Origin of the sequence: Paenibacillus chitinolyticus NBRC 15660 (assembly GCF_000739915.1) — a bacterium.
In the GTDB taxonomy this organism is placed as follows: Bacteria; Bacillota; Bacilli; order Paenibacillales; family NBRC-103111; genus Paenibacillus_F; species Paenibacillus_F chitinolyticus.
Genome location: NZ_BBJT01000012.1, coordinates 1 through 115,343 on the forward strand (window position 1 = coordinate 1; position 115,343 = coordinate 115,343).

Genomic DNA, 115,343 nt, shown 5'->3' on the forward strand with positions numbered 1-115,343 from the left:
TTTTAAATCTATGCTGGTTGTAAATTAGTTCTGTTCAGTTTTCAAGGAGCTTACTTAATGTTTGCGTCACTTGCGGTGACAAGAACTAATATTATCAGGCTTTTTAACTATTTGCAACCCCTATTTTAAAAGAATTTTCTTCCAGGTGTTTAATGAGGTTGAAAAATGGGTACAAGCAAGAATTTTAGGCCTCCCAGCCCTTTGAAATGCCGTGTATGGCTTCCGATTTCTCATAATGCACCGAGCAAGAGCGCACCGATACCAGTCTGCCGATGGAGTTCCTCTCACGAACTTCTCCTATATACAAAAGTAGAGACAAGACCCGTACGAACGGGCCTTGTCTCTTGTATCCAAACGGCGACCAACTATTCTCCAAGCAGAGCAAGAAGCTCCTGTTCGTCATCTATAATGCGAATGCCAAGAGACTGGGCCTTGGCAAGCTTGCTGCCGGCACTCTCCCCGGCGATCACGATGTCCGTCTTCTTCGAGACGCTGCCGGTTACTTTGGCGCCGAGGGCTTCGAGCTTATCCGCCGCTTCGTCCCGGCTCATCGCGCTGAGCGTACCTGTCAGCACGATGGTTTTGCCGAAGAGGGGATGGCTCTCGTCCGCCGCGGCGGCCGGCTTTTCTTCCGCGCGAGGTGCGACGCCCGCCGCAAGCATGCGGGAGATGCTGTCCTGCATGAGCGGGTCGCGGAAGAAGCTGTAGATGCTGTCGGCTACGATTCCGCCGACATCCGGCAGCGCGATCAGTTCTTCGATCGACGCCTCCTTGACCTTGTCGAGGCTGCCGAGATGCTCAGCCAGTACTTTGGTCGTGGTTTTGCCCGTATTCGGGATACCTAAAGCAAACAGGAAGGACGAAAGGTCGCACTCCTTGCTCTTCTCGAACGCGGCAAGCAGCTTGTTGGCTTTTTTCTCGCCGAAACGCTCCAGTTTGATCAGATCGTCATAAGTGAGCCCGTACAGGTCGGCAGGATCGCGTACACCTACCTCCTGATAGAGCTGTTCCGCCGTCATCACACTGAACGTATCGATATCCATCGCGTCACGGGAAGCGAAATGAGTAATTCTGCCGATCATCTGAGGCCTACAGCCCAGGCGGTTCGGACAGAATAAATGAGCCCCGCGCTGTTCAAGCGGAGTTCCGCAGGCCGGGCAATTTTCCGGGAAAACGATCTCTTCACCGTCGGTCTCTTCCGTGGCTTTGCCGAGTATTTCCGGGATCACGTCGTTCGAGCGGCGGATATAAACAAGACTCCCCAGAGCATGCTTCAAGTTTTTGCGTTCGATGTCACCGATATTGTTCAGCGTACAGTTCTGTACGGTCACACCTGCCAGATCGACCGGTTCTACACGCGCTACCGGCGTTATTTTGCCCGTTCGTCCCACTTCCCAGGATACGGATTCCAGAACAGTCGTAACCTCTTCAGCCTCGAACTTGAATGCGATAGCCCAGCGCGGGAATTTCTCGGTATAGCCCAGTACTTCCCGCGTACGCATATCCGCCACTTTGACTACCGCACCGTCAATGAGGAAGTCATAACTCAGGCGGTTGCTTCCGATTCGCTCCAGTTCCTCCATAACATCGTCGATGGAGTCGAAAAATTTGATGTCCGGATTAACTTTAAACCGATTCTCTTTAAGAAACTCCACCATTTCCCGATGGTCGGTGAATCGGAGGTTGTCGGAATAACCTACATTATAGAAGAAGGCGCTCAGTTTGCGTTTCGCCGTTACTTGCGGATTCAGGTTGCGAAGAGCCCCCGCGGCCGCATTGCGCGCATTTTTGAACGGTTCGGCCGCCGTCTGATTGTACTGATCCAAAACGGACAGGAACATCAGGCCTTCGCCCTGTACTTCAACGGTCCCGTCTTTGTACGGAATCTCCAAAGGGACGGAGCGGATGGTTTTTACCTGCTCCAGGATTCCCTCTCCTACTGTTCCGTTGCCACGGGTCGAAGCTTGGACTAGTATCCCCTTGTCATACGTTAAATTGAGGGTGAGACCGTCAAATTTAAGCTCGACGACGAAGGTCGGATGCGGCAGGGGATTGTCCGGGTTCTGTTTATTGTATTCGCCAACGAGCTTCAATACCCGCGTCAGCCACGCGTTAAGGCCGTCTTTGTCGCGTGTCTTGTCCAGACTCCACAGCCGGGAGAGATGACGGTGGGGTTCGAACCCTTTCAACAGCTCGCCGCCGACACGCCTTGTAGGAGAATTCGGAAGAGTCACTCCCGACTCCCGCTCCAATTCCACCAGCCGGTCATACAGCTTATCATATTCGGCATCAGTAACTACCGGGCGGTCCAGCGTGTAATAGTTGTAATTGTGCTGCTCGATAGCTTCGATGAGTGTCTTCATCTCCGCAGTGAAGTCGGCCATCTATTTTCTTCCTCTCGTCTCATCTATTCCTTGAATTCGGGTTATTGCTTCGTAATCGGTGCAAATTTGGCCAAAAGCCGTTTGACGCCTACGGGCGCCGGGAAAGCGATCTGCAGCTCGGTATCGTCCCCCTTGCCTTTAACCGCCACGATGACACCTGTACCCCATTTGCCGTGGGATACCTTGTCGCCCATCTTGAAGTCTCCCGGCTGGCTTCCGGTTGCCGCAGGGGCCGTACGCGGCGTACTGCGCACCGTAGAGGCTTCCGGAGAAGTCTTGCCGAATGAGGAAGTCTGGCTCCCCCAGGAAGATCCGCTTGCGGACGATTGTCCGAAGCTTGTGGAGCCGGAGCTGCCGAAGCCGGAGGATGTGCGTCCCCCGAAGCTCGTACCGCCGCTGCGGGACCAGCCGGAGAATGTGCTGCCCCCTCCGCCGGACGAGACGATCTCCATGAGCTCCTGCGGAATCTCTTTGAGGAACCGGGACGGCGGGTTAGTGCTTGTCCGGCCGAAAAGCATCCGCATCCGGGCGCAGGAAAGGAACAGGTTTTCTTCGGCACGCGTGATGCCTACATAAGCCAGGCGCCGCTCTTCTTCCAGTTCCTCGTTGTCCGTGGCAGCGCGGCTGTGAGGGAAGACGCCTTCCTCCATGCCGATGATAAAGACGACGGGGAACTCCAGGCCTTTGGCGCTGTGCATAGTCATCAGGACGACCGAGTCCTGAGGTCCCTCATCTTTGTCCATCGTATCTATATCCGCAATAAGCGCGAGATCCGTCAGGAACGCGACAAGGGATTTGTCTTCATTGCGGGTTTCAAACTCGCTGGTAACCGATAAGAACTCGTCGATGTTCTCCAGACGGGACTTGGATTCCAGCGTATTCTCACGCTGCAGCTCCATCCGGTATTGGCTCATTTCCAGAACCTTCTCGGTAAGTTCCGTGACGGACAAGTAGTCCACCATCCGGTGAAGGTTATGGATCATGTCCCGGAAATCCGCAAGCGTGTTGCGCGTTCTCGCCGAAATTTCCAGCGATTCCACTTCATCGAGCATAGCGAACATCGAGATTCCCCGTCTGGCCGCGAAATCCGCCACCTTATCCAGAGTAGTATCCCCAATTCCCCGTTTAGGAACATTCACGACCCGCGTCAGACTGATATCATCGTCCGGATTGGAGATAAGTCTTAAGTAAGCCAGAATATCCTTGATCTCTTTGCGGTCGTAGAACTTGACGCCTCCCACGATCTGATAAGGAATATCGGATTTAATTAAAATTTCCTCGATGACCCGGGATTGGGCATTGGTCCGGTACAGGATCGCGTGATCCCCGTATTTTTGTGCGGAACCGACGTTCTTATTGATTTCACCGGCGATAAAATACCCCTCGTCATGCTCGGAATCCGCCTGGTATACCCGGATTTTGCTGCCTTCGCCTTTGTCGGTCCAGAGATTCTTGGCTTTGCGGCCCGTATTGTTGCCGATCACCTTATTGGCCGCCTGCAGAATGGTCGAAGTGGAGCGGTAATTCTGCTCCAGCAAAATGGTCGTGGCGTTCGGATAATCTTCCTCGAAGTTGAGGATGTTCGTGATATCCGCTCCCCGCCAGCGGTAAATGGATTGGTCGGAGTCACCTACGACACAGAGATTCTTGGATTTGTCCGCCAGCATCTGGCACAGCATATACTGGGCGCGGTTCGTATCCTGATACTCATCCACGTGTATGAAGCGGAATTTATTTTGATAAAAGTCCAGAACTTCAGGCACATCGGTAAAAAGCTGGATCGTCGCCATAATGAGATCGTCGAAATCCAGGGAGTTGTTGCTTTTGAGTTTTTTCTGGTACAGGGTATAGACTTTGGCCACCAGACCGTCAAAATAATCCCCGATCTTCTGCTCAAAACGCTGAGGGGTAACCAGTTCGTTCTTGGCTGTGCTGATTGCGGCCTGAACGGCTTTGGGCTCGAATTTCTTTGTATCGATGTTGAGCTCTTTCATGCAAGTTTTAATAACGGATAATTGATCGCCGGAATCCAAGATGGAAAAATTCGAAGTGAACCCGATCCGGTCGATATCGCGGCGGAGAATCCGCACGCACATGGAGTGGAACGTGGAGACCCAGATGTCATTGGCGGACGGGCCCACAAGCTGTTCGACCCGTTCACGCATTTCGCGTGCGGCTTTGTTGGTAAACGTGATGGCCAGGATGCTCCAAGGGGCCACCCGTTTCGCTCCGATCAAATACGCGATTCTGTGGGTCAGCACCCGGGTCTTGCCGCTCCCCGCTCCCGCCATAATGAGAAGAGGCCCTTCGGTCGCTTCCACGGCTTTACGCTGCTGAGGGTTGAGCTTCTGAACGGCTTGCTGTATATCAATCATGAAATTACCTTCCTTCCACGGCTGACCGGCCGAAACCGATCCCCGCTTGTTATATCAACGCCCGCACTGTTTCCAGCGCCCGGTCCAAATCTTCATATATAAGGTTGCCGACCACAATCGTATCGGCGGCTTCGGCCGCCAGCTTCGCTTTCTCGGGACCGTCAATGCCGCCGCCGTAGAAAAGCCGGGTGCCTTCGAGGACACTTCTCGTCCTTCGGACAAGCTCCATATCGCCGAAAGTTCCGCTGTATTCCACATAAAAAATCGGCAGCCGCAGCAGATGCTCCGCCATGCGGGCATAAGCCACAACGTCACGCTCGGTCAGGTCCGTACGGGCTGCCGTCACTTTCGCGGCGGTAGATTCTCCGTTCAGAATGACGTAGCCTTCGACAAGAATTTCGTTCCAGTCCATGATAGCCCCGTATTCTTTGAGCGCCTCGTGATGCCGTCCGAGAATCCACTGGGGATCTCCGGCATTAAGCACCATCGGGATAAAAAACAGGTCAAAGCCCGGCACAATCGCTTCCGCATCGGACACTTCCAAAATGCAAGGCACTTCAAATCCGCGTATCCGGGCAAGCAGATCCACGGTATTGTCAAACGTTACGCCGGACGAGCCGCCGACAAGAATGGCATCGGTGCCGGACAAGCAAATACGCTCCAGAGCCTCATCGGATATTTCCCGGTCGGGGTCGAGCTTAAAAACATGTTTCCAGGTTGAGCTGTCTACGATCAAAACGTTTCTTCCCTCCGCTCAAGCATAGGCGTAAATAAACCGCCTGTCTGCACTTCAATACCCTCAGTCTATGCTACGCGTCCGGGTGTGTCAAATCAGGAAACAGACCTCTTTTTATTATAAAACAGGAATGTACGTTCGCGAAAGAGGAACTTCCATTTTGAGAGGTGGGAGTGAGAGGAAGTTGGCGCTTAGAGCCTGGAAAATAAAAAAAGAAACCGGTCCGAACGCGAGGTTCGTCCGGTTTCGGCTTCTCGGGATACACGGTTATGTAGGCCTTAAAGGTCCGGATTACTTTTTAATCGTTACATCGAATACTTTTTCCACATTTAAAGGAACATGATCGTTCTGTTGAAGGGACAGTTTGATCGTATGCTTGCCCGGAGGGATGTTTTCCAGACGGACCGGGGCGTCTGTCTTCAGCATCGCTTTCTGAACGCCGTCCACGTAAATGTGGAGGTGGCCTTCCCCTTGTTTGGGCGCCGCGCCCATGCTGTCGCCCGCGATTTTCAAATTGCTGACCTTGTAGGAAATAACGGCGGATGTGCCTTCCTGCGTTAAGGTTGCGTCGATAGTCGGGGCCGCGCCTGAAACGGCCGAACCGCCTACCTGTTCCGATTTGTTCTGGAAGCCGCATGCCGTTAAAGCTCCGCTGCAGGCAAAGATGAGGAGAAGCATGAGCACAAAAGATCGTTTACCGCTTATTTTACGCATGATTTAGACACTCCTTCGGTTAATAAAATGGCCGGGAGGGACATCCCTGTAACTTGTATATGTGGCGCAATGAGGAAACATGCCAGTATCTTCGGCAAGGGTATACTGTAAACGGCGAAACGCACCGGAAGGAAGAGGCGAATATGGTTAAAAAGAGCGAGCAGGGAACTTGCGAATTATGCGGACGCCACGAGGTGAAACGGACCGAACATCACTTGATTCCGAAGGAAAAAGGAGGCACCTTTCTGCCTACGGCTATGCTTTGCATTCCTTGCCATAAGCAGATTCACGCTCTGTTTACGAACAAACAGCTGGAGCGGGGTCTTCATACGCTTGATGCGCTGCGCGACGATGAACGGATGCGGGCTTTCCTGAAGTGGATCCGCAAGCAGCCATCGGCGTCACTTCCCCGAATCCGCAAGTCCCGGGAATTACGGCAATAAAAAAACGCCTTTCGAGGAGGCGTTTTTTTGAGGATGGTACTCTCGGAAGAGGCGCCGGTGGACTTGATGGACCGGAAACGCCGTTAACCCTGTGGACGGTAAGAAGGCGGCCTGCCGTCCTCTCCCCTATACGGGGAGTTGTAAGGCTGCTGGGCAGGCGGCGCCGCGGGCGGCGTCGGGCCGGACTGCTGCGGCTGGCGGGCGTAAGGCTGCCCGTAGCGCCGGGACTGGCCGTAAGGCTCACGAGCCGAAGCTGGGGCCGGAGCCGGATTGCGGAAGCCGCCGTAGGACGGCGCAACCGGCACGCCGGAAGGAGATGCGGGCTGCCCGTAAGCCACGGGTGGCGCTGCTGTGGCAGGCGTGCCGTAAGGCGCCGCTCCGCCTGTGGCAGGACGGCCGTACGGGGAGCGCGGAGCTGTATACGGCCGGGCGAGGCTTCCCGCCGGTGCGGGAGCCGGCTGCTCGGGCGCTGCGGAAGCGGGGGCGCCTCCATACCGCGACGGGGACAGAGGCGCGGGCGTGGTGCTTGCCGTCGGTGCGGGGGCCGGCTGTTCGGGCCCTGCGGAAGCAGGCGCGCCTCCGAAGCGCGACGGGGACAGCGGCGCGGGCACGGGGCTTGTCGCCGGTGCGGGGGCTGACTGCTCGGGCGCTGTGGGCGCGGGTGCGCCTCCGAACCGCGACGGGGACAGAGGCGCGGGCACGGCACTTGCCGCCGGTGCGGGGGCCGGCTGCTCGAGCGCTGCGGAAGCGGACGCACTCGTTTCCGCCGCTTCCGCGGAAACGGACTCTTCTTCATCCGAGACTGACGGCTCGGAATAATAGACGTCCCCGTATGAAGAATCATAGACGGAAGACGAGGAAAGAGAAGAATAGTAATCGGGACGCTCTCCGAATATTTCAAGTTCTTTCTCTTCATATGTAAGAGGGTCCGATATGGTTTCAGCCTCCCTGAGAACTTGAAAAACTGCTTCCGGCGACTCCCCCGTTTCAGCTTCTGTCGCTTCTATTCCAGCAAAATCTTTCCGAATAGCGGCTTCCAGCTCGGAAAGCGCCCGGTCATGGCTGGCAATCTCCTGCAGCACGTCTTCCCCGCTGGCGTTTTGGACCTTCTTCTTGTCCCCGCGACCGGCCAGAAGCCTGTACAGCTTATCCTGATCATCCAGCGTCTGCTGGAGAAGCTGGCGGTAAAGAGCGCGAATGCCAGGCTGCCGGGCATCCCATGCGGCCGATGCGTACCTGGACGCAAGCCTTTTAAAATCGGCCATCGTCCGTTCGGCAGCCTCCCATTGTTTCTCTCCGGCTTGATCCGTTTGAAGTTCCTGTTTCATTTGCAGCCACCTCCATTTAATTCATACGGTCTGTTCATAAAGATCCTCTACAGCTTAGAGCCGGAGATTTAAGGTGCCGGGTCATAGTTCCGTGCTTCTGAGCGCAGCAAGAAGCTGCCGGGCACAACTGAGCCGGAGCACGGCTAATTGCTCCAGCACTCCCCTCAGCTCTACATCCGTTGAAGATTCCGCTTCTTCGGCACAGCGTTTGGCCAGCGTATGTTCAAAACGAATCAGATCCCCTAACGATTGAAGCTCCGGAAGAGTGACCCTTTCCAATTGTTCTTCTTTGTAAACAGCACGATGCTCTCCGGCATGACTGATTGCCATTCCCTCAACCCCCTGATCGGATGTTTTTAATAGCATGCCCATTTTTTACCCATCTTATGTGATTCATTCCCCCTTAGCACAAGCGGCTTAAAGCAAAAAAAGAATAAAAGCATCGTGCGCTTTTATTCTTCAGGTTCCTTCCGTCTAATAACGGAGGGAATGCAGACTAGGTTCTCTTTTTCAATGACTTATAAAAGTTCTGCGGGCATTAGGGGGCCCTATTAAGGCTACCCCTTTTTCACATTAGAAGCCGCCACTTCTTCCATGGCCGCCTGCGGAATGGCGTAGGCCCAGTCTCCAGCCTGCTTGGCGATCCATACGGATTTGCCGTCGGAGCGGCCGCTGTACGTATCTTTCATCTCTTTGCCATCCACGGTCCGGACAACTTCCAGCGTCCATTCCCCCGGCTTAATCGCCTCATCGGCGGCCCGTTTCGGCATTTCCTCCGTTTTCATGAATAGCAGCTTATCCAGAACCTGGGTCGCCTCCGCCCCCTCGATCTCACGATCCGGCAGCTTCCATTTGGACTGGGCCGCCGATTTATCCGGTTCGTTCTTCGTCAGGGACCATTTATGATCCTTCCAGGAGAACGTGACGCTTTTTACCTGATCGTAATCGAATTTGACCGGACTCGTTTCCACAAAATCCAGCGGCGACTTATTCAAGACGGATAGTGAGGACTCTCCCACTTGGTAGACGGCAGGAGAGCTTCCCAGTTGTACATAAACGTACCCTTCCACTGGCGTAGGCGAACCGGCCTTCACTTCCTGAGAAGTGCCGTCCGCAAGCTGTACCTTATAGACGGATGAAGGCTTGTCGAGTCCGTATTTAGCCAGATCGGACGCCTTATCTTCCACGATCCTTTCCTGTGTCAGCAAATTAAAAGAATCCATCCAGCCTTCGGTCAAGTTGGGATTAAGCGGAGCAGCCGAGGGCTTGGTCATCGACCATTCGCCGTCCTTACGAACCAGTTCCGTCTGCTGGTCTCCGCTCAAGATGGAGAAACTTTGGACATCCGCAACATTTACATGGACAAGAGGCTTGGATGTCTCCGCTTCTTTTTCCATGAAAAAATCCTGGCTCCAGGCATACCAGAGACCGCCCAGAAACACGAGAATCAAAAGCAGCGCGGGCGCGAATTTTTTCACCCTTTTCTCCTCCTCCACCAGATAAACCCGCCGAGCAGCAGGAAGATCAGCGGCATAAAGACGATCGCCACGAAAAAGATCGTTTTGGCCTGTCCTGGCGTTAAAGCAGCGGTTTGATACGCTTCATTCTGTCTGGGCCGGATCGTCACCTGATCTTTCTTCTCCTGAAGCCACCCGATGCTGTTCATCGCAAAATCGCGGTTTCCCTGCACGTTGATCTCCTGATCCATCAGGAATGTGGAACCACCGAGTATGACGGCCTTAGGCTTGCTGTCTTTATCTTCTACGGCATAGCCCAGGTTGAGCGGACCCTTCACATCGTTGTCGTCCTGATTCGTCTGGGATTTCATCAACCCGGCGATATCCGTTTCACCGTATGCTTGAGCCGATGTCTTCAAGATCGGCGTGCTTTTGAAATCGCCCTCTTCCTGGGCATTCAGGGCTACTGCCAGCGACATCATCGTCAGGAGATTGTAGTTTTTCAGCTTTGTTGTAATATCGTGATCCCCGTACTCCGGAATAATCGTAAGCGGATCGTACAGGGTGCTCTGCTTCGCTTCGATGGCGACCGCATGCTGGTCCTTAACACCGTACGTATTCATGAGAGCGTCAATGTTTTTCCATTTGGACGCCATTTCCTGGCTGAAGCCCAGGGAGACGTACAGCTTGCCTTTTCCGCTCAGGTACTGCTTGATCAGTTCCGCCTCTTTGTCGTTCAAATCGGTTTGGGGACCGATCAGAAACAGCATGTCGGCATCGTCCGGAATTTTGCCTTCCCGGTATAGATTAAGATCTTTAACCGTATAGTTTTCGCCCTCCAAGCTTGATTTCAAAACGGTCATTTCCTGGAGTGTAATTTCCTGGTGCCCCGATAAGAAATACACCGTATGCTTTTCGGTGCTGGTCAGACTTTTGACGGCCTGGGTCATCTTCTCTTCCCCTGCGAACTGATAAGATCCGGAGCCTTGGCCGGCCGTGAACATTTCCTGGAAGGTGATCACTTTTTTCTGGCTTCCGCTTTCGAAAACAAGACTGCTCTGTTGAACGCCGTACTGCTGGACTTTGGAAGGCTCTTTCAGCATGTCGTACTGATTATACGTAATCTTGCCCGTACGCTTGCTGTATTCCTGAACCATATCCGTCACTTCGCGGGTCAGCACGCCGTCCGGATCCTCCTGAGGATTCGTAAAGGCCGTGACATGAATGTCCTTGCCCAGATCTTTGAGAGTTCCCAGCGTTTGATCCGAGAGTGTGTACATTTTGTTTTTGGATAAATCGAGCTGAAAATCTTTCAACGAATGAAGAAAGAAGGTCAACAGAATAAAAATTCCGATGACGGCGACTGAAATCACCGCCGTATTTGTACCGCGCAGCCATTTCTTCATCGCTGTCACCTCCACCGTTTTCTTTCAAGGGTCTGCATGCCGAGAATAAGGAACAAAGCCGCAAGCGTCACGAAGAAAAGGATATCCGCTCCTTGAAGAATTCCCTTCTGCATATTGGCCATCCGGCCGCTCATCGAGAATTGGATAATCCAATCCCGGAACTTGCCGCCGAATCCTTCAGCCATCCAGTCGATCAGCCAGAAAAACAGAAGAAAGGCAAAACCCGCAATCCCGGCCACCATCTGGTTGTTGGATAACGTGGAGGCAAACAGACCGATCGCCATCATGGCGGCTCCCAGCAGGAACATGCTGAGGTATGACAGCCACAGGACCGGCTGGTCCAGCGTGCCGAAGGCCGACATGATCAGCGGGTAAACCAGACTGCACAACGTAAGCAGGAACTGGACGATAAGCGCGGCCAGGTACTTGCCCAGCACAATTTCGCCGATTCCGGCAGGTGAAGTAAGCAGCAGCTCATCCGTACCGTGACGGAATTCATCCGCCACCAGACGCATCGTCAGCAGGGGGATGATGAACAGGTAAATGAACGTAATATTACCGACCACATACCGGATATCGATCAGGCTGGGCTGCACCATGACAAAATTCAAGTAAAACATGATGCCCGACACCAGCACATAAAAAGCGAACGCGACATACGAGGTCGGCGAATAGAAAAACATTTGCAGTTCTTTCGAGCAGATCGCCCACGTTCTACGCATCTTCGCCGCCTCCCTTCGGTTGGCCTGCCGCCGTGCTTCCGGACTTGTCTTTCAGCGGCAGCCATTTGCTTACACGGTCCAGCCTCGAAGGCTGTCCCGGACGACTCTCCGGCTCGTCTTCGGCAGAGCCGGACAAGCTCTCGTCGGTCGTCAGCTTGAGGAAAATATCCTCGAGGCTGAGGCTCTCCCGCTTCATCTCCAGGATGGGATAACCGGCTTCCGCCAGACGGAAGAACAGCGGCTCGCGGATGTCCGTGCTATCGGCCGACGAGACGAGCAGCTTGACCGTATCCGGGGCAGTTCCCCCCGGAGAAGCGGTCTGCTGCCCGCCGGTCTTCGCCTGCGGTGCCGCCGAGGCGTCTGCTCCGGCTGCAGCCGGCTCTTCGACGGCCCCCGATAGGGGCCCTCCGGGGCCGTCCGCCTGCACGGCGGAGCCGGAAGAGCCCGCCGGCTCTGCCGCTGCATCCGGCGAGGCCGGCGCCACTGCGGCAGTCTCTGCAGCCTCGCTCAGGGTATCGCCCGCGCCGCCGGATACCGCCTCCGCTTCCGCGTCAGCCGAGTCGCCCGCACCAGACGCAGCCGCCGGGGCACCGGCAAGGCCAAGCACCACCGCGGAGGCTGCGCCGTCCGCCAGCTCCCGCACAGCGGCAATGCCGGCGGTAGAGCCCAGCAGCGAGATGATTTCCTCGCGCGGGCCCTTCACTTCCAGCGACACTTCGAAGGTGTCGCCCATCGTCGCGCCGAGCATCTCCGGCTTCTCGTCGAGCACAATCTGTCCCTGATTAATGATGAGCACCCGGTTGCACAGCGTGTTCACTTCGGGCAGAATGTGCGTGCTGAGCAGCACCGTATGATTTTCGCCCAGCTCGCGGATCAGACTGCGGATTTCAATGATCTGCTTCGGATCCAGCCCCGAAGTGGGTTCGTCCAGCACAAGCAAATCGGGTTTGTGAACAATCGCCTGCGCCAGCCCCAGACGCTGCTTATACCCTTTAGACAAGCTGCGGATGATCTGGTTTTCGCGTCCGTTAAGCCCCAGCTTGTCAATGATTTCGTTAACCCTGCCTTTTTGGGCCCGGACAGGTACGTCTCTGAGATCGGCCACAAATTTCAGGTACGACCGTACGGTCATTTCCGGATAAAGCGGCGGCGTTTCAGGCAAATAACCGATCTTGCGCCTTGCCTTGCGGGGATGATCCGCCATAGACAAGCCGTCCACCAGGATGTTCCCGCCCGTCGGATTCAAGTACCCCGTAATCATCCTCATGGTAGTCGTTTTGCCTGCTCCGTTGGGCCCCAAAAAGCCTACGATTTCCCCGCGCTGCATGGAGAAATTGATCTCCCTGACTCCCCGGGAATTTTCGTAGAGCTTGCTGACTCCGTTCACTTCCAGCAATCCTGCCCCCTCCTTTTCAACGTTCAAATAGGTGTTCACCAGTCACATGTTCTGGGATGGATAGACAACGTTCTTTTGTAGAAGCCGTACTCAATATATCCAGGACACAATAAAACAAGCTTAAACAAAACTGAATTTCGGATTAAAAAAATGTGTCCGAATTGCGAACAAAATATTTTCATCTGAACTCCGACGATTCCCTCTTCTGTTCCGTCTAATACAATAGAACCTGGAAGGAGGGAGCTTTTTCTGGACACCGAAATGCTGGTCCGGGCGGCACGAAACGGGGACGATCAGGCTTTTACCCGGCTTATGGATGAGGAAAAAGCAAGGCTGTACCGGATCGCCTACGCCTATCTTCACAGCCGGCCGGACGCGCTGGATGCCCTGCAGGAAACGGCCTTCCGCGCTTACCGTAATATTCGCAAGCTGAACGATCACACGCTGTTTTCCACCTGGGTCACCCGTATTCTATTGAATTATTGCGCCGATGAACGGAAGCGCCGAAACCGTCCCGTTTATCCGGATTACACGGCAGTGAAAGAAGTTTCCGGCCCGAAGCCCGACAACCTGGATTTATATATGGCTCTGGATCGCCTGCAGCCTTCCGAAAAACAACTCATCATTCTCAAATATATGGAGGACTGGACATACCCTCAGATCGCTTCCTTGCTGCAAATGCCGGAAAGCACGATCAAAACCAGGGCGCGCAAGGCGCTCGACCAGTTAAAATCAATTCTGGGAAGGGAGGACGAAGCCTATGGATGAGCAGGATTGGCTGCAAAAAGAACTGCGCGGAACCACAGACGGGGAAATACCCGCCGAGGCGGATTTGGCTATAGCGCAAGGCATTCAGAGAGCAAAGGCGTTGCGGCGGCGTCGTAACCGGACGTTCTTAACCGCTGCGGCTTCCCTTGTCTTGCTGGTGTCGGTATTTGGAACCATGATCCATGTGTCTCCCGCCTTCGCCGCTGCGATTCGTCAAATTCCGGGTATGGAGATTTTCGTCCGGATAATGGGCACCCAGGATAAAGGGTTGGCGCGAGCGGTCGACAACGAATTTTTCCAACCGATTAACATATCCCACACGCAAAACGGAGAAACCGTCACGCTCAACGGCGTCATCGCCGATGAATCGCGAATCGTCGTGTTTTATTCCTGGAACAGAGATCACTCTACAAGGAAAAGCGGCCCTGAGGTGAAACTGCACCCTGCTGACGGGAGCTACATGCCGGCTGTTATCGGTTTTCAGCACTCGCCTGTCCCGGCCGAACCTGTAACTTCGGGCAGTGACTATTTGGATGCCATGCTCGTAGAGGGGACCCCGATCCCGGACGATTTTATTTTCGAGGTGAAGCTTGCCGGAGATGACGGACCGGTCTGGAAAGTGCCGTTCAAGCTTGACCGGGAGCTGTTCATGAACCGGGCGGAAACCATTCCGATCGGCAAAAGCGTCGTGATCCAGGGTCAAACGGTCAAGTTTAATGAAGCCAAACTTTATCCGACCCGCATTTTACTCGACGTTTCGTACGAGGAAAGCAACACCAAGCAGCTTTTCGGGCTGCGCGACATTCATTTGGTCACCGAAAAAGGGGAACGTCTTTCGAGTTGGGGCGCATCCAACAATAGCGAGAACAAAAAGATACTCACCTTCGAAAGCTCCTACTTCACCCAACCGAAGGAACTGTATTTGGAAGGCAGCCTGGTAACCGCTCTGGACAAAGACCAATTGACCGTGAAGCTGGATGTGGCGAACGAACAGATCATATCTCCCGACAATCGGCTTCAGCTTGTGAAGCTAACCGACATGGGCGACAGCTACGCCGTGTCCCTTAAATTAAGCGGGCTGGATTCCTCCTGGGACAAAATGAACTACACGACCTGGAGCGACTGGAAAGATGCGCACGGAAACACTGTCGAAGTATCAAACCATACTTCAAGCAGGACTTTCAGAGAAGAGCCCGAATCCAACGAATCCTTCGAATCTTTTACGATTCCCAAGAAAGACAATGGTGGTATATTGACCACAACCCTGCATGAATGGCCGAATCCTCTAAGAGAACCTTACCGCATTCGTATCAAGTAACGGCATCATAATAAATCAAAAAAGGCCCGCCGGTTTGCCGGCAGGCCTTTCTTTGTTCCGATCCGTTGCTTTATTCCATCGTATCCACGCGGCCCCATTTAACAAGCTGACCGCGGGTAACGCCGAGCTGATTAGTCGCTTTGAGCGTCTTCCATACCTGCGTGCCGGTAATGTTGCCGCGGATCGCACGGCGGTACAGGTCCAGCACTTCCTTGACCTTCTCCGGCGATTCCTCCAGGAACTCGACGCGGTAGGAGCGTACGCCTAGCTCAAGGAAGTGGTTCAAGTACTCGGCACCGGACTGCTCAATGGCATTGTAGACCGTGTTGCGGCAGCCTTCATCCACGCGAACCGGATGGGACATGCCGATCCGGTCCTGCAGCGAGGCGCGGTGATCTTCGCAAGGACGCCCGCAGTTCGTGAAGTCGGTGCCTTCGCTCATAAACGTGCAGTACACGCAGTGCTCCGTATGGAACATCGGCATATGCTGCTGGATCACCATCTCCATCTTCGACGTATCCGTGCGCGACAGCATATCCACCATCTGCTGGATATTCAGATCGTACGACGGAGTGACCATGGAGCATCCCGCATCTACGAAGAGCGAAGCCGTCTTATGGTTGGCGATGTTCAGCGAGAAATCGCCGATCAGCTCCGGCTGGTACTCCTCCGGGTTCTCCGCGCGATACTTCATGAAGAAGTACATCGCGCCGGTGTTCCGGATCAGCACCGCATCCGGCCGCAATTTCAAAATATTGCGGAAGTAGCCGGTCTCGCCCGGCATATGAATGCGCGGAGTCGCCAGCGCAATCTTCTTGCCCGCGGCATGAGCGGCCTCCACGGCGGCCGGGAACTGCTTGATGAACTCGAAATCGGCGTAGATCATATCAACGTCGGTTTCGACGGCCGCAAGCACCTGCTCGATGCCGCGGCAGAGTGCGGTCAAGCGCACGCCGTAAGGCTGCGCTGCCTCTCCGCCAGCGGCGGCTCCGGTGCCGTCTGCGGACTTGCCCGCCGCGTCAGGCGTGTGCGCCGGAGCCGCTTCCGCAGACTCCTGCCGGCCGGCCGCATCCGCCCGGCCACTTGCCCGGCGCTCTTCGGCGCTCACCGGTGCCTGCAGCAGCTGCTCGTCGGCGTAAGCGTCGACCTCGCGCTTCATGTACCGGCGCGGCTTCTGGCGCTCGGCTTCGAGCAGCTCCACGGCGCGGCGGCGCAGGGCGTTCAGCTCGCGCATCGGGACGATCACGTCGCCGCTAAGCTGGACGTCCAGTCCGGCCAGCTCGAAGATCGTGCCGCCGAGACGTCCCAGCTGCTCCCCCAGCACCTCTTCGCCGAGAGGGCGCTTCAAGGCCGCTTCCAGCAGCGCTTCGCTTTCCACGAACACACTGTGGTTCGAGGATGGATCGCTCCACCAGCTCTTCAGCGGCTGGCCTGCCGCCCCGGTGACGCGCACGTGAACCGGGAACGTACGGTACGGCTTCTCCGTTTCGTACGTTTGACGCAAGCGCTTGTCGAGCGCCGGATCGCTCGTCTTCCAGATCCGGTCTCCGACGCGGACGCGTCCCAGATCCACATCGTTGCGCCCCGGCACGATTTCGATCAGGCCGCCCTCGGCTTCGCCTTCCATCTTGACGCCTTTGCGGCGCAAGTCGTACACGCGGCCGCCCTCTTCCTTCTTCGTCGGGTCGCCCGCATCGAACACGATCCCGTCTCCGCGTTTGAGCGGCGCCTCAATCTCACATATGACCGCATCGCGCAGAACCTGCTTCACGCGGCCGAGGAATACGCCGCGGCTCTTCGGGAACGTGCCGTCCACGAGCTTCTTGTTGTTCGTTCCTTCGAGGAACCCGCTCGTAAATCCGCGCGAGAAGCTCTGCTGGAGCTCACGGACATCTTCCTTGGACGGCTTCGCATCCTTCCCGTCGAAATACGCGTCGATAGCCCGGCGATACTTGCTCACGACGTTGGCCACGTACTCCGGACTTTTCAGACGTCCTTCGATCTTGAACGAGGTGACACCCGCTTCGATAAGCTGCGGAACCAGCTCGATAGCGGCCAAATCCTTAGGCGACAGCAGGTAAGCTACGTCTCCCATCGGTTTAGGCTCACCGTCGACGATCAGGTCATACGGCAGACGGCAGGCCTGGGCGCATTCCCCGCGGTTTGCGGAGCGTCCGCCCCACATTTCGGATGTCAGGCATTGTCCCGAATAGGAAACGCACAGCGCGCCGTGCACGAAAACTTCCATCGGAAGCTTCGCCTGGTCGCCGATCGTTTTGATCTGCTTCAAGTTGTTTTCGCGTCCGAGCACGACACGTTCGATCTCGAACGGTTTTGTAAACTCCACCGCTTCCGGCGAAGTAATGGTCATCTGCGTCGATCCGTGGATCGGGAAATCCGGGGAGATGTCGCGGATCATTTTGACAAGGCCCAGATCCTGTACGATTACCGCGTCCACACCCGCATCCACACAAGCCTCGATGAGTTCTTTCGCATCGCGAAGCTCGTCCTCAAACACGAGAATATTGAACGTTAGGAACCCTTTGACGCCATATAAATGTAGAAACGACATAATGTCGGACAATTCATCCATCTTGAAATTGTGCGCGCGTGCGCGGGCGTTGAATTTCTCAACCCCGAAAAAAATCGCATTGGCGCCGTTCGCTACGGCCGCCCGCAGACAATCCCAGTCGCCGGCAGGAGCCAGAAGCTCTATATCTTCTCTGCGTAAAGATCGCATGATTCATATCCTTTCATTGTGCAAATCAGGTAACATAACTAGTGTACCTTTGTGAATGTTCGCCCGCAACCCGCAAAAGCCCCCGCGGCGTCCTTTTTTTGTCACCAGATCGAAAAAACAAGCATTCCGGGCGAATTTGCCCTGTATGAGACCTCGCAGCCTGACACTTAGAGACCGCTCTCTTCTAAAAATGGCCAATTTCAATGCATTTTATAAGAAAAGCAAGAAAGGGAACCCTTCGTCCCAATCGTCCCTTTTCCATAGAAAAAGAGCGCCGTCCTAAGACAGCGCCCGCTTTTCTTCCTAATTAAGAATCGCCAAATGAATAAGTGCTTAGTGAGGCAGATCGTTGGAAACGACCGTTTGCAGCGTTTTGTTGCTGTCGGCTTCCAGCTCCCAGAACATGACGCCGCGCAGCCCTTTGGACTTCGCATATTCGTTCTTCGCGTGAATCGAAGCCTCGTCCTCGTAAGTGATGAAAATTTTGCTCGTCGGGTTGTACAAGTAAGGAGTCTTGGTCACGTCGTTCCAGTAACGCGTGAAGCCCAGGCCGCCCACTGTATATTTTCCGCTTGCATCTTTCGTCAGATAGCCTTTGTTCTGCAGGTACGAAAAGTTGAACGTGGAGCCGTCCGAACCCGTGTTGGAGGAGCCGGAGCAGCTTTGATACAGGCCGTCGCCTTTGGCTCCCGCGCTGCAGCCGTTCCAGCCGTAGCCGTAGAACGGTTCGCCTACCGTGATTTTACTAGCCGGCACGCCTTTGTTCAGATAGATTTTGACAGCGGAATCCACATTAAACTGCGGAGTGCCCGCCGGATCGCTCGGATCGTTGTAAAGCGGTGCTACGTGATTGCTGGAAGAATCCCAAGGACCGTGGAAATCGTAAGTCATGATATTGATCCAGTCCAGATAGTTCGCAGCTTGGGTGATCCAGTTCGAAGTGCCGCCCGCATCCGCCACGAAAGTGGAGTTAGCTCCGGACGCGATCGTGATATAGTACTGCTTGCCGTCCTTCTGTCCGGCCGTGTCCAGTTGCTGGCGCAGAGTTTGCAGCAGCAGGATGTAGTTGGCTTTATCCGCCGCGCGCTGGCAGGTTTGACCGGAAGCGCATGGTACGCCGATGGCGTTCGGATATTCCCAATCGATATCAATACCGTCAAAATTGTACTGGCGGAGCAGAGAAACAGCCGAAGTGGCAAAATTTTGGCGGGCTGTCGCATCCGCGGCCGTGTTGGAGAACTGGTTGGACCAAGTCCATCCGCCGATGGAGAAGAACAGTTTCAGCTTTGGATTTTTCGTTTTCAGCTGAGCCAGTTTTTTCAGGTTCTCGTAGCCGCCGCCTTCGCCGACGTCATCGACAAAAGGATCGCCCAGTACGATGGACCCGTTCGGTGCGTTGTTCGCGGAACCGTTGCCGTTCTGGCACGGCCAGGTTTGGGCATTCGGATTCTCCGGATCATTGGAAGGGTTGCCGTGTCTGCCGTTCCAGCAAATATCCAGGAACGCGTAGTTGATCGCGGATATTTTCGTTGCGTCGACATTCGCCGGTGTAAAAGCCGGCGTATTGTACGAAGTCCAGCTAGGGAAGTAGGCGATAATCTCGTTGTTTCCGGCCGGCTGGTTCGTCGTCGTTCCCGTTACCGCCGCGCTTGCGGGAGACACATTGCCCGCCGCATCTTTGGCTTTCACGGTGAACGTGTACGCTGTATTCGCCTGAAGGCCCGTCACCGTGTAGCTTGTCAAGGACGTCGAACCCGCGAGAGCGGTGCCGTTGTACACGTCGTAGCCGGCTACGCCGACGTTATCGGTAGAAGCCGTCCAGCTGAGCGCTACGCTGTTAGCGGTTACATTTCCGACTGTCACATTAGTCGGAGCAGTCGGTGCCTGAGTATCAGGGGCAGCCGTCTTAACGGTTACCGCCGCACTGGCCGCGGATACGTTGCCGGCAGCGTCTTTCGCCTTCACGGTAAACGTGTAGGACGTATTCGGCTGCAGGCCGGTTACCGTATACGCAGTCGTGGTGGAAGTTCCGGCGAGTGCCGTGCCGTTATACACTTCGTAACCGCTTACACCAACGTTATCGGTAGAAGCCGTCCAACTGAGCGCGACGGAATTCCCCGTTACGGTACCCGCCGTCAAACCCGTGGGCGCTGTTGGCGCTTGCGTGTCCGGAACGGCTGTCGACTTCTTCCAAAGCGCCGGTACGTTCGGCGGCTCCCAGCCCTGTAGTGCCGTGTGCGCCTGCACACATTCATAAAGCGATCCGCTGTAACTGACGACGTCGCCTTTCTTATATGCCGTTCCCGGTGCCCATTCCGATGCGCCCAAAGCGCTCAGCGGCAAGGATACGAGCAGCAGCAGGACGACCAGAAGAAACGCTAATCCTCTTTTTGCTTGTCCATTCATCCGTTAATTCTCTCCCTTCATAATTAGGAAACTTTCCGGGACATCCCGTTTAGCCCATTCGGGCACAGCCGTCTCCTTGACTGTCGTTGGTATCTCGCTCGTCAGCCTGTCGTTTTGTCGTTTATCTCCTCCTCCGAGTCTCTGCAAAAGTTAAATGGCTTTAACTTTACAGGCTGCAAAATGTGCATCTGCGGATGCATGCGTCCGGGTCAGTTTTATCACCGCAGTTCTCTTAACACCTAAACAGTTCGACTCTCAATATTTATTTCCTTCCTTTTCCATAAAAAATATTTTGAGTCCCGGCCGCGCGGCTTCCGCATTGATTTTTTGACGCAACTTAGGTAAACTATTCCCAACTGCATACGATGCGGCCGTGAAGGACCAATAGTACCTGAATTTCCTTCGAATCAGCGATCCGGGAATGGTGGAAGCCCGGGCAAGGAACCAGCGAAACGGCAGTCCGGAGCCGCGTGCGGAAAGAAAGGGGATGCGCCAGCCAGGCGCCATTCACCGCAATCCGATCCTTTGTCCGATGAGCGAGTGCCGGACGGGTACGGAATGACGGGGAACGGCGGATATCCGGGCGGAGCATCAACTAGGGTGGAACCGCGGGTGCTCAAGCTCTCGTCCCTAGGCATATCGGATGCCTGTGGGATTGGGGGCTTTTTCGATTGGGCGGCGGAAGGCTCCGTACGAATCTGCGGAGTCTGCTCAGACGGAAATTCCCATGACCCGGGCAGCGATCAGGCGATTTGGCTTGCATCATGTTTTAACCCATTCCCGAAATACGCAAAGGAGCGAACAAAAATGAGCGTCAACATGGATCAGATCGTAGCTCTGGCCAAACACAGAGGTTTTATTTTCCCGGGTTCCGAAATTTACGGAGGCCTGGCCAACACGTGGGATTACGGTCCCCTCGGCGTAGAACTGAAGAACAACGTAAAACGCGCTTGGTGGAAAAAATTCGTCCAGGAGTCTCCGTATAACGTCGGGCTGGACGCCGCTATCCTGATGAACCCGCAAGCTTGGGTCGCATCCGGCCACGTCGGCAACTTCAACGATCCGATGATCGACTGCAAACAGTGCAAAGCCCGCCACCGCGCGGATAAAATTATCGAAAACGCTTTGGATGCGAAAGGCATCGAGCTCGTTGTGGACGGCTTGTCCTTCGATCAGATGAAAGCACTGATGGACGAACACGAAATCGCCTGTCCCGATTGCGGCAGCCGCGACTTCACGGACATCCGCCAGTTCAACCTGATGTTCAAAACGTTCCAGGGCGTAACGGAGTCCAGCTCCAACGTCGTTTACATGCGTCCGGAAACCGCGCAGGGTATTTTCGTGAATTTCAAGAACGTACAGCGCACGATGCGCAAAAAGCTTCCGTTCGGCATCGGCCAGATCGGCAAAAGCTTCCGGAACGAAATCACGCCGGGCAACTTCACCTTCCGCACGCGCGAGTTTGAACAGATGGAGCTTGAATTTTTCTGCAAACCGGGCGAGGACATGAAATGGTTCGAATACTGGCGCGCATACTGCCGCGACTGGCTCTTGAATCTCGGCGTGAAAGAAGACAGCATCCGTCTCCGCGACCACTCCGATGACGAGCTGTCCCATTACAGCAACGCCACAACGGATATCGAGTACCGCTTCCCGTTCGGCTGGGGCGAGCTCTGGGGTATCGCCGACCGCACCGATTACGATCTGAAGCAGCATATGGAACACTCCGGCGAAGATTTCAACTATGTGGATCAAGAAGCGGGCAACGAGAAATATGTGCCGTACTGCATCGAGCCTTCGCTCGGCGCCGACCGCGTCACGCTGGCCTTCCTGATCGATGCCTTCGAAGAACAGAAGCTGGAAGGCGACGACAGCCGCACCGTGCTTCACCTTCACCCGGCGCTGGCTCCTTTCAAAGCAGCGATCTTCCCGCTTTCGAAGAAGCTGTCCGAAGGCGCGCAGGCGATCTTCTCCGACCTGGCCAAAAGCTTCATGGTCGATTACGACGACACCGGCTCCATCGGCAAGCGTTACCGCCGTCACGATGAAATCGGCACGCCGTTCTGCATTACGTATGACTTCGAGTCCGAACAGGACGGCCAAGTTACCGTGCGCGACCGCGACACGATGGAACAAACCCGGATGCCGATCAGCGAACTGAAGGCGTTCATCGAAAGCAAAGTTCAGTTCTAAGACTCATAAGACGCAGGGAGCTGACTAAAAAAGCCCCTTATGAAGCGGGATACAGCCTGAATCGAGAAAGGCTGCGTTCCGCCCCGTAAGGGGCTTCCATACACGAAAAGCCCGGCCACCGCAGGATACTGCGTCGGCCGGGCTTTTTTTCAATGGATGTACCGATCTGGTTCTACACCTTGAACTTCGTCAACGATTCGCTCAACCGGCTGGAGACGTCCTCCAGCTTCCCGGACAGGTGTACCAGCCCCTCGCTCACGCTCTGCTGCTCGCTGCTCAGGGAAGCGACTTCCTCGCTTGTCGCGGAAGATTGCTCCGCAACGGCACTCACGTTAGTCATCGCATCGGCGAGCGTCAGTTGGGACTCGTTCAACTCGTTGATGGAAGTCGAGACCTCATCCAGTTGGATGAGCAGATTGTCCATCTCGTTTTTAACGGAAGAGAACATCTGGTTCGCTTCCTTCACCGACTCCGTCTGTTCGCGGAACAGCGGATATGCGGCCGACAGCGCTTCTACCGTAGCGTCCATCTCGCGCTGAATTTCCTCGGTGATATGGGCTACGTTCACGATCGACTCTCTGGATTGATCCGCCAGATTGCGGATTTCTCCGGCAACGACCATGAACCCCTTGCCCGCCGCTCCGGCGCGCGCCGCTTCAATACTCGCGTTCAGCGACAAAATATTCGTCTGCGCGGTGATTTTCGTAAGGACATCGAGAATTTTACGGATAGAGCTGGTGCTTTGCTTAAGCGTATCGACCCGGTCTACGAGAGAGTGGGTCATCTGTTCGCTCTGCAATGTTTTCTGGGTCAGCTCATCCATCTGCTCGATGCCTCGCTCACTCATCTGCTGCACTTCGGAAGTGGCGATAGACATCCGGATGTTTTTCTCGATCACGTATTTCATCTGTTCGGAAATTTTAGTGGTCAGATCGTTTCCGTTCTCGGCCGCAACCGCCAGGCTCGTCGCCCCTCCGGCGATATCTTCCGTAGCCGTCGCGATTTCCCGCGCCGACAGCGCGGTTTTCTTCGAAGCGTCCGTCAGCTCGCGGGCCGTTTCGAGCACGCTGTCCGCCGAACGGTTCGTCTGATTGACGAGATCCGTGATTTTGCTCATCATGCCGTTAAAGCTCTTGCCCACTTGGCCGATCTCATCCTGACGCTGGGTAAAGAGAGTGCGTACCGCCAGGTTGCCCTTCTCCCCTTCGTTCATCAGATGGCCCAGCTCGACCAGCGGTTTGCCGATCATGCGGCTCATCAGCCAGCCGACTACGATCGCAAGCAGGGCGGAAATGATCGCCACCCAGACGGTCAGCGCGAAAATGCCGTTCGCTTTTTCCGTGATTTCATCCAGCGGCGCGAAGCCGTAAATGAGCCAGCCCGTCTGTTTGCTTTTTGTATAAACGACCAGATTCTGTTCGCCGTTGACGTCCGCCTTCGTGCGCCCCTGATCCTGCAGCTCGCCTTCCAGTTTAACCTCTACCGTCTGGCCGATATGGTCGGCTTTCTCGGTCACCATCAACTGCTGCTTTGTATTCATCGCTTCGATCCTGCCCGTCTGGCCGACGCGGATGCTGGAAAGCTGATTATAGAGATAATCCGTCTTGATCTCCAGCAGGACCATGTAATTGCTATGTCCGTAATCGTTCTTCATTACACGGGCTACACCGAAAGTAGGGAAAGAAAGCTGTGTAAAATACCCGTTTATTTTGGAATCGAACCAGACCGCCTTGCCGTCCGCTTCCTTCACGTTTTTGATGAGAGCCGCATTCTCCTGGATGAGCTTCTCTTGGCCGTAGCCGGTGGAAACTCCTTTTTCGGTCATCGGAATAATGTAGATCCCTGCCAGATTCTCGTCCGTTTGCGAGTATTTCTTGAGGTTGCTGTCGAGATTCATCCGGGCGATGGCGATATCCGAGTCGGAAATATTCGGACGTGCAAGCTGATCCACCGAGGCTCCGACCGCTTTGTCGATCATGATATCCAGCGACATCTTCTCATAAGTCCGGAAAAGAAAATCGAGCTTTTCTCCCGTCTGGATTACGGTCTGTTGAGCCGCTTTCGATACTTCTTCTTCCACTACGCTGCTGGAAGTCTGATAAGATAATGTCCCCACAACCAGAACGGCGACCAGAATACTGAGAAAAAAGATGACGAACAGCTTCGTACCTACAGCTTTCATCGCAGGAACCGAAGTTCCTGTTCCTCCCGGGCCGGAAGGACCGCCCGCCGCAGACTTATTAGGCGCAAGGTTCTGTATCTTTTTGACCGCGCTCTGCCAGACTCCGGCTGCTTTCTCACTCCACTTGTTACTCATAGCAACTCTCCATTTGTCAGAATAATTTTCGCATGGTAGATATTCATCTTTTGTATATATCGGCGCCCGGGGTTTTAATTATGAACCTATTTTTCGGCAAAATTTTTCGGATTCGGCGAATGCGCGGAACCGCGGCGCGGCCGCCCTCAAAGTTAACAAATGGAGGGAGAAGTGCTATAATGGCAAGGATCATATACAAAAATCGAGGGATGAATTTGTCGAAAAAAAGAACCGCCATAGCGGTATTTTGCCTAGCCGCCCTTCTTTTGGCAGTCGGAGCGGCAGCCTTCCTCACCGGGAAGAAGGAGCAGGTCCGTCTGCTTTATGCAACCGGAGGCGATCGCTATGATACGGCGGCATTCGAACAGTTCCGGCAGTCGCTGGCGGCGAATCTGGAGCTCGAACGGAAGCCGATGGATGGATTGTCGGCCCGCAAGCTTCAATCGTACGATGCGGTCGTGCCGGATCCGGAGCTCGCAAACACACCCGACAACGGATACATCCAGAAGCTCCAGGACTATGTGCAGAACGGAGGGCATTTGCTTCTCGACAATGCGTTCGCAAGCAAGTTTCCCGCCGATTTTCTGGGAGCTTATCAGACGCAGCTCATAGTGCCGCCGCAGGCCAAACCGCAGTTTCAATATCCGGCCGTGCCGGTGAACGCTCAAGGCATGCAGGAAGTCATCAAACTTTTCAGCGATAATTTCTTCAAACGTGAAACGATGGACAATCTTCCGGGCTTCTATTGGGGCTACGGCCTTGATCCTTCAACGGCGCAGCCGCTGGTTACGCTGAACGGACAAGCGCTCGTCTCCGTCAATAAGGTCGGCAAAGGAACGGTGCTTCTGAGCAGCACCTTCCTGCCTAACCGGTACTTTATTACGGGCTACGATCTTCAAAGCGGCATGGACCCCGCGCAGGGGTTCGGCAGCCTGGCCGCCAAGTACGATCAGCAGCGGAGCCTGAAACCGGGCACCGCCTATTTCGACAAGAAAGATCTGAAGCTGGAGCCCTACTTCAACTTCGCTTTTTCGGCGGCCAACGCCCAGTTCCGCACGGAATTTGTCTCTTACGTGTCCAAGGAAACCTTCGGGTACAGCGTGACCAAAGTACTCGGCCCTTACGGGCGACCGGCCATGTCCTACCAGAACCATTTCGAGGCCATGCCGGCGTTCAAGGACAAGGAAGCGATTCAATGGGCGGAGCTGACGAAGAAGTACAATCAGATCCCGTCCTTCTCGCTGGTCCGCTCCGCCTTCTATTGGGGGCAGTGGAAAGAGAGCGTCTCCGTCCACTTGAACGGCGGATCCAACGAGAAGCCGCAGTTCAGCGGGGAATCGCCCGCTTCTTATTACAGCAGCGGCATGCATCTGCAGTCCGAGGAAGGCGCCATACGCCTGGCGGAGTATCCGGACTACAAATCGCTGGCCGATCCCGTAGAAGGCCCGCACCGGCTCGTGCCGGCGTTCGCGGACCTCACCGGGGACGGGAAGGAAGACCTTCTCGCCGGCAGCAGCGACGGATACGTCTACGTGTATCCGAACCTCGGGCCGAAGCCGGAGGCTTACGAGCGCGATCCCGCGCCGGGCGGCCTCAAGCTGCCGGATGTGTACGGCAAGCCGGAGAAGCTGCTGCTGACCAGCGGCCAGCCGCTCAAGACCGGTCCGCATGCTTCCGTGCATGCGGTGGACTGGAACGCCGACGGGAAGATCGACCTTCTCGTCAGCGATGCCACCGGGGCCGTGCAAATCGCGCTCGGCCAAGGCGCAGGGCGGTTCGCACCGCCGACCGCCCTGCAGGACCCGTCCGGGCCCATCAAGGTGCCCGGACCGGCCATCGCCGCCGCGGGAGACCTCGGCGGCCAAGGCTTCCCGGACCTGGTCGTCGGAGACGCCGACGGCAAGGTCCGGGTGTACCGCGCGCCGCAGGCAGGCGCGCTGCGCCTCTCCGCCGGCGCCGTAGTCGCGGACGTCGGCGCCAAGTACGCCGCACCGTCCGTCCGTGACATGGACGGCGACGGCCGGGCCGACCTCGTTGTCGGCAGCAACGAGGGGGATCTGCGCGTGTTCCGCCAGGAAAGCGGCGGAACCTTCACCGCCCAGGGAAGCGTGGGCGGCGCCACGCTGAACCAGATGGGCACGAACGCCCTGGTCGGCGGGCACAACTCCGTGCCGGTCTGGCACGACGTGAACCACGACGGCGTGGTGGACCTGATCGTCGGGCAGCTGGAATTCGGCTCGCCGGTTCCGGTCGATTCGCCCTCTTTCCCTTATAAGGCGGAACTGCAGGAGTTCCTGCAGTATACGAAGCAGAATCATCTCGAATTGTATCCGCACATTTATGTGCACAATTTCGTCAGCGACGCCCAGGAGAAGAAGGAGATCGCCCTGCACAAGCAGGCGTTCGAGAATCTCGGCCTTCCCTGGACGATGCCCGGAACGAACCAGCACACCTGGCGGATCAACTTCCCGGACCGGCTTCAGACGCTCCGCAACGAGAACGAGCAGGGAATCTGGTTCAACTTTGGTTTTACGCCGTCACATACGCCTACAGAGCCCCGGCTCGGTACGGATTACATCTGGGGGCTTCCTTTCCTGCTGACGAAGGACAAGAGCGGCAGCGATCAGCCTATGCTGATCTATACGCCGGCTCCGGTGCTTCGCAAAACGGGCGAAAGCTCTACGGTCGATATTTACGATTCTTATATCAAGCGTGATATGCCCATTGATTACTTCGAACACATTGAGTATCATTTCCCTGCCCGCGTAGGGGAACTGGAGGAATTCGCTTCCTTCCTCGATGACATTCGGAATCAGTACGATTATAACTTTATGACGGAAACCCAAATGGCCCGTTCCTTCCTGACTACCTTGAAAACGCAGGTTACCGTGAAGCGCACCTGGGCCGACTATATCATGGACGAAGTGAAAGACCGGATTTCCGGCAAAGGCCTCCATCTGTCTCTCACGATCGGAGCGGATACGTCCGCCGTGCCGAAACAAGCGGCCGAGTACGCCAATACGCCGGGCGTCGTAGTGGAAAAAGGCGAGAAATACGCGCCTTACTCCCTTGCCGCCAAGTCCGACGTATACACCGAACGCAACGGCAAGCTGTACCTCGGCCTTGCCCGCGAGGCCCAGCTTCATATCGGCAAGCCTGCCGAGGAAGCTCACATTGTCCGTGCCAATGTGCCGTTCGAGCTGGATACCCGCGAGAGCGGCACCTGGAAGCTCAATTTGCAGGCGGCCGGTCTGCAGCAAATCAAAATCTACAGCCCGTCTGGACTGACGATCCCGGGGAACCCTGCGGATATCAAGCTTGAACAGGATGCGGCAACCGGCATGTATACACTTACACGTTACGGAGACAAGACGACCATAAGCCTGTCTCTTAAAAAATAAACGGAGGGGCCAGTTAACGCCGTCCCGCTCCCGAGTACAGCCGGTGCCTGCCGTTCCTACGGCCCATCCGGCTGTACGCCTTCTTTACACCAATCTATTCCTGCCTGGGAGGCCCGACTGACTATGGAAGAAATCATGAAGCAGCTGGAAGAACACATCAGAAGCCGCTATGAGATTGAAGAAGACGACGACGATTTCGGCGTAGATGTTCATCTGTTCGATTACGGCTTTATCGACTCGATGGGTGCCACGGCACTGATCGCTCATATCGAGCAAACGTACGGCATTCAAGTGACGAACCAGGATCTGATGCTGTATCCGATGAATACCGTTCGCGAGATCGCCCAATTCATTTCCACGAAAACCGGGAGGTAACACCATGGAATGCAAAATATCGCTGGAGCGGCTTTCCGAAAGCCAGCACGGACAGGTTAAATACGCATCCGCTTTCGTGGATGAGCACATTCAGGAAATTTCACTGGAAGACGGACATCTCCGGATCGTCCATACGTCCCCGAACGGCGACGAAGCGATCCGCGAACGCGTAGAGCGTCTTATCGAGCGTTTCTCCAAGGGCGACTTCGGTTTTAAAGAAAACGTCCTCTTCCGCAACGAAGTTTCCGTCCCATACAACGGCGACATTATCCGCGAACTCGTGGAAAGCAAGAGCATTAAGGTACTGGAGCCGGGCTTGTTTATTTTCCGCGAGCCGTTCTCCTCTCTCATGCGCTTTCTCGACTATTCGTTCGTTACGAAAATCGCGAACCGCTTTCAGGTGAAGGAAGAGTCTTACCCGGCCGTGATTCACTCGGAGACTTTGAACAAAACGAATCACTTCACCTCTTTCCCGGAGCATATCCACTTCCTCACGCATCTGCGCGAAGATTTGGACGTGATCGAATCCTTCTCCGACTCAATCCGTGCCACCGGCGGCTGGAAGGACGAGCTTCCGCTCGATCTGAACGCCACCATGCCGAAGCCTAAATTTACGATGAACCCGTCCACGTGCTACCACTGCTATGAAGGCCTGCAAGGCGAGACCCTCGAAGGAGACGGAATCGTGGTAACGGCTGTCGCGAAGTGTCACCGGTTCGAGTCCAAGAACCATACCGATTTCGGCCGACTGCTCGATTTCTCGATGCGGGAAATTATTTTTGTGGGAAAACCGGATTTCGTAAAGGAAAATCGTCTGAAATCCATCGAATACATTAAAGAACTTGCCGTTGAGTGGGAAGTCGACAGTTTGCTTGAAATTGCGAACGATCCGTTTTTCACCAACGACTTCCAGGTAAAAGCGTCCTTCCAGCGCAATCAGGAGATGAAATACGAACTCCGTTTGACGATTCCGTACCTGGACAAGTCCATCGCCTGCAGTTCCGTCAACTTCCACAGCAACACGTTCGGCAACGCCTTCGACATCAAAGTAGGCAAACGTGCCGCCGTTACCGGCTGCGTAGGATTCGGCATCGAGCGCTGGGCGTTCGCCTTCCTTGCTCAATACGGCATGAATGAAGCCGACTGGCCGGCGTCTTTCCGTGAGCAGTACCATGCTTGGCAACAAAAATCCCTATAAAGAGTGATCGTGTGAACATACTCGCTTTTTTCAAGAAGAACAGCTTCGTCCTGGGGCTGCTTCTTATTTTTGTGGTCGCTGAAGCTCTCGTCATGTGGTGGAATCCCCTTGAAACGAGCCGCCGGTTCGGTAAAGACGACTTTACGAAGACGCTCTACCATCACGACTGGTCGCGCAGCGGAGCTGTATTTTACGGCAATTCCTCCGTTACGGGGGCGTATATCGAGGAGAAGTCGGCAGCCAAGCTGGTCGAAATGGGCTTATCCTACGGGAAGCTGACGGATTTGCAGCAAATTCTTCAACGCGGATTATACACCGTAAAGGATGAGCTTGTGATCGGCATCGATGTGCATACGCTGCTGGACAAGATGGAAACCGACTACCGGTTCCCGTGGAACAAGCCCTGGTACAAGCCGTACGTATACGCGTACCGGGCGGATTTCCTGGATGCGGGCAAGGAACTGGTCCGCAATCTGGCTTTTCAGGGGAGTCTAGCTTATGAGCCCCGCTGGATCGACAAGGAACTTTATCACGGATACGCTACGGAAGAGGCTATGACCAAAAGCTGGGCCCGGTACGAGAAGGATTACAACTGGATGACGCTCAAGGACATGCAGGACAACCTGGACGCGCTCCAATGGATACTGGGTTACAGCCGGGAGCAAGGAATCCCGCTCCGCGTCGTGTGGATGCCGTTCCGTCAGGATCACGTAAAGCCTCCCTATGCCGAAGCCATGAAGCAGGAAGTGAATGCGCGTCTTAAAGCCGCGGACGTTCCCGTGCTTGATCTCATGGACCGTTATGCACCCAAGTACTTCCACGACCTGGTCCACCTTAACCGGGAGGAAGGGGCTCCCCTGTTTACGAAGGAGGTTGACGAATGGCTGCTTTCTTTAAGAAAACCTTCGAAATCCTGATTTATGTAGCCATGCTTTACTTGGTTCTTATTTATTTTACGGGGCAAGGTTTGTTTATCTATGAAGGGTTCTAGCCCAGCCTCCCCATGAGGTCTCACCTGTCCGCTTATGTGTTGATCCACTCATTCTCCGTCCGTTGAAGGAGTCCTGTTATGTTTTATTTGAACATGAACGCGCTGCTCGCCATGTGCGGCATGGTGTTCGTGCTGATGGCAACGAGAAAATGGCCGCAGAACAAACGCATCCTGATGCTGCTGTTCAACCTCGGCTTTCTTTTTCTGTGGAGCGGCAAACTGTTTGCGTTCTATATCGCCTATACGCTGCTAAATTATATTTTCTTCGTATATCTGTGCCGTACACCCGTCTGGCGGAAATTTGCGTTCGCGCTGTTCATTCTAGCCAACATAGGCGCCGTAATCCTGTTTCACATGCTCGGCAAGCAGGGCTCGGCTTCGCTTTTGGCAGACGGCGTGATGACACTCGGCATCATGTTCAACGTCCTCAAAATCATCGATGCGCTGTATTTCGCCTACTTCTTCGGCAAAGACGGCCAAGCCAAGGTGATCGACTACGTGAACTACATTTTGTTCGTTCCCACGTTTACTTCGGGGCCGATCTTAAAGTTCCGGGACTTCATGGCCGATGTAAAAGTGCCGTACAAAGTGGATGCGTCCCAGTTTGAAGCGGGCGTGAAGCGGATTATTTTGGGCCTTTTCAAAAAAGTCGTCGTAGTCGTCTGGATGACCGATCTGTTCAACAAAGTGATGGACCAGGAGCTTCATACCCATCAGAGCCTTTTCTTGATGATCTGGTTTTATCTGATGATTTATATGGATTTCTCGGGCTATTCGGATATTGCCGTCGGCTTCGGCCGTCTGATGGGCATCACGATTCCCGAAAACTTTAAGAAACCGTTCCTCTCTCCCACGCTTACTCAGTTCTGGCGGAACTGGCACGCTACCTTGGGGGATTGGTTCCGTGATCATATCTTCATTTTCTTTTCCCGCAAAACGCCATCCAAGCTCATGACCGCCGGTCTTTCGATTTTCATTATGACGTTAATGGGACTGTGGCACGGCTTCTCTTGGCTGTTTCTGATCTACGGGGTGTATCACGGGGTCATTATCGCAATTGAGAATCTGCTCGGCAAGACGACCGTCATCCGCAGAAAGGTATCCAAGCCTTACTTCTACATGCGATGCCTACTGACCCAGGCGCTTGTCGTCGCGGCCATTATTATTAACTTGAATAACCCCGACGTGGTCTTACGCGTTTACAAAGGTCTTTTCCATCTCCCCTTCTAAAAGAGGCAGGTGGGAAGACCTTTTTATTATTCGCAAAAAGAGCAAGTTTGCCCGGACGGAACTTGTTGCGGCTATCCGCTTCATTTCCGGGCAAAGCGGTGATATAATAAGTGTACGCGCGTTCTTTTTTAAAATCCGTGGAGGTGTACAAAAATGAAGCTAGGCGTATTTGCCGTCCTTTTCGGACAAAAACCTCTAGAAGAAGCACTCGATTACATTGCAGAAAAAGGCCTTGAAGCCGTTGAAATCGGTACCGGCGGTTACCCGGGCAACGCTCACTGCAAGCCCGAAGAACTGCTGGCCGACGAAAGCAAGCTGAAAGCATTCAAACATGCGTTTGATTCCCGCGGCCTGACGATTTCCGCGCTCAGCTGCCACGGTAACCCGCTTCACCCTCAAAAGGCGATAGCCAAACAGTTTCACGACGATTTTATCCGTACGCTAGAACTGGCTGAAAAGCTTGAAGTCCCTGTCGTAAACGGATTTTCCGGCTGCCCGGGCGATCACGAGGATGCCAAATATCCGAACTGGCCCGTTGCTCCTTGGCCGAACGACTTCCAGGAGATTCTTGACTGGCAGTGGACGAATAAAGTTATCCCTTACTGGACCGAAACCGGTAAATTCGCTTCGGACCGCGGTGTGAAAATCGCCCTTGAACTGCACGGCGGTTTCTCCGTTCATACACCGGGCACCCTGCTCCGTCTGCGTGAAGCAGCCGGCGAAGTGATCGGCGCGAACCTGGACCCGAGCCACATGTGGTGGCAGGGGATCGACCCGGTTCAAGCTGTTCAAATTCTCGGCCGTGAAAATGCCATCCATCATTTCCATGCCAAGGATACTTCGATCGACCCGATCAACGTGAATAAGCACGGCATCACGGATATGCAGTCCTACTCGCTTATGCTGGATCGCGCTTGGCAGTTCCGTACCGTCGGCTACGGCCACGATATGAAGACATGGGCGGATATCATCAGCGCCCTGCGTCTGGTCGGTTATGACTACGTCGTGAGCATTGAGCACGAAGACGGGCTGATGTCGGTTAACGAGGGCTTCACGAAAGCCGTCGAGAACCTTCAGCAGATTCTTATTAAAGAACCGCTCGGCGACATGTGGTGGGTGTAACTGAACAAAAAGAAAAGCCTCTTATCAGGAGATAAGGGGCTTTTCTTCATGCGCTGCATATTTGTAAGCGGCAGCTTGTTACCAGCCTTTGATCATGACGAAATCCATGAAAAGGAACACAACCAAGCTAACCAACGCAAATGCGATCGCGAAAACATTTTTTCTTTTGGCCGCGAACAGACGGACCAGACCGATTGCGATCAGGATCGTAAAGATGATCACAAATGGATCGAATCCGGAAAAACTGGATGCTTGTGCTGCCTCTTCTGCAAATAACATTGTGAGAGACCTCCTTCATTTATCCAACCAGGTAACTTAACGAAATAGCCTTTTACTCTCTATGTTATCTCTATCGGGTTCAAGATGCAAGGCCCTGGTCTTGATGTTAACAAGTTTGTCACGATTTATTCATTTCTATGAATAGCGCGGCCAATTATAAACAAAACCTGTCTCTTTCATAATAATTGTTTATACCCGCTTTTGGCCTGCACGGATTTACGCCCCGACCTAAATATGATACGATCAACCTATCCTATATCACACTTTTTCTATCGGAATTAAATATAAAGGGAGGTCGCATGCATGGCTTATCAACCGATCTGGGCTCAAGACACGTCGAAGTTGAACAAGATGGAACTCGTTAAGCTTCAAAAAGACGGACTCGATGTGATTCGTACCATTATTGAAAAGTATGCTCTGGAAGGATACGATTCCATTCCTGAAGACGATATGAATTTATTCAAATGGGCCGGTGTTTATCAGCAAAAACCCAAGGACGGCCATTTTATGATGCGCGTTCGCATCAACTCTGGCGTATTGTCCAGCGCCCAAGCTCGTGCAATCGCGGGCATTGCGGAAGATTACGGACGGAATCTGATCGACGTCACTACGCGTCAGGCGATCCAGTTCCACTGGTTGACCGTTGAAAGCCTACCCGATATCTTTAAAAGGCTGGAAGAAGTCGGCCTTTATTCTTATGAAGCTTGCGGCGACTGCCCGCGTACGATTGTCGGCAATCCGCTGGCAGGTATCGATCCCGATGAGCTTATGGACACGACTGCCCTGGTAAATGAAGTAAACGATTTCTTCCTGATGAACAAAGATTTCTCCAACCTGCCGCGTAAATATAAAATGTCGATTTCCAGCAACGTATATAACTCCGCTCATGCCGAAATTAACTGCCTCGGCTTTACGCCGGCCGTTAAAGTCATCGACGGAGAAGAAGTGCTCGGCTTCCATGCTTGGGTCGGCGGCGGTCTTTCCGCGAAGCCCCATCTGGCCAAACAGCTTGATCTTTTCGTGCGTCCGGAAGAAGTGCTGAAAGTCGCAACCGGCGTAACGGTTATTTTCCGCGACTTCGGCTATCGTGAGAAGCGCCACCATGCGCGCCTGAAGTTTCTCGTGGCCGATTGGGGCCCGGAGAAGTTCCTGGAGAAGCTCATCGAGCTGATCGGACCTATGCCAACCCGGGGAGACGAGAAAGTCGCCGGCTGGACAGCGGCTTATTTTGACGGCGTTCACCCTCAAAAGCAGGAGGGCTACAGCTACATCGGCTTGAACGTGCCGGTAGGCCGTTTGAATGCGGAAGAGCTGCGCGAGCTAGCCCGCATCTCGGACCAGTACGGCCAAGGCACGATTCGCACGACCATGTCCCAGAACATCATTCTGTCGGATATCCCGAACGACCGGGTGGACGATGTTCTCCAGGAGACCGTGCTGCAGCGTCTGACGCCGTTCCCGAAACGTTTCATGAGCCGGACGGTATCGTGCACAGGCAACGAATTCTGCAACCTGGCGATCGTCGAAACCAAGGAACGCGCACGCCGCGTTGCCGAATACCTGGACGCCAATGTGGACCTGGACGAAGAAGTCCGCATCCACTTCATCGGCTGCCCGAACGCCTGCGGCCAGAAGCAAATCGCGGATATCGGCTTGCAGGGTACGCTCGTTAAAACGCCGGATGGCCCGGTAGATGCGTTCGATATCGCGGTCGGCGGTATCCTCGGTCCCGGCGCCCAGTTTAACACGGGGCTGAAAGGCCGTGTCAAAGGGGACGATGTAGGCCCGGTACTGGCCGAGCTTATCCGTTTCTACAAGGAAAACCGCAGCCCGGAGGAAACGTTCCATCAATTCTTCCTCCGCGTAGGCGCACCTGCTTTCCAGGAGAAATTGACGGAAATCCTTACGGTAGCTTCTTAATTTGAAAAGGTCGGAATGAGTTTAATTCGGGTGCAGCTGCCGACCACGCCATTCCCTGAGCCCGAACAGAGCCTTCATGAATCACCTATATTCTAAAAAAACTATAGAAAACGGGCGGGATCGTCTTAAAGCGATCCCGCCCGTTTTTTCTTTATTTGTCCCACCGGACCGGTCCCGACGAAAAGAAGCAGGAACAAAGCGATGCCCGCTTTAATTCCTGCTTCTTTTGTGCTGCACGTCTATGGCTGCGCCCGAACAGAATAGTTCTTCCCCTAGCTGACCGCATCCTCCAGCAGTTCCTTGGCACGCTCGGCGTAGTCGTCCGAACGCTTGCGGTCGCGGTCCAATATCGGCTTGAGATATTGGCCGGTATAGGAGCCTTCGACCTTGACGACGGCTTCCGGAGTACCGGCTGCGACGATTTCACCGCCGCGGCTGCCTCCTTCAGGGCCCAGATCGATCAAATAGTCGGCTGTTTTGATTACATCCAGGTTATGCTCAATAACCAGAACCGAATCACCGTTCTCAACTAGACGGTGAAGCACTTTCAGCAGCCGGTCGATATCGTGAATATGCAGACCCGTTGTCGGCTCATCCAGGATATAGATCGTCTTGCCTGTACTACGGCGGTAAAGCTCCGCCGCCAGCTTCACACGCTGGGCTTCCCCGCCGGACAAGGTCGTTCCGGGCTGTCCGAGCTTCATGTAACCCAAGCCTACATCCAGAAGAGTATAAAGCTTGCGGTGAATCCGCGGTATATTCTCAAAGAATTCGCAGCCATCTTCTATCGTCATATCCAGGATATCGGAGATGCTCTTTCCTTTATAGTTGACTTCGAGCGTTTCACGGTTGTACCGCTTGCCTTTGCAGACTTCACACGGCACATAGACGTCCGGAAGGAAGTGCATCTCGATCTTGATGATCCCGTCGCCTCTGCAAGCCTCACAGCGTCCGCCCTTCACGTTAAAGCTGAAACGGCCCTTCTTATAGCCGCGGATTTTCGCTTCCGTCGTGGAAGCGAAGAGATCACGGATATCGTCGAAGACTCCCGTATACGTTGCCGGGTTGGAACGGGGAGTCCGTCCGATTGGCGATTGATCGATATCAATCACCTTGTCCACGTGCTCCAGACCTTTCATTTCGCGGTACACGCCCGGACGCACTTTGGCTTTGTTAAGATCGCGTGCCAGTGTCTTATACAGGATCTCGTTAATCAAGGTGCTTTTACCCGATCCCGACACGCCCGTTACGCACGTAAATACACCCAGCGGGAATTTCACGCTTACGTTGCGCAGGTTATTTTCCTTGGCTCCTTTAATCTCGAGCCATTTACCGTTCGGCTTGCGCCGCTCGGCCGGAATCGGAATGAATTTTTTACCGCTCAAATACTGGCCCGTCAGGGAGTTGTCATTGTTCATGATCTCTTCCGGTGTACCTTGAGCGATGATTTGTCCGCCGTGAATACCTGCGCCCGGACCGATATCGATAATATAATCGGAAGCCATCATGGTGTCTTCGTCATGTTCCACAACGATCAGCGTGTTGCCCAGATTTCTCATATGCTCCAGCGTCTGAATCAGGCGTGTATTATCACGCTGATGGAGACCGATACTCGGCTCGTCCAAAATGTAGAGGACACCCATCAGCGACGATCCAATTTGGGTAGCAAGCCGGATACGCTGGGCCTCGCCCCCGGATAACGTTCCCGCTGCCCGGTGCAGAGTCAAGTAATCCAGTCCTACGTTTACCAGAAATCCTAGGCGCGCTTTGATTTCTTTAAGAATCAGGTGGGCGATGGTCCGCTCTTTCTCGGACAACCCTCCGTCAAGATCCTCAAACCAGTTCTGAGCGTCTCCGATAGAGAGCTCTGTCGCATGGGCAATGTTGGTTCCCCCTACCGTTACGGCAAGGGTTTCCGGCTTAAGCCGCTGTCCTTTACATTTCGGACATGGCTTGGAGCTCATGTATGCCTCGATGTGTTCCCGGATTCCATCCGAGAAAGTGTCGCGATAACGGCGCTCCAAATTCCGTACGATGCCCTCAAAAGGCACGTAAGCGTCCTTGACGGTACCGAATTCATTCTGATAACGGAAGCGGACACGCTGTCCGTCTGTGCCGTATAGAATGATTTTGAACTGCTCCTGGCTCAGTTCCGACACCGGAACATCCATCGGAATCTGGTAATGGCTGCAAACGGCCGCCAGGAATTGAGGGTAGTAAGTGGATGTGCTTCCCGCCCAAGCTTCAAAAGCTCCCTGGTCGATCGTCTTGTTCGGATCGGACACCAAGAGATCCGGATCTACAATCATCTGACTGCCAAGACCGTCACACTCCGGGCAGGCTCCGAACGGGCTGTTAAAGGAAAACATACGCGGAGACAATTCATCAATGCTGAACCCGCACTCCGGGCAGGCGAGATTCTGGCTGAAGAGAAGTTCTTCCTGGTCGATAATATCGACGATAATGCGGCCTTCGGACAGCTTCAGCGCCGTCTCCAGGGAATCCGCCAGCCGGCTTTGAATATCGTCTTTAACGACGATACGGTCAACAACGACTTCAATGTTGTGCTTTTTGTTCTTCTCCAGCGTAATCTTGTCGGAGAGATCCATGATTTCTCCATTAACACGCACGCGGACGAAACCCTGCTTCTGAATATCGGCCAGCAGCTTGGTGTGCTCGCCTTTCCGTCCGGAAACAAGTGGGGCTAAGATTTGGAGCTTCGTCCGTTCCGGATATTCCATCACCCGATCGACCATTTGTTCGACGGTCTGGGAAGTAATCTCAATGCCGTGGACGGGGCAGTGCGGTTTCCCGATACGCGCGAAGAGAAGGCGAAGGTAATCGTAAATCTCCGTAACGGTTCCGACCGTGGAACGGGGATTCCGGCTCGTAGTCTTCTGGTCGATCGAGATCGCAGGCGAAAGTCCCTCGATGGAATCGACGTCCGGCTTGTCCATTTGTCCCAAAAACTGCCGCGCATAAGCGGACAGCGATTCAACGTAACGGCGCTGCCCTTCCGCGTAAATCGTATCGAAGGCCAGGGACGATTTCCCGGAACCGCTGAGTCCCGTGAGCACGACGAACTTGTCGCGCGGAATGGTCACATCAATGTTTTTCAGATTGTGTGCCCGCGCCCCTTTAATGACTATGTTTTCTCTGGCCACTTTGTACGTACACCCTCTCTATTCGCAGGCCGTCCAGTCCTTTCCCCGGAACATCTGAAAGGTTCCCTTCCCGGGTTCTAAGGCTGAGCTTCCTGTTAGTTAATCTCTTTGATACTCCATACGCTTCAAAATCCAGTCTTTATTGTCTGCTCCGGCTTGTACATACCGACTCTTCGAATATAGCAGAACAGTTTCACACCAAAAAGATATCTATGAAAAAAACCTCTCGTCCAACTGAACTGTCGCTTGAACGCGGGTCCCATTAAATATTAATCAAAAACGTATATACGTCAATATATACGATAATCTATCAATCATGCAACTGTCATCCCCAACTATAAGGGTATACGTACTCTATTTACCACACTTGCCTCGCTTAGTATCAGTTATGCCCGGATTGGTCCGGATATAAGCAGACAAACAGGCAGGATCCCTTTCTGTTCTCCTGCCTGTCTGTGCCGCATCGTTGCTATCCTAACCTTCCGCTTTCAGTTCAAGAAGAGCATCGCGCAATTCCGCAGCTCTTTCAAATTGCAAATTCTTCGCCGCATCTTTCATCTCCGCCTCGAGACGTTCGATTACCGCGGCGCGATCTTTCTTGGACATCTTGCCTGTCTTCACCTCTGCCAAGTATTCCGTCTTCTCTTCGGCAACCTTGGTCGCCTCGATAACGTCACGAATCTTCTTGGCAATGGTTTGAGGGGTAATCCCGTGCTCTTTGTTGTAGGCTTCCTGTATGGTACGGCGGCGTTCGGTTTCCTTAATCGCCTTATCCATGGAATCCGTAATTTTATCGCCGTACATTATCACGCGTCCATGCGCGTTCCGGGCCGCCCGGCCGATCGTCTGGATCAGCGAACGTTCCGCGCGGAGGAAGCCTTCTTTGTCGGCATCCAGAATAGCCACCAGCGAAACTTCCGGCAAATCAAGCCCCTCCCTGAGCAGGTTGATTCCCACAAGAACGTGGAAGGTACCCAGCCGCAGGTCGCGGAGGATTTGCATCCTCTCCAAAGTCTTGATATCGGAATGCAGATAACGCACCTTAATGCCGATTTCCTTGAAGTAATCCGTTAAATCCTCGGACATCTTCTTCGTGAGGGTCGTCACGAGAACCCGCTCGTCCTTCGCGATCCGGTCTTGAATCTCGCCGATAAGGTCGTCGATCTGACCTTTGGTCGGTCTCACTTCAATGATCGGGTCGAGCAGTCCGGTAGGACGGATAATCTGCTGGACCATCTCCGGAGTGTGTTCCAGCTCGTATGGACCCGGCGTTGCCGAGATGTAAACGATCTGATTCACTTTGCGTTCGAACTCCTCGAACTGCAGAGGACGGTTATCCAGCGCGGAAGGCAGACGGAATCCGTGCTCGACCAGCACTTCCTTGCGCGCCCGGTCCCCGTTGTACATCGCCCGGATCTGGGGCAGCGTTACGTGGGACTCGTCGACCATTACCAACATGTCGTCCGGGAAATAATCGAGAAGCGTATAAGGCGTCGCCCCGCGTTCGCGGAACGTCAGCGGTCCCGAATAGTTCTCGATCCCGGAACAGAAGCCCATCTCCGCCATCATTTCGATGTCGTAGCGTGTTCTCTGTTCCAGTCTCTGCGCCTCGAGCAGCTTGCCCTTGCCGCGCAGTTCCTCGAGCCGCTCCTCAAGCTCGCGCTCGATGTTCACCAGCGCACGCTTCATCGTATCTTCTTTCGTTACGAAGTGAGACGCCGGGAAAATCGCGATATGATCGCGTTCACCCAGAATCTCGCCCGTAAGCACGTCGATTTCGGTGATCCGCTCGATCTCGTCCCCGAACAGTTCCACACGGACAGCCTGTTCACTTCGGGAGGCCGGGAAAATCTCAATGACATCGCCGCGGACGCGGAACGTGCCGCGCACGAAGTTCAAATCGTTGCGCTGATACTGGATGTCCACAAGCCGGTGAAGAATCTCGTTGCGGGACTTCTCCATTCCGGTGCGCAGCGACAACAGCAGCGATCCGTATTCCGCAGGCGAACCGAGGCCGTAAATACACGACACGCTCGCTATGATAATAACGTCTCTGCGTTCAAACAAAGAACTCGTCGCCGAGTGGCGGAGCTTATCGATTTCTTCATTGATGCTGGAGTCTTTCTCTATATACGTATCCGAAGAAGCTATATAAGCCTCCGGCTGATAGTAATCGTAGTAGCTGACGAAATAAGACACGGCGTTGTTCGGAAAAAACTCCTGGAACTCGCTGCAAAGCTGAGCCGCCAGCGTCTTATTGTGCGCAATAATGAGGGTCGGACGGTTTAGCTGGGCAATGACCTGAGCCGCCGTAAACGTCTTCCCCGTACCCGTCGCGCCCAAAAGCGTCTGGTGTCTCGTCCCGTTCTGTATGCTTTTGACGAGCTCTTGGATCGCGGAAGGCTGGTCTCCCTGAGGAGAAAAATCCGATACGAGTTCAAACTTATTCGTGCTCTTGATTATTTCATTCAAAATTTATCACCCACCGTCAGGTAGTCAAATTTAAAAGCACGCGGCGGCTTGCACCCCGTATGCCTGTCTTAATACCTATAAACTTTTACCCGTCTTGCTCCGATATAGAACATATATACTTACCTACAACGGAGATATTCGGGCTGCCGGAAATAAGAATATGTGTTCCCGTATAATTATACTCTTTTTATGATCCGGTTGCAAATATTCAGACTCACTTTCATTTCCTTATTTTAGGCGGCAGCCTGGTCTGCATCATGAACATATTTCGATTCTAGAGGTGGTCAATTGTGGATTTGGCAACATTGTTAGGGCTTATACTCGGCTTGGGAGCACTAATCGGGGGATACATGTGGGACGGCGGTCACCTGACCTCGCTCCTTGTTCCAAGTGCCATGCTGATCGTCTTCGGAGGCACCTTCGGTGCGGTCGCGGTGAGTTTCCCGGTAGCAACGCTCAAAAAGATTCCGAAAGCGCTCGGAGTCGCATTCAAGCAGACCCAGCGGGACACGACCGCCACCATCGACGAAATCGTCGACATGGCTTCCATCGCCCGCCGCGAAGGTGTACTGGCTCTGGAACAGAGAGCACAGGAGCATCCGAATCCTTTTCTGAGAGACGGTCTTATGATGGTCGTAGACGGAACCGATCCGGAGCTTACCCGGCAGATTCTGGAGCTTGAAATGGACTCGATCGAACACCGCAACGACGGCATGTCCAAAATGTTCGAAGCCGCAGGCGGCTACTCCCCGACCATGGGAATTATCGGAACGGTGCTCGGGCTTATTCACGTACTCGGTAACTTGTCCGATCCATCTACACTCGGTCCGGCCATCGCGGTCGCTTTCTCCGCCACCCTGTACGGCGTTATGTTCGCCAACGTGGTCTATCTGCCGATCGGCAACAAAATCAAGCTGCGCGGCAAAGAACAAATTTCCGAGATGGAACTGATGCTGGAAGGCATTCTGGCTCTTCAGGCCGGTGAGAATCCTCAGTTGATCCGCAAAAAGCTGGCTTCCTTCGTTCACGAGAAGAATGCCGATAAGCAAAGCAGCGGAGAGGCGGGTGCCGTTCTTGCGGAAGAGAGGTAAGAAACAAGAAGAACACGTAAACCATGAACGCTGGCTGATTACTTATTCCGACTTGATTACGCTGCTTCTGGTATTTTTTATCGTGATGTACGCGATGAGCAAGGTCGATATAAACAAGTACGAGACTATGGCCAAGGCCCTGAATTCGCAATTTATGAAAAATGAATCCCTCCTACCTCAAGGCAGCGGAATTTCCGGCACGATAATCCCTACGGCGAGCGACGGAACCAAGCCTAAGAAGGATACTTCCGCAGAAGAGGCGGCCAAGAAAGAGCAGCAGCTCAAGGACATGCTTCAAGCGATCCAGGCATACATCAAAGATAACAACCTGGAAGCTAAAGTTTCCGCATCGGATACACCGAGAGGCATCGCCATTACGCTGAACGATCTGTTCCTGTTCGATCTGGGTAAAGCCGACCTCAAACCGGCCGCTTACCCCGTACTTGAAAAGCTCGCCACCCTTCTTCCTACGCTGAGCAACCGGGTCAGCATCGAAGGGCATACCGATAATATTCCGATTTCATCCGGATCGGCTTACAAAGATAACTGGGGGCTTTCGTTTGCGCGGTCGCTTTCCGTACTCCGTTATTTTACGAATACGGCTAAACTCAACGATGAGCATCTGATGGCGACGGCTTATGCGGATACCGTTCCTAAAATGCCTAACACAAGCGAAGAGAACCGCGCCAAGAACCGGCGTGTGGAGATCGTCGTGCTAAGAGAATTTCAAAATGACGTGCAGCAGCCGCAGCCACAGAAAGAAGCGCCGCCGGCAGCTGTCGCGGAAGCCGCTTCAGCAAAAGCTAACTAGTTCACGCTCCTGTTGTGAAGGCTTGGTTTGGGCAGCTTTCCTTCCCTCCGGCCTCACGCAACGCTAAAAAAACCTCGACGTTCACCCTAAGGTGATGTCGAGGTTTTTAGTTGAATTAAAGAACTCCCGGCCGCCTGAAGATTACGCTCCGTTCGCTCCCTATAAGGTTTCTTCCGAACGTTTCGTCAACAGCCCCGTCAGCTTTCTCGTAAAATAAGTCAGCAGCGGCAACTGCCGGATTTCGACGTAGTAAACGGCATCCTGATCCGGGCAGATGACGATGCCCAGTTGATGATGCTCACCCGCGAAGACGGCCCGCTTGTGAAAACGGATCTCGCCTTCCATGTCGACGATCTCCAGCTTGCAGTACGCCGAGCTCACCTGGATCGCCTGGTGCAGCTCGGTTTTGCTGTGGACCCGGACGCCGTTTACCTTGTGTACAAGCTCTCCGGGTCTCAGCCCCAGCTCGGCGGCAGGGCTACCGGGCACCACCGCCAAAATCTTCAGCCCGCGGGGCTGGTTGATAAAGCACGGGCTGCGCTGCGCTTCTTCCCATCGTCCGTACCAGATCACCGCTTCGTGCAGCACAATTCCAAGCACGGCAGCGACAACGGTGAACGGACTCCAGACCTGCGCAAGCAGCGCGGAGAGGAAGAGCACCGCTGCATAAGCCAGCAGCATGCCGGAGCTTCGCCCCACCTTCTCCTTCGGAAGACGGGTCATCGTCAGCTCCGTAAACCCGATCATGGCGGGGAATGCGAGCAAGCTCCAGCCCGCCGTCAGAGCATCGCCGGTAAACAGCGGCGACCAGGGAAAATCAACGGCTCCCGTTCCCGCTTGAACCGGAACCGCGAGGAAAAGCGGCACCGGCCAGAATCCCTGGAGCTGGTAGCCTCCGACGATCTTGCCCCGCTTGCCTTCGTAGAACATCGGGCTCGCCATTCGAGCTCCCTGAGAGCGGATCAACAGGGCTTCCGCCGCATGTAGGACGGCCACCAGAGCCAGCAGGGACGGAACATCTGCGTTCTTTACAACGCCGGCCAAGCTGCTCCAGAAACCGTCTCCGGAAGGCCCGGGCAATCCCGCCAGCACTACTTGCAGAATACCGAGGAGTCCCACCGAATAAGCGAGGCACAGAAATCGGATGCGGATGAGAATCATCGCGACGGACAGGCCCCACAGCAGCAGAATCGTATCGGCTTGCAGCGAGACGCCTACGAACAGCATAACGACCGACACGCCGAGTCCCGCGACCCAGCCCCATAAATAAGTCCGCCAGGTCTCCCCGATAAGGGAATGAAGGCGGGTGGCAAACAATTTTCGTTCAAATTGAATTTGTTTCCGGTACTGCAGAAGGACGAGAAGAAGTCCGATATACGTAAAAGGGTTCAGCCATAACCGGCCGAACGCCGTCAAGAAACGTCCGGCAATTTCCGCAATAATGTCCATAACTCACTCCCTCGTGGCTCGAAACACGCTTCTTTTTTGTAAAAAATCCGACGGTCCGATTTAGTTATATACATTCGACCCGCCCCCTTCATTTCCTTCCGTCCCCATGCAATTGGCAAAAAGAAGAGGACGGCCGGACCCGCGCCGGAGCGCGTAAAGTCCTACCGTCCCTCTTTTATTTCGAAAGCTGGGTCTGCAGCTCTTTAACGGCCGCTTTCAGCTGGTTGTCGTTCTTCGGAAGCTTAACGGCTTCCAGAACGGCGCTTTCCAGCTTCTTGGCCGTCGCCGTGTCCACATTACCGGTCACGGGCAGACTACTGCTCTTCTGGAATGCCTTGACGGCATCCGCCGTTTTGCTGCTGTAGTAGCCGTCTGTCCGGCCCGGTTCATACCCTACGCCGGTGAGCATCAGCTGCAGGTTTTTCACATCGTCGCTGTTGCTGTCCGGCTTCAAGGTATCTTTCTTGGACAGAATCGATGCTTTGAAGAATGCCGGCTGCTCGACCGCGATATCCGGCTCGATCCCCTTCTTGTGAATCCAGTTGCCGTCCGGGGTCAGCCACTTGTAGACGGTCATTTTGATATTGCTGCCGTCTCCCATTTCCTTCACATACGTTTCCTGCACGGTGCCTTTGCCGAACGTAGTCTCGCCAACGGTCTTGCTGCCGACCGCTTCTTTAAACGCTCCCGCCAAAATCTCCGAAGCGCTGGCGCTTCCCTTATTCGTCAGCACGACAACAGGGTACTTTTTGCTGCCGTCTTTGGATGTCGTCGCTTCCCGTTTGCCTTCCCGGTTTTCGATCTGTACGATCGGTTTGCCCTTCGGCACAAACGGCTCGACAATATCTATCACAACGTTGAGAAGACCGCCGGGATCGTTCCGGACGTCGATTACGAGTCCTTTCATTCCCTGAGTCTCCAGCTTTTTCAGCTCTTCCTGGAAGTGTTCCGCGGTATTTGCCGAAAACTGGCGGATTTCGATTTTGCCGATGCCGCCCTCAAGCATTTCACCGAATACCGTCTCAATGTCGATTTCGTCACGGACTACAATCACTTGAACCGGCTCCGTCGAACCTTGCCGTAAAATCTCCAGTTTGGCTTGAGTGCCTTTCTGGCCGCGGATTTTGACGACCGCCTGATTAACGGTCAGCCCGTCCAATTTTTCACCGTTGACAGATACGATTACATCGTTAGCCATGATTCCGGCTTTCTCGGCCGGTGATCCCTTGATCGGAGAAACGACTTTGATTTTACCGTCTTCCGACGTAACCTCGGCCCCGATTCCTTCGAACGAAGAATTGATGCTCTCGCTGAACTGCTTCGCTTCATTGGAATCCATATACACGGTATACGGGTCTTCAAGCGACTCCAGCATTCCGTTGATGGCGCCGTTCATAATTTTGTCGTGATCGACCTTGTTCAAATACTTGTTCTCGATCAGCTGGTACGTCTTTGCAATTTTGCCGACGTCCTGACTGCTGAGACCCGAACTTCCTGCGGTTGCCGAAGCTCCGACGGATTTGCTCCCGAGAGGCAGCAGATTTCTGCCCGTAAAGGTCAGCGTCAGAATGCTGCTTGCAAACATCCCCAGCAGAACGAATGCGATCACCGTACGCCCTTTAAATTGCACTGCCGTTCACCACCTTTGTACTTGCACCCTTATGAGCTGCTCTTGCTAGTGTATGACAAGCTCTTCCAATTTATGAGTGCCAGTCGCCGAAAACCTTAATAGCCGATATAGCTGGACGGATTGACCGGTTTCGAATTGATCCGGACTTCGAAATGCAGGTGATTCCCCGTTGATCTTCCGGTCGAACCTACCTCCGCGATTTTCTCTCCGCGGCTCACGGATTGACCTTTGGAAACCTTAATGCCTCCGTTACGTATATGTCCATAGAGGGTCCAAACGCCGCCCCCGTGGTCGATAATGACACAGTTGCCGTAGCCGCTCCACTCGGATGCTACCAGCACGGTGCCGGACTCCGCCGCATAAATATCGGTGCCTTGCGGAGAAGGCATATCAATTCCCGTATGACCGGCGAACGAGCCGTTGATCGGATCTACACGGCCTCCGAAACCGGAGGACAGCGCAACTCTTTTCGGAAGCGGATAGCCCATGCTCCCGCCTGAACCCGTTGCCGGACCGCCGCCGCTGGAACCGCTGGAGCCGCCGATAGACGATGAATTCCTCGACGCGGCTGCCGCCGCAGCCGCCGCTGCAGCTTTCGCATCGGCCGCTTTCTTGGCTTGGAGCTGGGATTCTTTCTTCGCATATTCCATAATCGCCTGTTCCTGGTCGCTGCTAATTTCTTCCAGATGCTGCTGCTCGGCGGACAGGGATGCGATTTTCACTTCTTTTGCTTTTTCCTTGACGAGGAGATCCTGTTTAAGGGTTTCCGTCTGCGCGTACAGATTCTTCACATAAGCCAGCTGTTTCTCGATCTGCTGTTTCTTTTCGGCCACAAGGGCGCGGTCTTTCTTGTTCGCTTCCAGAATCTCTTTATCCTGGCCCACGATAGATTTCAGCGCCGACATTCGGTCGATAAAATCCGAAAAGCTCGTGGAGTTCAGGACGACTTCCAGATAAGACACCGAACCGTTCTCATACATAATGCGCATGCGTTTCTTCAAAAGCTCGTCCCGGGTTTCAACCCGCTTTTCCGCTTCGTCCAGCTGCTTGGCATTGTCTTCGAGATCCTCGGTCGTGTTCTCGATCTGCACGTTCAAGCCGGAAAGCTTGGCCGTCGCGCTGTCGACTTGGTTCATCAAGGTTTCGATATCCTTGGCGGTTTCCTGTTTTTCCTGCTGAACCTGTGTAAGCTGATTTTGAACGTCCTTCGCCTTCTGTTCGGCTGCGGACTTCATTTTCTTCATATTCGAAATTTCCTGATCGATTTTGGCCGAGTTGGAAGCCCCGTTGGCCACCGCATACGGCAGCAATGTTGTCGAGATTCCGAGTGCAACCACTAAAGGCATGAGTCTTTTCTTCAAGTGTTGATCCTCCTCTTACACATTGTGCATGCGTCCATTCACGTCTACACTTTGAGAAACTTACGCACGGAGATGATGCTGCCCCAAATTCCGATAAGGAAACCCAGGCATAACAGCAGTCCGGCAATGACATAACTGACTTCGGCAAAAGGCTTTAATTTGATAAAAACCATACTCAGTTCCGACTTGCTGGACTCCACCAACTTGTTGTACCCGTACAAGAGCACGGCCACCGGTATGGCGGAACCGCCGATTCCCAGCAAAGCCCCTTCGATAAAGAACGGCCAGCGGATAAAAGCGTTCGTCGCGCCGACCAGCTTCATGATCGAGATCTCTCTGCGTCTGGCGACGATGGTAAGCTTGATGGTGTTTGCAATCAGAAATATGGATGTAAAAGCGAGAAGCGCTACAAGAACGAGTCCGACATTGCGGACAATCTCCGTAATTTTGAACATGTTCTCAACCGTGCCTTGGCCGTACTTGACGCTGCCGATCGGCTTCGGTTCCTTGCCTTCGTTAAGCTTGTTGATTGTATCTGCAACTCCCGCAACTTGCCGGGGGTCTTTAACCTCCACTTTAAAAGCAGGCGGCAGCGGATTCTCGTCGCCTTCGAAACCTTCCAAGAATCCTTTTCCTTCTTCCCCGAGCCGGTTCCGTAGATCCTCAAGCCCTTGCTCCTTCGAGACGAAAGTGACCTTCTGGACTTCAGGCAGGGCATTCAGCTCCTGCTTCAACTGGTTGGTCTGATCTTCCGTAATGTTCAAATCCATATACACGCGGATTTCGACTTGTTTCTCTATTTGATCTGCCACATAATTCACGTTCAATGACAGCAGCAGGAATAAGCCCAGTATAAAAAGCGAAATCGTGATGGAACTGATCGACGCAAAGGTCATCCATCCGTTGCGAATGATGTTGCGAAAGCCTTCCCGCAGATGGCGGGCCATTGTCCTACTCTTCATAACCGTACTCACCTCGCAGCTCGTCACGGGCGATAATCCCGTTCTCGATAGCGATAACGCGCTTGCGCATCGTGTTGACGATTTCTTTGTTGTGGGTCGCCATCATGATCGTCGTTCCACGGAAATTGATTTCTTCCAGAAGCTTCATGATTCCCCACGAGGTTTCGGGATCCAGGTTTCCTGTCGGCTCATCGGCGACAATCACGGCCGGGTTGTTCACTATTGCCCGGGCAATTGCGATCCTCTGCTGTTCACCACCCGAGAGCTGTCCCGGTAAAGAATTGGCCTTATCCTTCAAATGCACGAGATCGAGTACTTCCATCGTGCGCTTTTTGATCAACTTCTTCGGTGCCTCGATAACTTCCATAGCAAAAGAAATATTTTCATAGACGGTCATCTTCGGCAGCAGCCGGTAATCCTGAAAAATAACGCCGATGTTGCGGCGTACATACGGGATTTTCCTTTGCTTAAGCTTTTCGATGTTAAACCCGTTCACAAATATTTGCCCTTTTGTAGGTCTTTCTTCCCGATAGATCATCTTCATAAAAGTAGATTTACCTGCGCCAGACGGGCCGACGATATAAACGAATTCGTTGCGGTCAACCTTGACATCGATCCCCCGCAGCGCATGAGTTCCGTTAGAATACGTTTTCCAGACATCCTGCATTTCGATCAAAATCATCACTTCCTGTTAATGGCGGATTGATCCTAGCTCATACAAGTTCGACAGCCATCTTAAAATTCCTTTTAAAAAAGGGAATATTCAACATCTTTTCACAGCGGACGGCGAATTTTGTTGGGGTTTGCCCTCTTTTCGACTCAGGCATATTTGTCCGATGAATCCATAGACATGTAGAACAGGCATCCGTCTGAATGTTCAAGTTCAACTTGAGTCCAAAGTGTCAGTGCGCCAAATTCTTCGAAGGAGTTTACTTATGAAGCCAGTTAAGCGTGTGCTAACGACAATTGCCATCGTCCTGCCGTTGGCGGCCGTCGTAGGGCTCGGCTCCATTGCCTTCTACGGCTCGCGTCCGACTTTTCCGGAGCAATTCTCCGTATCGGGGTGGAAAGTCGGTGGAATGGCTTACGCCGATTTCCCCCGGCAGTTGAGCCGCCAGGTCGCGCTTCTAAATTCCGTTCCCGTACAGCTTCTTTCCAACCGGAAGGATGTTCCCTCCCGCTCTCAGAAGCTTCAGGATCTGGGACTGCGTGTAGACGACCGCGAGCTTCAAGCCCTTCTCCATGATCTTACGAAAGGAAATCTGCTGGATCGTGCACGCAACCGCTGGAAACTACGCCATTACGAGGCGAAAATCGGCTTGTCCATAGAGGCGGATCAGCTCGACAAAAAGCTGCAAAGCCTGTGGCCGGAACTTTATGCGGTACAACCCGTATCCGCCCAACGTATCGTTACGCCCGATGACCGCGTGCAGTATAAAGCGGGACAACCCGCCCTCCGCGTCGACACTTCTCGCTTGAAGGCGGACATAGAGCGGCAGATCAGACAGATAGATCCGAAACGGGCGGAGAATCCGCTTTCCATACAAGTCCCATTTCGGCTGCAGGAACCCGAGGTGACGGAAAAAATGCTGCGCGGCCAGCATGTGGACCGGCTTATCACGCAGTTCTCGACCCCGCTTAACCAATCGTCGCCGGGACGCAGACACAACGTCCGCTCGACCGCGGCGACGCTTCATGAAGTGATCCTAAAGCCGGGCGAAATTTTCGATTACGCCCCTATTATTGAACAGACCGGCGTTAAATTCGGCTTCCGGGAAGCCCCCGTTATCCTAAACGGCAAGCTTGTTCCCGGAGTAGGGGGCGGAATTTGCCAAGTTTCCACCACGCTCTACAACGCGGTTCTGCGCGCCGGTCTGGAGATTGTCGAACGAAGAAACCATTCGCTGCCGATCAGCTACGCTCCCTTGGGGCAAGATGCCACCTTTTCGACAGGTTTCATCAATTTTCGCTTCCGAAACGACACAAAAGCCCACCTCCTTATCCGAACGGAAATGTCGGATACGGCGTTGACTATTAAACTATTCGGAAGTGTCCCCACGGATACGACGTATGAGATAATGTCGAATACCGTTGAGACCATTCAACCGCCCGTCAAATACGTGCACAACCCCGGTCTGAAAACCGGAGAACAAGTGGAGCTAAGTCCCGGCAAGCAAGGGTTTGTGGTCGATACCTACCGGATAAAAAAGCAGGGCGGCAAAGAAGTCTCCCGTGAAAAAATTTCCAGAGACCGTTATACTCCGCAAGCGAGAGTCGTCGCGTCTAATACAGGTGTACTCAAACCCCCGGTGGAATCCGCTCCTCCGCAAAAGAACGTCATTGAAGACGGAGTCACCCAGAACGGCAGTACACCTTAGTGCCTGCGAAACAACCCGCCCACCCGGCACAAAGAGGGACAGGACGAAACAGGAAAGGCCCTGAATAACCCGTGCGCGGCACAACGGCCAAACGCATGAATTTCATGAGCCTTTCGGTTATTTTCTCATTATTTACTTTTATCGAGCTTGCTGTCAACCCAACTTACAGTTACTTCCAGCGCCTTCTCCGCACGCGCAATAGCTCCCTCTACCTGGCTGCTGGCCGTGCCCCCGTATACGTTACGGGCGTTAACCACTTGCTCCGGCTGAAGCACCTCGTATATGTCGTCGCCAAACAGTTCGGAGAACTTGTTGAACTCTTCCATGGACAGATCGAGCAGGAATTTACCCTCTTGGATGCAGTAGAGGACTGTCTTGCCGATCACTTCGTGAGCCTGGCGGAATGGCAGACCCTTGTTTACGAGATAGTCCGCAATGTCCGTGGCGTTAGAGAAATCCTGATTTACCGCCTGACGCATGCGGTCTTTGTTCACTTTCATCGTGGAGATCATCGGTGCGAAAAGCTGCAGGGCGCCTTGAAGGGTACGGACTGTGTCCAGCATACCTTCTTTGTCTTCCTGCATGTCCTTGTTATAGGCCAGCGGAAGCGACTTGAGAACGGTCATGAGACCGAACAGGTTGCCGTACACGCGGCCGGTTTTGCCGCGGACAAGCTCGGCCACATCCGGGTTTTTCTTCTGCGGCATGATAGAGCTGCCCGTACAGAACGCATCGTCCAGTTCGACGAAATTGAATTCGGTGCTGGACCACATAACCAGCTCCTCACAGAAACGGGACAGATGCATCATGATGAAGGAGGCATTAGCCAGGAACTCCAGAATAAAGTCACGGTCGCTGACGGCGTCCAGACTGTTCTCGTACACTCCCTCGAAGCCAAGCTGTTCCGCTACGAAATGACGGTCAATCGGGAACGTTGTGCCCGCAAGCGCGCCGGCGCCCAGCGGCAGAACGTTGATCCGCTTGTAGCTGTCCTGAAGACGCTCGATATCACGCTGGAACATCGACACGTAGGCCATCAGATGGTGAGCGAACAGAATCGGCTGCGCACGCTGGAGATGTGTATATCCCGGCACGATGGTATCCAGATTGGCCTTAGCCTGCGTCAGGAGGGCTTCCTGAAGCTTCTGAAGCAGGCTCACGAATTCCACCACGCGTCCGCGCAAATACAGGTGCATGTCGGTCGCCACCTGATCGTTACGGCTGCGGCCCGTGTGCAGCTTGCCGCCTACCGGTCCGATCTCATCGATCAGCGTCTTTTCGATATTCATATGAATGTCTTCGTTGGCGATCGAGTATTCCAGCTCGCCGCGGCGGATCATGCCCAGTACGCGATTAAGACCGTCCTTGATCGTTTCGACATCCTCTTGAGGCAGGATACCGCACTTTCCAAGCATGGTCACATGAGCCAGACTGCCCTGGATGTCTTCTTCCGCCAGTTCTTTATCGAACGTGATGGAAGCTGTGTATTCTTCTACTAATTGGTCGGTTTGCTTTGTAAACCGGCCGCCCCATAATTTCGACACGACTGCTGCCTCCTTCGATTTCAACGGAACAACGGGCCGATTCCGGCCCGTTCCCCGTTTCCTGTTTCACAGGTATATAAACAAACGATCGGTTGCCCGCTTATTTCCCGGATTGCTGCTCTACGCCGGAGCTTACTTTCAGACGCAGCGCGTTGAGACGGATGAAACCTGCCGCATCGCCCTGGTCGTAAGCTTGGGTCGGATCCGCTTCCATCGTCGCGATATTCGGGTTGTACAAGCTCACCGGACTCTTCACGCCGGCGGCGATCACGTTACCTTTGTACAGCTTCATACGAACCGTACCCGTTACGTTTTTCTGGCTCTCGGTTACAAGCGCTTGAATAGCCAGACGTTCCGGAGCAAACCAGAACCCGTTGTATACGAGTGTGCTGTATTTGGAGATCAGAGAGTCGCGCAGATGCATGACTTCACGGTCCATGGTCAGGGATTCGATGCGGCGGTGAGCCGCAAACAGAATCGTGCCGCCCGGCGTCTCGTACACGCCGCGGCTCTTCATGCCCACGAAGCGGTTCTCGACCATGTCGATACGGCCGATGCCGTGCTTGCCGCCAAGCTCATTGAGCGTCTCCATCATTTGCAGCGGGTTCAGCTTCTCGCCGTTGATAGCGACCGCATTGCCCTGCTCAAATTCAAGCTCGATGTACTCCGGCTGATCCGGCGCATCTTCCGGAGATACGCTGAGCACGTACATGTCCCGGTTGGAATCGGCGCTTGCGTCGAACCAAGGATCCTCGAGCATGCCGCTCTCGAAAGAGATGTGCAGCAGGTTGCGGTCCGTCGAATACGGTTTCGACGCGGTCGCCTGCACCTGGATGCCGTGCTTCTCGGCATACTCGATCATTTCGGCGCGGCCCGGGAACTGCTCCCGGAACGCTTCCAGGCGCCATGGGGCGATTACGCTGATTTCCGGTGCAAGCGCAGCGGCCGTCAGCTCAAAGCGCACCTGGTCGTTCCCTTTGCCGGTTGCGCCGTGCGCAATGGCCGTAGCGCCTTCGGCACGGGCGATCTCGACCATGCGCTTGGCGATCAGCGGGCGCGCGATGCTCGTACCGAGCAGGTATTGCCCTTCGTACAGCGCGCCGGACTGGAACATCGGATAGATGAAGTCGCTCGCGAATTCTTCGCGGAGATCATCGATGTAGACCTTGCTCGCGCCGGTTGCCAATGCTTTCTCTTCCAGGCCGTCGAGCTCGTCCTTCTGCCCGATATCCGCTGTGAACGCGATTATTTCAGCGTCATATGTTTCTTTAAGCCAAGCCAGAATAACGGACGTATCCAAACCGCCCGAGTAGGCCAGCACGATTTTTTCTTTAGCCATGTTTTCCCTCACCTTTGCTGCCATAATTTTAGTTACATAATTACATAATCGAAGCCATAACGGCTTTCTGTGCGTGAAGGCGGTTTTCCGCCTGATCGAATACGAAAGAATTCGGTCCGTCGATTACGCCTTCGCTGACCTCTTCTCCCCTGTGTGCCGGGAGACAGTGCAGGAAGAGGTAATCCTTCTTCGCGTAACGGGCAAGTTCTTCGTTTACCTGGTAGCCGCTAAAAGCACGCTCGCGCTCCTGCTGCTCCGCTTCGAAGCCCATGCTCGCCCACACGTCCGTATAAATCACGTCCGCATCCGCCACCGCTTCCTTCGGATCCTGGGTAACCAGCACGGAGCCGCCCGATTGGGAGGCAAATTCCCTGCTGCTGCGGACTAGTTCTTCATCCGGCGTATACCCTTCGGGGGAAGCGACCGTGATGTTCAGGCCGAGTTTGGCCGCTCCGACAAGCAGGGAGTGGACCATGTTGTTGCCGTCGCCGACATAAGCGATTTTAAGCCCTTCCAGGCGGCCTTTGTGCTCCTGAATCGTCATATAATCCGTCAGAGCCTGACACGGGTGAGAGAAGTCCGTCAACCCGTTAATAACCGGAATGGTCGCGGCACGCGCCAGATCGACCACGTTGCGGTGGGCAAACGTACGGATCATGATGCCGTCCAGATAGCGGGACAGCGTCTGCGCCGTGTCGGAAACCGTTTCTCCGCGTCCGAGCTGGATATCGTTTTTGCTGAGGAACAAGGCTTGGCCCCCGAGCTGGAACATTCCTACTTCAAAAGATACACGCGTCCGCGTGGACGATTTCTCGAAAATCATGCCGAGCGTCTTGCCTTTAAGAAGCTGATGCTCTTCGCCGGCCTTTTGTTTGGCCTTCAGATCGCGGGCCAGAGTGATCAGGTGGTTAAGCTCCGCGGGTGTGTAATCGACCAGCCCCAGAAAATCTCTTCCCTTAAGCTGCTGCTGCAATTCTTCCTGTACCGTGCTGGACATGGGAATCCGTCCTTTCTTTCCTGCAAAATGTCGGAGCGTCCGCAGGGCTGCGGACGACCTTCTTGTCTATTGTACTAAAGCAGAGGCTTTTCTTGCCAGCACATCGCAAACGACGTCCAAGCCCTTCTGCAAATCTTCTTTCGGAATAACGAGGCTCGGCAGCAGACGCACCACTTGCGGGCCGGCCGATACGACCAGAACGCCCGCTTCATGAATCTCGGCTATAAGCTCCGCTGCGGGCTGCTTGCACACGATGCCGATCAAGAGGCCTTCGCCGCGCACTGCTTCAACGAGCGGATTGTCCGCAAGCTTCTCACGAAGCGTCTTAACCGTCCATTCACCAAGCTCCGCCGCACGCTGAGGAATTTTCTCGTTCAGCATATATTCAACCGTTGCTATAGCTGCAGCGGTAGCGATAGGCGTTCCCCCGAATGTGCTGCCGTGGGAGCCTGCCGAGAAAGCCGGCGCCACTTTGGCGTTACCCAGCATAGCCCCGATCGGGAAACCGCTGCCGAGGCCTTTGGCCAGAGTAAAGATATCCGGCTCGATGCCGTAATGTTCGTAGGCGAACAGCTTGCCGGTGCGGCCCATACCCGTCTGAATTTCATCGACGATGAGAAGCAGGCCGCGCTCCTTGCAAAGTTCGGCCAGCGCCTTCACGAAATCGGGGTCCGCCGGGATGACGCCGCCTTCGGCTTGAACCATTTCCAGCATAACCGCGCACGTGCGCTCGCTGATCAGCTTTTCGACGGAAGCAAGGTCGTTATAGTCGGCATAGACAAACCCTTCGGGAAGGGGATGGAAACCTTCCTGCACCTTCTCTTGTCCGGTTGCGGTCAAGGTAGCCAGCGTACGGCCGTGGAACGACTGATGGAACGTAATGATCTCGTAACGGTTCTCGCCCAGCACCTTCTGCGAATAACGGCGCGCAAGCTTGATAGCCGCCTCGTTGGCTTCGGCACCGGTCGAGCAGAAGAACACGGCGTCCGCGCAGCTATTGTCGGTCAACAGCTTCGCCAGCTTTTCCTGATTCGGGATATGGAACAGATTAGACACGTGCCAAAGCTGATCAAGCTGCGCCACAAGCTTCTCTTTAACAACTTCCGGAGCATGCCCTAAATTCGTAACGGCAAGACCGGCCATCAGATCGATGTACTCCTTGCCTTGGTCGTCCCACAATCGGCTGCCTTCTCCCTTTACCAGTGTGATTGGAAACCGGGCATACGTCGGAAACAAACTGCTTGCCTGCTGAACCATGTTCTTCACTCCCATCGTTTAATTGTTAAAGATAGTTTCCGCTAGCGGATAATCCGGGTCCCAACCTGCTCTCCGTCCAGGACGCTGCTGAGAATACCGGGGACGGAACCGTCCACGATCACGACTTCCCGCACGTCCCCTTGGATGCATTGGATCGCCGCCCGTACTTTAGGGATCATGCCCCCGTAAATATCTCCGCTCTCGATCATCGCCTCGATATCCGCAATGGTGACGGTCGTAAGCACCCGCTTCACACCGTCCTCCATCTTCATAATACCGGGTACATCGGTCACAACGATGAGCCGGTCCGTACCGATCCGGGATGCGACCGCACCCGCTGCCGTATCGGCATTAATGTTGTAGCGCTGGTTCCCGTCGCCACCGAGACCGATCGGTGCAATAACGGGCATGTAACCCATCCCGACTACACCATGAATCAGCTCCGCGTTCACATCGGTCACGTCGCCTACGAGTCCTACTTCGGAGGTGTTTTCCACCGGGCGGGCCGTAATCAGGCGTCCGTCTACACCGGACAATCCCAGGGCCTTGCCTCCCGACAGTTGGATGCGTCTGACGATTTCTTTATTGATCCGTCCGGCCAGCACCATTTCGACAACGTCGAGAACCGCCTCGCTTGTTTTGCGGAGTCCGCCCACGAACTCACTCGCGATGCTGAGCTGATTCAGTGTCTCTGAAATGGCAGGACCCCCGCCATGCACGATGACAGGGACAATGCCGCGGTCCTGGAGCTGTTTTAAATCCGTGAAAAAAGAATCTGGCAGTGCAGCCAGGGTACTCCCGCCGCACTTCATCACAAAACTTTCCATGTCTCCCCTTGCCTCCGTTCGTCTCCCCAAGCGGTTCCTGGCGGCCTAAGTCCGGTACGCCGCATTGATGCGGACGTAATCATAGGTCAAATCACAGCCCCAAGCAGTCGCTCCGCTATCACTCATATTTAAGTGCACGTCAATCTGCACGATATCTCCCTTTAAGTAAGCTTCCGCCCGGTCCTCGTCAAACGCAACCGGTTTGGACTGCTTAAGTACGGTGATGCCTCCAAGGCTTACATCCACCGTCTCCGTGTTCACCGGCTGGCCTGCGCGTCCGACGGCCGCAATAATACGGCCCCAGTTGGCATCCGCTCCGAAACACGCCGTCTTCACAAGACTGGAGCCTACGACGGTCTTGGCAATCGCGCGTGCGGCCTCCTGTGAGACGGCCCCGTGCACGTTGACTTCGATGAGCTTCGTCGCTCCTTCGCCGTCTCTGGCGATCGCTTTCGCCAGATGCTCCGACACGTGGCGGAAAGCGGCCGCGAAGTCTTCCCAGTCCGCATGGCCCGGCTGAAGAGCTTCCCCGCCGGCCAAGCCGCTGGCCATCACGACGACCATGTCGTTCGTGCTGGTATCGCCGTCCACCGTAATCATATTGAAGGTGGAGTCGGTCGCTTCGCCAAGCAGTTGCTGCAAATGCTTGCTCTCGATGTTCGCGTCGGTGGTGACAAAACCGAGCATCGTCGCCATGTTCGGATGAATCATCCCCGAACCTTTGGCCGCTCCGGCGATGTGTACCTCGCGTCCGCCGATGTTTACACGCACGCAGATGACTTTTTTCACCAGGTCGGTCGTCAGAATCGCCTGGGAAAAGTCTTCACCGCCTGCGGCGTTGACCTTCTCCGGCAGCGCTTCAATGCCGGCGAGCACTTTCGTCATCGGCAGCAGCTCGCCGATGACGCCTGTCGAGGTGACGCCGACCAGCTCTTCGGCGATTCCGAGACGGCGCGCCAGGGCATCGCGCATCGCGCGCGCATCCGCGAGTCCCTGCTCGCCCGTGCACGCGTTGGCGTTGCCGCTGTTGACGAGCATCGCCTGGAGCCTGCCGCCCGCGGCAATGCTTTCCTGCGTCACGCGAAGCGGTGCGGCCTGGAACGCGTTAAGCGTGTAAACGGCCGCAACGGCCGCCGGGACGTCGCATACGATCGCTCCGAGATCGTTGCGTTCGGTTTTCTTCAACCCGCAATGCAGGCCGCCAGCGCGGAAGCCTTGAGGTGTAGTCACCGTGCCATCCGGCACGACGGTAAAACGGCCTAGCAGCGTCATGGATGCTCACCTGTCCTTTTTGCCCATTATCCCTGGGATATCTACTAATCTGTTAAATCTCTCGCAAGCCAAAAGCCGGTAAATATAACGGCTCCTCAATGAGCCCTGCTCAATCTATGCAAAGGCAAACTATCATTAAACCAGTCGGAACGATTATGGATAAACCGGCGTAAGTTGAAGACCCGTCGTTTCATCCCAGCCAAGCATCAGATTCAAGTTTTGCACGGCTTGCCCGGCCGCGCCCTTCATCACGTTGTCGATAACCGAAACGACGGTGACCCGGTTCGTTCTCTCATCTACGGCAAAACCAATATCGCAGTAATTCGAGCCCCATACTTCTTTGGTCGCCGGCCACTTGCCTTCTTCGCGGATTCGCACAAAACGGCGTCCTTCGTAGAAATTACGGTACATTTCAATAAACTCGCGGGTGTCATGCTTTCCGTTCAACTGCGCATAACAGGTCGCCATAATTCCACGCGTCATCGGCACAAGGTGAGTCGAGAAAGTGATGATGACTTCACGTCCCGCGGCATCGCTCAGTACCTGCTCGATTTCGGGAATATGCTGATGGCGGTTAAGTTTGTAAGCCGAGAAATTCTCGTTGGCTTCCGCGTAATGAAAACCGAGGCCAAGTCCTCTGCCCCCACCGGAAATACCGGATTTGGCATCCACGATGATCGTGGACGGATCGATCCATCCCGCTTTCACAGCCGGAACCAAACCAAGAAGTGTAGCCGTCGGGTAACAGCCCGGGTTAGAAATAAACTCTTTCCCCGGCACCTGCTCTCCGTAAATTTCGCACAAACCGAAAACAGCCTTATCCAGATCTTCCTGGGACGCGCCCTCGCGCTTATACCACTGGGTATAAATCTCCGGGGTTTTCAGCCGGAAATCTCCGGACAGATCGATCACTTTGAGACCGGCATCCAGCATTTGAGGCGCCAGCTTGGCAGCCACACCCGCCGGTGTCGCCAGAAAAACGACATCCGCTTTGGACGCGATAAGCGGTACATCCACAGCATCCAGCGAATCGTGCATAATGCTGTTCAAATGAGGAAATCCCTCCGAAATAGGCGCGCCTGCACTCGAAGACGAAATTACCGAAGTGATCGTTACAGCGGGATGTCCGAGCAGCACCCTAATCAGCTCTACTCCCCCGTAACCGGTTGAACCTACAATAGCCGCTCTCACGTGTTCCGTCATTACTTTTTCCCCCAAACGTCCTAAAAATGATATGTATTATTATACAGACACAGGTATAATAATTCAACGACTTTTTTACCTGCCGAGGAGCCTCTCATCCGGATCATTAAATCACGCGCAAAAAAACAGCTGTCTTTAAAGACAGCTGTTTTCTGCTACAGGATACATGTTCGAAGTTGAGTACTTTTGGAAAGGATCAGTCTCCGCGTCTTATATCTTTTATACAGAATGTTTTGTATATATGCAGAATTATACCGCTCGCTTGAAACCTTCCCCCAACACCTCGTTCGCATTGCTTAAAATGATAAACGCTTGAGGGTCGATCGACTGTACCAGTGCCTTGAGCTTGCTGACTTCGCTTTGACTGACGACAACCATCAGCACAAGCCGCGCATCGCCCGTATATCCGCCGGCTCCGTTTAACTGGGTCAGGCCACGGTCCAGATCATGAAGAATCGCTTCGCGAAGCTTCTCCGGATCGTTCGAAATGATGTAAGCCACCTTCGACGTGTTAAGCCCGACTTGGACGATATCAATCGTTTTCGTGGTCACAAAGAGACCGATCAATGCGTAAAGAGCTTTTTCAGGACCGAAAAAAATTCCGGCCAGCAAAATGACCATTCCGTCAAAAACGGCAACCGATACTCCCAGGCTCAAACCGGAATATTTATGTAAAATTTGCGAGGAAATACTGAAGCCTCCCGTTGAACCGCGGCCGCGGAACACGATCCCGATACCAAGCCCCAGCACCATGCCGCCGTAGATCGTTGCAAGCAGAATGTTATGAGTCAGAGTAGGTAGATGGCTCGTCAGCATGACGCAGAGCGGCAGCACGATCGAACCTACGACTGCTTTAAGGCTGTAGGAGCGGTCCAGAAGCCACAAACCAAGTAGAAATAACGGAATATTCAAACCCCACTGCGTTAAAGCCGGCTGCCAGCCCAAGGTTTGCTGGATAATGGTCGACAGGCCCGATACCCCTCCGGAAGCAACCTGATTGGGATTGAGAAAGACGTTAAAACTGATGGAAATAATCAAACAGCCGATCAGCAGCATCGCATATTCGTACACTTTCTGCTGCGGACTGTTCAGGACAAGACGGGCTTTTCTCCGTTTGCCTTTGGCCATAGCCATGGGCGTTCCTCCTATCTTTTACCGGCCGTTCGCGCCGGTTATCTCTAGTTTTGCCTGATGAAGGTCTATTGTTGTATGAGTAAGGCACTGGAATTATTATGGCATCAAAAGAAGAGTTTGCCTACCTCTAATTAACCCTTGGTCAAAAATAATTCGGAAGCGTTGCAGAACCTTGTATAAGACTGGTTCGCACTGTGCTCGGGCATTCTTCCGGGTTTGAACAGATTCCGGGTTTTCGCGGGCTTGCCCGCGCACTAAGCGCTTGAACCCCCTCGCCCGGCCCATCAACCTCATGAATATACAAAAAATGCGGGGCCGTGGGCACTCGGCCCCCTTCCCCGCACGCTTCTTATTCTTCTTTCTTCTGGATCTGCAGGCGCAGATAAGCATCGATGAACGGATCGAGATCCCCGTCCATTACCGCTCCCACATTGCCTGTCTCTTCCGTAGTCCGGTGATCCTTGACCATGCTGTAAGGATGGAAGACGTAGGAACGGATCTGGCTGCCCCACGCAATGTCGGACTGCTCTCCGCGGATTTCCGCGAGATGCTTCTCCTGCTCCTCGATCTTCTTCTCGTAGAGCTTCGATCTCAAGTGCTTCATGGCCCGTTCCCGGTTCTTGATCTGGGAACGTTCCGTCTGGCACGTCACCACGACTCCTGTCGGCAAGTGCGTAATCCGCACGGCCGAATCCGTCGTGTTGATGTGCTGGCCGCCCGCTCCGCTCGCGCGGTACGTGTCGATCTTCAGGTCCTCCGTGCGGATATCGACCTCCACGTCGTCTTCGATCTCCGGCACCACGTCGCACGACACGAATGACGTGTGACGGCGGCCCGAAGCGTCGAACGGCGAGATGCGCACAAGGCGGTGTACGCCCTTCTCCGCTTTAAGGTACCCGTAGGCGTTGTGGCCCTTAATGAGGAGCGTCACGCTCTTCACGCCGGCCTCGTCTCCGGGAAGATAATCGAGCACCTCGACCTTGAAGTCCCGTTTCTCGGCCCATCGGCGGTACATCCGCAGCAGCATCTCCGCCCAGTCCTGGGACTCCGTCCCGCCCGCGCCCGGATGCAGCTCGAGAATCGCATTCAGCCGGTCGTACGGCTGATTGAGCAGCAGCTGCAGCTGGAAGTCTTCCAGCTTGCGGAGAACGCCCTTCAGGCCGTCGGCCAGTTCGGCCGCCATGTCCTCATCGTTCTCCTCGTCAGCCAGCTGCGCCATAACATCCAGGTCTTCATATTCGTTATTCAGCGCCTGGAACTGATCCACAACGCTCTTGATGGCGTTGAGTTCGCCGATGATTTTCTGGGCCTTTTCGTTATCGTCCCAGAAATCCGGCGCCGCCATTTTCACTTCATAATCTCCGATCTCTTCGAGCTTATGATCTAAGTCAAAGAGACCCCCTTAATTCCGTTAGTCGCTTTGCAATTTCGCGCAGGTCTTGTTTCACTTCCGGTTCCAGCATACCAACACCTCGGAGTCCTCATATTTGTTCTAGCAATTAGTTGTAACACAGGATAGTAAAAAATTTGCCGGTCCCGGCTGCTCTCGGTTTATCATAACCGGGCCTGCGCCAGGATATAAGCGAATATGCAAGGCTATGCATGAAAAATGCATAACCTTGCATAAGATACAGCTTATAAAGTCCCGGGTGGATGCGAATTACGCTCCGTGGCACTGCTTGTATTTCTTGCCGCTTCCGCAAGGGCAAGGATCGTTGCGGCCGATTTGCTCTTCTTTTACAATCGGCTGTTTGCCTGCGGATTCCACTTTGGGATCCACGGCTTGTCCTTCGGCCACGGCTTGACGCTCCAGATTGCTTTCGACATGGGCCTTCATGATATAAGTGGCCACTTCTTCCTGGATGCTGTCGACCATTTCGTGGAACATTTCGAAGCCTTCGAATTGATACTCGCGAAGCGGATCCGTGCCGCCGTATGCACGAAGGTGAATCCCTTGGCGAAGCTGGTCCATCGCATCGATGTGATCCATCCATTTGGAGTCGACCGCACGCAATACGACGACTTTCTCAAATTCGCGCATAAATTCAGCGCCGATCTGTTCTTCGCGCTCGTTGTATTTATCTTTGACTTTCTCATCAATAAATTCAATGATTTCGTCGATCTCTTTACCCCAGATATCTTTGCTGTTCAGCGCATCTTCGGAAAGGAAGTTGTTGTTCACATAGTCGACAACCGCCTGCAGATCCCACTCTTCCGGAATTTGAGATTCGCTGCAGTGGGCGTTCACGATACGCTCAATGCTGGAACGAAGCATCGTTTCCACAATCTCACGGATATTCTCGGACTCAAGCACTTCACGACGCTGTTTATAAATAATTTCACGCTGTTGGTTCATAACGTCGTCATATTGGAGGACGACTTTACGCATGTCGAAGTTATTGCCCTCTACACGCTTCTGAGCGGACTCGATCGCACGCGTGATAAGCTTGCTTTCAATCGGCTGATCCTCTTCCATGCCAAGACGATCCATCATAGCCATGATGTTCTCGGCACCGAAGCGCTTCATCAGTTCATCGCCAAGCGACAGATAGAACTGGGAGGAACCCGGGTCACCCTGACGGCCCGCACGACCGCGAAGCTGGTTATCGATCCGGCGGCTCTCATGGCGCTCTGTACCGATAATATGCAATCCGCCGATTTCGTGGACTTGGTCGCCCAGCATAATATCGGTACCGCGGCCCGCCATGTTCGTTGCGATCGTTACGGCGCCGGCTTGTCCCGCGCGGGAGACGATTTCCGCCTCTTCGGCGTGGTACTTCGCGTTAAGAACCTTATGCTGAACGCCTTTTTTCTTCAGCATTTCGGACAGCAGCTCGGAATTCTCGATGGAAACGGTACCCACCAGCACCGGCTGTTTATTTTTATAGCGCTCGACGATTTCTTCAACGACCGCTTTGAACTTGCCCATCTCCGTCTTATAAACAACGTCAGGCATATCTTTACGGATCATCGGACGGTTAGTCGGCACAATAATAACGTCCAGACCGTAGATCTTCTTGAACTCTTCTTCCTCCGTCTTCGCCGTACCGGTCATACCGGCCAGCTTGCGGTACATACGGAAATAGTTCTGGAATGTGATCGTCGCCAGCGTCATGCTTTCGTTCTGCACCTGGAGCTGCTCTTTCGCTTCGATCGCCTGGTGCAGGCCTTCGCTGTAGCGGCGGCCCGTCATTAGACGGCCCGTAAATTCGTCGACGATGAGAACTTCATCGTCCTGAACAACATAATCCACGTCGCGGCGCATAATGACGCGTGCTTTCAGAGCCTGGGTAACGTGGTGGTTGAGTGTAACGTTCTGATGATCGAACAAGTTCTCAATCCCGAACGCTTTCTCCGCTTTCTCCACGCCCTGCTCCGTCAAAGACACGGAACGCACTTTAATATCAACGGTATAATCCTTCTCCGCTTCCAGCTTGCTCACAAAACGGTCCGCCGCATAATACAAATCCGTAGATTTGGCAGCTTGTCCCGAAATGATCAGCGGTGTTCTCGCTTCATCGACCAGGATGGAATCCACTTCGTCGATAACGGCAAAATAAAGCGGACGCTGAACCATCTGCTCTTTGTAAAGCACCATATTATCGCGCAAATAGTCGAATCCGTATTCATTGTTCGTGCCGTATGTGACATCGCAAGTATAGGCAGCCTGCTTCTGCTCATGCGAAAGATCATGAAGATTGACCCCGACGGTCATCCCCAAGAAATCGTAAATCTGGCCCATCTCGCCGCTGTCACGCTGCGCCAGATAGTCGTTGACGGTAACCACGTGCACGCCTTTGCCCGCCAGCGCATTCAGATAGACGGGAAGCGTACCGACGAGGGTTTTACCTTCACCGGTTCTCATCTCGGCGATTTTGCCTTCGTGGAGCACCATGCCACCGATTAACTGCACGTCATAGTGACGTTTGCCCAGCACCCGCTTGGAAGCTTCACGCACAACGGCAAATGCTTCCGGCAGCAGGTCGTCCAGGTCTTCGCCCTTTTCCAGACGCTCGCGGAACTCGACGGTTTTGCCTTTTAATTGTTCGTCGGACAGAGCGGAAATTTCCGGCTCCAGCCCATTTATAGCATCGACTGCTTTCCAATATCGCTTGATTTCACGTTCGTTGGAATCACCAAACATTTTTTTGACCAGTCCTAGCATCGGTGAACCCCTTTCCCTTACACTCAGTATCCTTAAATTGTATCAGTTTGCTCGTCAAGCCGCAACAAAACAAGGCTTCAGAGCGGGAACATTTCAGTTTATCAGATGTGGTTCTCTGTAGCAAACCTACTCCTTTACATACGTAAAAGCTCGCGCTTTGTTGCAGTTGTTGTCGGCAAAGCCACTGAAAAGTCGTTTTTTCATTTCCAAAGTTGGCGAAATTTTACCGCTTGGCTTTTGAACAGACGAGAATCTCTAAAATTGTTTTGTTATTCGTAAACATGCGCAAGATCCGCGAGCTTCTTTCTACTATTAAAGAGAAGATAACGTAACGGCGGCTTCCACGTCAAACGTCAGCTTTTTTCACCCGATTTTTTGTGCTGGATATAGGCTATAAACATTTAAAAAGCCTGACCCTGTCGGATCAAGCTTTGGTTTCATAGTTTCAGTTGGAAGTTCGTCTGGCATTTGCAGTAATAAGTAAGACGGGTTGGGATCAAATAGCCGGTTCGATCAGACCATATCTGCCATCGTCCCTTTTATAGACCACGTTCACTTGCTCTGTGTCCATGTTGGAAAAAACGAAGAAATCATGACCAACCATGTTCATCTGCAGAATCGCTTCGTCGATATCCATCGGTTTCAGCGTGAACCGCTTCGTCCGGACCAGTTCGTAATCCTCCTCTTCCTCATCCATGGTGAGAACCGGGCTTTCCAGCTTGCTCAATTCGCGTTTGTTGCCTTCCAGGCGGATTTTACGATTCATTTTCGTTTTGTGTTTGCGGATTTGACGTTCCAGCTTGTCGACCACCAGGTCAATAGCCGCATACATGTCTTGATCTTTATTCTCGGCACGGAGCAGGACGCCCTGGAGCGGAATCGTCACTTCCACCGTGTGGATGTTTTTGACTACGCTAAGTGTCACATATCCTTCCGAGTTGAGGGGGGCTTCAAAGTACTTCTCCAGTCTGCTCAGCTTTTTCTCCACATACTCCCTGAGGGCAGCTGTTATCTCGAGATGATCTCCTCGAACGGTGAATTTCATATAAAACTCCTCCCTTCTGTCTCTATTATACACCAACTATTTTGAATATTCAAAAAATCTTAATATACGTTTCGTGTCCGTTCTGAGGCTAAATTGTGAACTCCGGGCGCATGCAAAAAAACACCCCGGATCGCAATCCAGGGTGCTGGTTCAAACATTTGTGCCATGTTTTATGAACCGGCCAAACGGCCGAATAATTACAGCTTGTTTACGTTAGCTGCTTGTGGTCCGCGAGCGCCTTCCACGATGTCAAACTCAACAGCCTGACCTTCTTCTAGTGTTTTGAAACCGTCCGTTTGGATTGCAGAGAAATGTACGAATACGTCTCCGCCGTCCTCGCGCTCAATAAAACCGTAGCCTTTTTCCGCATTGAACCATTTTACTTTACCTTGCATCGGACACATTCCCTTCGTCTTCAAATAAATGTAAGCCTTTGCTTACCTTTTGAATATATCACCGCGGAAATAATTGTGTCAATCTGATGACAAGATAATCCTAAATATTTTGAAAATTTAGGTATTCACACTTTCGACAGCATAGGCTTTAAGCCCTAGATCCCTTTTCGAAAGCGGGATTTAAGCACTTATTCACAGAGTTATCAACAAAGTTATACACATTGTCCACAGGGAGAGATTTATGTTAGTTTTGGAATTCCAGTAGAACAAATGGATAAAATTCAAAGGCTGCCAGATCCTTTAACGTTGTTTCTACGACTTCGCCTTCTTTGTCCAGCAGCGTGAGACGTGCTCCCCGATTTGTAATTAGATCGCTGATCAGATCAAGGAAAGGGCCTTCATCCGTTCCAAGCATCGCTTTATTCCATTCAAAAGTGATTGTCTTAATCTTCCGGTCTTGTATCAATTTTTTCATCCCCAGAAAAGCATGATACTCTCCACCCTCGATATCGATCTTAACCAGATCAATAGACTCCAGTTCTTGCAATTCGTTATCTAAGGAGACAGCCGCGACGTCCCGGATTGTATAGTGATCGATTAAATTGTCGTCTTGAGGCTTCTCCTTCCACGAAGAATAACCATGAAATCTTTCCGAGCTCCGAAATTGCAGCGTCTTATTTTCCGAATAAACCGCTTTATTTATGATGGTCACGTTCTCCGTAAGCCAGTTCATTGCCAGGTTATCCTTTAAGACAGCAGCCGTATTAGGGTCCGCTTCATATCCGATGACCCTTCCCGTATTTCCGACTACTTTCGCGGCCAGCACGGTGAAATAACCGATATTGGCGCCCACGTCCACGACTGTATATCCGGGTTTCAGCTGGGTAAGGAAATATTTCGTCAACGGAACTTCAAACATTCCGGTCGTTACCAGTGTCGGCATTAGACTCAAATCATTGGACGGTACCGTGACTACGGCATTATACGCTAATTTAACCATCATTTTATTGTTCCCAATATAGGTTCCGTGCATGATTATTCGCTCTCCTCTAACTGTTCACTGTTGTAAATTTTTTAATAATGTGGAGCTGTTAAGGAAAAACTCGGGATAATGGGCCGCGTCTCCCACTAATTTTGCTATCCCTTTTACCGGGGCCGCCTCGCTACCTTTACCCAGCAAAGTGAGCACAAGAGCGTATAAATAATATAAATCCGTATAATCCGGATATTTAGGAAGTGCTCTATTTAACAGTTGGAGAGCATCCTCGTCTCTCTCAAGTTCTATCAAACATAGTATCAGCCATTTCGTATAAATGCCTTGCTGCTCTGGCGAAGAGTCGTTCGTATTTATCAATCGCTGCCACAGGTGATACGCTTCATCCGGCTTTCCTTGTGCAAGCAAACCGATAGCAGCATCGTGATCGGATTCGGGCGATATTGTATTCCGGGCTAAGCTATACACTTTGTCTACAGACACTCGGCTTCCCGGCTGCTTTCTTACGGCCGCTGTCTCCCATCTGCCGAACGAATGATTTTCGATGAGAGAATATACGGAAACAAGCTCGATTTGATCTTTACTGCTATGCAGCAGCCTTTTTATAAATCTTTCGTGCTCCTCTTCAGTCATGAAGTCTTTCTTCTGGAGCAAGATGTTCCACTCATCCAAAGTATTCAACGGGACCGGATCGTAGCCGGCCGCTTCTTTGTAATACATCTCTACCTGTGGCAGAACCGCTTCCCATGAGAAACGGGCTGCAGTTTCAAGGCCTTTTACAATCTGACTTTCTCTTAGCAGAGGATTCTCAAGCAACCAAGTCAATTGTTTGGACAAGCTCTCCGGATCACCGATTTCCGCCAGCAGAATATTTGATCCCTCTGCCGAGTATTCCAGCACACCCTGATTACGGGTACTCACAACCGGGCAGCCGCAAGCCATGGATTCAATTACAGGCAGTGAGAAGGATTCGTAATGAGAGCCGGAAACAAACACAGCCGCTCCCCGATACAGCTCGGCAATCTCTTGCTGAGTCGGATTCACATATATCTCGGATATCCACGGTTTTTCTTGCGGCAAAAACTGAGGTTTAACCGGAGTAATCCAAATTAAATCATAATTTTCCTGGGTTGCCGGTGAATGCAGATAGGCTTTCCACACATCTTGAATGCCTTTAAATGCTATTTGCTCGTTTCCCATCATTAAGATATATGGACGTATTCTTTCGGGGGCGTAGTCTCTCCGATTAAAAATATCAGAATCAATGCCATTATGAATAACTGTGGAATCACAATTATACAAATCCTTGAGCAGGTTGCTAACCTGGTGGGAAACCGTTAATATCCGATCCGCACGCTCTAATTGCTTTTGAATAAATTGCAACTGTTCTTCTTCCAGCTTCTCCGGTTCAAATAAATGTTTATCCCCCTGCTCGAAATAAACAACCGGTGCGATCCCTGTCTGTACACATTCGTAAATGTGGTCGTAATAGGTAGCCACTATTATATCGCAAAGAGGTATCTCCTGCCCCAAATCCAAACCGTATGGGATCTGAATATATTCTGCCTGCAGCACAAACCATTCAGGAAAAGGATGCCTGGATAGGATGGTTATGCGGAAACCCTTTTCAATCAGTCGGTTGGCTTGTTCAAAAACTATTTTAACGCCGCCCCAAATACCGACCTGATTCATGACGAAAACGATATGTTGCCGGTGCTTCGGACTCATTTTCTTAGCTTGCAGAGGTCGCTTGGGACAAGTTTCCGCTCTTACATCTTCCATCCGTTTGTACTGAAGATGGGAGCGCAGCTTTTGCAGCATGATTTGTTCTCCTTTGAAGCGTTACAGTCTGTTTTTCTCAGTCTTTTACTAATAACGAGATGTGCGCCAACGTGTAGTAATTATTTCTTTTCAACTCTTCAACAATAGATTGGAGATAAACGCTGGTGTGCTCGATAGCTTTAGCGAAAGATTGCACGGTTCTGACAACGATCTCATCATTTAAAACTTTATGCTTGCCCGCTACACCCACCAGATGAATCTTCAGCATTCCATACATTACCGCTAAGAGGGCGTATTCATCAAAAAGCGAGTTGTTTTTTACGGATAAGTTAGGGAACAAGGAATTAAACAAAAAATTGACCAGGTAATTTTCTAAAACGTATTCTTTTTCTTTCATATAGGGAGAATAATAAGCATTAAAGTTTTCTTCGTAATTTACTCTAAACTCATCTAATTTAAAGTCTGCTTCGGCAAGTTTTAAACCTTCCAACATTTCTGTAAAGGTAACGTGGTATCTATCCATGGTAGCCCCGTACGTCAGTCTAGATTTGATAAGTTCAAACAAAGCCTGTAATTGTAAATCCAGGTTTACGCTTAACTTTGAGATGGATTCTAAATACTCGGCACTCATCAGTTTTGAGCGAAACGATTCGATGATGTCCGCTGCTCCCAAACCAAGTCCTTGATCGATATCCTTCTGCAAAGCGTCTATAAAAAGTCCAAGCAGGACCAATCGGTCTCCCAACGCAATCGTCCGTGTCTGGATCATTTCTATGGCGAGCATTCTTATTGGCCAAAAATGTTGGGTGTAATCGGCAGCTCCATCATTTCCATGATGTTTAATGACCGGCCAATTGGGTTGAATTTCGTATTCGGTTTCGTCAAATTCAATGCCCTTGGGCTCAAGCAGGACCAATCGCGCAATTTCGGGACAGGATACCCTTCCGGAAAATTCAAACGTGTCGTTGTACTTATTCAGATTTCTAGGGTACATGCGGCAAGTTGTAGATAGAGCGCCCTCACCCATCTTCAATTGAACGGAGCACCATTTTTCTTCGGTAAGCATAGGACAGTGTTTGTCTTTGCCCATAATAATGCTGGCGTAGTATCTGTCGCTTTTAGTTGCGGTGTTTTTATTTCTCTTTATAAAACTGTTTAGTTTGGTTTTCAGTTCCGGGTCGGTTGCCTTTTGATATTTTTTATACGTCTGTTTATCGATAGATACTGTCCATCCGGCACAGCATGTATCTTCACAATCTCCGCCGATGCATTGAAACTTTTTCATATATTCGGGTATTAACGTGTTCTGTTTCATTGTCTATCCTCTTTTCTTTACGTTCTAAGTTGAGTGAGTCGCTCTATTGCAGGTTTAAAATCAGCCTCAGCACTATTTTTATACGCAATAAAAGCTCTATCTGTCTGTCCTGTCAGTTCATAATATAACCCTAAATTATAATAAGCTTTGAATGAACCGACTCCTGAAACCGTTTCATATTTTTGAGGATCAGGTTCTCCTAATTCAATGCATCCGAGAAATATATCCGGAATTAAATGAACATGTTCAGCTGACTTCAGTTCGACAAGTGTACATCCGTAAAGAAAGTATAAATCCGTATAATCAGGATATAATTGAAGACCGATTTGTAAAAGTTCAAATAACTCACTAAACTTTTTGGTTCTCAGCAAGGCCCACCCGTAAGCTTGAATGAGGGCACTATGATAAGCGTACTCGTCACTTGAAAATTTATAGGCTAAATTTAGATGATGCGCCGCCTTCTCATAAGCTCCAGATGCCGAATAAGTTCTGCCTATTTGAAAATGTATATAGGAATTTTTGTTGTTCTTTTCCAACTCCTTAAACAACAAAGTTAAATTACGTTCGTATTTATTATTGGCGATGATTTGAGAAGACAAATACCCCGTGTGACGTAACACAATATCCGATTGAATAAATTTCAGTTCTTTAGTTGAACATTCTATTTGCTCATGCACTACACCTTTAAAAAATATTCCACTGTCTTTATTAAATATTCTGGAGATACTTGCACTCGAAATTCCATCATCCGTCTCATTGAGAATACTAATTTTGGCCACTAAACTTTCGTCGGAAAGCAGTCGTTTGCCAATCTCGCTAAACGCTCTCTCCTGTTTGGGAACAGCAATTTCATCTGCGTCTATTATTAAAACGATAGGTTGTTTCGCTAGTTGTATTAATTCATTCCTGACTTTTGAAAAATCATTCTGCCAAACCGTATGAAAAACTGCCGCACCTTTCGAAAAAGCAATATCGGCAGTAGCGTCTTCTGAACCAGTGTCGAGCACAATAATTTCTTCTACATAAGGTCGTATAGAATCCACGCAATTCCCAATCGTATCCTGTTCATTTTTAGTCATAATACACGCCGATATAGGTTGTTTCATGGAGTTACTCCTTATCAAATTGTTATGAAAAAAGGGTGCCCGCAAGAGGCACCCTCTTAATACTTACCGGTAAGTGAATCCACCAACAAGCGTAACCGTTTGTCCGTCCGGATTTATTACTTTAATATCTACAGGTCCCGTTTTAGACGTTATAGGAATCCTAAACCGAAGTTGCGTGCTGCTCAAAAATGAGGTTGCAATCGGAGTCGCCCCATCTACGGAAACTTTAGCTCCATCCATAAAATTAGAACCATTAATATAAACCAATTCTCCACTCGAATTCAAAGCATTATTCGGTGTAAGATTCGAAATAGTAGGAGCCGGTTTCATAGGAGGAGCATCATAGGTAAATCCGTTTGCCAATATGACAAACTGACCGTCCGGATTAATCACTTTCACATCAACCGGTCCTGTTTTGGAAGATGCAGGTATTCTAAACCTAAGCTGATTGCTTGAAAAGAAAGACGTCACAATTGGCGTTCCGCCATCAATGGAAACCTTGGCGCCCTCAATAAAATTAGAGCCATTCACATACACCAAGTCTCCACCTGTTTGAAGAGAGTGATTTGGCGATAGCGTCGAGATAGTCGGTGCCGGTTTCAAAGGAATCGGATCAAATGTAAAGCCGTTAGCCACTGTCGTGATCTGACCATCAGGATTAACAACTTTGACGGAAACTGTCTCCGCTTTGCTCCAAATAGGTGCCCTTGCACGAAGCTGCTTATCACTTAGGAAGGAAACGCTGGCTTCTTTGTCACCAAAGTAGACCTTGGTCGCCGGATCAAAATTTGCTCCGTCTATGACTACAAAACCACCCAGATCCATCTGAATGTGATTAGGTGTCAAACCGGTTACAACGGCAGGCGCTACAGGAATATACTCAAACCCGCCTACAGATACGGCTACCTGCCCATCGGCATTAGAAACCGAGACATCAACTTTTTCTGCTTTTGTCCAGACCGGAATTCTCACACGCAATTGCTTATCGGAAAGGAATGAAGTTGTGATTACTTTATCTCCGAATTTAACACTTGACTGTGCGTTGAAGTTCTCCCCATTAATTACAACAAAAATTCCTCCGGTAACCGGAGCTTGCGCCGGGCTTAAAGTAGTAATGACTGGAGCCGGTCCAAGCACAGGTGCCGTATAAGTAAAGGTGCTTATCGCTTGAAGTCCGTCGGGATTTACAACCTTCACTTCTACAGGGCCTTCTTTTTCTCCTTGAGGAGCTCTTACCCGCAATTGGGTATCACTCAAGAAAGAAGTTGTCAGTTCTTTGCCGCCGAAAGTAACTTTGGCACCGGATTTAAAGTATTTCCCATTGATAGTTACGAAATAGTCTCCTTTTATTTCACCCGAATCCGGTGTTAAAGAGGAAATTTCAGGAGCCGGGTCTGCCGGCGGGTTCGTAAATTTCAAGGCTCCATCCGACACAACAAACTGGCTGTCTGGATTGACTACTTTAACCGTAACGATTTCTTCCTTACCCCACACAGGGGCTCTAAAACGAAGTTGTTTAGTGCTCATAAACGATGTGGTTTGCTTGCTGTCATTCAACCAAACTACCGCACCCTCTTGGAAGTTATCTCCGTTAACATAAATGAATTCTCCACCCGTTCTTACTGTTTGAGAGGGTGTTACACCCGAAATAGTCGGAGCCGGTAGAGGTGCCGGTGCCAGATATTCGTAAGCTTCTTTAAGAATGCTTTCACGGTTATAAGTATCTGTTACTTTAATATCGACTTTTCCCGCAACAGCTGTTTTTGGTGCTTTGAATGTGAGAGTATCGCTGGAGAGCAGAGTATAAAGTACTTTAGTATCCGCTACATATAAACTCAGGTCACTGCTCAGATTAGTTCCTTTAACCGTAATTACATTTCCTCCGTCCAGCGGTCCACTTATGGGAGAAAGCGAGACCAACTCGGCAGCTTGCGGAAACTTATACGAGAAGCTTTGATTCAATACAGCAGATTGACCGTCCGGGTTTGTAACCGTAATATCTACTGTTTCTTCTTGAGTCCATTTTGGAGATCTGACTCTCAAATGCTTAGAATCTACAAAGCTGCTTGCCATCTCTTTATCTTTGAAAAGAATTTTAGCATCCGGCAAGAAATCCGTCCCTGTAATGGTAACTAAATCTCCTCCAGATACCAAACCGGAATTTGGACTAACGCTTTCAATTGTCGGGGCCGGGTTTAGATACTTAAACGCTTGGTCCAGGTAGCCCTCCAACTTATCCGGATTGATAACGGTAACCTTCACACTTTCAGCTCTAGGCCAAGCCGGTGTCGTTACTTTTAATTCCGTCGCTGACACAAATTCAGTTGGTACTGCAGTAGTGTTGAATTTAACAACTGCGCCCGATTTGAAGTGGCTTCCCTTAATGGTAACAAGGTCGCCGCCTTTGCTGGATCCTTGGTTAGGCGTTACTTCTGTTACGCTAGGGCCAACCAGGTATTCATACGCATTTTTTGCCGTAACACTAGTGTTGTCTGAGTTTACAATCTCAATATCCACAAACCCTTCAACATCGCCAGCCGGCACTGTTGCAGTAATTTGAGTGCTTGTGGAACTTTTGATGACAGCTTCATGCTGACCGAATTTCACCTTAGGGTTAGCCAAAAAATATTTACCTGTAATTACAACATCATTACCGCCTGCCAGTACTCCTTGGCTTGGGGTTACAGATATAAACTCTGGCACCGCAAAATAATAATAAGGGACAGTAGCAGATTGACCGTCATTATTAGTGACTTTTAATTCAACAGCCCCTTGATTTCCGGGAGGAGCCACAACTACCAACTTAGTGGAATCTACAAATTGTACGGAAACGGCATCTTTGTTTCCAAAAACAACTGCCGGATTTGTCCGGAAGTTCTTACCGTTTAGGACAATTGTTTCTCCACCGATAACTGATCCTTTATCCGGCATGATCGATGTGATCTCCGGTGCCGGATATGAAACCTTAATAAGAGGGTTAACTACTTTGGTTGCGCTTGGTACGCCCAAATAGTCCTTAAAGGTTACATCGATATCCTGGCTTCCTACGGATAAATCCCCAGTTCTTTGTCCAGCTTTATGTCTGATTTTATAATTGAACGTTAGTTTTTCTTTTTTCAACTCATTAAACTTCCAGGTAAGCGTGTTTCCACTTACAGTCGGTTGAGGAATATTGTCCTTATAGGAACCAGGAACAATTTCAAATTCCGGAGCAACGGAATCTTTGACCGTTACATCATACGCGCTGGCCACACCGATCTCACTTACGATGGCTTGATAAATTTCTGCCAAGCCTACTGAGCCAAGCACAAAGTGGTGATGCTGGGATGTAGTAGCCATATCTTTCATCAACAGATTTGGTGCGCTTGTATCAGGGTTTTCCGTCTTCTTTAATAGTGCAATAGTATAGAAAACCGTGCCTTCGCCTTTAGCCGCGTTAGCCTGTTCCAAGGCTACTTTGCGGGCATTATCTACTGGCGCCGGTTCTGTGGCTTCACCATCCGTAAGCAGCAAGATAACCGGTTGAGCGTCGGTTCTATGTGCACGAAGCAGCTCCTGTGCTTTTTTAATAGCCGACATGGTTGCAGTACCGCCGGATGCGTTTATACCGGTAATGTAATTTTTAATATCCGCCGGATTAGAAGAAAGATCTTTAGACTTAACATCGCTTGCGAAATCAACAACCCCTACACGGTGTTTGCTGAAGTCGATTAGGTCAACGAAGCCTTTGGCAGCATTTTTAGCATTCGTCATTTTATCTTCGCCATTATTATTTTGGGGAAGCATACTGCCGGATCTGTCAATGATCAGGATGATATCGTTTGGTTTAACAAAATTGACGCCGTCTGATCCCTGCACATTTACAGTTACATCTGCTTCTCCACCTTCTAATATGGAAGTTGGATTCACTTGTTTAGTTACTCTTACAATTTCATCCGCAGCTTCAGCCGAAGCAAAAGTAACCGGAAAAACGGATAGAAGTAAAATTAAAGATAAGATCAACCTTATGGATTTAACAACCGTTTTTTTCACGGGCAAGCCTCCCTCAAATTAGTTCCTGATATCCACAAAAAAAGCATCATTTGTATAAGATGCTTTTGTGCTATAGGCATTAGAAACATTTTTTTTCATTTCCATTGTGTTTATTTGATTTTTTATTTCTTTTTGTTCTTGCTGTATGACTGCAATAACTTTTTCGTGCATATTCTGAATTTGTTCTAACGTAAGCTTATCTGCAGCAGTGAAGCTTTTCTCAGAGAGATCCAGATACAATTGGTCCATTTTTTCTGAAACCTGCTCATATCGGTCGAAACTTGGGGCTTCAAGTACTTGCTTATATAAACCGGCGAGTTCCTCTAATAGTAAACTACTGCTACGCATTTTCCTGATACCCGCCTGTTTTTAGTGATGCAAGCGCCTGCTTCCAGGTCTCCGCCATCCCTCTGGCAAAGTCGAGAATATCATTCAAAATACTCTCGTCTTTCTTGATGATAAAATTTGCAATATGCTGATCGTAGAACAAATAAAGGTTCTGCAAGTCTCTAGATATATCATATTTCATATCTAAAGTAACGATCAATTCACTTAGAATGCTTTTGACTTTGTAGAGCGGCTGGTTCATTTCCTCATACTGATTCTGAGAATACAGCTGCTTAGCTTGGAGCAACAATTTGACCATTTCCTGATATAACAGCAATGTCAATTCTCCCGGGCTTGCCGTCTCTACACGAACCTTCAAATATTGCTGCTGTTTTGCATTCTGCATTGTAACCCTCTCTCAATCAGTTGTAGTTTAATGTTAACCGTCTACTTACCCTTTTAATTGAGACCCTATCCAAGAACCTTGGCTGTTCAATTTCTGTAAAGCTTTCTCCATGGCTGAAAACTTCTTGTAATAGCGGTCTTCAATCTCTCTTAATTTTCGTTGGAGATCCGTTTCTTTTGTTCCCATCTCCTTTAACTGCTTGCCAAGAACACTGTCATCCAAAGATTCGTTAGACCCTAAACCAATCTTCTTAGTAAACTTCGCCAACTGAGCAGTCATTACCTCGTATAAACGATCACCGATTCCCATTTCACTTCTTCGCTTCTTGATATTTTCGGGAGTATCGCTCGGTGTACTGGAGGTTTTTGTGAAAAGTTGGACAACCTCTTTAAAACGGGTATTCAAAGCATCATTTAATTTAGCTTCGTCGACTTCAAGTTTCCCGTTTTCCCGAAAATCGTTTTTGACTGTAATTCCAATTTGCGAAAGAAGCCTAAGCTGACTTTTAGGATCGGCGGGATCGGTAATACCTTCAAGAGGTATGTTTAAAGCGGAGCGCAATGTCTGTAACGTTTCTTTTAACATTCCGTCGTTATAGAGATCGCCTTGACGCGCTTTCTTTTCCCACAAAGCAATCTGGGCTTCCGTCATACCCTCTTTTTCCTCAGCGGTTAACGGTTTATAGTCACGGTTTTTTTTGGCAGTAGTCGCATCCGTATATTGGTCGATAAGCTCGTTGTACTGTTTGACGAAATTTTTGATTTTATCGGCTACAGCAGAATGATCCGCCACTGCCCCGATTGTCGCTTCGCCTTGGCTTCTTAAAGAAACCTGTACCCCGTTGATAATAACGTCGTTTGTCTTGGCGGTAATATCCTTACCATTCACATTATACTTGGCGTCTTGTCCTTGAGAGGTTAGCTGAATGTTTCCGAACAAATTTTTAAAAGTTCCATTCGCATCATCCGTTACCTTGACCGCTGACTGAGCACCGGTAGATGTGGAATTTAAATATAACACGCCACTGGAACGGTCGAAACTAGCCTTCACACCCGTTTTTGCCGCACTTCCGTTAATTTGCTTGACTAAAGAATCTATCGTTGAATCCGCACTTACTGTAATTTGAACAGAATTATTCGGATCGGATCCCTCGATAGTAAAACTTCCGCTCACATTCAGCTGCTCTGTCGGCAACTTAGTTACCTTATCGCTTATGATGGAACCGGAATTAGCCAATTGGGTAATTTTTACATTACTTATACCCGGATTAGTGCCACTTGAAGTTACTTCAAGAACAGTAGGATTAGAAGAGTTCGACTTTACCGCTTCAAACTTGTTCTCAAAACGCAGATCATCGATTGTTTTACGAAGTGACAAAAGCGATGTGTTCATAGTCCGATAATCTTCTCTTTGCCACAGGGTCATCTGCTTTTTCTTCAGCAAATTGTTTAACGGTACTTTTTCGGCATCCATCAATTTTTTGATCAGACTATCTGTGTCCAATTGTCCGCTAAAGCCCGTTAGCCTTGTAGGTCCGCTCACACCAGCCATCTTACATCTCCCTTCTAGATTTTTTTGTCAAGAAACACACCCACATTTACACACATGTTATACATAAGGTCCAGCATTCTTTCAGACGGTATTTCTCTAATTACTTCATCCGTATCGTTATTGACGACGACAACCATAATGGTATTTGTCTTCTCATGAACTTTTACTTTAATATGCGTGTCCGTTTCATGTAGAGCCTTATTTACACGATCCACAAGCTGCTGAATATTTTGAGTATCCGCGCTTACGGATGGAGTAAGGTTTTCATTAGTCGCGTCGGAAAGTAAGGTAGCCGAAATTGTATTAAACAATGGTGTTGAAGACGTAGATGCTGTTCCGGGATTGATCTTCATCCTTTAGAATCTCCCATCACCTGTCGATATGTCAAAAAAGCCGACCGGAATTCCGGCCGGCTTCTCTCATGAATTAACGAAGCAGTTGCAGAACGCCTTGCGGCTGTTGGTTAGCTTGAGCAAGCATCGCAGTAGCAGCTTGTTGAAGAATTCCATTCTTCGTGAATTCGCTCATTTCTTTAGCCATGTCTACATCACGAATACGGGATTCAGCAGCTTGAAGGTTCTCAGCAGTTGTACCCAAGTTGTTGATCGTGTGCTCCAGACGGTTTTGAACGGCACCCAGGTTAGAACGAGTCGTGGATACTGTGTCGATAGCTTTTTGAACCAATTCCATGTTTTCAGCAGCATCTTTGTTGATATCAGCAGCTGCAGAAGCCGAAATATCTTTCAGGGAACCTGCATCTACACTAAGAGTAGCTGCTTTCATGCTTACAAGAGTCAAATCGATAGTTTCACCTTTGTTAGCTCCTACTTGGAACTTCAAAGTAGTTGTGGAACCATCAAGAAGTTTCTTGGTGTTGAATTGAGTTTGGTTCGCAATAGCATCGATTTGGTTGCTAAGTGCGTCTACTTCTGTTTTGATCTTAGCAGTGTCGGATGTAGTCAACACCTCGTTCGCCGCTTGAGTGAACAGTTCACCCATACGTTGCAGCATAGCGTGTGTTTCGTTAAGAGCACCCTCAGCTGTTTGGATCAGGGAGATACCATCCAAAGAGTTTTTGGAAGCTTGCTCCAGACCACGGATTTGGTTACGCATTTTCTCAGAGATAGCCAGACCAGCTGCATCGTCAGCCGCACGGTTGATACGGAAACCGGAAGAAAGTTTCTCCAGGGATTTGCTTTGTGCAGTGTTGTTGGAGCCCAGTTGACGTTGTGCGTTGTAAGAGCTGATGTTGTGGTTAATACGCATGATTATATTCCTCCTTGAATGTAGGCAGTGATCGCATCCTTGCGTTCACCTAATTGTGGATTCAGCGAGTTTAGTCGGCCGCCAAAGCTCGCTTGCCTCCCATAATATATATATCGGATCACAGGGATAGTTACTTTAGAGCTTTTTTGATAAAAACGAAAAAAATTATTTGCCTTTAACGGCTTTTAACAAGGATGCCGCATTGAGATCCATTTTAACCGCCGCTTGGTTTTCCGTCTGAATAGCCTTGTAAATCTCTTCACGATGAATCGGAATATCCTTAGGCGCTTCTATCCCGATCCTCACCTGATCTCCAGCAACATCTAATACGGTGAGGACGATATCTTGACCGATCATAATTTTCTCACCTTTGAGACGGGAGAGTATGAGCATATCAGGCTCCCCCCTTGATTAGAGAATGTCGAATCGGATGATTCGTACTTTCCAGTATAATCTGGGCCGCTTTATTGCGTTTTTTATTCAAAATGATTGGTGCCTTCAGATTCATCGTAACATTATCCTTGGCCCGCACACTTACAATACCAAATACTTGCGTATCCCCTTCGTTCTTTATTTCAAGCTGCTCGCTGATAGCCTTGGGAAGCTCAAATTCATAGGCAGGTTCAAACAAAAAGGGTTCCGCGATAACAAAGGCCAAATCCGCATCACTCAATGACTGGAGTACGTGGAAAGTAGGGTCTTCGTTATCTAATTGCAGTAACGCATAGCGGCGGTTAGTCTCAAATCCAAAGATACCTGCTTCAAACGTAATCAACTGCTCATCCGAAACGTCAATTTCACCAAATCTTGTAGATTGTACGATCATTAAATTTTCCTCCTAATAAAAAGAAAGAATAGCTATAAAATTATAGCTATTGTCTCATATGCTTTAAATAGATGCATCCCAATTTCCCCCGACTACGGAAAAAGAAATTGCATTTTTTTGAGTAACATAGGCTTCTAATTTACCGGCTTCATACTGAATACGCGGAGAGTTCAGCTCGGGATCAAATGTAATCTTACCGTCTTGGACGGTTGTATGAATTACACTCGGTGCATATTGAATATCTACATTATCATACGAGGGCTCGGCTGTTACCTGCACGGGCCTGTCTTTAAAAGCATTCTGCCGGGCGATGTCCGCAAATGCATTGGAATGATTAGTGATCTCCATCATTCGGTCGCCGTTCTGGGCAATCTCCGCGATATTCTGCATAGAAATATCAAAAGCGCTTTGTGCGATAAGATCTCTCATTTCAATGAGTTTGGAAGAACCTAAAGCGGACCAAGCTCTTGTGGAGTCAATCTCAAGGCTTGACTTCTCCGTCTCCATGCTAACTTTGGTATCGTCCTGCTGAAGGTTTAGTTCCGCTTTAGGTTGTTCGATAGATAACTTCCCCTCTGTGGTAGAGAGTCCGATTTTGGTATACTGTTGGCTGATCTGAATACGCGGAATTTGCATATAAGGCTCCTTTTATCTCAGGAAGTCGAGCAAGCTCGGACGAATAATCCGCCCCATCGTATCAAGAGAAGCCTGAAATACGCTCTCCGCAGTCTTTAAATCGGTAATTGTTTTGGGTACATTCACATCTTCGATTTTAGATTGCAAATCGGTATAGTTTAAAGTTAGATCTTCCAAACGATCGGTTGTAAATTGCAGGCGATTTTGGCGGGCACCGACATCTGCTTGTGCGAAAAGCACTTGATCCATAGTCGTTTGAATCTCTTTTATACTCTTTTCAATGCCGGCTGTATTATCGCCGGTTAAAGCAGTTTTAAGGTTATCCAATACTTTAAAAACATTCGCTGCCTTGGTAGGATCTGCCGGATCTTGAAAGGGGCCGAAAACATTCTTTCCCAGAGAGTTTACATCGACATAGATCCCTGCACCTATCTGATAACGCATAATTCCTTCGTCGAGACTGTAGGCAGTGTTTGCCGGATCGTCCGAAAAAGGCTTCTGATCCGTTGTTTGGCCGTTAAATATATATTTCCCCTTGAATTGGGAGTTGCCGATAGCAACCATTTGTTTATAAAGCTCATCAATTTCCTGTCCAAGAATCTTTCTGGCTTCAGGGTTATTGGATTCTGTTGCTCCTTGTACCGCTTTTTCAGAAACTGTCTGTAGGATTTTCACAGCCTCGTTCATCACTGTATCCGTGAAGTTCATCCAAGAATCCGCATCCTTGGAGTTTTCGGCGAATTGATCCGTCATATCGATTTCGCCTCTATAGCGAAGCGAGCTGGATATGCCCACCGGATCGTCGGAAGGTCGATTAATCCGCTGCTGCGTTAACAACTGCTCTTGATACTTATCCAGCCGATTATAGTTCGTTTGGAGATTTTTCATCATAGACGAACTCATCATATTCTGTGTGATCCGCATTTAGCTACCCCTCCTATCTGCCGACAACGCCGGTCCCGTTAATCAATTTGTCGAGCATTTCATCTACAACCGTGATAACACGAGCTGAAGCGTTGTAGGCGTGCTGGAATTTAATCAGGTTGGCCGTTTCCTCATCGGGCGACACGCCGCTTATGGATTGACGCAGGCTGTCTGCGTGATCGGTGAGCAGTTCCCCGTTTTCGAGCATTTTTTTGGCATGATCGGTTTGAACGCCCAACTGGCTCATTACCGCTTCATAGTAACCGCCGTACGTAGAGGACGCTGTCAGGGCTGTACCGCCGAAATCAAACGTCTTCTCCGCCAAGCCGCCGATAAGAAGCGCCAGATCGCCGTTGCTTTGCACCACTTTGTTGGTAGGCGCCGCGGGCGGTTTGCTCACGGTTTCGATACGCAGGGAAGCTGCGATCTTCTTCAAATCTTTGGCGATGTCCGGGTTAACCCGGATGTTCTCCGCCGTAAATTTCCCCGATCCGTCGGAAGTGACGAAGAAGTCCTTCCCGTTGGTAGCCGGATCTTCGAGGGTGTATCCGAGCCTATGAAGCCCATTCAAGCCATCGACGGTCACCTTGGCGTCGGCAGCCAGTTTGCGCGGATTGGTCGGATCCATTTGGGCTCCTGCAGGAGGCGTCATCCCATTAGGCAAAATGCTTCCCGCCGGGAGGGTAACCTCGATCTTTCCGGTAGCCAATGTGTTGGCCATGAGATCGATTTGCTTGGTGTATTCGGCAATGAATGTATCACGAGACTGTACATAACCGAAGATTTCACCGGAAGTAACGCCCGCGACATCGGCCTGCACAATAGTATCCGAGTTGAGATCGTCGATAACCTGTTTCGTTCCGAACGTGATTTGGTAAGTTTGCGAAGTCTCCGTTACTTTCACGTTGCCCAGCTTGGACAATTGGTCGACGAGGTAGTCACGTTTATCCCGGAGATCGTTGGCATTATCTCCACCGGACTCAATGTGTTTAATCTGCTTCGTCAAGTCGGAGATTTCGGTCACATAGCTGTTCGCTTCAGACACTTTGATGTTGATTCTTTCCGTGATGTTGTTACCCATCGTCGTAAACTGATTGGCCATGCTGTTAAAAGAATCGGCCATTGCCATCGCCTGCTGAACGACTGCGGAACGGGCCGCCAGATCTTCCGTGCTCGGGTTTTTGCTAAGCGTCTGCCAGGCTTTCCAGAATGCCGTGATGTTCTTAGCCAGACCGTTGTCCGACGGTTCGTTAACGACGCCCTCAATGTTGCCGAGCGTTTCCGAAATAACTTTCGATTCGTTCATCAATGAGTTCTGATTCCGATATTCCACGTCGAAATAAATGTCCCGGATGCGCTGAATCGCATTTACCTCAACCCCCATGCCCAACTGGCCGGGAGAGGTGGAATTGGTTACAGAAGGATATTCGAGCGGACGGGCGGCAACCATCTGGGCCACCTGCCGGGAATATCCCGGAGTATTGGCGTTGGTAATGTTGTGACCCGTTGTATTCAGCGCGACTTGTTGCGCGATAACACCACGCTTGCCGAGCTCCAGTCCATGAAATGTAGAACGCATAAATTCACTTCCTTTGCTGTAGGGCCTTAAGCGGCCGGAATATGTGCCGGGCTAAGCCCGTGTATCGAAGTAAGCGTTCTTGCGTCTGGCCTGCCCCTGCTGGGTAGGGTTCGCATAGATCGCGTCCTGCTCGGGTGTTGCCGTTAAGAGATCGAGTGAAAGGTCGATGAATCCCAGTGACTGTTCCACCAACTGCTGATTTAGAGCATTGAGTTCTTTAAGTTGTCTGATTTCTTTTAAAAGCCGCTCCTGACAATCCATCAGCTGCTGTTTTTCTTCCGCTTTGAACACCAGCTTAACCAATTCTCCGACGGTTATAAAAGGGTTCGTCTTATAGCAGCGGGTTACCATGTATTCATTGATCTTCACTACACGGCGCTGATCCAACTCTTGGATTTCTTTAACGGCCTTGGATTCTTTCTGGACAATTGCCGACAGTTCTTCTATGGAGTTTTGAAGAATCGCTTCTCTCTTCCTTGTCCCAAGCTCCCGAAGATCCTGGTGACATTCGATAATGCGATTCAAAACGTTGACGATTTCGGATACGGACACAGCTTTTCACCCGTTTCTGCCGGTCTTATTTAAGGTACGGAAGGAGCTTCTCGGCGATCTTGCCCGCTTCCACATGGTAGGTTCCCGATTTAACCTGCTGCTTCAATTCTTCTATTCTGCGCATTCTATTCTCATCCCCTGCGGCTCCAAGCAGCTCTTTAGCTTCCGTGGAAATTTGAACCTCGTCTTTGGGACGGTTACGTTTACCAGCGGCAGCCGTCTGAAACTGTTCTTTATGCTTGGCATACGGATTTACGTTTCCGATTCGATGGCTATCATTAATTTTCATAGTTATTCACCTCTTGTTCTCTGATGGAGAATCCTCTACTTTCCAAGGCCGCTCTACGGCTCGATTCTACAAAAAAACCGATAATGGTTATTACTATTATCGGCAGAAGGATATGATCTTTTTAGTTAAATACAGCTTTTCTGATTAGTGCCGGTCTTTTAAGCGGTCCGTAATGCGAAAATGATGAGCGTCTTTTTCCGCGTTTGCGTTGTTTTTGCCCTCATCCATCATCTGATTCACATCACGTACAAGTCGCTGGCGGCAAGAATCACACATGGTATGTTCACGAATAGGGTTTCCGCAAACTTCGCAGGGATAGGTCAGATTCGGTGAATCCGCTATCGAAATGCGGCCTTCGCGGATAAAACGGATAATCTGGCGCATGGGAACTTCCGTCTCTTCATGCAGCTCCTGGAGATCGCACTTACGATTCTGCCGCAAGTAGTCCGCACATGCAACATACTGAGCCTCGATGTCTTTAACGCAGGCGGGGCAGGTTTCGGCAAATCCTTTCACAAACAGCTTCCCGCAGCGCGGACAGTTTTGAACGTTCATACTCATTATGATCACCTTATCAAACTCAAGTATAGTATACGACTAGTGTAACGTATTGGACTTGCGTTGAGAAGGGGCCTTCTGAAAGAGTTGGAAATATGTTTATTTCCCTCCATATCGTGCACCTTGGCGGTTAGCGCGCCCACATCAGTCCGTAAACCTCTACAGGTAACGATTGCGTTATAGTCTGGGCACATTGGTTTAGAGTACTCCCTGTTGTGTAGACATCGTCAAGCAGGAGGACGCGAACCGGCCAGCCTTGACCCGTAATTCCCTCCTCTAGCCGCACAATCGATCCTATGGCTTCCTCAAGAAGCTTGAAAGCTCCCTGCAGATCGTTGAGCCGCTCCCCCCTTGACTTAAAACTTTGCTTAGCCGTATGCCTTGTCCGCTCAAGCAGGGGCACCACAGGCAGCGAAAGCCGCCTTCCCAACTCTATGGCCATGGCCTCGGCCTGATTGAAGCCTCTTTCCGCCAGGCGACTGACATTCATGGGTACGTAGCTGATGCAATGAAAGCCGGAACCTTCTTGCCCCGCCGCCGGCAGTTCTTTGACCAATTGATGATAGGCATGTACCAGCATTCCGGAGAAAAGAGGAAGCAGGCGCTCATTGCCCCTGTATTTGTAGGAGGCCAGCCATTCTTTCATCAGGGGGTCATAACGGACTGCACTTCGGCTGTACCGGAAAGAACACGTCGTTCGTCGGACACAGTCCGGGCAATCATCCGGACGGCCGCAAACCGGACAACGCACAGCCATTATCCAAGGAATAGCGTTAAAACAGGCCATACAAAGCCCGAGACTCTCTTTGGAAGAGCTTCTGCGCCCGCCGCAGCAAACACAGTTAGCCGTTTCTCTGTCACGTGCATTTGTTTCGGCTTCAGGAGACTGAAACCATCGTTTCACCTTGCTCCACCATACCGCAGGCGGCTTGGGGTTGGGCAGACCGATCATTCGCTTATCTCCTTCCCTTCACTAACTTAATCCAATAAGTAACCCCTTTTTCGGGCTGTCCGGTTCATTTTTTTGATTTGCCGGATTGCCCCTTTTTGCGAGACGGTATTTTCCAATCCTGCAAAAAAAACAAGACCTCGGGGGTCATCCTTCGATCTTCCCGCACGACCTGCCATTTGAACCAAGGCCGCTTCGTTGAACAAACTGGAATCCGCATCGAGGATGAATACGTCCGTTTTAGGCACGGTCACGCCGCGCTCCAAAATCGTTGTGGTGACCAAGATGTCCGTAACCTTGCCACGGAAGTCGGTTACCTTCACCGACCTTTCGCGGTCTTTGGACGATGTGCCGGCGATAACCTTGTCCGGCCAAAGGCCTTGAAGCAGCCCGACAAGCGGCTCCACCAGCTTGATCTCCGGCACGAACACGAACAGCTGCGCGCCGCGTTCGAGCGATCCTTCCAGACGCGCACGCAGCGTCTGGGGCAGGGCACCGCTGCGGAGAATACGCCGCAGCGGAGGCGCCGGCACCCGCTTGGGCACAGGAAGCGGGTGCCGGTGAAAGCGCACGGGCACGGTGACGTGAGGCAGGCGTCCGGACGCCGCCTCGCGCTGCAGTGCCCGCGGGGGCGTCGCCGAGAGGAGGACGTAGCGTCCTCCCGGCGCGAGAGCTTTGCGCGCGGCGAATTCCAGCGCCGCGCTGTTCAGGTACGGGAAAGCGTCGATCTCGTCGATAATCACGGCATCAAAAGCATGCGCGAAGCGCATAAGCTGATGCGTGGTTGCGATCGTGATATCGCCGCTTTCCCAAGTCTGGCTGCCGCCGCCGTACAGCGTCACGATGCTGCGGCCTTCAAATGCGCGCATCAGGCGCGGCTGCAGCTCGAGTACGACATCCCGGCGCGGCGTGGCAATTGCGATCTTGCGGCCATGCGCAAGTTCGTATTGGAGGAGCGGGAAGATCATTTCCGTTTTTCCCGCTCCCGTGACCGCCCAGATCAGAAAGCTGGGCGCTGTTTTCCCGCTATGTGCTATCCCGCTAGAGCCTCCGTCGCTTCGTGGCAATCCCACTTTTCCTGCTGCATCTTTGCTGCCGGGCGATGTGCTGCTTAAAAACGTGAGCGCTTCCTTCGAAGCCTCTGTTTGAGCCGGACTCAGACCCCAAGGGTGTAAATAAGCCTCCAAGGTAGGTCCGTTTTCAGATTCCCTTGTGCTATTTTTAGGACAACGGTTCCCCCTCGGGTTTTCTTTTACATATCCAGGCCACCGGTAAACATCCTCCTCGCCCTCGCAGCTTCCCTTAGCTCCTTCAATGAGCAAAGTACAGGAGCGCACTCGTCCCATGGTCAGACATTCTTCACAGTAGGGGCAATCCGTTCCGCAATGATAACAGGGAGTAAAGTGAAGTTTGCCGCTTCCGCATCTTCTGCAGCTATGGGTGGTCAGCCGCCGCCAAAAGGCCGGAAACTTTCTCATCTGGTTGCTCTGTAATCCATTGGTTAAGGTAATGTCCCCGTTTAAATAAGCCAATTGGATGTAAGCTTTCCAAACTCCGTTTTCCAACAACTCTGCCTTCCCGGAAGCCTCCAGCAGCCGGATGACTTCTTCACTCAAAAGGCTTCTGCCGTTTAGTGCTTCGATAAGCCGATCATATGTGGTCGAATTGTCACGAAACGCAGATGGGCCGCAAGCTAGCCAGTTGTCGTAGTCTATCGAACGGGAAGTGAGAGATTGAAGTATTTCTGAAGGAATCGGCGGGGACGTACGCATTAATTCTTCTGGGGGGAGCGTGCTTTTTCTACCGTCAGGCGGCGGAGAATGGTTTAAAGCTGCGTTTGAACTCGTTAGGGTTTCTGCTTGTAAATAGTCATTTAAAGACTCTGATGAAAATGGTGTAGAGTGAATTGCATTTGGGGGGTTGAAAAAATCAGAATTTGTTTCGGGGGTACTTCTTTTACCTGTAGAATAAGAGCGGGTGATTAAAAAATCGGTTTTCAGCCAATCCGGATCTTCTCTTGACGAAGGGGGTGTATAAACAGACGGTTGCATTTCGGGGAAAACATGGGGAAATCGTTGCTTGCAGGAGGGAGAGCTCAACACATCAATCAGGGCCAGAGCTTGTCCAACTGAGACAAGAGGCTCCAGCAGCACAATCCGGACGGAACGTCCGAGCCGCTCGAACCAGTACGTGAAGTCGACGGCCAATGCAAGGGAAATGTGCCATTGCCAACCACTATCATCGGCAGCAGCGTAAACCTGAACTTTCATGACTCACCTACTTCGACGCTTATTCGGTTGTAAACGATTACGTAAACCACGGTCGGCAGAACGCCAATGAAGAATCCTGGGTGTTATTCAAACAAAGGAAGTTTAACCAGCTGCTTCTGGTTGCTCACATGCATAACCATCAAGTTATCGCGCTCGGTCGATGAGGCCCATTCCTCCCAGGAAGATTCGGGCATAACCGTTCTGATCTTAAGTTCGTAGGAACGTGAGAGCTTCTCGGCAATCCGCAGCGTATCGTCCGTAGAACCTTCGTCAATTACGGATACGGACAGAGATTTTCCGCTGAACCTCGCCAGAAAAAACAAAGAACGGATATACCACTCAATGTGTAATTGGTTATCCTTGGTCACTAATAGCAGGTGGTACGAACGTACCTCTTCATTGGGGCGTTTAAACGCATGGAGCATACATACACAGAAGATGTAGCTCCCTACAAATAACATCAATCCGGTCCACATGACGGCTCCCTCCCTTAGCATACTATATGCCTTGGCGGGAGGGTTGGTTCCTAGAGAGTCACCCAGCCGTTTTTGATGGCGATAATAACGGCCTGTGTACGGTCGTCTACTTCCATCTTTTGCAGAATGCTGCTCACATGATTTTTTACCGTTTTCTCGCTGATATAAAGGAATTCCCCGATCAGCTTGTTGCTTTTGCCTTCTGCCATCAAACGCAAAACTTCCGCTTCACGCTTGGTCAGCGGGCTTGTCGGAACATGAATGTATTTTAGTCCGGATTCTTGAACGCCGTTGCCGGAACCCATAACACCGTTATCATCGAGATATGTCATACGACGGAGCTGGTTGATCAATTTACCGGTTACTTTCGGGTGAATATAGGCATGCCCGGCTACAACGGAGCGAATCGCATTGATCAGCGCCTCCGCCTCCATATCCTTCAGCAGATATCCGGAAGCACCTTTGCGAAGCGTCTCAAACACATAACTTTCATCGTCGTGAATCGAAAGGATGATCACCTTAACGTCGGGAAAAATAAGCTTTAGCCGCTCAGTAGCGACAACGCCGTTTTCCAGCGGCATATTAATATCCATCAGGACTACGTCCGGCTGCATTTCGTTGCAGAGCTCGATAACCTGAATACCGTCGCCGCACTCCCCGATGACTTCCATATCGTCTTCCATATTAATGATTCGTTTGAGGCCTTCGCGAAACAGCTGATGATCATCTGCAAGAATGAGTCTTACGTTACGCTTGGGACTCCCCTGGTTGTCCATTACCAATTTCCTCCTTGTTCTCTGCGCGAATGGGAATCAACATCGTAATCTTCGTTCCCACGTCCTTTTCTGAGTAGATGGCCATGTCCCCTTCGAGTAGCTTCAACCGTTCCCGCATCCCGATGATGCCAAAATTGTTGCCCTTGGCAATCTTATGCTCCGTCAAGTCCACATTGAAACCGATTCCGTTGTCATTAATGGAGATACTCACCAGATCCTCCTGGAAAGACAGCTCAAGTGTAACGAACGTTGCGTGGGCATGCTTAAGAATATTGGAGAAGGTTTCCTGAATCAAGCGGAAAATAGCGACCTCCATCCCGGATGGAAGTCTTGTTTCTCTGCCCGAAATTTCAAGCTTCGTATGTACCTGGGTCTTATCTTCAAAATCCTGTACGAATTTACGTACGGTCGGAATCAAGCCCAGATCGTCCAGCGCCATCGGCCTGAGATTGAAGATCATTTTGCGAACTTCCTCCAGCCCGCACCGCAGCTGGGACTTAAGATCTATGAGTTCTTCCTTTGCCGCCGTGTATTCCTGTTTGGTCACCATGCGCTCCGCGATTTCCGTGCGAAGTACGACGTTCGCCATGGTCTGCGCTACCCCGTCATGAATCTCCCGGGCCATGCGCTTGCGCTCGTCTTCCTGGGCCAAAATTATTTTCAGCCCGAGCAGTTGGCGGTTTTTGGCCGACTCCAGAATGCGGGTGACCTGATTAAGATCACCCGATAAATATTCGAGAACGACATTCATCTGGGAGACGATCATTTCCGCCCGCTCGAGCTGTTTGTCTACATTTTTGATTCTTTGTTGGATGTCGTTGCGTCTTTCTTTCAGGTGATTCTCTTTTTCTCTTGATACCGTAAGCTGCAGTTGGAGCGATATAGCCGCCTCGTAGGCGGTTTTGATGTCATTTTCCCGGTATCTGGCAAAATCACGGCTTACTTCCGTAAGACGGATACGCGCACGTTTGTAGTCACGTTCCAGGTTGTCCACCAGCTCGATCGTCTGGGTAACTTCATCCTTAACTTGACCTAATTCCCTAAGAAGCGACTCTCGTTCGCCCCGGGCGCTTTCGCAAATTTCGAATACCTGGTACTTGCTGCTCTCCATGACTTCGATGGCGTTCTTGATGACACGGTCTAATGCATCCACCTGCAAATCGCTCCAAGCCCCTTTTCAAAACAAATTGGTCTGCCTTCTATAGTACCATACTTTGTGCTGTTTGAGAGTAAACTAATAGAACTATTTATTGCAGGTTAACGATCTGTTCGGCCTGATTCCACGTGACTTTCCAGCCTAAAGTTTCAGTCAGCAGACGCAGCGGAACCATCGTTAAATTGTTCATGATACGCGGCGGAACTTCGGCGGTAACCCGCTTGCCGTTCGTGATTAAATCGAGCTCATTGTTCCACATATCGACGATGTTCCCGTCTTTTACAACCGTTGCCCGGAGTGCATCCTGATTCCACAGCACTTTCGCTCCCAGAGCTTCCGAAACAAAGCGTGTCGGCACGAGCGTATTTCCGCGGTCGTTAATCGGGGCTTGTTCCAGCCAGTACGATTTTCCGTTGACGGTTGCCATCTGGTTGCCGATTTGCAGGGTTACTTTGTTCAGGCTGCCGGACGGTGTATCATAATTCGGATAGCTGAAAGAGATGTCGTCAAGCTCGATCTTGCCTTGCAGCGCGCGCTCGTCCTGACCTTGCTCCGGATTAACCACATAGATGCTGCGCAAAGTCAGCGGGTATTTCAGGTTAAGGCCGGACAAGTTGGCCGAGATGGACTTCCAGCCCTGCCAGTTGATGTTCTTGGCGAGCTCAACCAGTTCTTTTTTACCATCCGCATCAATCACTTCGGCGCGGAGCCAGTTCTGGCTTTCGTCACCTTTTACCTTCAGGTTGATCGTCTGCGGGTAGCCGTACAACTGCGCACCGTTATTGTTAAAGACCGCGTAAGACGCCTTGTTGCCGCTGCCTTTTGTAAAATCGTAAGCGAGCTGCAGGCTGTTGTTGCCGGACTCGTTCTTCACGATGCTCAGCTTCGTATCCACTTCCGCTGGGTAACTTTCCGAAGTGGTCAGAATTGATTTGTCATCGAGGTTGTACCACATCGACTCATTGCCGAGCGGGATGTTCAGCATACTGCTGTATCCGTCGTACCGGGCGATAACTTGGGCATTCTTGCTGCCCTCCAGGCTGTCCACTTTCAGGACGCCGTTCTTGACTTCGCCCTTCACACCGAGCACTTCCCACTCAAGCGACGCCGGGGAAATTTCCTTCGTTTTGCCGCTCTTGGTCGTCGCGGTTACGCTCAGATTGTAGCTTCCGCCCGCAACAAGCCCTTGTCCGCTCGCTTTTGAAACCTTCATAGAGCTGATATCCGCACGGCGTATTACTTTTACGTCCAGGTTCGACGACCCTGCACCGGTTGTCGCCGTAATTTTACCGCTTCCGAAGCTCGTAGGAATGAAGGCATTCCCGTCGAATTTCCCAAGATTGTTGGAAACGCTCCAGGTTGGCTGAACGCTGTCCGAAACAATCGGGTTGTAATATTCGTCATAACCACTGAAGGTGAAGGTCGCTTTCTCGTTCAGGAACAGCTCTGTGTCGCCTTTCATAGTGAAGCCCTTCGGCTGGCCCTTCGGTGCCGTTGAGAAGACTCCCAGGGCGTTCACGACAGCCCTCTGCGTGCCATATTCCGTTACATGGGCCAGTTGGATATTGTTCGTGCCAAGAGGACGTTCGACCATTTGCGTGGAACCGCCGCCGTCCAGATTCATTGCTTTGTAAGCACCGATCTGAATAAGAAAACGCTGGAATTCCTGCAGGCTCATTCCTGCGCTGTTGTCGTTCTTATCGGCTGTAACCAGATAGGCCTTCTTCATATCTTGGGAGTATCCTACGCCGGTACGGGAACGGTAACCACCCAGGGAAGAGACATCACGGGAGAAGGAAGTGGCTTTAGCTCCGTCTACGAGAATAGAGTGGCCCCCGATCATTGTTTTAAAAGCATCGTTCGCATAGGCCGTTCCCGTACGCTGGTTAATAAATGCGTAATCCGTCGTAAGAGGGTCTCCGACTTTTAAATGTTCTTTGACGAATTGTGCGGATTTGCCCGCGGCTCTTAAAATGTACCCGTTCTTAGGCGGCTCGATTTTAATAACCGTATCCGGTGCGATTTGTTTGATAACCCCGTCCTGTACCAAGACCTCGGTCGGCACGGATTTTCCGTCATTGGAACGGTCCACCTGTCCCCAAGCATCGGTATACATGAACAACCCGTCCGTATGGCTGTGAGTACCGTCATCATACCAATAGTACGTTTTGTTGATGCCTCCGAGTTCGAAAGAAGTGCCGTCCTTGGCTTTTACCGCACCTTGGAAAGCAAACAGGTCAATCACCGGCTTGTTGTCCTTTGTTATCCCAAAAGCGTAAAGACCGGACATTTTATTGGATGGGGTCGACATGATTTGACCGTTGGTGATTTGCGGGCCCAAGGGCACGCCCTCCGCCTGCGTATTAAAAAAGTCCCCGTTAACCGCCGCGACTGCGCCGGCTGCTTTGGCCATCGTCGCCACTGTCTGCTTGTCGGTAAACTGATTATTTTTCCCAGCGATTACATCCAGTTTTACATACGGGTTCGTCAAATCTACCTCTACTACATTGGCAGTTGCCGAGACCTTCTTATTGCTTCTCGTAAAATTCCAAACATACTTCTTCATAACGGCACCCGAAGTTAAAATGCTCTCCGACTTCAAAGTCACCGTGGGGTCAGCGGCAAATGTGGGAACAGGCAGGGATACGACTACCTGAAAAGCAACGACGAATGCGAGTGTCGATCTCCACAGCTTGTTGGTAAACCTCATTCTTCTTTCACTTTCCTCTCTCCTGAATAGGTAAAATCAACTAAGACACACAATAGTATAGACTCTTAAACTAGCTAAAAAGTTACGAAATTTATATGATTTTTCCTAGATTAATTGAGAAAAGAGAGTAAAAGACTCGGAATTTGGTCCAAACTGGAATAATTGAGTCTAAAATCGGTCTTTTTATGCCTTTTTGAGGATATGAGAGGACTAGAAGCGTAAAGGAGACAGTGATTCAGCGACTATTGCAAATATTTAGCGAACAAAAAAACACGACCCGATCCGTTAGGATCAAGCCGTGTTCTTCACGTCTTGTCAGACAATTGTTGAAAAGTAAACCCTCGGTTCTACAGAGCTTCCGCTTTGAGCAGTTCAGCTTTGTCTGTACGTTCCCAAGGAACATCCAGATCGTTGCGGCCAAAATGACCGTAAGCAGCCGTTTGCTTGTAGATTGGACGACGCAGGTCGAGCTGCTTAATGATACCGGCAGGACGAAGGTCAAAATGTTTGCGGATCAGCTCAACGAGCTTCTCTTCGCTTACTTTGCCTGTGCCGAACGTATCGATGCTGATGGAAACCGGCTTAGCAACGCCGATGGCGTAAGCAAGCTGTACTTCGCATTTTTCTGCGAGTCCTGCAGCAACGATGTTTTTAGCGACGTAACGAGCCGCGTAAGCACCGGAACGGTCAACTTTCGTCGGATCCTTACCGGAGAACGCGCCGCCGCCGTGACGAGCGTAACCACCGTAAGTATCTACGATAATTTTACGGCCAGTCAGACCGGCATCCCCTTGAGGTCCGCCGATTACGAAACGGCCCGTCGGGTTGATGAAATAGTTCGTGTTCTCATCCAGGAATTCCTCCGGAACGATTGGCTTGATAACATGTTCTTTGATGTCTTTTTGGATCTGCTCCAAAGTGACTTCTTCACTGTGTTGTGTAGATACTACGATCGCATCAACACGTACAGGCTTGTCCCCATCGTACTCAACCGTTACTTGAGTTTTACCGTCCGGACGGAGGTACTCCAAGGTACCGTTCTTGCGGACTTCAGTCAGTCTGCGGGAAAGCTGGTGCGCCATCGAAATCGGCAGCGGCATCAGTTCCGGTGTTTCGTTCGTTGCGTATCCGAACATAAGACCTTGGTCGCCTGCACCGATCGCTTCGATTTCAGCGTCGCTCATTTGGCCTTCACGGGCCTCGAGAGCCTGGTCTACCCCTTGTGCAATGTCAGGGGATTGTTCGTTCAGAGATGTAAGCACAGCACACGTCTGGTAGTCGAAACCATACTTCGCGCGTGTGTAACCGATATCCTTAATTGTTTTTCTGGCAATGGCTTGAATGTCCACATATTCGGAACGGGACGTGATTTCGCCGATGACCAGAACCAAACCGGTAGCCACAGATACCTCACAAGCTACACGTGCGTTCGGATCGTTCTCCAAAAATGCGTCTAACACCGCATCGGAAATCTGATCGCAAATTTTATCGGGATGACCTTCTGTCACGGACTCGGATGTAAACAAACGTCTGCCGCGTTCTAGTGCCAATGTCATCGACCTCCTACTGGATTTAGTATGTAGAAACAAGTGCGAACTTACACAAAAAATGAACCTTTTCCTCGGTGGAAAAGGTTGCTTCAGGACCTTCTTGAAGTTATGTTACTTCATTTGTCGATGAATGTCAACGAAACAGGTATGAATTATAAAGTGAAAAGAACCTCTTCCGCTTTGCGGATTAATCGGCTTGTGATAGCACCGCCAACCGCCCCGCTGTCCCGCGAACTGATGTGTCCCCAGTAGTCCTCTTTTATCGAAGTTGCGGGTATAGAACCAAGCTCCGATGCAAACTCCGTGCTTAAATCCAAGCTTCCCAAAGCTTGTTTTCCAACAGGCAGCCCCATCTCTGCAGCAATTTCGTATTTAAGTAGGTCTAAAGCTTTATGCGACTCCGGTACCACCTTATTGTTGTTCTTCGACATCTTTTTCACACTCCTTCACTGGTTGTGCGATTAGTATCACCTTTCGACTTCTTTCGACCCGTATAAGTTGTTGTCAGCTTGGTTAATTTATGGAGGAGTTTACGTTCATCATAGATGTTTTTGGGATGAAACCAAAAAACATTTACACAAACAAAAAAATGACAAGGATTCCAAAACTGAAATCCTTGCCACCATAAATGTTATAAAATGTTCCAGCCTAGAGTCCTCTTTATTGTGGAACCTTAGAACCATCCGCGTTCTGAACCACATATCCGCCACGGACCATCACATACACGTCTGCTGTTTCCTTAAGATCAGGCTTAACTCCGCGGCCGTCTCTCGGGAAAATTAGCAGGTGATTGTTTTGTACCACTGTACCAGCAGCTAAGTCTTTACCAGCCGTTACATCCGGAATGCCATTATCGTCGTTGCTCACAGCCAGTGTCTTACCATTACGTACAATCAGCTCAGAACCCGCATCGGCCAGAATAGTTTGTCCTGCTTTAAGCGCAACAACTTTCATGGCATTGCCTTGACCTGTGGATGGCGTTCCGCCTCCACCGTTGTTCGTTGGCAGCTTTGCGATTTCTTGCGCAATGATTTCTTTAATTTTGCTCTCTGTTAAGCCATTGCTTCCTCCGCCAGTACCAACTGACCCCCCAAGCCCTTGCACGTATTGTTCCAGATAGCTCTTGGTCACGACCGGATCATCTGCAGAGCCGGGGGTGGGAGCTGCCGCGTGGATAGGAGATGCAAGTACTGTTAATATAACCATCCCGAGCCCTATAACCTTCTTCATACAAATTACCTCCTTAAGAAAAAAGGAGACCCTATTGGGTCCCCTTTATTTTACTAATGGAAATTTGATTACTTAACTGTGATTACAGCAGAATCGGATTTTCCGTTAGCAATAGCTTGCAGTGTGAAGCTCTTAACAGATCCATTAACTGTGATTACACCTTTGCTGGAGATTGTCACAGAACCGGTACCTTGTACATCTGTTGCAGTATAGATAACACCTAAGACGTTGTTGTTATCAGCAATTACAGCTTTGCCATACTCAACACCATAGTTATCAGTTACAGTCAGATCAAGAAGCGTTTGAGCATTTTCTGCACCAGTGTAATCTGCTTTGTCATTTTCACCTACAACTTTAGCAACTTGAACGGCTTCGTCTTTAACGTTGATGGAGACGGAAGCTGTTTTTTGCTCGCCTTTAGCTGTTTTATAACCAACAGCTACAGTTGCAGATCCAACTTTATTACCAAGAACATAAGGTGCAGCGTTTGGTACAGGGTCTCCATTAGCATCCAGTTGCAAAGATGCTTTAACAATGGAATCGTTATAAGTTGCGATGGAAGTAATTACGCCATCAGGCAATGCTACAAGATCACCAGCATTGTCTTTAGCTGTAATTTTAACTTTTTTACGAAGGGCACTCTTCTGAATATTTGCTTGATCATCTTTCAGCTTATCAGCTGCTGCATAGAGATCAGATACAGGAGTTACCGTGTAAGAAAGATCTGCTTTATTATCAATCACTTTAACATCTCTAGTAATGCTTGCAAGTACATTACCTTTAGTGTTAACAAGCTCAGCTTTGAACGTACCAGAGAGGTCGTTGCTAGCGTTAACTACATCCGCTGCAACTTTAACGTCGAAACCTTTATTAAAGGTTTTCAGCCCTTCTCCGGTGTACTTAGCTGTAGTGATAGCTGTACTTTGGTCATCCTCTACGAGTGTAAGTCCTGCACTACCAGTGAAGGATACTTGAACATACACATCACCAGTAACCGCTTTGTCAAGCTTGGAATCAAATTGGTCAAGTACGTTCAGCTCGATATCAGCTTTTGCACCTGGCAGAGCTTTCTTAGCTGGATCGTTAGTCAGCTTAAGCGTGCTTGCTACACGAGCGCCTTTAACGTTGTAAGTTTTTGTGTCGAACGAGTTCAGACCTGGGGAAGTCAACACAATGCTTACGCTGATAATGCTCTTATCAGTTGCAGTCATATCAGTGATGCGCAGTTTACCTTTGTTTTCACCGCTTTGAACGATTTCAATCTTACCGTTCGAAGTCGAAAGGTTCACAGTGTTATCGTTGCCTTGGTTTGTTTTCAGGCTGTTAACGATATCATCAGCACTCAGTTGGTTGCCTTCACTGTCAAATGCAGCCAGATCGATAATTGCTTCGTCGTCACCTGCGGAGATTTCTTTTTTAACATCTCCCAGTTTAACCTTCGTAGCTACTTTCGAAGATTTAACGTTGATTTTAACAGTAGAGAAGGAAGCTTGAGTTTGAACATTCAGTGTATAAGTGCCGGATTTTGCTACGTTATCAAGCAAAGATACCTTAACGGTCAGAATGCCGTCATTTCCGGATTTTACAACTTCAGTTTTCAGGTTTTTCTCATATTCAGAGAAGAACCGAGTAATTGTTTTGTCATAATCTTCGGAATCATCGGCAGCTACCAGGTTGCCGTATTGGTCGTAACGAAGCAATTCAACTGTTGCTTGTTGACCTTTACCGGAAAGAGCGTCACCAGTGGAGTATTTCACTGTGCCCAGTTCACTCTTCGTGATGATTGGCTGCGTACCAATTTTAAACGTCTTATTTACGCTAACACGGGAATCGTTCTCAATGATGTTAACGGAAACAATGCCGTAGCCTTGCTTGTAGTTATCACCTGTAGCTGTATCAAGAATCAAACGAAGAGTACCGTCTTCTGCTTTAGTGATTCTTTTCAGTACATCGTTGTTGTTGCCGGCATATACAGTGTACGCACCAGCAGACAGGGAAGCAGCTTCACCGTATTGGTTCGTAGCAGCCAGTTTAATCATTACGTTCTTGCTGTAAGCGATGGTGTCGCTAGGGTTCAAGAACTCGATTTTAGTCAGCTTCTCGTCTTCAGCGGAGAATTCTGCTACGGCTTTGTCAACTGTTTCAGCTGCCAGACCGCTCAGTGTTACGGAGTAAGCACCAGCGCTCAGTTTGCTGTTAGTCAGTGTAAGTACAGCAGATTTCTTATCGTCTGCCCATTTAACGTCAGTTGCTACGGAAGCAGTACCTTTTTTCAGAGCAAGGGATGCTTTAGCAGTATCAACTTCACGGTTGAATTTAACCGTTACAGTTTTAACGCCAGTAGCTTTAGCTTCGGAAACGGAAAGCTTTTTGCTAGCGTTGTTGACTTGTTGTGCTTGGTAAGCGGAAGTTACGAGCAGGTCGCGCGTAGCAGCTGCAGTACCGTTGAAAGGTTGGCCAGCTGGAGCTTCGAACAATTTCAGTTCTTGTGCCAGTTGAACATAACCTTTAGCCCAGTCGGAAACTGTTTTATCGGAAACGCCTGGCTTAGCTTTAGCTTCGGACTCTTTACCAAGACCACGGATCAGGAATGTAGCAAGTTCTTCTTTAGTTACATCGCCAGCTGGAACGTATTTGCCTTCTGCTTTACCGTCAGTAATGCCGGCAACACGGAGAGCTTCGATGTAAGGAAGAGCGTAACCGTTAGCAGGGTCGCTGGATTTAACGTCTTCGAAGCTGGAAGTAGTAGCGGAAGATTTCAGTTCGAAAATCAGAGCTGCTACTTTAGCGAATTGGGCGCGGTTCATTTTGTCGTTCAGACCGAAGCGGCCTTCTTCAACACCGTCAAAGATGCCTGCTTGAATCATGGAATCGAACTTGGCTTTTGTAGCCGCGTCCAGATCTTTAAGATCAGAGAAATCATCAGCCTTAGCTGCGAATGCTACGGAAGAAAATACGGACAATGCCATAGCTGTGGAAAGAATTACGGATAAACTTTTTTTCATAACCTTTTTGTCTCCTCCTTGAATATCTTTCGGGTTTTGAGAGTGATTAGGAATTCTAGAGCTCATATTACTCATTGAATGATTCACCCCCTTTCCAGAGTGGTTGAGCCTAAATGTATAACTAATTCATCTGCAGCCTAAAAGACCACATAGAATCTAGTAACGAAACTAATAGATATGTAGACATCTAACACCACTTTAAATATTATACATGGGCGTTATTGCTACGTAAAGAAGAATTTTGAGAAATGATTCCAGAAAACCTTGCGTTTTGGGAGCTCTCTTGCTCTTCCAATGTATTAAACGAGCGGTTTCGAAAAAAGTTGCGGCTGTTGCGATTTTTTTTATTTTTTTTTGAAATCTTTTTGTAACTTTTTTATTACCCTTATGTATTATAGCTTGGGATAAATAGGGATGTCCAATTTTGAAGACTTTGAAAAGGATTGTCTTGATTTAAGAGAAGACACGACAGCAATCGGCTGCCGTGTCTTTTCTTTTTATCAGCTTACTTCAGCTTGCCTTGCTGCTTCATGACACGAATCGCAACAATAGCCGCCTCGGCTCTCGTGAAGGTTTCCAGCGGATCGAAACGGACCGTTTCTTTCTTCTGGCCTTCAAGAAGAACGTTAGGCTTGCCTTCAATCAGTTTAGCCTTTACAACGGCCTCTACGGCCGGTTGGGCATAATAATCGATCGTATTCGCGTCGGTAAATGTTTTTTGCAGCCCTGCAAGAATCTTTTTGTTGTCGGTACCCAATTTCAAATCTGCCGCACGGGCAATCATCACGGACGCATCCTGACGTGTAAGCGAGCTGTCCGGACTAAAGCGGTTGCCGGCAGTACCTCTGACGATACCTGCTCTTGCAGCTGTCTCGATGTACTTGAAGTCATACAATCCGTACAGATTTTCAACCTTAAATACGTCGATAAAGGTTGGTGTGCCGCTGTAATTTAAAGGAAGATCGAAAATGCGAACGAGCATGGTAGCGAATTCGCCACGGGAAATCGGTTCATTCGGGCTGAATGAATAGTTCGTTTTGCTGTTCATGATTCCCTTGGAGAACAAGGTTTCCAGTTCGTTTCTAGCCCACGGATGGCCCGTTACATCATCGAAGCCTTTATCCATGTACATAACTTGATAGTAACCGAATTTCTCGAACGGAACCGTGACTGTGTTACTCTTCACATCTACAACGCCGCCAAGATTAACCCAACCGCGTCCTGTCAATGTGTTGTACTGTTCGTACGTATCAAAGAAGAAGACGGAAATATACTTACCTGCGTCATCACGGATAGCTTGGTCAAATTTAAGAGTCAGCGTACCGCGTTTGGTAGGAACTACAGTTTGATCAACGGAACGGGTGTAGAAGTTGTTTTTGAGATCAAACGGTTCCATCCCTCTTCCTCGGAGAGCGTTTTGCAGATAATCTTCTGTGGATTGTCCGTTTGTTTTCTCGGGAATTGTACCCGAATCGATATAGAACAATTTGCTCGCTGCGCTAAAGTTATCGCCCTTGCCTTTTCTGGCAAGTAGAGACTTGGCATAGTCGCTGCTGAACGGATTGTTGATCTTGTCTACACGGCCGTCAACGGTATCTGCAATACCGAAGTACACTTTACGGTCGGCAGTAATGTACTGATTGTTATCGAAAGTCGGTTTAAAGCGCATAAGTTTGGTGTCTTTGTCGAACTTCAGTTTAACGTCACCGTTAAATACGTTGAAGTTGCTGGTCATATTGTCCAGATATTCCGCTCCGACAACCGGCGTATTTGTGTTATACAGCACGATAGTACCATTTGTTTTCGAAGTTCCACGGTTGACCGTGAACTTGATCGTGTTTTTGCCTGCCTTGAGATCTCTCACTTCATAAGAGAAACGATCAACATCGAGGCCGTTTTCGTTCAAGGTTTGCTTGCTCGCCGTCTCTTTACCGAAAGTAACGCTGTCCGCTTTCTCGGCATCGATCACAATGGTGTAGAAATTGCTGTTGATGTTCGCTTGGTACTCATGCTTTTCGTTCTCGATAAGTACCGGTTTTTTCACGACATACGGAAGTGGTTCGCGTGCAATGGTAACCGTTTTGGAAACACTCATGTTAGCCTGGTTCGTAACGGTGAACTGGAACGTCATTTCGCCTTTTTCAGGAAGCTTAATGGCATTCGTTCTGAATTCAACGCCGGAGCTAGGCATACCGGTGAAGAATCCTCCGCTTACGTTCGTGCTGGAGCCCGAAACGTTGTTCCACACGTGATAATCGGCGCGCGGATTGCCGTCTTTATCTTTGGAGTACACGTTCAGGGAAACCGTAACGTTACCTGCGTTAGTTGTGTTAAAGAATTTTCCGTTCAATTGAACGGTACGTTCATTCGTTGCATACATGTCCGGCTTTTGAGCTTTCGGGTACTTGCTCTTGCCGACCGAATCTTCATTCGGTACGAAAAGAACGATTTCCGGCGCCTCGGCCGTAATCAGGTTTACGTTATAAATCGCCTTGCTGATCAGGGAGTTGTTTACGTACATAAAGAACTTGATCTGGTTAGCGCCTTCGCTGAACAGTTGGGCAGGCGTAATGCCATATTTCGTTCCCAGTCTGGCCAGATCAAACTTAAATTGACGGTTGGCGTCAAAGTCACTCGCTTGAAGTTCGATCATTTTGTCGTTGACATAAAGCTCGACTTTGTTACCGGCGCCTGTTGGCAGGTAGTTAACTGCTTTACCCGAAAGACAAGCGACATCGGATCCGCAAGTCAGTTGTTTAACGTCACGGAGCGTGATGCCCGTGTTGCCCGGGCTTGCGATTTGGTTCGCGATAATATACGGTGCGTTGTTAATTTGGATCGTATACTGACGGCTTCCGTTCTCAACTAGCGTGCCGGAAGCATCAACCGGAACAAACTTGATGTTTTTTTGACCGTCCGTGATGTTCTCCAGTTTGTAGATAAATTCATTATTGGACGGATTGCCAACCTCTGCGATTTCTTTGCCGTCCAGGAAGACTTTAATCTTAGCCGTGTGTCCGTTTGCCTTGATCTTCATTTCTACCGGCAGTTCATTAATTTCAGTCGTTGCCGACTCAGTCAAGGAAGTGTAAATGTTCGTGTTCGTAGCAGCGTCTTTGCCCGTTACCATCGAAACATCGAGAATGCCGGCTTCATTCGGATTGGTGTAGTTAAAGGTATAAGAAGACTCACCTTGTCCTGCCGAACCTGTTGCATCCTTGAAAATAAATTGAATCGTTTGCGGATTACGCGCCGCTGTCCAATCGGTCAGACCGGCAACGTTCAGATCCAGAACTAGATCATAAGCCGCATATTCATTGGCACGCGTGAACGTGGAGTTTGTAGTAAATTTCTTGACTGCGCCCCCTACGGAGCTGCTTGGCGTGTTCAGGTCAAGGCCTGCGGCCACCTGCTGTCCGTTGATCAGAACGTCAACACGATTCTGACGCAGAGCGCCGTTTGAATCATAGTCAACTTTAAGGCTTGTTTTAAGCGTCAGTTCTTTTACATCGAAGTTAGGCTTGTCCAGCAGAGACTGCGTAGTACCTGCGCTGGTAACGCCCATCTCAACCCCGAAAGCAAACGGCTGGCCGTTGTCGTACACGAACCGTTTTTCCGTCTGGTAGGAGTTCGAGTCATTGCTGGAATCGAAAACAATCCGGTTATCCCCGGCTTTCAAACAAATCTCACCCGTGGAACCGCAGCCTGCAGCGGCATCTCCCCCACGGAAATAAACCATGCCTTCGGTCCGGTTCAAAATACCGATTTTAGGAACCGTACTCCCGGTTTCATAAGCTTTTACTTCATTCGCGTTGGAAGCTTTGGCTTTAATATCGACAGCTGTAACACCCAGCTTGATGTTGCCGCGGTCAACCGGATAAATCTTGCCGTCCACCAGACCGGCGTTATTTACCGTAAAATCGGTCAGGTTGGTCGTCGGGGTGTAGTAAATCCAGCCCGGTGCGGAAGACAACATGTTGGTGTCTCCCATTTTAACGATAATGCGGTTTAAGCCTTCAGACAGCGTGATGTTCGAGAATGTAATCTCGTTCGCGCCCGTTTGTGTAGGTTTGTGGGATTTCTCCACCGTAACCTGCTTAGTATTCACATTCATGATCTCATAGTAGATCGAGCTGATTTGCGAGTCGCTGATGTTGGAAATGCTCGCCTTCAGAGTGAACGGATTGCGTGTTACGCGTGTTACGTTGTTGTAATCCTGTGGTGCTTCCTTGTCCGTACCGAAGTTTACGGTCTGGTTGTACATGTTTGTGATGGAAATGGTGGAAGCCGCGTAAGCCGTAAGAGGCGGAAGCAGGCTAATCAGCATCGAAAAGAGCACGAGAACGCTGAACCATTTACGGGTATGCTTTTTCAAAACTAAACTCCTCCTTATATAAATGGATGAAATCTACAAATGGAACGTATGATCTTGCTGCCTGCGGGCCCCCTTCCGATCTTAGGCGAAGCTAATTGTGGTGTCCTTTAAACAGTTGTATTTTAAATATCGGCCCGTATCGCCGAAATGTTTAGCCATTTCTCATTTTCTGGAATAAAAAAGGCACAAAAAAACCATTCCACGGATGGAATGGTTAGGTATTTATTTTATAAGTTCAGTAAAACGATTGCCGAAATACGTGTCGTTATTTGGGTAAACGGCTGTTCACGGAAGGCTTAACGAACAGCTTCTGGAGAAAGCGGATGACCGGCTTCTGACTGCTGCTGATGATGCCGATCGCTTCAGCGCCGACTACAAGCACAAAGAGAAGAATGACAACGATCAATACCGTCAACCAGGCGGAATCCGTGTAGTTATTCAAAATGACAGCTACCGCGCCGAACATGGCCGCAATTCCGTAAATAATCAGCACCGTAGTGCGGTGGCTGAAACCCAGCTGAAGCAGGCAGTGATGCAGATGGTTCTTATCCGCTTCCGAGATCGGTTTCTTATTGAGAAAACGTCTCATGATCGCAAAGAATGTATCGGACAACGGAACACCCAGAATCATGATAGGTGTCAGCAAGGAGAGAACGACGGATACTTTGAACCCGAGTATCGAAAGTGTAGCCAAGGCAAAACCGAGGAACAAGGCTCCCGAATCTCCCATAAAAATCTTGGCCGGATGAAAGTTGTAGAACAGAAATCCGGAAATGCTTCCAAGAAGTATCGTACAAAGCAAGATTACGGTAAAAGCATCGCTGAACGGTGTCAGCAGCGCAAGAACCAAAATGGTACCCGTACCGATTCCGGATACACCGGCGGACAGACCATCCAAACCGTCGATCAAGTTCACCGCGTTGGAAACCCCGACGATCCAGAGAACGGTCAGAGGCATGCTCACGTAATCGGGCAGGGAGAAATGTCCTCCGAACGGGACGTTGAATTCATTAATCTTAAGCCCGCATGCCACTACGATACAGGCCGCAACGAACTGCCCGAGAAGCTTCCATCTGGGAGAAAGCTCGAAACGGTCATCCAAAGCGCCGGTGAGTACAATAACAAATCCTCCGAGCACCAATGCCAGCGCCGCGTTTCCGTTAACATCGGACAAGGCCGGCGAGATGACAAAGTATGCTCCGACAAAAGCCAAGAAAATCGCTACTCCACCCATACGCGCCATGATTCTCGTATGTACCTTACGGTGATTCGGTTTATCAATGGCGCCTACCCAGAAGGCAAAACGTTTGACCAACGGGGTCAACAACAGTGCAAACAGGCAGGATACAACAAAGCCCAGCACATATAATCCATACATAATCGGTTTTTCAACCCCTCTTGTCGCAAGTAACTTGTACTGCCGACAAAATTATACTGCTACTTTATAAACATTACCAGTCCTATTTTACACCCAAACAGACGGACACGCCAATTTTCAATGGTTTTCATCGGTTTTTAACACATTTTGTTTGTCGCGAATCACTTTCCACGCAAATTTGGGCAGAGCCAGCATGCGCCCGAAACGGGACGGCTCCTGAAGCAGGCGGTAAAACCACTCCAGCTTAAGCTTTTGAAAAATCTTGGGTGCGCGCTTCAGCTTGCCGGCCAAAACGTCAAAGCTTCCACCTACGCCCATTATAACAGGAACGTCCAGGTCCCGCTTATATTTCGAAATCCAAGGTTCCTGCGTCGAAGAAGAACGGCCGACGAGAAGAATGTCCGGCTCCAGCTGCCGAATGCTGTCCACAACCTGCCGGTCTTCCGCTTCTCCGAAATAACCGTCCCTGAAACCGACGATATCAATGAGAGGGTAATCGCGCGCCAGTTTAGCCGCAGCCGCCTGGATTGTATCCGGAGTCGTGCCCAACAAGTAAACTTTCCATCTGCGCGACTCTCCGGTTCTCATCAGCTCATGGATGAGGTCGATGCCCGGAACGCGTTCGGCGACAGGCTGTCCGACATAGCCGGCGGCCCAAACCAGGCCGGCGCCGTCCGGAACAATCAGCTCCACTCTGCGCATCATCTCCATATAGGCCGGGTCCTCGAGAGCCGACATGATCATAATCGGATTGGCGGTTATGATCTGATGCGGAATGCGGGACTCGATCGCCCCCGTCAAATAGGCGACGGTATCCTTCATGTTCATTTTCGAAACGGGAACGCCGTAGATCCGGACAATCGGCACGCTTGCGTTTGCATTAGCAGTCATTGGTCTTCATCCCTCTTAACGGTAAAATTGCATGATTTGTTGCGCCGGCAGTTGAGCCTCTTTTTTGAGCCGGTCGATGGCGGCTTTCTTGCCGTCCGCCCACTCGCGGCGGCCGTCCAGCAGCCGCCCGATTTCGGCGGCTACCGCCGCGGCGTCGAAGCTCTGCGTCGATGCCGCGGCCTTCATTCCGAGCCGGGCGAGGAATTGGTCGATCTTCGGGTCGTAGGACACGCCGACCATGGGCACGAACTGCGAGGCGGCGTAGATCAGCGAATGCAACCTCATGCCGACGAGCACATCGCAGGCGCTCACCTCGGCGAGCATGTCCTGCGGATGAGTGACGCCGCGCACGATGCGGACGTCGCCGCCTTCTCCCGCGGGAGAGAGACGCTCCGCCACATAGGCGGAAGCCTCCTCATCCGAAGGGAGATGGAACGGCAGAAGCCGCACCTCAATGCGGCGGCTGTCCATCACGGCGCGCAGTGCCTCGGCGAGCGCGCCGAGCTCGGAGCGGTCCGCGTTCCAGAAGCGGACGGATACGCCCACGACGGGAACGCGGCCGGTTTCGCCGCTCGCATCGGCGGCTCCGGCTTTGCCGGAGGCTGCCTCCCCGCGCAGCGGGAGCCCCATAACCGGGTCCGGCACCACGCTGACCGAAGAGGCCGGTACGCCCATGCGCCCGATGAGATCCGCGGATTCTTGGTCGCGGACCGTGATCATGGCGCATTTTTTGAAAGTGGATCGGATCCAGGAAAAGAAGCGCGGATTGTTCACCGGACCGATCCCCTGCGAATAAATAAAGGTCGGTTTGCGCATCCACTGGGCCAGCTTAAGGACCAGCAGATAGTAAGGAATGGTGCGGGAGCTGGTCGCGTCCTGCAGCAGACTTCCGCCGCCGCTGATCAGTCCGTCGGACGATTTGATCGCCCGGAACAAATCCGGCACCTTCATCCTATGGCAGGCCTCGACTCCGTACATCTCCCGTGTACGCTCGGGATTCGCGGATAGAACGACAGGCTCGATGCTGATGCCTGCCGCCTCCCCTTGTTCTTTTAGCGCAAAAAGAATCGATTGCAGAACGGCCTCGTCCCCGCTGTTGTCAAAACCGTAATAGCCCGAAACGACTAACCGTTTACTCTTGTGCGCGATTTCGCGACCCATGCTTTCCAACTCCTCGATGCAATTTCCCAGACGGCGATCAGCACGAGTCCGATCATGGCGCCGAATACGATTCCGTACGTAATCCGGATGCCCGAGATCTCAAGCGGCGTGTGCAAATGCGCGAATGTATCCACGATGGACAACTGTCCGACCACACCGATCAGCAGCAAATAAACGGCATTCCGGTATTTGACCGACAGATAAGCTCCAAGCAGGAAGAGCGGGTGTGCCAACATAAATTCTTTATTCCGCGGGCGAACGCCCAGCGTATTTTCCAAGAAGGAGCGGAGATAACGCTCAATCGCTGAAGTTTGACCTTCATTACCCGTACGCGACAGGTAGTAGTAGATCACTCCGGCCGCTGCGGCTGCAGCAATTATCCAAAGCACGCTAATGTTAGTGGAAAGAAGCTTCTTTACCCGCTCTCCGCGTTCCCGATAGTTTAAGGTTTCCCGGAAGAACAGCAGGTAGAGACCGACAAGAGCGATTGGCAGAAGGTGCAGAAGGCTGACACCCCGGAACTGCTGGAGTACCAGGAAGTACGAAATATGGTTGAGCAAACCAACCAGGTAAACGACTCCGATTAAAGAGATCAATGTCGTTTTAATCAGCAGGCCCAAAGCATAAAGAACTGCTGATTTCGCCTTAGCTGCCCGGCCCGATTGAATGGAGCGGATCGCCTCGATTACTGCGATGCTCGGCGCCGATATCGCACAAGCGAGCGCAAGTCCCTGCGCGTACAAATCCGGCGATTTAAAGAACAACCCTGCCGCTCCTAACAGGCCGATGATAAACAGAGCCAGTACGGCTTCGGGAATGAAGTAGCCGACCAACAGAACAATCAGGCTGACACCACCGATCAGTGTAAAGAACCGGGCAACATTCTGATAAGTGTTGTACGTGTAGTCGAACTGCTTGGCAGGCCCCACTTTGAAACCGGCGTCTTCGATCCTTTTGATCGCCCCGTCTTTGCCGTTCAAGCTCTCGTACAGGCTATCCAGCGGAGTGAGAATCGCTGCCTTGTCCAAATTCTTGACGGCGCGTCCGTTAAGGAAGAGCATCCGGATATTCCGGTCTTTAACCGCCAGCACAAACCGGTCCGCCGTTTGTTGAATACGGGCTTCCTGATCCTCTTTGGTCAGGTTCTCCGTCAGTTTCTCTCCGTCTTTCTCCGTAAAGGAGTGCAGGCGGACGACGTTATAGTCGGTATCTTTGGCCAGAGAGCCGAAGCCTTTTTGCGGTTGTTTCAACATCTCGATATTGGCTAGGCCCATATCGTACTTTTTGAGCAGGATTCCCATCTTGTGTAGAGTGACCTGTTCAGGATCATCTGAGTATCCCGGGGCATAATCACCGTCAATGATGATACGACGGGCACCCAGTTTGTATAGTTTCGCGAGCAGCGCATCCATCTCATTCGTGACGAATTCACGTTTGTTGCCGAGACGTACCACGATACGGAAGCCTTCATCCTTCATCATTTGAAGTGTAATAGGATCCGGGTCCATCGGCTTCATATTGGCTTCTTCCATGTTCATTTCGATAATCATGCCCGCCTGGTTTTTGAAGCTCCATGGGCTTGTCTTAACACCGAGTTTGTTAAAAGCTGTCTCGATCATCGGTTTGATCTGAGACTCCGATGCCGGGTCGGTGAACAGGATATACGTAAAATTTTCGTTCGGCGAGATCGGCTTTTGAGTAAGAGAAGTCGCATCCTTGGAGGAAAACACTTCAATACGTCGGCTCAATCTTAATTCGGAAAGCGTCGATTCGTACACGGCAAGCGATCCGATGCCGGCTTTTTTCATCGCCTGAAGCTGTTCCGATACAAATCCTTGCGGATTCGGCCGCACGTCGGCCATCTCCAATAAGTCACGATAATCAAACACAAACTCCACTTGATTTGCGGACTTCTCCGTCTGTTCGCGGAAGAAGGCAAGCGGCAGGGAAGCCAGAAGGCCAATAATGACAAGCCACCATAAAAGCTTGCGCAGCATTCGGTTTGCCGCAGTATACCTGTGTACCAATCTGTTCAACTCCGTTTCTTGAATCATGCGTCATTTGTACCTGAAAACCTCTCAGCCCCGGCACCGTATGGATGCAGGGGCCTTGGAGAGGTTCGGCTGTTACTGCTCTACTCTGTCCAGAACGAAGCGCACGAGACCTTGCAGCTGATTTGCCGCCTCGTCTCCGGTCGTTCCTTTTACCGCAAAGTAGAATTTGATCTTCGGTTCCGTTCCGGAAGGACGGAGGCAGAACCAGGAGCCGTCTTTGAGCTTGAATTTCAATACATTTTCTTTGGGCAGCCCGTTAATGCCGCGGCTGTAATCCTCTACTTCCGCAACTTCCACGCCTTCAATGGAAGCCGGCGGGTTGTTTCTCCAGTCTTCCATCATTCGGCCGATCTGCTCCACGCCGTCTTTGCCCTTTAACGTCTTGGACTCCAGCTTCTCCAAGAAGAAGCCGTGCTGACGGTAAAGCTCCTGCAGAACGTCGTAAAGCGTCTTACCCTGACTCTTGTAGTAAGCAGCCGCTTCACAAATCAGCATGGCCGCTACGACCGCGTCTTTATCCCGGGCATAGGTTCCCGCCAGGTAGCCGTAACTCTCTTCATACCCGAACAAGAATTGGTGCTCCCCGGTGGATTCGAACTCGGTCATTTTTTCCCCGATGTACTTAAATCCCGTCAGGGTGTTCAGGACTTTCGCCCCGTAGCTTTCCGCGATAACGGCTCCCATCTCGCTCGTTACGATGGTCTTGATCACGACGCCGTTAGAAGGCAGCTCCCCGCGTTCTTTTAACGAACCCAACAAATAATGGACGATTATGGCGCCCGATTGGTTTCCCGTCAGCACGAAATATTCGCCTTTATCATCTTTCACAACTGCGCCCATCCGGTCGGCATCCGGGTCCGTCCCCACGATGATATCGGCATCCCACTCTTTGGCGTCCCTCAGAGCCAGCGTGAAAGCTTCCCGCTCTTCCGGGTTAGGCGATTTGACCGTAGAAAAATTGCTGTCCGGCTGCTCCTGTTCCTTCACGACGCGCACCTGCTCGAAACCGATGCGCTTCAAGGCTTCGCGGACCGGTTTGTTGCCCGTACCGTGCAGCGGGGTGTATACGATACGGAAGTCTCCGCTCGTTTGCTTAATAACATCGGGATGCTGACTTACGGATGTAACGGCCGTGTAGTATTTCTCGTCCATCTCTCCGCCCAACCATTCCAGCAGACCCTTCTCCTCGGCTTCGGTGCGGGAGATTTTGCGGACGCTGTCAAATCCTTCGATTTTCTGGATGTTCGCAAGCACCTGTTCGGCATCGTGCGGCACCAGTTGTCCCCCGTCGGCGCCATATACCTTATACCCGTTATATTCCGGAGGGTTGTGGCTGGCCGTTACAACGATTCCGGCGGAAGCTTTCAGCTCGCGCACCGCAAAGGAAAGCTCGGGAGTCGGTCGCAGCGTCTCAAACACATAGGCCTTCACTCCGTTGCCCGCAAGGACAAGCGCAGCCTCCAAAGCAAATTCCGGCGACTGATGGCGCGAATCATACGCAATCACAACGGAAGGATGGGCTCCCCCGTTTTTCAAAGCGAATTCCGCAAGTGCCTGCGTAGCCTTTCCTACCGTATATAGGTTCATCCGGTTCGTACCCGCGCCGATTACGCCGCGAAGACCACCGGTTCCGAATTCAAGATCCTTATAGAAACGGTCTTCGATCTCTTTGTCCTGTCCTGCAATGGATTGAAGCTCTTTTTTCGTTTCTTCGTCAATAGACGGGTCCTGCAACCATTTTTCATAAAGATTCTGTACACGAGTCATCGTTCATCGTCCCCTTATTAAAATGATAGGATCTTTTTTTATCCGTTTAGGCGTTTGCCAGGGCAAACATGATTTCGCCTTCGGCTACCAGCTCTTCTCCGACTTTAGCGGTCGCCTGGCCTTTGCCTATGGTCCCCTTCAAGCGGGTGATTTTCACTTCCAGCGTCAGCGTGTCACCAGGAGTTACCTGTCTGCGGAATCTGAACCCGTCCACACCGGCCAGCAGACCGATTTTCCCGCGGTTGGCTTCCACATTCAAAATCGCAAACGCTCCGACCTGGGCGAGCGCCTCCAAGATAAGAACGCCCGGCATAACCGGATAACCCGGAAAATGTCCTTGGAAAAAGGGTTCGTTCGCCGTTACGTTTTTGAGGCCCACGGCACGGACGCCGTCCTCTACCTCCAAAATGCGATCTACCAGCAAAAAGGGGTAGCGGTGCGGGATAATCTCCTGAATCTGCTTGTTGTCCAACATTACAATCTTGCTCCTTCCGACGCTTTCCGTTTGTATATTTTGGTTTGAAAGAACTCACACTAGCCCTATCCCTTCACCGCTGCAGAAGTGAAGGTTGATATAAGGGAGCGTATTTTGCGGCCACCGAAATGGTCGTGGAATATGCTCTTTTTTTGCTTCCCTATCCTTTATAAACAATTTTTCAAGGTTCGAACAAGGTCTTTACGACCCTTTTTTTACCGGACCTGTCTCTTCCGTACTTAATCGCCTGGTTTTACGGTTGACCGAATTGAACTGGGCCACGTAAATAATGGAGGTGACGAAAGAAAACAAAATGACGGCCGCCAGGTATTCCGTTGCGTAAGGAACGTGGAAGAGGATAAGCAGGACGGCCAGGTAATACAGGACCGTCGTCAGCTTGCCCATGGCATTGGCCGGAAGTGTTTGTTTGCCGCGGAAATGAAAAAAAGCCGACCCTGCGATCATGCCGATATCCCGGATGAAAAAAGCCGCTGCGGCCAGCCAGGGAATCATCCCGGAGCTGAGCAGGGAGATGATGACCGCAATCATCATCAATTTATCCGCAAGCGGATCGAGCATAATGCCCATCTGGGTAACCAGATTCCGTTTGCGGGCGATATATCCGTCTGCGATATCAGTTATGCCCGCTAGGACGACAACGAGAAAAGCCAGTTTCGTATAGCCTGCATAGAAAATGTACAGATAGACGGGAATTAGAAAAAAACGGCTTATGGTAAGCAGATTCGGTAAATTCAATCGTCTCTCCCTTTCTACGGCTAAAGCTGGAACAGGCGCGATTCCTCTCATTTTCATTGGTTTCCATTATACCGTTTCTCCGGGCAAAAAGAAAACTCCCTTGCGGGAGCCCACGCTCAGTCTGCAAACACCAAATCGAAGAGATGTTTCCAGGTGCTGATTCTGAATATGTCTAAAGTCGGCTGACCGCCGATTCCTGAATACCCGATCCAAAGCCCGACGATCAAGGCTCCCAAAAATATGAGCGGAACGCGCAGTTTCTTCAGGACGCGAAGCGCCCCGGCGGATCTTGAAGCCCCTCCCGGTTTGCCCGTTCCCGGTTCTTTAGCCTGCGTAGATGATGCTGCTTCCGTCTCCTTGCTCTCTTCTTCCATGGACACGAGAATCGCCCCTCCTTCACGCATTAGCCGCGCAAGTTGTTAGCGAGCCCCATCATCGTATCCGCCGAGGAGATTGCTCTTGAGTTCAATTGGAAGGCACGCTGAACCATAACAAGTTCGGACATTTCCTGCTGCAGATCCACGTTGGACTGCTCCAGAAAGCCCTGTTTGATTGTAACGCCGTTCGTATTAACATCGAAAACGTTGTTCTGCGCCACGTTCGCCGGAAGGCGGAAGTAGTTGCCGTCGGCTTCGCCGAGCAGCTGCGGGTTGATGACTTTGACCAGTTTAATCTGGCCGACTTGTCTGCCCGTACTCGCCGGGTTGGCTTCGTTGTAAACCACTACCCGCCCCTGTTCGTCCACACGGACGCGGCTGTTCTGCAGGGTCGGATCGGCCGGATCAATCGCGATCTCGATCGGCTGATTGCTGGCCGTGTCCTTCACGAAGTAGCCGTCTTTGGTCGCAAGCCCCATGGCTTTGGTCACAGTGCCCGTAGCCGGGTCCACTTTGTTGTACGCGCTGAGCTTAAGAGCTCCGTCGCGGGTCCAAGCCGGTGTGTTGGAACCGGGAATGGTCACCTCGAACAGACCGTCCCCTTCGATAGCCAGATCGTACGGCTCATCCGTCGGTTTCAGGCTTCCCTGCGTCATAATATTCTGCAGGCCGACCAGCTTGGCGCCCCAGCCTTGTGGAAGCCCGAGAGAAGTCATCCGTCCGGTTTTCATAAAACCTTGCGGTTGATTCATGGTGTTCGTCAGTACATTCTCGAAACTAGCTTCCTTCTTCTTGTAACCGACGGTATTGACGTTCGCCATATTATTAGCCAATACGTCCAGCTTCTGCTGCAAGCCCTGCATCGTGACCGATGCATTAATAATCGAGTTGTTCATCGTGATCTCCTCCAAGCTTTCCAAAGAAAGCCTCTTCGAAAGCATTCCCTGAGAGGGATAGTATCATGCCGCTTCTTATACCCGGCCCACGTCATTGACAAGCTTGTCCATACTGCGGTCATAGAACTGAACCATCTTCTGGTTGGCTTCATAAGCCCGGGCTGCCGTCGTCATATCGACCATCGCTTGAGTCGGGTCCACATTGGAGCGTTCCACGAACCCCTTGCGGACCTCAACCTGGTCACCTGCCGCCAGCGCCACAACTTGTCCCTCGTCATTGGCGCCGACCGTGAAAAGCCCGTTGCCTTCCGGAAGGAGCACATTCGGATTCTGGACTTTCATCACGAGCGGAATGGGCGGATTGGCCGGATCGTAACGGACCGTCTGGCCGTTAGCCGCCACAAGACGATAACCGTCCGCGTTGGCAACGAAACCTTCCGCATCCACCGTGAATTTGCCGTTACGCGTGTAATGACGTTCTCCCGCAACCTGCGGGTTCTCGACCACAAACAATGCTTCCGGCTGGTAAACGACCGTACCGTCCGGGCCTACAGCCTTGCCGCCGTTATCGAACTTCAAGCCGTTTACCTGAATGTCGGAAACAAGCGCGTAATCAAGCGGATTTCCCGTTTGCTGAAGCGGACCCTGCACCATAAGTCTGGCGGTTTCCTCGGCAAATACGCCCGTATTCATTTTGCCCACATTCACCACGGTACCGCCCCCGGCTTCTCCCCCGCGAATACGCGAGATAAGAACTTCCGGAAAGGAACGCGCCGAAGTGGTTTCCTGTTTGAAGCCCGGTGTATTGAGATTGGCAATGTTGTTCGTCACGGTATCGTGTTTACGCTGCTGCATGGTCAAGCCGGATGCCGCCGTGTATAATCCCCTAAGCATGAGTCACCTCTATACGAATTTTCGTTTGGTCACTTTGTCCAGGTTGTCGAGCATAATGCCCGTCCCTTTGACGACGCAGTGCATCGGGTCTTCCGCGATCAGAACGGGAACCTTGAGCTCGTCCGCCAGAAGCTGATCCAGACCGTGAAGCATGGCACCGCCACCAGTCAAAATAACCCCTCTATCTATTATATCGGCAGAAAGTTCCGGAGGTGTACGTTCCAATACACTTTTTGCGGCAGTTACGATAGAAGAAATAGGATCCCACAGGGCTTCCTGCACTTCACTGGAGCGAATCGTGATCGTCAAAGGAAGACCGGATACCATATCCCGGCCGCGGATATCCATTTCATTCTGAACACTATCGGCTTGTACCGTACCGATTTGGACCTTAATGTCCTCGGAGGTGCGTTCGCCGATCAGCAATTTGTATTTGTTCTTGATGTACTTGGTAATCGACGTATCAAATTTATCGCCGGCGATCTTAATGGAGGAAGAGGTGACGACATCACCCATGGATAATACGGCCACGTCCGTCGTCCCTCCACCGATATCAACGACCATATTGCCGCTCGGCTGGTAAATATCCATTCCGGCGCCGATTGCAGCGGCTTTCGGTTCTTCTTCCATAAACACTTCGCGTGCGCCGCTGCGTTCAGCCGCTTCCCGAATTGCTTTTTGTTCCACAGATGTAATGTTGGTAGGCGCACAGATGAGGATGCGAGGATGTGAGTACCAGCTTTTGCCCCCAACTTTGGAAATAAAATGTTTCAACATCGCTTCAGTAATTTCAAAATCGGCGATTACACCTTCGCGGAGCGGACGAATAGCCACGATGTTGCCGGGCGTACGCCCTACCATTCTCCTGGCTTCCTCACCGACCGCGAGAACGCGTTTTGTATCGCTTTCGATCGCCACAACCGAGGGCTCATCGAGCACTACTCCGCGTCCTTTCACATGAATCAAGACGTTCGCAGTGCCCAAATCGATTCCGATATCCTTACTTAACATGAAAAGTAATCCTCCCTAAACTAACCGTCCATCCCCATAAACTGAAGCGGTGCTTCGAATAGTATACATATTTTTCATTATAAGCTAATTTCGCAGAAAAAAACAGAAATTCCTCTTTTTTCGGGACAATTTCGACATTTTTCCGGAAGGAAGGGCGGGCTTGGGAGTCAGGATTTAACCGTAACAAGCGGTTCAGCGGATTTGACAGGTTTGGTCTTGCGGTATTTGATTTTGGTCGCTTCCCCTCCCCTAAGATGGCGGATCGATTTGTGGTATTCGAGGATCGTTTTGACCTGATTGGCCAGCTCCGGGTTGATTTCCGGCAGTCTCTCCGTCAAATCCTTGTGCACCGTGCTTTTGGAAACGCCAAACTCCTTCGCTATGGTGCGAACCGTATTTCTCGTCTCAACGATGCAAGTTCCGATCTTAATGGTTCGCTCTTTGATGTAATCGTGCACTCCCCTCGCCTCCCTACTCGGATAGTTTGGTACATTATATGAGGGGTAGGGCCTAATATTCTTTGTTTCCGCCGCTGACAAGCTATTTCCGTCCAATTATTTTGACGGACAAGGCGAAAGCTCGTCCTCCCGACGCTTTCCGTATGCAGGCAAAAAAAGACGGATAGGGTTTTCCCCATCCGCCGATATGGTAAAAATTTATTGCGGTTTGAATTCCGGAAGCAGCTGCTCCGGCAGTTCGGCCGTGCCGTCTTCCGCCTTGCGCACTTCGAAGTGAAGGTGGACGCCTTGGTCCTTCTCCAGCTCGTTGCGGCCGGCCTGCGCGATAACATCGCCTTGTTTAACGGCGGCGCCTTTGGCTACTTTCACTTCCCCTAGGCTTTGATAAACCGTTACCAGCCCGTTGTCGTGCGTAATCTCGACCAGATTGCCTACGACCGGATTTTTGTCCACCGCGGTTACTTTACCGCTGAGGGCCGCGCTTACATCAAACGCCTGCTTGTCTGCACGGACAAGATCGACGCCCACGTGAGGGGTAATCGTATCTCCGTATTCGATCATAGCCGCTTGCTTGGCTTCATTGCTGCCTTTGCTGTCGTAGGACGGAAGCGAAATCGTGACTTGGCTGCGGTCTTTTACCGGCCATTGCATACTTTCGGCTTTGGCACCTACGGGAACGGCATTGTCTTTGTTAGCCGTTTCTCCAGCAGGTTTATCGGACTGGACGGAATTTACCGGCGTGTTCGTTGCGACCGGTTTCTTCACCGCATCCTGATAGACCCACATTAAGGTTAAGATAATTGCCGCTGCCGCTACATAAGTTGCCGGGAAAACCCACTTTTTGGCCAAAAATCTCTTCCATGCGGAGTT

90 protein-coding genes (1 of these 90 running past the window's edge) are annotated in these 115,343 nt (G+C 51.3%); 14 read left to right on the forward strand and 76 right to left on the reverse strand.

Features of this window, described 5'->3' with window-relative positions; translation table 11 throughout:
• Positions 1 to 365: 365 nt before the first annotated feature.
• The 4 genes from ligA to PCH01S_RS23455 form a co-directional block, all read right to left on the reverse strand.
• Positions 366 to 2,384, reverse strand: coding sequence for an NAD-dependent DNA ligase LigA (gene ligA, locus PCH01S_RS23440; protein ID WP_042233690.1), 2,019 nt, complete (start codon positions 2,382 to 2,384; stop codon positions 366 to 368).
• 41 nt (positions 2,385 to 2,425) lie between these two features.
• The gene (gene pcrA / locus PCH01S_RS23445; protein ID WP_042233692.1) at positions 2,426 to 4,759 is read right to left on the reverse strand and encodes a DNA helicase PcrA; all 2,334 of its coding nucleotides are present in this window, start codon (positions 4,757 to 4,759) and stop codon (positions 2,426 to 2,428) included.
• A 49-nt stretch (positions 4,760 to 4,808) separates the two neighbouring features.
• Entirely contained in the window at positions 4,809 to 5,492 is a 684-nt protein-coding gene (pcrB, locus tag PCH01S_RS23450) for a heptaprenylglyceryl phosphate synthase (RefSeq protein WP_456152513.1), read from the reverse strand.
• Between the two features lie 294 nt (positions 5,493 to 5,786).
• Positions 5,787 to 6,209 carry a DUF6130 family protein gene (locus tag PCH01S_RS23455; protein WP_042233695.1) on the reverse strand — a complete coding sequence of 141 codons (423 nt, stop codon included), beginning with the start codon at positions 6,207 to 6,209 and terminating at the stop codon, positions 5,787 to 5,789.
• A 143-nt stretch (positions 6,210 to 6,352) separates the two neighbouring features.
• On the opposite strand from PCH01S_RS23455, the gene PCH01S_RS23460 reads away from it, so the two are divergent.
• A complete protein-coding gene (locus PCH01S_RS23460) occupies positions 6,353 to 6,652 on the forward strand; it encodes an HNH endonuclease family protein (RefSeq protein ID WP_042233981.1) in 300 nt (99 codons plus the stop codon).
• Between the two features lie 83 nt (positions 6,653 to 6,735).
• Here the strand turns inward: PCH01S_RS23460 and PCH01S_RS31620 are convergent, their stop codons facing one another.
• The 6 genes from PCH01S_RS31620 to PCH01S_RS23490 form a co-directional block, all read right to left on the reverse strand.
• The gene (locus PCH01S_RS31620; RefSeq protein ID WP_042233697.1) at positions 6,736 to 7,980 is read right to left on the reverse strand and encodes a spore coat protein; all 1,245 of its coding nucleotides are present in this window, start codon (positions 7,978 to 7,980) and stop codon (positions 6,736 to 6,738) included.
• Between the two features lie 81 nt (positions 7,981 to 8,061).
• Positions 8,062 to 8,310, reverse strand: a complete 249-nt coding sequence (locus PCH01S_RS23470; RefSeq protein WP_241688780.1) for a hypothetical protein — start codon at positions 8,308 to 8,310, stop codon at positions 8,062 to 8,064.
• Between the two features lie 227 nt (positions 8,311 to 8,537).
• Positions 8,538 to 9,458, reverse strand: a complete 921-nt coding sequence (locus PCH01S_RS23475) for a DUF4340 domain-containing protein (RefSeq protein WP_042233700.1) — start codon at positions 9,456 to 9,458, stop codon at positions 8,538 to 8,540.
• Positions 9,455 to 10,843, reverse strand: coding sequence for a GldG family protein (locus PCH01S_RS23480; RefSeq protein ID WP_042233703.1), 1,389 nt, complete (start codon positions 10,841 to 10,843; stop codon positions 9,455 to 9,457). Before PCH01S_RS23480 ends, PCH01S_RS23475 begins: the two co-directional genes overlap by 4 nt.
• Before the next feature lie 5 nt (positions 10,844 to 10,848).
• Positions 10,849 to 11,565, reverse strand: coding sequence for an ABC transporter permease subunit (locus PCH01S_RS23485; RefSeq protein ID WP_042233704.1), 717 nt, complete (start codon positions 11,563 to 11,565; stop codon positions 10,849 to 10,851).
• Entirely contained in the window at positions 11,558 to 12,961 is a 1,404-nt protein-coding gene (locus PCH01S_RS23490) for an ABC transporter ATP-binding protein (RefSeq protein ID WP_042233706.1), read from the reverse strand. Before PCH01S_RS23490 ends, PCH01S_RS23485 begins: the two co-directional genes overlap by 8 nt.
• Before the next feature lie 261 nt (positions 12,962 to 13,222).
• Between PCH01S_RS23490 and PCH01S_RS23495 the strand changes: the two genes are divergently transcribed.
• Both PCH01S_RS23495 and PCH01S_RS23500 read left to right on the forward strand, forming a co-directional pair.
• Entirely contained in the window at positions 13,223 to 13,729 is a 507-nt protein-coding gene (locus tag PCH01S_RS23495; protein ID WP_241688779.1) for a sigma-70 family RNA polymerase sigma factor, read from the forward strand.
• Positions 13,722 to 15,047: a DUF4179 domain-containing protein gene (locus PCH01S_RS23500; RefSeq protein WP_042233708.1), complete on the forward strand. Its 1,326-nt coding sequence runs from the start codon at positions 13,722 to 13,724 to the stop codon at positions 15,045 to 15,047. The genes PCH01S_RS23495 and PCH01S_RS23500 overlap by 8 nt, the downstream gene beginning before the upstream one ends.
• Positions 15,048 to 15,117: 70 nt before the next feature.
• On the opposite strand, the gene PCH01S_RS23505 is transcribed toward PCH01S_RS23500, so the two are convergent.
• The 3 genes from PCH01S_RS23505 to PCH01S_RS30660 all read right to left on the reverse strand — a co-directional run bounded on the left by PCH01S_RS23505 (position 15,118) and on the right by PCH01S_RS30660 (position 20,700).
• Complete coding sequence (locus tag PCH01S_RS23505; protein ID WP_042233710.1) at positions 15,118 to 17,787, reverse strand: U32 family peptidase; 2,670 nt, start codon at positions 17,785 to 17,787, stop codon at positions 15,118 to 15,120.
• Positions 17,788 to 18,120: 333 nt separating this feature from the next.
• Entirely contained in the window at positions 18,121 to 20,193 is a 2,073-nt protein-coding gene (locus tag PCH01S_RS23510; RefSeq protein WP_042233712.1) for a glycosyl hydrolase family 18 protein, read from the reverse strand.
• 255 nt (positions 20,194 to 20,448) lie between these two features.
• On the reverse strand, positions 20,449 to 20,700 hold the full coding sequence (locus PCH01S_RS30660; protein ID WP_129112447.1) for a hypothetical protein: 252 nt from the start codon (positions 20,698 to 20,700) through the stop codon (positions 20,449 to 20,451).
• A 300-nt stretch (positions 20,701 to 21,000) separates the two neighbouring features.
• Between PCH01S_RS30660 and PCH01S_RS23515 the strand changes: the two genes are divergently transcribed.
• The gene (locus tag PCH01S_RS23515) at positions 21,001 to 22,386 is read left to right on the forward strand and encodes a glycine--tRNA ligase (protein WP_042233715.1); all 1,386 of its coding nucleotides are present in this window, start codon (positions 21,001 to 21,003) and stop codon (positions 22,384 to 22,386) included.
• A gap of 172 nt (positions 22,387 to 22,558) precedes the next feature.
• On the opposite strand, the gene PCH01S_RS23520 is transcribed toward PCH01S_RS23515, so the two are convergent.
• Positions 22,559 to 24,703: a methyl-accepting chemotaxis protein gene (locus tag PCH01S_RS23520; RefSeq protein ID WP_042233717.1), complete on the reverse strand. Its 2,145-nt coding sequence runs from the start codon at positions 24,701 to 24,703 to the stop codon at positions 22,559 to 22,561.
• A 179-nt stretch (positions 24,704 to 24,882) separates the two neighbouring features.
• Between PCH01S_RS23520 and PCH01S_RS23525 the strand changes: the two genes are divergently transcribed.
• The 6 genes from PCH01S_RS23525 to PCH01S_RS23550 all read left to right on the forward strand — a co-directional run bounded on the left by PCH01S_RS23525 (position 24,883) and on the right by PCH01S_RS23550 (position 33,020).
• Complete coding sequence (locus PCH01S_RS23525) at positions 24,883 to 28,104, forward strand: FG-GAP repeat domain-containing protein (RefSeq protein WP_042233720.1); 3,222 nt, start codon at positions 24,883 to 24,885, stop codon at positions 28,102 to 28,104.
• 123 nt (positions 28,105 to 28,227) lie between these two features.
• Positions 28,228 to 28,479, forward strand: a complete 252-nt coding sequence (locus tag PCH01S_RS23530) for an acyl carrier protein (RefSeq protein WP_042233722.1) — start codon at positions 28,228 to 28,230, stop codon at positions 28,477 to 28,479.
• A 4-nt stretch (positions 28,480 to 28,483) separates the two neighbouring features.
• Positions 28,484 to 29,677: a class-II aminoacyl-tRNA synthetase family protein gene (locus PCH01S_RS23535; protein WP_042233724.1), complete on the forward strand. Its 1,194-nt coding sequence runs from the start codon at positions 28,484 to 28,486 to the stop codon at positions 29,675 to 29,677.
• 11 nt (positions 29,678 to 29,688) lie between these two features.
• Entirely contained in the window at positions 29,689 to 30,594 is a 906-nt protein-coding gene (locus PCH01S_RS23540; RefSeq protein ID WP_042233726.1) for a hypothetical protein, read from the forward strand.
• Between the two features lie 152 nt (positions 30,595 to 30,746).
• Entirely contained in the window at positions 30,747 to 31,898 is a 1,152-nt protein-coding gene (locus tag PCH01S_RS23545) for an MBOAT family O-acyltransferase (protein ID WP_042233728.1), read from the forward strand.
• A gap of 153 nt (positions 31,899 to 32,051) precedes the next feature.
• The gene (locus PCH01S_RS23550; protein WP_042233730.1) at positions 32,052 to 33,020 is read left to right on the forward strand and encodes a sugar phosphate isomerase/epimerase family protein; all 969 of its coding nucleotides are present in this window, start codon (positions 32,052 to 32,054) and stop codon (positions 33,018 to 33,020) included.
• A 78-nt stretch (positions 33,021 to 33,098) separates the two neighbouring features.
• On the opposite strand, the gene PCH01S_RS23555 is transcribed toward PCH01S_RS23550, so the two are convergent.
• The gene (locus tag PCH01S_RS23555; RefSeq protein WP_042233732.1) at positions 33,099 to 33,299 is read right to left on the reverse strand and encodes a DUF2759 family protein; all 201 of its coding nucleotides are present in this window, start codon (positions 33,297 to 33,299) and stop codon (positions 33,099 to 33,101) included.
• Positions 33,300 to 33,602: 303 nt separating this feature from the next.
• On the opposite strand from PCH01S_RS23555, the gene PCH01S_RS23560 reads away from it, so the two are divergent.
• Positions 33,603 to 35,219: a nitrite/sulfite reductase gene (locus tag PCH01S_RS23560; protein ID WP_042233734.1), complete on the forward strand. Its 1,617-nt coding sequence runs from the start codon at positions 33,603 to 33,605 to the stop codon at positions 35,217 to 35,219.
• A gap of 272 nt (positions 35,220 to 35,491) precedes the next feature.
• Here the strand turns inward: PCH01S_RS23560 and uvrA are convergent, their stop codons facing one another.
• Both uvrA and uvrB read right to left on the reverse strand, forming a co-directional pair.
• Complete coding sequence (gene uvrA / locus PCH01S_RS23565) at positions 35,492 to 38,383, reverse strand: excinuclease ABC subunit UvrA (RefSeq protein ID WP_042233736.1); 2,892 nt, start codon at positions 38,381 to 38,383, stop codon at positions 35,492 to 35,494.
• Between the two features lie 474 nt (positions 38,384 to 38,857).
• A complete protein-coding gene (gene uvrB, locus PCH01S_RS23570; protein WP_042233737.1) occupies positions 38,858 to 40,855 on the reverse strand; it encodes an excinuclease ABC subunit UvrB in 1,998 nt (665 codons plus the stop codon).
• A gap of 290 nt (positions 40,856 to 41,145) precedes the next feature.
• On the opposite strand from uvrB, the gene PCH01S_RS23575 reads away from it, so the two are divergent.
• Complete coding sequence (locus tag PCH01S_RS23575) at positions 41,146 to 41,946, forward strand: flagellar motor protein (RefSeq protein WP_042233739.1); 801 nt, start codon at positions 41,146 to 41,148, stop codon at positions 41,944 to 41,946.
• Entirely contained in the window at positions 41,930 to 42,757 is an 828-nt protein-coding gene (locus tag PCH01S_RS23580; protein ID WP_129112446.1) for a flagellar motor protein MotB, read from the forward strand. Before PCH01S_RS23575 ends, PCH01S_RS23580 begins: the two co-directional genes overlap by 17 nt.
• A 159-nt stretch (positions 42,758 to 42,916) precedes the next feature.
• Here the strand turns inward: PCH01S_RS23580 and PCH01S_RS23585 are convergent, their stop codons facing one another.
• The 5 genes from PCH01S_RS23585 to ftsE all read right to left on the reverse strand — a co-directional run bounded on the left by PCH01S_RS23585 (position 42,917) and on the right by ftsE (position 48,835).
• A complete protein-coding gene (locus PCH01S_RS23585; RefSeq protein ID WP_042233743.1) occupies positions 42,917 to 44,206 on the reverse strand; it encodes a PDZ domain-containing protein in 1,290 nt (429 codons plus the stop codon).
• 175 nt (positions 44,207 to 44,381) lie between these two features.
• Positions 44,382 to 45,836, reverse strand: coding sequence for a S41 family peptidase (locus PCH01S_RS23590; RefSeq protein WP_042233744.1), 1,455 nt, complete (start codon positions 45,834 to 45,836; stop codon positions 44,382 to 44,384).
• A 95-nt stretch (positions 45,837 to 45,931) separates the two neighbouring features.
• Entirely contained in the window at positions 45,932 to 47,197 is a 1,266-nt protein-coding gene (locus PCH01S_RS23595; RefSeq protein WP_053228777.1) for a murein hydrolase activator EnvC family protein, read from the reverse strand.
• A 44-nt stretch (positions 47,198 to 47,241) separates the two neighbouring features.
• Entirely contained in the window at positions 47,242 to 48,159 is a 918-nt protein-coding gene (ftsX, locus tag PCH01S_RS23600) for a permease-like cell division protein FtsX (protein WP_042233746.1), read from the reverse strand.
• Complete coding sequence (ftsE, locus tag PCH01S_RS23605; protein WP_042233748.1) at positions 48,149 to 48,835, reverse strand: cell division ATP-binding protein FtsE; 687 nt, start codon at positions 48,833 to 48,835, stop codon at positions 48,149 to 48,151. The genes ftsX and ftsE overlap by 11 nt, the downstream gene beginning before the upstream one ends.
• 259 nt (positions 48,836 to 49,094) lie before the next feature.
• Here ftsE and PCH01S_RS23610 point away from each other — a divergent pair, with 259 nt between their 5' ends.
• Complete coding sequence (locus PCH01S_RS23610; RefSeq protein ID WP_042233750.1) at positions 49,095 to 50,537, forward strand: VanW family protein; 1,443 nt, start codon at positions 49,095 to 49,097, stop codon at positions 50,535 to 50,537.
• Between the two features lie 128 nt (positions 50,538 to 50,665).
• Here the strand turns inward: PCH01S_RS23610 and argH are convergent, their stop codons facing one another.
• The 54 genes from argH to PCH01S_RS23880 all read right to left on the reverse strand — a co-directional run.
• Positions 50,666 to 52,081 (reverse strand): argininosuccinate lyase, encoded by a 1,416-nt coding sequence (gene argH, locus PCH01S_RS23615; protein WP_042233752.1) that lies wholly within the window; start codon positions 52,079 to 52,081, stop codon positions 50,666 to 50,668.
• A gap of 100 nt (positions 52,082 to 52,181) precedes the next feature.
• A complete protein-coding gene (locus PCH01S_RS23620) occupies positions 52,182 to 53,420 on the reverse strand; it encodes an argininosuccinate synthase (protein WP_042233754.1) in 1,239 nt (412 codons plus the stop codon).
• A 40-nt stretch (positions 53,421 to 53,460) separates the two neighbouring features.
• The gene (gene argF, locus PCH01S_RS23625; RefSeq protein WP_042233756.1) at positions 53,461 to 54,417 is read right to left on the reverse strand and encodes an ornithine carbamoyltransferase; all 957 of its coding nucleotides are present in this window, start codon (positions 54,415 to 54,417) and stop codon (positions 53,461 to 53,463) included.
• Positions 54,418 to 54,483: 66 nt separating this feature from the next.
• Positions 54,484 to 55,674 carry an acetylornithine transaminase gene (locus PCH01S_RS23630; protein WP_042233761.1) on the reverse strand — a complete coding sequence of 397 codons (1,191 nt, stop codon included), beginning with the start codon at positions 55,672 to 55,674 and terminating at the stop codon, positions 54,484 to 54,486.
• Between the two features lie 41 nt (positions 55,675 to 55,715).
• On the reverse strand, positions 55,716 to 56,501 hold the full coding sequence (gene argB, locus PCH01S_RS23635; RefSeq protein ID WP_042233765.1) for an acetylglutamate kinase: 786 nt from the start codon (positions 56,499 to 56,501) through the stop codon (positions 55,716 to 55,718).
• A gap of 45 nt (positions 56,502 to 56,546) precedes the next feature.
• Positions 56,547 to 57,773, reverse strand: a complete 1,227-nt coding sequence (gene argJ / locus PCH01S_RS23640; RefSeq protein WP_042233768.1) for a bifunctional glutamate N-acetyltransferase/amino-acid acetyltransferase ArgJ — start codon at positions 57,771 to 57,773, stop codon at positions 56,547 to 56,549.
• A gap of 153 nt (positions 57,774 to 57,926) precedes the next feature.
• Positions 57,927 to 58,976, reverse strand: coding sequence for an N-acetyl-gamma-glutamyl-phosphate reductase (gene argC / locus PCH01S_RS23645; protein WP_042233770.1), 1,050 nt, complete (start codon positions 58,974 to 58,976; stop codon positions 57,927 to 57,929).
• Positions 58,977 to 59,225: 249 nt separating this feature from the next.
• A complete protein-coding gene (locus PCH01S_RS23650) occupies positions 59,226 to 60,110 on the reverse strand; it encodes a YitT family protein (RefSeq protein WP_042233772.1) in 885 nt (294 codons plus the stop codon).
• A 349-nt stretch (positions 60,111 to 60,459) separates the two neighbouring features.
• Positions 60,460 to 61,573, reverse strand: a protein-coding gene (prfB, locus tag PCH01S_RS23655; RefSeq protein WP_129112445.1) for a peptide chain release factor 2 whose coding sequence is annotated in 2 segments (ribosomal slippage) — positions 60,460 to 61,500 and positions 61,502 to 61,573 — 1,113 coding nt in all. Because the reading frame shifts where the segments join, the coding sequence is not laid out codon by codon here.
• 197 nt (positions 61,574 to 61,770) lie between these two features.
• The gene (gene secA, locus PCH01S_RS23660) at positions 61,771 to 64,275 is read right to left on the reverse strand and encodes a preprotein translocase subunit SecA (RefSeq protein ID WP_042233774.1); all 2,505 of its coding nucleotides are present in this window, start codon (positions 64,273 to 64,275) and stop codon (positions 61,771 to 61,773) included.
• A gap of 496 nt (positions 64,276 to 64,771) precedes the next feature.
• A complete protein-coding gene (gene hpf, locus PCH01S_RS23665) occupies positions 64,772 to 65,320 on the reverse strand; it encodes a ribosome hibernation-promoting factor, HPF/YfiA family (protein WP_042233776.1) in 549 nt (182 codons plus the stop codon).
• 197 nt (positions 65,321 to 65,517) lie between these two features.
• Positions 65,518 to 65,715: a cold shock domain-containing protein gene (locus PCH01S_RS23670; protein ID WP_009677088.1), complete on the reverse strand. Its 198-nt coding sequence runs from the start codon at positions 65,713 to 65,715 to the stop codon at positions 65,518 to 65,520.
• Between the two features lie 244 nt (positions 65,716 to 65,959).
• Complete coding sequence (locus tag PCH01S_RS23675) at positions 65,960 to 66,748, reverse strand: FkbM family methyltransferase (protein WP_042233779.1); 789 nt, start codon at positions 66,746 to 66,748, stop codon at positions 65,960 to 65,962.
• A gap of 24 nt (positions 66,749 to 66,772) precedes the next feature.
• On the reverse strand, positions 66,773 to 68,530 hold the full coding sequence (locus PCH01S_RS23680; protein ID WP_042233781.1) for a glycosyltransferase: 1,758 nt from the start codon (positions 68,528 to 68,530) through the stop codon (positions 66,773 to 66,775).
• Positions 68,531 to 68,567: 37 nt separating this feature from the next.
• Positions 68,568 to 69,806 carry a flagellin lysine-N-methylase gene (gene fliB / locus PCH01S_RS23685; RefSeq protein ID WP_042233783.1) on the reverse strand — a complete coding sequence of 413 codons (1,239 nt, stop codon included), beginning with the start codon at positions 69,804 to 69,806 and terminating at the stop codon, positions 68,568 to 68,570.
• A 17-nt stretch (positions 69,807 to 69,823) separates the two neighbouring features.
• Positions 69,824 to 70,912, reverse strand: coding sequence for a glycosyltransferase family 2 protein (locus PCH01S_RS23690; protein ID WP_042233786.1), 1,089 nt, complete (start codon positions 70,910 to 70,912; stop codon positions 69,824 to 69,826).
• Between the two features lie 63 nt (positions 70,913 to 70,975).
• Positions 70,976 to 74,944 carry an IPT/TIG domain-containing protein gene (locus tag PCH01S_RS23695; protein WP_084706671.1) on the reverse strand — a complete coding sequence of 1,323 codons (3,969 nt, stop codon included), beginning with the start codon at positions 74,942 to 74,944 and terminating at the stop codon, positions 70,976 to 70,978.
• An 18-nt stretch (positions 74,945 to 74,962) separates the two neighbouring features.
• Positions 74,963 to 75,292 carry a hypothetical protein gene (locus PCH01S_RS23700; RefSeq protein WP_042233788.1) on the reverse strand — a complete coding sequence of 110 codons (330 nt, stop codon included), beginning with the start codon at positions 75,290 to 75,292 and terminating at the stop codon, positions 74,963 to 74,965.
• Entirely contained in the window at positions 75,285 to 75,677 is a 393-nt protein-coding gene (gene fliS, locus PCH01S_RS23705; protein WP_042233789.1) for a flagellar export chaperone FliS, read from the reverse strand. Before fliS ends, PCH01S_RS23700 begins: the two co-directional genes overlap by 8 nt.
• 45 nt (positions 75,678 to 75,722) lie before the next feature.
• Positions 75,723 to 77,228: a flagellar filament capping protein FliD gene (gene fliD, locus PCH01S_RS23710; RefSeq protein ID WP_042233791.1), complete on the reverse strand. Its 1,506-nt coding sequence runs from the start codon at positions 77,226 to 77,228 to the stop codon at positions 75,723 to 75,725.
• Between the two features lie 14 nt (positions 77,229 to 77,242).
• Complete coding sequence (locus PCH01S_RS23715) at positions 77,243 to 77,581, reverse strand: flagellar protein FlaG (RefSeq protein WP_053228778.1); 339 nt, start codon at positions 77,579 to 77,581, stop codon at positions 77,243 to 77,245.
• Positions 77,582 to 77,654: 73 nt separating this feature from the next.
• Positions 77,655 to 78,494: a flagellin N-terminal helical domain-containing protein gene (locus PCH01S_RS23720; RefSeq protein ID WP_042233793.1), complete on the reverse strand. Its 840-nt coding sequence runs from the start codon at positions 78,492 to 78,494 to the stop codon at positions 77,655 to 77,657.
• 165 nt (positions 78,495 to 78,659) lie between these two features.
• Positions 78,660 to 78,887 (reverse strand): carbon storage regulator CsrA, encoded by a 228-nt coding sequence (gene csrA / locus PCH01S_RS23725; RefSeq protein WP_042233794.1) that lies wholly within the window; start codon positions 78,885 to 78,887, stop codon positions 78,660 to 78,662.
• 1 nt (position 78,888) lies between these two features.
• Complete coding sequence (fliW, locus tag PCH01S_RS23730) at positions 78,889 to 79,320, reverse strand: flagellar assembly protein FliW (RefSeq protein WP_042233797.1); 432 nt, start codon at positions 79,318 to 79,320, stop codon at positions 78,889 to 78,891.
• A gap of 63 nt (positions 79,321 to 79,383) precedes the next feature.
• The gene (locus tag PCH01S_RS23735; RefSeq protein ID WP_042233799.1) at positions 79,384 to 79,956 is read right to left on the reverse strand and encodes a DUF6470 family protein; all 573 of its coding nucleotides are present in this window, start codon (positions 79,954 to 79,956) and stop codon (positions 79,384 to 79,386) included.
• Positions 79,957 to 79,968: 12 nt separating this feature from the next.
• Positions 79,969 to 80,880 carry a flagellar hook-associated protein FlgL gene (gene flgL, locus PCH01S_RS23740; protein ID WP_042233802.1) on the reverse strand — a complete coding sequence of 304 codons (912 nt, stop codon included), beginning with the start codon at positions 80,878 to 80,880 and terminating at the stop codon, positions 79,969 to 79,971.
• Positions 80,881 to 80,893: 13 nt separating this feature from the next.
• Positions 80,894 to 82,459, reverse strand: coding sequence for a flagellar hook-associated protein FlgK (flgK, locus tag PCH01S_RS23745; protein WP_042233804.1), 1,566 nt, complete (start codon positions 82,457 to 82,459; stop codon positions 80,894 to 80,896).
• Between the two features lie 51 nt (positions 82,460 to 82,510).
• A complete protein-coding gene (locus PCH01S_RS23750) occupies positions 82,511 to 83,011 on the reverse strand; it encodes a flagellar protein FlgN (protein ID WP_042233806.1) in 501 nt (166 codons plus the stop codon).
• Positions 83,012 to 83,036: 25 nt separating this feature from the next.
• Positions 83,037 to 83,300, reverse strand: coding sequence for a flagellar biosynthesis anti-sigma factor FlgM (gene flgM, locus PCH01S_RS23755; RefSeq protein ID WP_042233807.1), 264 nt, complete (start codon positions 83,298 to 83,300; stop codon positions 83,037 to 83,039).
• A gap of 144 nt (positions 83,301 to 83,444) precedes the next feature.
• Complete coding sequence (locus tag PCH01S_RS23760) at positions 83,445 to 83,861, reverse strand: flagellar protein (RefSeq protein ID WP_042233809.1); 417 nt, start codon at positions 83,859 to 83,861, stop codon at positions 83,445 to 83,447.
• 127 nt (positions 83,862 to 83,988) lie between these two features.
• Positions 83,989 to 84,810, reverse strand: coding sequence for a ComF family protein (locus tag PCH01S_RS23765; protein ID WP_042233811.1), 822 nt, complete (start codon positions 84,808 to 84,810; stop codon positions 83,989 to 83,991).
• Between the two features lie 26 nt (positions 84,811 to 84,836).
• Positions 84,837 to 87,077 carry a DEAD/DEAH box helicase gene (locus PCH01S_RS31770; RefSeq protein WP_327195122.1) on the reverse strand — a complete coding sequence of 747 codons (2,241 nt, stop codon included), beginning with the start codon at positions 87,075 to 87,077 and terminating at the stop codon, positions 84,837 to 84,839.
• A gap of 83 nt (positions 87,078 to 87,160) precedes the next feature.
• On the reverse strand, positions 87,161 to 87,553 hold the full coding sequence (locus PCH01S_RS23775) for a glycosyltransferase family 2 protein (protein ID WP_042233813.1): 393 nt from the start codon (positions 87,551 to 87,553) through the stop codon (positions 87,161 to 87,163).
• Positions 87,554 to 87,603: 50 nt separating this feature from the next.
• The gene (locus PCH01S_RS23780) at positions 87,604 to 88,329 is read right to left on the reverse strand and encodes a response regulator (RefSeq protein WP_009677083.1); all 726 of its coding nucleotides are present in this window, start codon (positions 88,327 to 88,329) and stop codon (positions 87,604 to 87,606) included.
• On the reverse strand, positions 88,301 to 89,488 hold the full coding sequence (locus PCH01S_RS23785) for a sensor histidine kinase (RefSeq protein WP_174446847.1): 1,188 nt from the start codon (positions 89,486 to 89,488) through the stop codon (positions 88,301 to 88,303). The genes PCH01S_RS23780 and PCH01S_RS23785 overlap by 29 nt, the downstream gene beginning before the upstream one ends.
• Before the next feature lie 88 nt (positions 89,489 to 89,576).
• Complete coding sequence (locus PCH01S_RS23790) at positions 89,577 to 92,195, reverse strand: stalk domain-containing protein (RefSeq protein WP_042233815.1); 2,619 nt, start codon at positions 92,193 to 92,195, stop codon at positions 89,577 to 89,579.
• Positions 92,196 to 92,542: 347 nt separating this feature from the next.
• Complete coding sequence (gene metK / locus PCH01S_RS23795; RefSeq protein WP_042233817.1) at positions 92,543 to 93,751, reverse strand: methionine adenosyltransferase; 1,209 nt, start codon at positions 93,749 to 93,751, stop codon at positions 92,543 to 92,545.
• A gap of 146 nt (positions 93,752 to 93,897) precedes the next feature.
• Positions 93,898 to 94,176, reverse strand: coding sequence for an alpha/beta-type small acid-soluble spore protein (locus tag PCH01S_RS23800; RefSeq protein ID WP_009677087.1), 279 nt, complete (start codon positions 94,174 to 94,176; stop codon positions 93,898 to 93,900).
• 229 nt (positions 94,177 to 94,405) lie between these two features.
• Positions 94,406 to 94,975 carry a hypothetical protein gene (locus PCH01S_RS23805; protein ID WP_042233819.1) on the reverse strand — a complete coding sequence of 190 codons (570 nt, stop codon included), beginning with the start codon at positions 94,973 to 94,975 and terminating at the stop codon, positions 94,406 to 94,408.
• 68 nt (positions 94,976 to 95,043) lie between these two features.
• A complete protein-coding gene (locus PCH01S_RS23810) occupies positions 95,044 to 98,055 on the reverse strand; it encodes an S-layer homology domain-containing protein (RefSeq protein WP_042233821.1) in 3,012 nt (1,003 codons plus the stop codon).
• A 430-nt stretch (positions 98,056 to 98,485) separates the two neighbouring features.
• Complete coding sequence (locus PCH01S_RS23815; RefSeq protein ID WP_042233823.1) at positions 98,486 to 102,355, reverse strand: S-layer homology domain-containing protein; 3,870 nt, start codon at positions 102,353 to 102,355, stop codon at positions 98,486 to 98,488.
• 265 nt (positions 102,356 to 102,620) lie between these two features.
• Positions 102,621 to 103,733, reverse strand: a complete 1,113-nt coding sequence (locus PCH01S_RS23820) for a glycosyltransferase family 4 protein (protein WP_042233824.1) — start codon at positions 103,731 to 103,733, stop codon at positions 102,621 to 102,623.
• A gap of 117 nt (positions 103,734 to 103,850) precedes the next feature.
• A complete protein-coding gene (locus PCH01S_RS23825; protein ID WP_042233826.1) occupies positions 103,851 to 104,624 on the reverse strand; it encodes a WecB/TagA/CpsF family glycosyltransferase in 774 nt (257 codons plus the stop codon).
• Positions 104,625 to 104,639: 15 nt separating this feature from the next.
• The gene (gene csaB, locus PCH01S_RS23830) at positions 104,640 to 105,785 is read right to left on the reverse strand and encodes a polysaccharide pyruvyl transferase CsaB (protein WP_042233827.1); all 1,146 of its coding nucleotides are present in this window, start codon (positions 105,783 to 105,785) and stop codon (positions 104,640 to 104,642) included.
• On the reverse strand, positions 105,749 to 107,812 hold the full coding sequence (locus PCH01S_RS23835; RefSeq protein ID WP_322786836.1) for a DUF5693 family protein: 2,064 nt from the start codon (positions 107,810 to 107,812) through the stop codon (positions 105,749 to 105,751). Before PCH01S_RS23835 ends, csaB begins: the two co-directional genes overlap by 37 nt.
• A 99-nt stretch (positions 107,813 to 107,911) precedes the next feature.
• Positions 107,912 to 109,606 carry a phospho-sugar mutase gene (locus tag PCH01S_RS23840; protein ID WP_042233832.1) on the reverse strand — a complete coding sequence of 565 codons (1,695 nt, stop codon included), beginning with the start codon at positions 109,604 to 109,606 and terminating at the stop codon, positions 107,912 to 107,914.
• 46 nt (positions 109,607 to 109,652) lie between these two features.
• A complete protein-coding gene (gene fabZ, locus PCH01S_RS23845; RefSeq protein ID WP_009677001.1) occupies positions 109,653 to 110,081 on the reverse strand; it encodes a 3-hydroxyacyl-ACP dehydratase FabZ in 429 nt (142 codons plus the stop codon).
• A gap of 201 nt (positions 110,082 to 110,282) precedes the next feature.
• On the reverse strand, positions 110,283 to 110,837 hold the full coding sequence (locus tag PCH01S_RS23850) for a CDP-alcohol phosphatidyltransferase family protein (RefSeq protein ID WP_042233833.1): 555 nt from the start codon (positions 110,835 to 110,837) through the stop codon (positions 110,283 to 110,285).
• 116 nt (positions 110,838 to 110,953) lie between these two features.
• A complete protein-coding gene (locus tag PCH01S_RS23855) occupies positions 110,954 to 111,211 on the reverse strand; it encodes a DNA-directed RNA polymerase subunit beta (protein WP_241688876.1) in 258 nt (85 codons plus the stop codon).
• A 29-nt stretch (positions 111,212 to 111,240) separates the two neighbouring features.
• Positions 111,241 to 112,110 (reverse strand): flagellar hook-basal body protein, encoded by an 870-nt coding sequence (locus PCH01S_RS23860; protein WP_042234000.1) that lies wholly within the window; start codon positions 112,108 to 112,110, stop codon positions 111,241 to 111,243.
• Positions 112,111 to 112,185: 75 nt separating this feature from the next.
• Complete coding sequence (locus PCH01S_RS23865; protein ID WP_042233838.1) at positions 112,186 to 113,004, reverse strand: flagellar hook-basal body protein; 819 nt, start codon at positions 113,002 to 113,004, stop codon at positions 112,186 to 112,188.
• Between the two features lie 9 nt (positions 113,005 to 113,013).
• Complete coding sequence (mreB, locus tag PCH01S_RS23870) at positions 113,014 to 114,015, reverse strand: rod shape-determining protein (protein ID WP_042233839.1); 1,002 nt, start codon at positions 114,013 to 114,015, stop codon at positions 113,014 to 113,016.
• Between the two features lie 167 nt (positions 114,016 to 114,182).
• Positions 114,183 to 114,473 carry a sporulation transcriptional regulator SpoIIID gene (spoIIID, locus tag PCH01S_RS23875; RefSeq protein WP_009676986.1) on the reverse strand — a complete coding sequence of 97 codons (291 nt, stop codon included), beginning with the start codon at positions 114,471 to 114,473 and terminating at the stop codon, positions 114,183 to 114,185.
• Positions 114,474 to 114,671: 198 nt separating this feature from the next.
• Positions 114,672 to 115,343 carry the 3' portion of a M23 family metallopeptidase gene (locus PCH01S_RS23880; protein WP_042233841.1) on the reverse strand. Its footprint extends 75 nt past the window's final position, so only the last 672 of its 747 coding nucleotides appear in the window; the start codon falls outside the window, past its right edge — the gene reads right to left on this strand; its stop codon occupies positions 114,672 to 114,674.

Coding starts and splice junctions, on each gene's coding strand:
- PCH01S_RS23700 (WP_042233788.1), bottom strand. CDS start 75,292: ATGCGTAGCAGTAGTTTACTATTAGAGGAACTCGCCGGTTTATATAAG.
- PCH01S_RS23820 (WP_042233824.1), bottom strand. CDS start 103,733: ATGTATGGATTATATGTGCTGGGCTTTGTTGTATCCTGCCTGTTTGCA.
- PCH01S_RS23690 (WP_042233786.1), bottom strand. CDS start 70,912: ATGAAACAACCTATATCGGCGTGTATTATGACTAAAAATGAACAGGAT.
- ftsX (WP_042233746.1), bottom strand. CDS start 48,159: ATGAAGAGTAGGACAATGGCCCGCCATCTGCGGGAAGGCTTTCGCAAC.
- PCH01S_RS23670 (WP_009677088.1), bottom strand. CDS start 65,715: ATGCAAGGTAAAGTAAAATGGTTCAATGCGGAAAAAGGCTACGGTTTT.
- PCH01S_RS23860 (WP_042234000.1), bottom strand. CDS start 112,110: ATGAACAACTCGATTATTAATGCATCGGTCACGATGCAGGGCTTGCAG.
- argB (WP_042233765.1), bottom strand. CDS start 56,501: ATGGAAAGTTTTGTGATGAAGTGCGGCGGGAGTACCCTGGCTGCACTG.
- PCH01S_RS23765 (WP_042233811.1), bottom strand. CDS start 84,810: ATGATCGGTCTGCCCAACCCCAAGCCGCCTGCGGTATGGTGGAGCAAG.
- PCH01S_RS23455 (WP_042233695.1), bottom strand. CDS start 6,209: ATGCGTAAAATAAGCGGTAAACGATCTTTTGTGCTCATGCTTCTCCTC.
- PCH01S_RS23555 (WP_042233732.1), bottom strand. CDS start 33,299: ATGTTATTTGCAGAAGAGGCAGCACAAGCATCCAGTTTTTCCGGATTC.
- PCH01S_RS23805 (WP_042233819.1), bottom strand. CDS start 94,975: ATGAAGAAGGTTATAGGGCTCGGGATGGTTATATTAACAGTACTTGCA.
- fliD (WP_042233791.1), bottom strand. CDS start 77,228: ATGGCTGGTGTGAGCGGACCTACAAGGCTAACGGGCTTTAGCGGACAA.
- PCH01S_RS23550 (WP_042233730.1), top strand. CDS start 32,052: ATGAAGCTAGGCGTATTTGCCGTCCTTTTCGGACAAAAACCTCTAGAA.
- PCH01S_RS23610 (WP_042233750.1), top strand. CDS start 49,095: ATGAAGCCAGTTAAGCGTGTGCTAACGACAATTGCCATCGTCCTGCCG.
- PCH01S_RS23720 (WP_042233793.1), bottom strand. CDS start 78,494: ATGCGTATTAACCACAACATCAGCTCTTACAACGCACAACGTCAACTG.
- PCH01S_RS23825 (WP_042233826.1), bottom strand. CDS start 104,624: ATGACTGCTAATGCAAACGCAAGCGTGCCGATTGTCCGGATCTACGGC.
- PCH01S_RS23470 (WP_241688780.1), bottom strand. CDS start 8,310: ATGGCAATCAGTCATGCCGGAGAGCATCGTGCTGTTTACAAAGAAGAA.
- PCH01S_RS23775 (WP_042233813.1), bottom strand. CDS start 87,553: ATGTGGACCGGATTGATGTTATTTGTAGGGAGCTACATCTTCTGTGTA.
- PCH01S_RS30660 (WP_129112447.1), bottom strand. CDS start 20,700: ATGGCGCCTGGCTGGCGCATCCCCTTTCTTTCCGCACGCGGCTCCGGA.
- pcrA (WP_042233692.1), bottom strand. CDS start 4,759: ATGATTGATATACAGCAAGCCGTTCAGAAGCTCAACCCTCAGCAGCGT.
- PCH01S_RS23715 (WP_053228778.1), bottom strand. CDS start 77,581: ATGAAGATCAATCCCGGAACAGCATCTACGTCTTCAACACCATTGTTT.
- PCH01S_RS23530 (WP_042233722.1), top strand. CDS start 28,228: ATGGAAGAAATCATGAAGCAGCTGGAAGAACACATCAGAAGCCGCTAT.
- PCH01S_RS23480 (WP_042233703.1), bottom strand. CDS start 10,843: ATGAAGAAATGGCTGCGCGGTACAAATACGGCGGTGATTTCAGTCGCC.
- PCH01S_RS23650 (WP_042233772.1), bottom strand. CDS start 60,110: ATGGCTATGGCCAAAGGCAAACGGAGAAAAGCCCGTCTTGTCCTGAAC.
- PCH01S_RS23630 (WP_042233761.1), bottom strand. CDS start 55,674: ATGGTTCAGCAGGCAAGCAGTTTGTTTCCGACGTATGCCCGGTTTCCA.
- PCH01S_RS23500 (WP_042233708.1), top strand. CDS start 13,722: ATGGATGAGCAGGATTGGCTGCAAAAAGAACTGCGCGGAACCACAGAC.
- PCH01S_RS23545 (WP_042233728.1), top strand. CDS start 30,747: ATGTTTTATTTGAACATGAACGCGCTGCTCGCCATGTGCGGCATGGTG.
- argJ (WP_042233768.1), bottom strand. CDS start 57,773: ATGACGCTGCTAGGCCGTTTTACCGTCGTGCCGGATGGCACGGTGACT.
- PCH01S_RS23800 (WP_009677087.1), bottom strand. CDS start 94,176: ATGTCGAAGAACAACAATAAGGTGGTACCGGAGTCGCATAAAGCTTTA.
- flgM (WP_042233807.1), bottom strand. CDS start 83,300: ATGAAAATTAATGATAGCCATCGAATCGGAAACGTAAATCCGTATGCC.
- hpf (WP_042233776.1), bottom strand. CDS start 65,320: ATGAAATTCACCGTTCGAGGAGATCATCTCGAGATAACAGCTGCCCTC.
- PCH01S_RS23760 (WP_042233809.1), bottom strand. CDS start 83,861: ATGAGTATGAACGTTCAAAACTGTCCGCGCTGCGGGAAGCTGTTTGTG.
- PCH01S_RS23680 (WP_042233781.1), bottom strand. CDS start 68,530: ATGCTGCAAAAGCTGCGCTCCCATCTTCAGTACAAACGGATGGAAGAT.
- fliB (WP_042233783.1), bottom strand. CDS start 69,806: ATGAAACAGAACACGTTAATACCCGAATATATGAAAAAGTTTCAATGC.
- csrA (WP_042233794.1), bottom strand. CDS start 78,887: ATGCTCATACTCTCCCGTCTCAAAGGTGAGAAAATTATGATCGGTCAA.
- PCH01S_RS23735 (WP_042233799.1), bottom strand. CDS start 79,956: ATGCAAATTCCGCGTATTCAGATCAGCCAACAGTATACCAAAATCGGA.
- PCH01S_RS23525 (WP_042233720.1), top strand. CDS start 24,883: ATGGCAAGGATCATATACAAAAATCGAGGGATGAATTTGTCGAAAAAA.
- PCH01S_RS23495 (WP_241688779.1), top strand. CDS start 13,223: ATGCTGGTCCGGGCGGCACGAAACGGGGACGATCAGGCTTTTACCCGG.
- PCH01S_RS23515 (WP_042233715.1), top strand. CDS start 21,001: ATGAGCGTCAACATGGATCAGATCGTAGCTCTGGCCAAACACAGAGGT.
- secA (WP_042233774.1), bottom strand. CDS start 64,275: ATGCTAGGACTGGTCAAAAAAATGTTTGGTGATTCCAACGAACGTGAA.
- fliS (WP_042233789.1), bottom strand. CDS start 75,677: ATGCAGAATGCAAAACAGCAGCAATATTTGAAGGTTCGTGTAGAGACG.
- PCH01S_RS23520 (WP_042233717.1), bottom strand. CDS start 24,703: ATGAGTAACAAGTGGAGTGAGAAAGCAGCCGGAGTCTGGCAGAGCGCG.
- argF (WP_042233756.1), bottom strand. CDS start 54,417: ATGTCCAGCACGGTACAGGAAGAATTGCAGCAGCAGCTTAAGGGAAGA.
- PCH01S_RS23535 (WP_042233724.1), top strand. CDS start 28,484: ATGGAATGCAAAATATCGCTGGAGCGGCTTTCCGAAAGCCAGCACGGA.
- PCH01S_RS23790 (WP_042233815.1), bottom strand. CDS start 92,195: ATGAGGTTTACCAACAAGCTGTGGAGATCGACACTCGCATTCGTCGTT.
- ligA (WP_042233690.1), bottom strand. CDS start 2,384: ATGGCCGACTTCACTGCGGAGATGAAGACACTCATCGAAGCTATCGAG.
- PCH01S_RS23485 (WP_042233704.1), bottom strand. CDS start 11,565: ATGCGTAGAACGTGGGCGATCTGCTCGAAAGAACTGCAAATGTTTTTC.
- csaB (WP_042233827.1), bottom strand. CDS start 105,785: ATGGGTCGCGAAATCGCGCACAAGAGTAAACGGTTAGTCGTTTCGGGC.
- PCH01S_RS23510 (WP_042233712.1), bottom strand. CDS start 20,193: ATGAATGGACAAGCAAAAAGAGGATTAGCGTTTCTTCTGGTCGTCCTG.
- PCH01S_RS31770 (WP_327195122.1), bottom strand. CDS start 87,077: ATGAAAGTTCAGGTTTACGCTGCTGCCGATGATAGTGGTTGGCAATGG.
- PCH01S_RS23855 (WP_241688876.1), bottom strand. CDS start 111,211: ATGGAAGAAGAGAGCAAGGAGACGGAAGCAGCATCATCTACGCAGGCT.
- PCH01S_RS23840 (WP_042233832.1), bottom strand. CDS start 109,606: ATGACTCGTGTACAGAATCTTTATGAAAAATGGTTGCAGGACCCGTCT.
- flgL (WP_042233802.1), bottom strand. CDS start 80,880: ATGCGGATCACACAGAATATGATGAGTTCGTCTATGATGAAAAATCTC.
- PCH01S_RS31620 (WP_042233697.1), bottom strand. CDS start 7,980: ATGAAACAGGAACTTCAAACGGATCAAGCCGGAGAGAAACAATGGGAG.
- PCH01S_RS23620 (WP_042233754.1), bottom strand. CDS start 53,420: ATGGCTAAAGAAAAAATCGTGCTGGCCTACTCGGGCGGTTTGGATACG.
- fliW (WP_042233797.1), bottom strand. CDS start 79,320: ATGATCGTACAATCTACAAGATTTGGTGAAATTGACGTTTCGGATGAG.
- flgK (WP_042233804.1), bottom strand. CDS start 82,459: ATGCGTTCTACATTTCATGGACTGGAGCTCGGCAAGCGTGGTGTTATC.
- mreB (WP_042233839.1), bottom strand. CDS start 114,015: ATGTTAAGTAAGGATATCGGAATCGATTTGGGCACTGCGAACGTCTTG.
- PCH01S_RS23460 (WP_042233981.1), top strand. CDS start 6,353: ATGGTTAAAAAGAGCGAGCAGGGAACTTGCGAATTATGCGGACGCCAC.
- PCH01S_RS23810 (WP_042233821.1), bottom strand. CDS start 98,055: ATGAGTAATATGAGCTCTAGAATTCCTAATCACTCTCAAAACCCGAAA.
- PCH01S_RS23505 (WP_042233710.1), bottom strand. CDS start 17,787: ATGCGATCTTTACGCAGAGAAGATATAGAGCTTCTGGCTCCTGCCGGC.
- fabZ (WP_009677001.1), bottom strand. CDS start 110,081: ATGTTGGACAACAAGCAGATTCAGGAGATTATCCCGCACCGCTACCCC.
- metK (WP_042233817.1), bottom strand. CDS start 93,751: ATGACATTGGCACTAGAACGCGGCAGACGTTTGTTTACATCCGAGTCC.
- argC (WP_042233770.1), bottom strand. CDS start 58,976: ATGACGGAACACGTGAGAGCGGCTATTGTAGGTTCAACCGGTTACGGG.
- PCH01S_RS23585 (WP_042233743.1), bottom strand. CDS start 44,206: ATGGACATTATTGCGGAAATTGCCGGACGTTTCTTGACGGCGTTCGGC.
- PCH01S_RS23865 (WP_042233838.1), bottom strand. CDS start 113,004: ATGCTTAGGGGATTATACACGGCGGCATCCGGCTTGACCATGCAGCAG.
- PCH01S_RS23560 (WP_042233734.1), top strand. CDS start 33,603: ATGGCTTATCAACCGATCTGGGCTCAAGACACGTCGAAGTTGAACAAG.
- PCH01S_RS23675 (WP_042233779.1), bottom strand. CDS start 66,748: ATGCACGGAACCTATATTGGGAACAATAAAATGATGGTTAAATTAGCG.
- PCH01S_RS23780 (WP_009677083.1), bottom strand. CDS start 88,329: ATGGACAACCAGGGGAGTCCCAAGCGTAACGTAAGACTCATTCTTGCA.